The following is a 113,196-nucleotide window of genomic DNA, read 5'->3' on the forward strand; positions in this document are numbered from 1 at the left end:
GGGTTGGAGTCCAGGTCCACCATGTTCCCGGCCTCCTTGGCGGCCGAGGTACCGGTGTTCATGGCCACGCCGACGTCCGCCTGGGCGAGCGCGGGCGCGTCGTTGGTGCCGTCGCCGGTCATCGCGACCAGTTTGCCGCCCTGTTGTTCGCGGCGGATCAGGGCCATCTTGTCCTCGGGCGTGGCCTCGGCGAGGAAGTCGTCGACGCCTGCCTCCTGCGCGATGGCGCGCGCGGTGAGCGGGTTGTCACCCGTGATCATGACGGTTTTGATGCCCATGCGGCGCAGCTCGTCGAACCGCTCCCGCATGCCCTCCTTGACGACGTCCTTGAGGTGGATGACGCCCAGGACGCGGGCGATCGGCGTACCGCCGCGCCGGGACACCTCGCCCACGACCAGCGGGGTGCCGCCGCTCGCAGAGATTCCGTCGACGATGCCGCCGACCTCTGCCGTGGGGTGGCCGCCGTTGTCACGGACCCAGCGCATCACCGCCGTCGCCGCTCCCTTGCGCAAAGACAGGGTTTCCTGAGGATCGTTGAGGTCGACACCGCTCATCCGGCTCTGAGCGGTGAAAGGTACGAACTGTGCCTGGGCCAGCTCTCCTTCACTGCGTCCGCGCAGCGCGTACTGCTGCTTGGCGAGGACGACGATCGAACGGCCCTCGGGCGTCTCGTCGGCGATCGACGACAGCTGGGAGGCGTCCGCGAGCTCCTCGACACTCACCCCGTCCACCGGCAGGAACTCGGCGGCCTGGCGGTTGCCGAGGGTGATGGTGCCGGTCTTGTCGAGCAGGAGTGTGTTGACGTCACCCGCGGCCTCCACCGCACGTCCGGACATCGCCAGCACGTTGCGTTGCACGAGCCGGTCCATGCCCGCGATGCCGATCGCCGACAGCAGCGCGCCGATCGTCGTAGGGATCAGGGCCACGACGAGGGCGACAAGGATGACGATGGTCTGCTCGGCCCCCGCGAAGATGGCGAAGGGCTGCAGGGTCGCCACCGCGATCAGAAAGACGATCGTGAGGGATGCCAGCAGGATGTTGAGCGCGATCTCGTTCGGCGTCTTCTGCCGAGCGGCCCCCTCCACGAGTGCGATCATCCGGTCGATAAAGGTCTCCCCCGGCTTCGAGGTGATCTTCACGACGATCCGGTCCGAGAGCACCTTGGTGCCACCCGTGACCGCCGACCGGTCGCCGCCCGACTCGCGGATCACCGGCGCCGACTCGCCCGTGATGGCCGATTCGTCGACGCTCGCGATGCCCTCGACCACATCGCCGTCGCCGGGAATGGTCTGCCCGGCCTCGACGACGACGTGATCGCCCAGACGGAGGTCGACGCCCGGAACTTCCTCCTCTGCGGCGTCGGTCGCGCCCGGCCGCCAGCCGGTGAGACGGCGGGCCTTCGTCGTCGTCTTGGTGCGGCGCAGGGTCTCCGCCTGGGCCTTGCCGCGTCCCTCGGCCACGGCTTCGGCAAGATTGGCGAAGACCGACGTCAGCCAGAGCCACGCCGTGATCACCCAGGCGAAGACACTGGGCGCGCTGATGGCCGACAGCGTGGTCAGCACCGCCCCGACCTCCACCACGAACATGACGGGGTTGTGGACCATCAAGCGCGGATTCAGCTTGCGCAGGGCGTCGGGGAAGGACGTCAGAAGTTGCTTGGGATCGAGCAGTCCGCCCGAGACCCGGTGCTGCTGTCGCCCGGCGCCCGGCGGCGTGGGAGCGGGAGTAGTGGTCGTGGACATCAGTGCAGACCCTCCGCAAGAGGGCCGAGTGCGAGCGCGGGGAAGTACGTCAGACCGACGACGATGAGGATCACTCCGATCAACAGCCCGACGAACTGCGGCCGGTGAGTGGGCAGGGTGCCCGCAGTGACCGGAACGGGCTGCTGCCCGGCGAGCGAGCCGGCGAGCGCGAGGACGAACACCATGGGCAGGAACCGGCCGATGAGCATGACCACGCCGAGTGTGGTGTTGTACCAGACGGTGTTCACGCTGAGTCCTGCGAATGCCGAGCCATTGTTGTTCGCAGCCGACGCGAAGGCGTACAGGACCTCGGAGAAGCCGTGCGGTCCGGAATTGAGCATGGCGGCCCTTTCACCCGGGAATGCCATCGCCAGCCCCGCACCGACCAGCACGAGTGCGGGCGTGGTCAGGATGTAGAGCGAGGCGAACTTCATCTCCCGGCCCCGGAGCTTCTTGCCCAGGTACTCGGGCGTACGGCCGACCATCAGACCGGCGACGAAGACCGCGACGATCGCCAGGATCAGGATCCCGTAGAGCCCGGAGCCGGCGCCGCCGGGCGCGATCTCCCCCAGCATCATGTTGAAGATCGTCATTCCGCCGCCGCCCGGCGTGTACGAGTCGTGGGAGGAGTTGGCGGCTCCGCACGACGTGAGGGTGGTGGACACGGCGAACAGGGCCGAGGCCCAGATCCCGAACCGTGTCTCCTTGCCCTCCATCATTCCGCCGGCCGCGTGACCGGCGGTGCTGCTGACGCTGTGCAGTTCGTTGGCGGTCACGATGGCGACCGATGCGGCCCAGATCAATGCCATCACGGCAACAATCGCGTAGCCCTGTCGGTTGTCGCCAACCATCGTCCCGAAAGTCCGGGGCAGCGAGAACGCGATGACCAGCATGAGGTAGATCTCGATCAGGTTGGTGAAGGCGTTGGGGTTCTCGAAGGGGTGCGCGGAATTCGCGTTGTAGAAACCACCGCCGTTGGTGCCCAGTTCCTTGATGGACTCCTGGGAGGCGACGGGGCCTCCGGTCACGCCCTGGTGCCCGCCCGCGATGGTGGTGATGTCGTGGATTCCATGGAAATTCTGAACGGTACCGGCGGCCACCAGAACGATCGCGAAGACGAACGCAAGGGGCAGCAGAACGCGAAGCGCGATCCGTGTCAGGTCCACCCAGAAATTCCCGACGCGATCGGTCTTCTTCCTGCTGAAGCCCCGGATCAGCGCGGCGACGACGGCGATACCCACGGCCGCGGAGACGAAGTTCTGCACCGCGAGGCCCGCCATCTGGACCAGGTGCCCCATCGTCGACTCGCCGGAATACGACTGCCAGTTGGTATTGGTGACGAAGGATGCCGCGGTGTTGAACGACTGGTCCGTGGTGACCGGCTTCATTCCCAGGGACAGCAGAAGGTGATTCTGCAGGCGCAGGAATGCGTACAGGAACAGTACCGACACTGCTGAGAAGGCCAGGATGCTGCGCAGGTAGACCGACCACTTCTGGTCGGCGTCGCCGTTCACTCCGCCCACCCGGTAGATCAGGCGTTCGATCCGCCAATGGTGATCGGTGGTCAGGACGCGGGCCATGTAGCCACCCAGCGGGCGGAACGAGAGACCTAGCGCGACCACCAGGGCGAGTACCTGGAGCCATCCCGCGAGGGTGCCGTTCATCCGGGCTCCCCCTAGAACTTCTCGGGGAAGATCAGGCAGATGACCAGGTAGATCACAAGGCACACGGCAACGATCAAGCCGACGATGTTTTCCACGCTCACAGGCGCCCGACCCCCTTGGCGGCCAGGCCGATGAGGGCGAACACCAATACCGTGAGGCCGATGTACGCGACGTCCGACATGCGCGAGGCACCCCGCAGAGTCATGAGGGGACGGGACTTTTCGGCCCTCCCTGCTGGAATATGGAGTTGATCCGGAATACGAGGTTGATGTATTTCTGACGCTATATCAGTTGATATCGAGATTGTCCTGTCGCCCTGTGGGCCGATGGGATGACGGTGAAGTGCGTGGATTCACTCGGTGCGGCCGGATGTCTCGCTGCCGCCGGGCGCGGAACCCGGAAGAGTGAGCATCACCGAGAAGGCTCGACCCTCAGTGGTCGTCTCCAGGGTTCCGTCCATGGCCTCGGCCAAGTCGCGCGACAGCCGCAGAGCCAGGCTGTCGGCCCTGGTACCCGGAGCCCGCAATGCGGCGGCGCTCAGTTCCGGACCCCGGTCGGGCACGCCGTCCTCCACCCGAATCTTCACGTGGTCGGTCTGGACCTCGGCAGTGAAGACAGGGGGCCTGTCCGGTGGACTGTGACGCAATGCGTCGGCCCCCAGGGCTGTCAGGGCGCGGGTGAGGAGAGCAGCGTCCGCGATCACGTCGGGCAGCTCTTCCGGCAGATGCAGAACGATCGAATGGCCGCCGGGCCCGAGGTCGTCCAAAGCAGCGCCCAGCACCTCGTTGAGGTCGACCGGGCGGAGGTAGAGTTCGAGCGCCCCGGCGTGCAGACGACTGACATCGTCGAGATCGGTGACCAACTGCGCCGCACGGTGCACCGCCGCGCGGGCGGCGTCCAACAACTGCGTCTCCTCCGGGGCAGGCGCGTCGTCGCGTCGACGCCGCAAGCGCACGAGCGCGGCTTCAGCGGTGTGCAGCGGAGCACGCAGATCGCGGCCTGCCGCGAGAAGCAGGGATGCCCGGGTGCGTTCGGCGTCGGCGAAGGTGTCCGTGCCGCAGGAACGCCCGGCGATCCGCTCTCGGGCATGGGCCAGCCCCAGTTCGGCGGCGCATGCGGCGAGGATGCGCCGGTCCTCCGTACTCAGTCCTGAACCACGAGCGGCCAGCGTGAGATTGTCGTCGACGGGGCTCTCCACATCAGCCTCGTAGGGCTTTTCCGGCGGCCGCTCCCCGGCGCTGGCGACCACGTACCAGCGGGGCACCGGAGATACTTCCGGATCCCTTTCGAGCAGGCTGATCGCACTCAGTCCGAAGTTCTCCCGGATCTGCTCCAGCAGTGCCGTCAGATCCTGGCCGCGCATCACGGCGGCGGCCAGGCGGCTCAACGCCCTCGCCTCCGATGTCGCGCGTACTGCCTGGCGCGTACGCTGCGCAGCAACTCCCGCTGCCCTGCCGACGAGAGCGGCCGCGGCGAGAAAGACCACGAGCGCGGTGATCTCGTCGGGGCGCTCCATGACCAGCGAGTGCACCGGTGCGGCGAAGTAGTAGTCGGCGAGCAGTGCCGCAGCAACAGCGGCGAACAACGCGGGGTAGAGCCCGCCGACCAGGGCGACCACGACAACGGCGAGCAGATAGATCACCAGGTCGCTGGAGAAGCCGAGGTTGCCACGCAGCGCGGTCAGCAGGACCGTCAGTACGGGCAGCAGCACCACGGCGCCGACCAGGGCAGCCCAGTACCGTCTTGGGCCCGTGCCACGGCTCGGATGCGGAAGCCTCAGCGCAGCAGACCCCGCTGCCTCCTCGTGGGTGACGATGTGCACATCAATGGGGCCGGCCCCCTTGATCGTCCGTTTTCCCACCCCTGCCGTCAGAAGGGAGGCGAGACGGCCGCGACGGCTCGCGCCCAGCACGATCTGGGTGACGTTCTCCGTCTCGGCGAACTGGAGCAAGGCATCGACAATGTCCTCGCCAGGGGTCTGGTGGTAGCTGCCGCCGAGCGACTCCAGAAGGGTGCGCTGGACATCCAGTACCGCAGGGCCGCCGGCGGTGTGCCCGTCCTCCGACACCACGTGGAGGGCCAGCAACTCGGTGCCGGGTGTACGAGCGCTGATCCGCGCGGCACGGCGGATGAGGGTCTCGCCCTCCGGCCCGCCGCTCAGGGAGACCAGGATGCGCTCCCGGGTTTCCCAGGGAGCGACGATGCCGTGTTCCGCGCGGTAGCGCTGCAGCCCCTCCTCCACCCGGTCTGCGAGCCACAGCAGGGCGATCTCGCGCAGGGCGGTGAGGTTGCCGACCCGGAAGTAGTGGGTGAGGGCGGACTCGATGCGGTCCGGCGGATAGATGTCGCCATGGACCATGCGGCGGCGGAGCACCTCCGGTGGCAGGTCGACCAGTTCGATCTGGTCGGCCCGGCGGGCCACCTCGTCGGGCAGGGTCTCCTGCTGCGTGACCCCCGTGATCTGCCGTACCACGTCGTTGAGGGATTCCAGGTGCTGGACGTTGAGCGTGGTGACGACATCGATGCCGGCGGCCAGGAGCTCCTCCACGTCCTGCCATCGCTTGGCGTTGCGAGCCCCCGGAACGTTGGAGTGGGCCAGCTCGTCGACAAGCGCGACGTGGGGACTGCGGGCCAGCACCGCGTCGAGATCCATCTCGGTGAAGAGCGCACCGCGGTGGCTCAGCGTACGGCGGGCGATCGTCTCCAGCCCCTCGGCCATGACCGCGGTCGGCCGGCGCCCGTGCGGCTCGACGAAGCCGACGACCACATCCGCGCCCCGTGAACGCAGCCGCTGCCCCTCGGCGAGCATGGCGTACGTCTTCCCGACCCCGGGGGCGGCCCCGAGGTAGATCCGCAACCGTCCACGTGCCACCGGCGGACTCCTGCCCAGGTCACCCCCATGTCGCGCTCGCGCCCTTCCATGGTGCGCCCCTCAAAGCCGTTCCACTCGACGACACCGGCCCGGAGCCCTCAAGGGCACTCTCGGGGCGTATCGCGTCCTCGGCGCACTGCGGTGACTCGCGCAGGCCGCACGGGCGAGAGCCGGTCGGATCTCGGATCCTGCCGTCAGGATGCTTGCCGCCGGTGCTGGCTGAAAGGCGCCACCGCGTCCACACCCTTCGAGTCCAGCACGACCTCGCACGAGGGGAACGTCCCGGCCAGACCCTCAGCAGCGGCGTTCCTGGACACCTGGGCGCGCCCCTGAGCGCTGCAGGGCGTTGAAGGTTGTGATTCCCGCGCGCATCAACGGCGCCCGGTGAGCGACCCGTTGCTCAGCTGCTGGAGCCGCCATTCCTCGGAAGCAGCGAGCCGGCCCAGCGGGGCCCTGTCGTTGAGGACCTTCTTCTACGGGTCGTCGTCAGCCACTCCGGTGAAGATGCCCGCGCCGCCGGTGGGCCCTGGGTCCAGCGAATTCACGGTGACCTCGGTGCAGCGTTCTCACGGTCCGGAGGACAGTCGTGGCGGGAGAGCACAGACACGTTTCTCCTCGGTGCGGGTGAAGCCCTCGGCTGTGGATCACTCCCTGCGTACCCTGATGCGGCCGTCTCCTTGATGGCCGGAACCTTTCGCTTCGCCATACGCCAGGAGCTCACCGATGGCCACCCCCGCCCACGTCCCTACGAGTCGCCTGCGCGCGTGGATGCTGGAAGGCCTGTCCGACATGGCCGGGCACCAGCAGGGGCCGCACGCCAAGCCTGAGCCCGCACACAAGGGGCAGCGGTGGTGGCGGGTGATGTGCCTGACCGGCGTCGACTACTTCTCCACGCTGGGCTATCAGCCGGGCATCGCCGCCCTTGCGGCCGGGCTCCTGTCCCCCGTGGCCACCATCGTGCTCGTGATCGTCACTCTGGCGGGCGCGCTGCCGGTCTACCGGCGGGTGGCCGAGGAGAGCCCGCGGGGCGAGGGATCGATCGCGATGCTGGAGCGGCTGCTGTCGTTCTGGAAGGGCAAGCTGTTCGTCCTGACGCTGCTCGGTTTCGCTGCCACGGACTTCCTGATCACCATCACGCTGTCGGCGGCGGACGCCTCCACCCACCTGGTGGAGAACCCGCACCTGACCGATGTGCTGCACGACAAGCAGATGCTGATCACGTTGCTGCTCGTCGCGCTGCTCGGGGCGGTGTTCCTCAAAGGCTTCCTGGAGGCCATCGGCGTCGCCGTCGTCCTGGTCGGGATCTACCTGAGCCTGAACGTCGTCGTCGTGGTGGTGGGCCTGTGGCACGTCGCCACCGCCGCGCACGTGGTCACCGACTGGACCGACGCCCTGACCACCGAGCACGGCAACGTCATCGCCATGGTCGGCGTCGCGCTGCTGGTCTTCCCGAAGCTGGCCCTCGGCCTGTCCGGCTTCGAGACCGGTGTGGCGGTCATGCCGCACGTCGCGGGCGACCCCGACGACACCGAGGAGAAGCCCACCGGCCGTATCCGGGGCACGAAGAAACTGCTGACCACCGCCGCGGTGATCATGAGCGTGTTCCTGATCGCCACCAGCTTCATCACCACCGTGCTCATCCCGGAGAAGGAGTTCGAGTCGGGCGGCCGGGCCAACGGCCGCGCACTCGCGTATCTGGCGCACGAGTACCTCGGAAACACCTTCGGCACGGTCTATGACGTCTCCACCATCGCCATCCTGTGGTTCGCCGGCGCCTCCGCCATGGCCGGCCTGCTCAACCTGATGCCCCGCTACCTGCCCCGGTACGGCATGGCCCCGCACTGGGCGCGCGCCGTGCGCCCGATGGTGATCGTGTTCACCCTGGTGGCATTCCTGGTCACATGGATCTTCGACGCCGACGTCGACGCCCAGGGCGGCGCCTACGCCACCGGCGTCCTCGTCCTGATCAGCTCCGCCGCCATCGCCGTCACCATCGCCGCGCGCAAGGCCGGCCAGCGCAACTGGACCATCGCCTTCGCCGTCATCTCGGCGATCTTCCTCTACACCACCGTGGTGAACGTCATCGAGCGCCCCGACGGCGTGAAGATCGGTGCCTGCTTCATCGCCGGGATCATCCTCGTCTCACTGCTTTCACGGCTCGCCCGCGCCTTCGAGCTTCGGGTCACCAGCGTGACCATGGACGACATGGCGGAGCGTTTCGTGCGGGACGTCGCCAGCCGCAGGATCCGGTTCATCGCCAATGAGCCCGACAACCGCGACATCGCCGAGTACCGCGAAAAGATCGAGCAGATCCGTCACGACAACGACGTCCCGGCCCAGGAGGACTTCGTCTTCGTCGAGGTCACGGTGCTCGACCCCTCGGAGTTCGAATCGGGCCTGAACGTACGCGGCGAAGTCCTGCACGGCCGCTACCGCGTCCTGACCCTGGAGAGTTCCTCCGTTCCCAATGCCCTGGCCGCCCTGCTCCTGCATGTCCGCCACACCACCGGCTGCACCCCGCACATCTACTTCGAATGGACCGAGGGCAACCCCTTCGCCAACTTCCTGCGCTTCTTCCTCTTCGGCCAGGGCGAGGTCGCCCCCGTCACCCGTGAGGTCCTCCGCGAGGCCGAACCCGACCGGGCCCGCCGCCCCCGTGTCCACGTCGGATGAGCCGGGCGAGCGCTGCGCGGCAAGGCCGACCCGCCTTCGACCGCACCGGAGCCACCACCCGGAGCGCGCTCACCCGCTCAGTGTCCAGCACCTGTCGCACCCACGATGTCCCGAAGGAATCCAGCTGCACCGATGCATCGGCTTTCTGCGTGCCGTCAGGCGACGCGGAGGATGCTCTTGCCGTGGGTGGCACCCGCGGCGAGCCGCTGTACGGCAGTGGCCAGGTCTGCCATGTCGTATTCGACGGTGATGTCCACGTGTACCCGGCCGTCGGCGACGAGGCGGAGTGCACGGTATGCGCTGTCGGCGAGTCGTTCAGGGTGGGTCCGGTGGAGCAGGTTGCTGTTGTACGTCACGAGTGATGTGCCGTGCATGAGGAGGTCGTTGGCGCTCGCCAGAACGGGTTCGTAGGTGCTGAGGTTGCCGTATGCCGCCAGTCGGCCGTGCGGGGCGAGTTGTTCCAGGCCGGCCTGCCGGGTCTGTCCGCCGACCGGGTCGAGGATCGCGTCGAACTTCTCGTCGCCGAGTGCGGCCGGGAATTCTTCGCGCAGCAGGATCTGGTCGTAGCCGAACCGGGCGGCGTAGGCGGCTCTGTCGGCACTGCCGACCACGCCCACAATCCGGCCGGCCCCGGCCAGTCGGGCGAACTGGGCGGCCAACGTGCCGACCCCTCCGGCGGCGGCGTGGATGAGCACGCTCTCGCCGGGGCGAACATGTGCGGCGCTGTTGATCAGATCGTAGGCGGTCGGTCCGCCCCACCCGAGACCTGCGGCCGTCCGTAGCGGGACGTTGCCGACGTTCAACGTGAGTGCGGCGGGGGCTACGACCACCTGGGCGTAGGCGCCTGCCGTGGTCAGTGCGGCAACCGGCTCCCCGACACGGCTTGCAGCGACGTCCCGGCCGACCGCGACAATATGCCCGGACGCCTCGAAGCCGGGCACAAAAGGACGCGGCACGGGGAAATGGCCGTCCCGGACCATGGTGTCGCCCCATTGGATCCCGGCATAGGCGACGCGAATCGCCACCTCGCCGGGGCCGGGGGTGGGCTCGTCCATGTCGGCGACCTGGTAGCGGTCTGCGGCATCGAGAAGAACAGCCTTCACGGTTACAGCCCCTTGTGTTGACTCAGTATCCTTACAGTCGAGGACTGTAGGTATATAAGGTCCCTGAGTCAACACATGAATCTGTTAGCGAAGTGGGAGTGCATCGTGGAAGCACCGGTCGGGGATGACCTCTGTACCCGGATCAGGCGGTCGGATCAGGCGCTGATGGCGCATCACGAGGCGGTGCTGCGCGCCTACGGACTGACCATGACGCAGTACACCGTGCTGCTGCTCCTCTCGCGCGAAGGCGGCATGTCCGGCGCCCAACTGGCCCGCCGCTGCGGGGTGACGCAGCAGAGCATGAGCAGTGTGCTGACCAACATGGAGAGCAAGGAACTCATCCGCCGCGAGGCATCCCCCGTACACGCCAAGGTGCAGATCGCCGGCCTGACCGATGAAGGCCAGGTAGTGCTGGACCGCGCCTACCAAGAGGTGATCGTTCTTGAGCGCGCGCTCGCCGACGCGTTCACGCCCTCCGAACACACCGCACTGTGCGAGCTCTTGGAACGCGCCACTGCTGTACTGATCCGGCAGACCCGCCACGCGACAGTCCCGCCCATCGCCTGACCACCCGGCCGCCGCACGTGCAAAAGCCCCGGCGCATCCGCGCGCTCACTGCCGCCATCCGGCACAACGGTCAGCTTCCGCAGCTGTGCCGCGATCAGGGGAGGCAGGGCGCTGTTTCAGCACGGTGCCCCCTGTGCGCGGGTCAGGAATTCGTCTCGTGGCTGAGCTGGCGCTCAAGACTGTGTGTCAGGTGCTCCGCCATGGCTTCCGCGGCGCGATCGGCCTTTCTGCGCAGTATGGCGCGTACGACCCGTTCGTGTTCCGCCAGCGTCGGGTCCTCGGTCACCTCGACATTGGTGAGCCGGAAGACGTGCAGATGCGAGTGGAGACGCTCCACCGCGTCCGCGAGCAGCGGCCGATGCGATGCCTGGGCGATTGCGTCGTGGAACCGCTGGTCCAGAGCGGCGAAGTCACGGTAGTCCGCGTACCGACCGGTCGGCCCCGGATGCGCCCGCATTTCCTCCACGATCCGCTCGATGGCGTCGAGCTGTTCCTCGGTCGCGTTGGTCGCGGCCAGCGCTGTGGCCCTCGGTTCCAGCAGCAGACGCATCTCGAAGAGTTCCTCGAGCCCCTGACGGGTCAGCAACTCGGTCGCGCGGTATCCCGAAAGAGATCGCTTCACCACCAGACCGTCGGCCTCGAGCCGGGCCAGGGCTTCGCGCACCGGGGTCGGCGACACGCCGAGGGTGCGCGAGAGGGCTTCGATGCCGACCCGGGCACCTGGTGCGATCTCGTGGTCCATGACCCTGGCCTTGATGTCCTCGTAGACGCTGTCCGAGAGCACCTGCCGGGCAGGAGGCGAGCCCTGTGGCTTCCCGTTCGGCTCCCCTGCGCTGCCTGCGGAACGGTCGTGCGGCGGCATCCGTTCTCCTGCTGCTCGGGGCTTGTCGGAACACTCGCAGTTTAGCGAGGTGACGACGGGGCCCAGGACGCTCTCGGACGTGAGACGGCCCCGAGTGCCGTCGGGCCGGAGCCGGCCCCGTCGAACGCTCGACATCGGTGATCAACCCTGGCTGGACATCTGCCGCTGCGACCCGGGGCCGTCGAGCCCGAGTTCCACCGTGTCCCCGGCCTGGAGGTGAGGCGTGCCGGGGAGTCCCGTGGCCACCTTGGCCGGAGTACCCGTGATCACCGTGTCACCGGGCTCGATGACCATGTACTGGCTGAGGCACCGGACGATGGGCTCACGCTGAAGGTCATGTCCTTGGTGGTGCAGTTCTGTCGATCCCGGCCGTTGACGCTCGGTCCCGGAGAGGCCGGACAGCCGGCTGTCGTCCGAAAGGACCGTTGGGCGTTCACTGCCGACGGGACCGAGGCGCATGAACTTCATGAACACTCCCTTCTGGAGGGGTCTCCTGGTGGATGGGCCCGGAAGCCGAGCGCCGATGGGGCGGCGACTGCGGGAGGTGCAGCCGATAGGCACTGAGGGCCGTGCCGCCGAGGACGTCGGCCTGTTCGTGAGCGGCGAGTTCGTGGATCAGGGCGTGTGTTGTGTCGAATACCGTGGCGTAGTCGGCGGCCAGGGTGCACACGGGCCAGTCGGAGCCGAACATCACGCGATCCGGCCCGAAGGCGTCGAGGACCCTGGCGGCGAAGGGGCGAAGGTCCTCGACGCTCCAGCGCATCCAGTCGGCCTCCGTGACGAAGCCCGACAGCTTGCAGAACGTGTTGGGTTCCGCCGCGAGGTCACGCAGGTGCGACGCCCACGGTTCAAGCGTCCCAGCAGCGATGCCGGGCTTGCCGGCGTGGTCCAGTACGAACCTGAGACCGGGCAGACGGCGAGCCGCAGCAGTGGCCGCCGGCAGCTGGTGCGGCAGGATGACAAGGTCGTACGCGAGGCCCGTGTCGGCGACCGCGGCCAGCCCCCGCAGCACATCCTCGCGCACCAGCCACTGCGGGTCGGCTTCGGCCTGGACCTGGTGACGCACGCCCACCAGATGTTCGCCCCCGGACATCCCACGCAGCTCGACGAGCCTGTCCGCCACCCCCGGAGCGGTGAGGTCGGTCCATCCGACGACCCCGGCGACCAGCGGCTCCGACGCCGCCTGGGCCAGCATCTCCGGTGTCTCCTCAGCGACCGTCGCCGTCTGCACGAGGACGCTCGCGACAACTCCGGCCTGTTCTGCCACCGGGCGCAGGTCCGACAGCGAGAAACTGCGGCGAAGCGGCGCCAGGGCCGGGCCGGTGATCCAGCCCTGGTCGCGTACGGCCAGGTCCCACACATGGTGGTGTGCGTCAACGACGATCGGTGCGGTCATATGGCACTCCCTGTACGCGGCTCGCCGCCGCTCCGGTCGGGCGACTGGCTCAGTGGGAGCGGTACGTTCGCGGGGAGCAGCCCATCGGCGCGAAGGTCCTCCCACAGAGGGGCCGGCAAGGGGCGCTGGAACTGCCCCACCGCATCCTCCACCTCCTGTGCGCTGCGCAGGCCGAGCAGCACGGACGCGACGGCGCGGTGGCCCAGGGGAAAGCGTGCCGCGACGGCCCGAAGGGGTACTCCGTGCTTCTCGCAGACCCGCTGCAGGGACAGCGCACGCTCCAGCATGTCCGGCGCGGCCGTCCGGTAGCCGTAGGTCGCTCCCCGTCCGGGCGCTGCGAGCAGTCCTGAATTGAAGACGCCTCCTGCCACCACCGAGACACCCCGCTCTGCGGCGAGCGGCAGCAATTCGTGGAGACCGCTCTGCTCCAGGAGGGTGTAGCAACCGGCGAGCAGCACGACGTCGACGTCGGTCTCCCGTACGAAGCGGGCCGGCATGGAGGGTTGGTTCATCCCCAGCCCGATGGCCTTCACCATGCCCTCCGCGCGCAGCCGTTCCAGGGCGGGATATGCCTCGTCGAGAGCTTGCTTCCCGTGGTCGTCCGGATCGTGCAGATACACGATGTCCACGTGGTCCAGGCCGAGTCGAGTCAGACTGTCGTCAAGGCTGCGGCGCACCCCGTCGGCGCTGAAATCCCACACTCGCCGGTGGGTTGCCGGCACTGCGAAGCCATTGGCAAGGTCGTCTCCCACTACGCCGGAGGCAGGTTCGAGCAGGCGGCCGACCTTGGTGGAGACGGTGTACTCGTTTCGTGGCCGGATGCCCAGCGCGGTTCCGAGGCGGCGTTCGGACAGTCCCAGACCGTAGTGCGGTGCCGTGTCGAACGACCGGATGCCGTGGTTCCAGGCCGCGTCGAGGGCGGCGGCCGCCTGCTCATCGGTCATCTCGGTGAAGAGGTTGCCGAGGGCCGCCGCGCCGAAGGCAAGGGGCGATGTCCACGCGGTGCTGCTGCCGAGTGGTTCCCTTCCGAGAAGCTTGTTCATATGCCGACCGGCCTCGGGCGCAGACCGGCCACTCCCCCGTCGACGGCCGGCGCCGCACCTGTGACGGAGCCCGCCACCGGGCCGGCCGGGCAGACGATGGCCGCGGCCACCTCGCCGGCGGTGACAAGACGCCTGTGCGGCTGGCGGGCGTTGAGCGCTGCCCGTTCCGCGGCCGGGTCGTCCGAGGCGTCCAGCAGTCTGCCGGTCCAGCCGGACGGATCGAGATCGAGGACAGCCACGCGGGCACCCCGTTCCACGAGAAGCCGGGAGGTGGCCAACCCGATTCCTGAGGCGCCGCCGGTGACGACAGCGTGCAGTCCGGCGAGTTCGGCGGTCATACGGACACCTCCGTGGTGGTGGCGGCGAGGCCACCGTGCCGCGCCGCGCCGATGGCGGGCCGGATCGCCGCATGGGGGTATGCGTATGTCGGGAAGGAGTCGGCGAGTCCCGTCGCCGAGAGGCTCGGCGCGCCGGCCTTGAGGGAGTGACCGTCCCGGATCACCGCGGGGTCGCCGAAGCACTCATGAAGGTGGAGGCATGCAGCGGAGAAGTCGGGATCGGGGTTCACCGCGTCCGAGCAGTCCAGCCTCCGGGAGGCTGGGAAGCGGATGCCGCAGGTGTCCGGAGCGACGACCCGCACGGTGGTGTCTGAAGGCAAGGAGATTCCTGTTCGGTAGGGCGTACCTGAGGAGATGCAGAGGCCGGTCGATCACTCCATGAAGAACACCTGCTCCATCGATGCCCACCGCTCTCCGGGCGCCGCCTCCTCGACGGGCTCCTGGCACGGGTCGGTGAGCCGCCACCAGGCTTGCGTCGCCCTGTCCGCGGCCATGAGGGCGAGGTCGGCGGCCAGATCGTTGCCGTGGTACTCGAAGTAGCTGAACAGCCGGTCGCCGAGAAAGTGGATCGAGTAGTTCGCGATGTGACAGGCCCGCAGCCGGTCCAGTACCGGCTGCGGAACATCGCGGTGCAGCTCGCGGTACTCGTCGAGCTTCTCCGGGCGGACCCGGATCACCTGTGCCACACGCTTCATCCGGCATCCGCCGTCGCGGTCACGGCGGAGATCGCGCGGTCGTGGATGATGCGGATGATCCTGCCGCTCATCCCTTCGTAGTCGCGGTCGTTGGCGACCTCCCCGCGGATGCGGTGATCGGCCATCACGATGACACGGTCCGCCAGTGTGATCATCTCCGCCAGGTCGCTGCTGATCAGCAGGATGGGCAGGCCGTCGCGAGCCAGCTCCCACAAGAGCTCGTGAAAGGAGTGCTTGGTACGGACGTCGACGCCCACAGTCGGCTCGTCGACAATGAGCAGGCGGGTGTCGGCCGCGAGCCACTTCGCCAGACTCACCTTCTGCTGGTTGCCTCCGGACAGTTCGCCGGCGTTCTGCCCGAGCCCGGAAATGCGGATGCCCAGGCGCTCGACCAGAGCCTGCGCCACGTCCCGCTCCTCGCGGGCGGAGACGAATCCGAGGGCCTTGGCAAGTCTCGTCCACACCGTCACAGTGATGTTCCGCCGGATGGGCTGCTCCAGGAAGACGCCCTCCTCCTTGCGGTTCTCGGTCAGGTAGCCGATGCCGAACCGGTGGAGCGCCTGGCGCGGCGACCTGATCCGGGCCGGCTTGCCGTGCACCCGGATCTCACCGCCGGTGCACCTGTCCAGGCCCAGCACGGCCTTCACGAGTTCGCTGCGTCCGGCGCCGACCAGACCGTACAGCCCGACGATCTCACCGGGACGCACGTCCAACGAGATGTCCTCGTGTCCGTCGGCGGTGGAGAGCCGGTCGAGCGAGAGCACCGGGGCGGCGGCGGTGTCCACGGCACGGGGCTCCATGTCCCTCGCGGCGTGGGCCCGGCCCACCATCAGGCCGACCACGTCGTCGTGCGTGTGATCCGGGAGCGGCGAGGACTCGAGCACGGACCTGCCGTCGCGAAGCACGGTGACGGTGTCGCAGACGGCGAAGACCTCTTCGAGTTTGTGGCTCACGAAGACGACGCAGGTGCCCCTGGCCGTCAGCCGCCGAATCACGTCGAACAGCCGCTCCGCCTCCTGCGGCGAGAGTGAAGCGGTCGGCTCGTCGAGGAGCAGCACCTTGCTCTCGGTGTAGAGCGCCTTCGCGATCTCCACCAGCTGCTGTTGTGCCACGGACAGTTCGCGGACAGGCCGGTGCGGATCGATGTCCAGGCCCAGTTCCGCCAGGCAGCCCAGTGCGGGGGCCGTCATCGCGTCACGGTCGACGAGCCCGCGGCGTGAGGGAGGGCTCTGCAGCGTGATGTTCTCCGCGACCGAGAAGCCGGGGATGAGGTTGCGTTCCTGGTGGACGACACCGATGCCGGTACGGGTTGCCTCCAGCGGAGAGCGCAGGTGGACCTCCTTGCCGAGCCAGGTCAGACGGCCGCCGTCGGGGGTGTGCACTCCGGTCAGCACCTTGATCAGGGTGGACTTGCCTGCGCCGTTCTCACCCAGCAGGGCGTGTACCGAGCCCGCCGTCAGGCGCAGCCCGACGCCGTCCAGAGCCCGTACTCCGGGGAAGACCTTGACGATGTCCAGGCATTCGAGAAGGACGTTGCTCATCGCGCACCTCCCGTGGTCGGCAGGGCGCTGTCCGTCTCGCGGCCGGTATCCACGGGAGACGGTGGGATGCCGACGGGCGCTGGTGGGATACGTCCTTGCGCCTTGCCCTTCTTCTCAAGATGCGTCTGGTGCATTCGCCCACCGACCACGGTGCCCAGCACGACCAGGCCGATGAGGAAGTTCACCCAGCTCGGGTCGAGCGAGAACTGGGCCCGCGCGGCGTCGATCAGCCGCATCACAAAGGCCGCCAGCACCGTGCCGAACACCGCGACGGAGCCGCCGGTGAGAGCAACACCGCCGATGATGGGCGCGGCGAAACTCGGCAGCAGCCAGTCGCCGCCGACGCTGCGGTTGACACCCGGCAGTGAGGCTGTCGCAGTCAGCGCGGCCACGCCGACCAGCAGGCCCGACACGGTGTGGGCAAGCACGATCTGCCGGTCGGTGGAGATGCCGGACAGTCTGGCCGCCAGCGGGTTGCCGCCGGCGGCGAGCAGGCGACGTCCCGCAGTGGTGCGATACATGAACGCTGCGAGCAGGGCAGCCGAGGCCAGCGCGACAAGAAACACCAGCGGAGTGTTCAACGGAGCTGCTCTGCCGAGGTCCTTGAGAGTCTCGGAATAGCCGTCGACCGTACGGGTGCCGGCCAGTCGGTACTGGGCCCCCAGCAGGATCGTCATCGTGCCGAGCGTGACGATGAAGCCGTTGATCCGTGTCGCCACGATGAACAGGCCGGTCACCAGGCCGATGACCGTCGCCGTCAGCACGCCCACCGTCGCGGCGATGGGCGCCGGCACACCGCTGTCGGCCATCAGCACGCCCATCAGGCAGGCGCTGAAGCCGCCCAGGGCACCGATCGCGAGATTGAGCTGTCCCACACACAACGCGACCATCTGGGCGAGGCCGATCAGGATCGGCGTGGCCAGGTACTGCAGGAAGGTACGCACGGAAGGGCCGTCGAAGAAGGAACCCGACGAAGCCACGCCCAGGGCGATGTATCCGGCCAGCACTACGCAGAGCAGAGTCATCGTCGTCGAACGGGAGAACTGACGCAGGGCCGCGCCGGTCCGGGCTCCCCCATCGTTGATCGTGATCATGTGGAGCGCACCACCTTGCGATAGGACACGACAGTGCGCACTCGGTCGGCCGACAGGGCCAGCAGCAGAACGCAGCCGAGGTAGATGTTCAGGCTCTCGAGGCCGACACCGAGCAGGTCGAGGCCCTTGCGGATCACGCCGACCAGGGAGGTTCCCAGCAGAGCGCCGATCACCGAGACGACGCCGCCGGTGAGCAGGGTCCCGCCGAGCACCGCGCCGAGGAACGACGGCAGCATGAAGTCGTCACCGATGGACGCGCGGAACGTTCCGGTGCCGACGGCGGCCATGAAGCCGGCGAGTGCGGCGAGCAGTCCCGACATCGCATGCGCGAGGATGACGCGGCGGCCCGTTGGAATGCCGGACAGTTCGGCCGCCGCCGGGTTGGCACCGGTGAGCAGCAATTCCCGGCCGAGACGGGTACAGCCGTACAGGAAGCCGAGGCCGGCCAGCGCCAGCACGGTGAACTGAATCATCTGCGGCACGGCGGGGGAGCCGCACACCGGGCCGACGCAGATGTCGGCCAGTGAGTAGGAGCGCAGTTCGGCCAGCCCCGACGGCCTGGTGGTGAACGCCGCGTTCTCCGTGAGAGCCGAGTACAGCAGCGAGACCAGACCCAGCAACGCGAAGTCCATGGCCAGGGTCACCACGAAAGAGCTCACCCCGGTGCGGGCGATGATCCAGCCGGTCACGGCGCCGATGGCAGCTCCGGCGAAGAGGCACAGCAGCAGGCCGAGCGGCAGCGGGAGGCCCAGCCGGTCGTAACCGAACCCCGCGAAGAGGGCTCCGAAAGCGGCCATGCGGCCGACAGCGAGGTTCATGTGCCCGACGGACAGGACCACCATTTGGGCCAGGGCGACCACGGTCAGGGTCGCGATGTCCCTCAGCAGTGGGAAGAGGACGAGCCGCTCGTCCAGGAAGGCGGGGCGCAGCACGCCGAACAGAGCGCACAGGGCGACGATGAGCACGAGCAGACCAAGCCGTTGGTTCACCCAGAACGGCGGCTTGTGCGCCGAGCGCGGCGCGGTGGTGTCCACGTCGTCGTCGGGCGGAGCCATGGGTGTCTTCACGACACCCTCCGGTTGTCGATGGAGTCCATGTCCCAGTCGATGCCGATGCCCGGCTCGTCGGGTGCGACGGCCATGCCGTCGCGGACCGTCAGTTCGGTCCGCGTCACGGCGCGCAGCTGCGGGATGTACTCGACGAACTTCCCGTTGGGCACCGCGGCAACGAGACTCACGTGCAGTTCCATCAGGAAGTGCGGGCATACCATGACGTTGTGGCTTTCCGACATGTGAGCGACCTTCAGCCACGGCGTGATCCCGCCGATTCGAGCGGCGTCCACCTGCACGACGGACGCGGCCCCGGTCTCGAGGTAGTTGCGGAACTGCGTGATCGAGTACATGGATTCACCGACGGCTATCGGAATGCTCGTTGCGCGCGCCAGGCGGGCGTGACCGCTGATGTCGTCGGCCGGCATGGGCTCCTCGAGCCAGTACGGGTCATAGGGCTCCAGAGCGGCTGCCAGTTGGCGGGCCGAGGAGATGGTCTGTGACTGGTTGGCATCGGTCATGATGTGCAACGACGGGCCCACGGCCTCGCGTACGGCGCGCAGTCGCTCGGCGTCCTCGGAGACGTGCGGCTTGCCCACCTTGATCTTGACGCCCGCCCATCCGGCCTGCTGTGCCTGAAGCGCCGACTTGACCAGGTCGTCGGTGCTCAGGTGGAGCCAGCCGCCCTCGGTGTCGTACACCGGCACTTCGCGGCGATGGCCGCCCGCCAGCCGCCACAGCGGTTCGCCCGCGCGCTTGCAGCGCAGGTCCCACAGAGCCGTGTCCACGGCGGCGAGCGCCAGGGAGGTGATGGCTCCGGTGGTGGTCGCCCTGGTCGAGGCGAACAGCCGTTGCCACAGCGCCTCGACGTTGCGGGCGTCCTCGCCGGCGAGGAGGGGCAGCAGATGCTCCCGGAGCAGGCTCAGGACGGACGTTCCCCCGGTGCCGATCGTGTAGGCGTAGCCGGTTCCCTGGAGACCGTCCGCCGTTGTGATCTCTACCAGGATCGTCTCCTGCTTGACGAAGGCCTGCACAGCGTCGGTGCGGTCCTTCTCCACTGCGATATCGGCCAGCAGGGCCGTGGCGGTCGTGATGATGCTCATCGTGCGAGGTCCGATTTCTGTAGTGCGCGCGGCAGCTGTCAGTTGCAGTCGAGGAGTTCTTCGGCGAACTGCTTCTTGAGCTGCTCGGTCTTCGCCTTGCGGTCCTTGTCGTAGTCGCCGGCATTGGCCTTGGTGACGACGAAGGAGCCGGAGTCCACGATCTGCCCGGGGTTGCGCATGGTGCACTGTTTGGTCTGCAGCAGTGCCAGCGCCCACGCTCCGACGTCGGCCTGCCCCACCGGGTTCTGCACCACGGTCGCGGCGACCGAGCCCTGTCCGATCGAGTCGAGGATCTTGGCATCGTCGTCTATGGCGACGACCTTCGCCGCCGAACCCGTGCTCTTGACCGCGTCGGCGGCGGCCACCGCCGGGTTGTAGGCCGTGGAGACGATGCCCTGGATCTGGTTGCCCTTGGCCGCGAGCAGGTCCGAGACCGCCTTCTGCGCGGTCTGGAGGTCCTTGTCGATGTCGGTGATGGTCTGGAGCAGTTTGATCTCGCCGCCCGACTCGGCCACCGCCTTGGCGACGCCCTTGATCCGCAACTGTGTGTTCGCGTCGACGTTGTTGCCGGTGAGGTGCACCAGCGTTCCCTTGCCGCCCATGGCGTCGATGGCAGCGCGGGCCGCCTTGTACGCGGCGAGCTCGACGTCCGTCGACAGGCAGAAGTCGGCCTCGTTCTTGCCACCTGCCGGACACGAGCCCAGCGAGGCCACCGTCAGACCCTGCGACTTGAGGTCCGCGAAGGTGGTGTTGATGTCGGTCGGCGAGACCCCGAACACGCCGAAAGCGTTGTAACCGCGCGCGGCGAGCGTGGACAGCAGGTTGTTCTGCTTCTGTTGGTCCCACTCGGCGGTCTCGTCGAAGGTCACGCCCCCGAGGCCGTACGTCTTCCGAGCGGTGGCCCCTGCTGTCTTCCATGGCTGGAAGTACGGGTGGGCGCCGCCGGGCACGAGTGCCACCTCGGTGCCGGATCCGTCGACGAGCTCGGCTGTACCGGCGCCGGCCCTCGCGGAGGCCCGGGGCCTTTCGCCAGTGGGCTCGTCCGAGGTCTTCACAGTGCACGCAGCGGAGCCCGCCGTCAGAACAACAACGGCGAGAACGCCCGGCAGAACAGCTCTGGTCCGGAGAAGCATCTCCACCACCTCCCTGAGAATCAAATAGGAAATTGATGAGAGTGATGGTTGACCAGGGATGGCCCTCCGTCAAGACCCGTGGCGCGATCCATCTCCCGGATGAGCGTTGGCGTCGACGAACGGAAGGCGAGGCCAGGAACCTTCAATCGGAAAATCCCCGGGCTGAAGGCTGATTCTCCGGCGTGGCCGCGACACGCGGGCACGGCTCGGTGCTGCCCGTAGGGGGCTTACAGGTCAGGCACATCGCTTGACTGAGCAGACGGCAGATCATATAGGAAAGTCTGTCGAAATCATTGACAGGACGTGCCCGTGCCACTGCACTTCTACTCAGACGCTGTCGCTCGGCCGTCGGACGCCTCCGTACCCGGTACCGCCTGCCCAGAAGGAGCCCCACGCCCATGTCCCGTCGTACACCTTCCCGGCCCCCCGCCGAAAACGAGGGCGGTCTGTCACGTCGCGGCGTACTGCGCACGGCGGCATCGCTGGGTGCGCTTTTCGCGCTGTCCTCGGCGCCGGAGTTCACCACCAACGCTGCCGCGGTGACGCGGCCGGCAACACTGTCGCTGGTGCCGAAGCGCGACGCGCTGATGCTCTGGTACACCGAGCCGGGCACGGAGAACCGGATCATCGAGGAGGGGCTGCCGATCGGGAACGGGCGGCTGGGTGCTCTCGTCACCGGCGACCCGTCCCGTGATGTGACGGTCCTGGCGGACGCGACGCTGTGGACCGGTCATGCCAACGCCGCGCTCCAGTCGGACGGGCAGTTCCCTTACGACACGGGGGACTTCGGTACGTTCGGGATGCTGGCCAAGGCCTTTCTACAGATTCCGGCACACACGGCCGGCGCCGTCAGCGGCTACCGCCGCACGCTGGACATGAGCAACGGCCTGGTGACCGCTTCCTACCGGCTCGGCGGTGTGACGTACCGGCGTGAGGTGTTCTCCAGCCATCCGGACGACGTGATCGTTGTGCGGCTTTCGCAGAGCGGCGGCGGCTCCTACACCGGGTCCATGACACTGTCGGGGACCCGCGGCGAGACCGTGACGGTGGATGCTGGTGCCGCGGAGGCGTCGTTCTCGGCGGCGCTGCCGAACGACCTGAGGTACGCCGCGGTCGTGAAGGCTGTCGGCAAGGACGGCACCGTGTCGGCGGCCAGTACGGAGGTGACGTTCAGCAACTGCACCGAGGTGCTGGTGATCATCTCGGGTGGCACCAACTACAAGGCCGACGCGTCCCAGTCGTACAAGGACGCCTCGCTCGTGCCCCTGGACACGGCACGGGCCAAGGCGTCGTCAGCGGCGGCAGTCGCCGGTACGGCGTTGCTGGCCACGCATGTATCCGATTTTCGGCGCCTCCAACAGCACATGACGGTGAACCTGGGCGCGTCGTCCGCCGCGCAGCGAGCGATGGACACGCCCGCTCGGCTTGCTGCCCGTGCGGCGGCCGGTTCCGCACCGGACCCGGAGCTGGAGGCGGCCTACCTGCAGTTCGGCCGCTATCTGACGATCTGCGGCTCCCGAAGCAGTCTCCCCACCAACCTTCAGGGCTTGTGGATCGACACCAACACTCCGTCCTGGATGGGCGACTACCACAGCGACATCAACATCCAGATGAACTACTGGCTGCCGGACCTGGCGGGCCTGCCCGAGTGCTTCGAGGCGCTCACCGACTACTGCGTCGCTCAACTGCCTGGCTGGCAGGCCACTACCGAAGACCTCTTCCAGGACTCCCGCAACCGGTTCCGCAACACCTCGGGCAAGGTGGCCGGCTGGACCCTCGCGATTTCCACGAACATCTGGGGCGGAAACGGCTGGTGGTGGCACCCGGCCGGCAACGCATGGATATGCAACTCCCTCTACGAACACTACGAGTACACCCAGGACACAGCCCACCTGGCCAGGATCTACCCCCTGCTCAAGGGCGCCTGTGAGTTCTGGGAGTCGCGGTTGATCACCATGACCGTGCCCGACCCCGCGACCGGCGGCACGCGACAGGTCCTCGTCGACGACCACGACTGGTCTCCCGAGCACGGACCCCAGAACGCCCGTGGCATCAGCTACGCCCAGGAGCTGGTCCGGCAGCTGTTCCAGAACTACCGGTCCACCGCGGCTGCGCTGGGCAAGGACTCCGCCTATGCCTCCACCGTCTCCGCGCTTCAGGACCGGCTGTACATGCCCGAGGTCAGCGCCACCAGCGGCCGGCTCGAGGAGTGGATGAGCGACGACAACCTCGGCGAGACCACCCATCGCCACCTGTCACCGCTCATCGGTCTCTTCCCCGGTGACCGCATCGCCGTCGAGCACTCGCCGACGGCCCTCGTCTCGGGCGCCACCAAGCTGCTCGAGTCACGCGGCATGGCCAGCTTCGGCTGGGGCAGTGCCTGGCGGGCCATGTGCTGGGCGAAGCTGAAGAATCCGGACAAGGCATACCAGCTCGTCCTCGACGTACTGAAGCCGTCGGTGAACTTCAGCCACGGCAGCGCGATCAACATGTTCAACATGTACAGCTTCGGCAGCAGTTCGGTATTCCAGATCGATGGCAACTACGGCACACCAGTGGCGATGATCCAGATGCTGGTGCAGTCCCGTCCCGGACGGGTAGAGCTGCTACCGGCCCTGCCGCGGGCCTGGGCCGCCGCCGGGTCCGTCACGGGAATCGGGGTGCGCGGCGGCCTCACGCTCGACATGAAGTGGAAGAACGGCCAGGTCACCCACGCGACGCTGCGAGGAGCCGCGGGCAGGTCCACCGTGGTCGTCTTCGGCGACTGGAGCAGCCGGATCACGATCCCCTCCGCCGGATCCGTGGCAGTCGCGCCGCCTGCCCAGCACGCCGTCTTCCAACTGGTCAACAGCCGGAAGTAGTGGTCTGCGCCGCCCGGCACAAGGGCGGCCTCGGTGCCCTTGTCATCACCGGACTCGGCCGCCCCACCGCCGGTTTCTCTCCTGGAGGCGACGGCTGGGGCGTCGGACCGTTCGCCAGAGTTCTTCAGGGTGCAGGCCGACGAAGCCGCGGCGAGGACCGAAACGGCGAGGACACAGCGAAGCAGGCGTCTGGAAAAAGCTCTTTCATCGCTGGGCCTCGCCGAAAATTCGATAGGATGTATCACGCGGATGCTGCGCTGGCGCGATCCCTGCATCAAGGGTCTGAACGGCACCGATAGTGAATGAAGCGGCTCCAGCAGCTCCAGATTGCGCACGCAAGAAGCGATCCAAGCCTCCAACCCACCGTCAACAGATGCACAATAGTGCATAGTTGTCTAGTTTTGATGAAGTTCGGGCGCATGGGGTCAGAGCTGCCCCGCCCGCCTCGCGGCGAGCTCGGACCACGTCGGAGCGAGGGCTGTCACGCCCATTGACTTCCCTGCGGCGACCTCAGAATCATATAGGTATTCCTATCAGGAGGTAGGCGTGACGCGTTCCTTCAAGACGTTTCTGGTCAGCGTTCTGACTGCGGTGAGTTTATTGACCGCAGGGGTCTTCAGTGCTGCTGCCACAACAGCGCAGGACGATCCCTCGCCGGCCGGCAGTGAGCCGCGGAACCTCGCCTTCGGGGCCGCCGCGACACAGAGCAGCACCGCGTACGGCGGGGCGGCCGAGCGGGCCACGGACGGCAACCACAACGGTGACTACGGAGGGAATTCGACTTCGCACACGGCGCTGGAGACACAGCCCTGGTGGGAGACCGATCTCGGTGCGATGCGGAAGCTCAACAAGGTGGTCGTATGGAATCGCTCCGACTGCTGCACCGACCGGTTGTCGAACTTCTGGGTGTTGGTGTCCGACAAGCCCATCAAGGCCGGAGGGCTCGACGAGGCTCGCGCACAGGAGGGCGTGAGCTCCTGGAAAGTGGGCACGCTGAACGGCCCGTCGGCCGACGTCACACTCAACCGTCCGGCCCGCTACATACGCGTACAGCTCGAGGGCACCAACTACCTTGCGCTTGCCGAGGTCCAGGCGTTCGGCAACCAGGTGATCAGGCCGTCCAAGCGGGCACAGGAGTGGGTGCAGCGCGATAACTTCGGCATGTTCATGCACTTCAACATGTCGACGTATGACAACACACAGTGGGCTGACCCCAACGCCTCGCCGGCCAAGTTCAACCCCACCGACCTCGACCCCGATCAGTGGGCGAAGTCCATGAAGTCGGCCGGCATGAAGTTCGGTGTGCTCACTGCCAAGCATCACGACGGATTCAGCCTGTGGGACACGGCCTACTCCGATCACGACATCGCGGGCAGCCCGTACCGCGGCGGCAAGGGTGACATCGTCCGCGAGTACGTCGACGCCATGCACGCCAACGGTCTGAAGGTGGGCCTGTACTTCTCCATCTGGGACCGGCACAACGGCAACAGCCGAGAACTGATCGAAAACCAGTTGCGTGAGCTGCTCACCAAGTACGGCCAGATCGACTATCTGTGGTTCGACGGCTGGGGCTGGCAGGTTCCGTACTCGGAGATTCCCTACCAGCCTGTACGCAACATGATCCATGAGGTCTCGCCGCACACCGTCGTGGCCAACAACGACCACCTGGGCACGCTGCAGACGACGGACGTCATCGTCTACGAGGTCCCCGTCCAAGGCATGCCTCCGGCCACCAATGCGCGTCCCACCGACAGCAGCGACACTCTGGACACGAACCGCACCTGGTTCCACACCACATCCACAGGGCAACCGCGTCCGGCCCAGGAGATCGTCGACAACCTCCACAAGGCCAATGCCGGCAACTCCCTCTTCCTGCTGAACGTCGGTCCGGACGTCAGCGGTCGGATACCCCAGAACTACGTCGACCGGCTGAAGGAGATCGGCAGTCTGCAGTAGCCGATGCCGCCGGGGGCTCACTCCGTGGTCAATGCCCGGGAGAGTATCCGCGGCCGTCCTGGTTACCGGTCTCGCGCTGTCCGGCCTGCCGGAGCAGGTCGCCCCCGCCCGGTTTCATGCCGGACGGGGGCGCCTTTGTCGTACGGGGACGTCACGGAACTCACGGAGCTACGGAGATCACGGAGCAAGGAGGTGGCCTGCGGCAACCGCCGAGGCCACCGTCCCTCCGGCCACCACCGCCGAGGCCGCGAGCAGTGGAACCCTCGGTGTCCACGTCCGCAGCGTCCGGGAGCGGGAGACACGGTCCAGCAGCGCGTCCCGGCCGTGCAGCACGATCAGGCCGACGCCGGTGAGCGTCAGCGCCATGCCGAGGCCGAAGGCGACGACCATCGCGAGGGCGATGCCGACCTTGCCGGTCAGCAGGCCGGTGAGCAGGACGAGGAAGGCGGACGGCGAGGGCAGCAGGCCGCCCGACACGCCGAGAAGCACGAGGCCTCGCCAGGTGAGGAGGGACGGGGCATCCGGGATGTGATGGCTGTGCCCGTGGTCATGCCCGTGGTCATGCCCGTGGTCATGCCCGTGGTCATGCCCGTGCTCGTGATCAGGCCCGTGATGGGGTTGGTGGTGCCTTCGGTGGCGCAGATGCCGCCGCAGCAGGCCCACGCCCACCCCGGCCACCACCAGCGCCGCGATCAGCTGGAGCCACCCCGTCAGCGCCGCGATGTCCGGCGTGCTGTTCGCCGCCAGCCACCAGCCGACCGCCAGGGCGGCGACCGAGAACGTGTGCATCACGGCCACGATCCCGCCCAGCCACACCGCGTCGCGCGGCCTGCCCCTGCCGCCCACCAGGTACCCGGCGGCCAGCGACTTCCCGTGCCCCGGCGCGCAGGCGTGCAGCGCACCCACGGCCGCGGCCACGAGAAGAGCCAGTGGGAGGGCCGCGCCGTGGTCCAGCAGCGAGGTCAGGCCGGTTGTCCAGGCCCCCGGGCCCGAAGCGGCCGGTGAGACCGCGGCGGTACCAGCGGCCGCCGGTTTCAGGGTCAGCGTCCGCGTCGGCTCCTGTGCCGTGTGCAGCCCGCCGGAGCCCGTGCCCGTCACCGACAGTGTCCGGTACGCCGGATCGACGTCCGTCAGCGCCGTGACGGTCAGTTCGATGCGGTCCACCGGCCGCGGGCAGACGAAGTGGAGCTTCACGCCTTGCGCCCGGTCCACACGGCAGGGGAGGCCGTCCTGGCGTACGACGATGTGCGAGCGCAGATAGCCCGCCTCGTCATCCCCGGACTCGTTCTTCAGGACGGCGATGTCGTCCCGCTGCGCGGACCAGGTGGCGTCGACGGCGGTGCCCGCCGCCTCGATCTTCACGACGGGAGGGGTTCCGAAGGGGTGCGCCTTCGCCGTCCCCGCGCTGCCCAGGAGCAGCGCGAGGACGGCGGCCAGCAGGAGCAGCACCCCGCTGCGAGGTGATCGCACGGTGGTGCTTCCCCTCTACTTCCGGCGCGCGGCGAGCGCGTGGACTGTGCCGTCGTCCGTGAGGGCGAAGACCCAGTCACCGCTCACGGAGAGGGCCGAGGCCACTCCCGCGCCGAGGTTGTACGAGGCGACCTGCGTCCCGCTTGCCCGGTCCAGGACGAGCAGGCGACCGTCCCACGTCCCGACGTACACATGGGACTTCGTCACCAGCGGGTGCATCGTCGGCGAACCGGCGCCGGCCGAACAGCCCATGGCGACCCGCCACTTGTCGTCCAGCGGGCTCTCCCCCGCCAGATAGCCGGACTTGGCCTCCCACACCGGCTTCGACGGATCGGTCGCGCTCGTGTCGTAGGCGCGTACGACACCGTCCCGGCCCGCGACATAGGCGATGTCGCCCCACACGGCCGGGCTGGTGAGCGGGGCGCGCCCCGGCTCGCAGGTGCTGCCGCCGCCCAGCTTGGACTCCCAGGTCACCGTGCCCGTCTTCGGGTCGTGCCCGCGGACGCCGTACGCCGTGAACGTCACCAGCTTCGCCTCGCCCGTGGCCGGGTCGGTCAGGACGGGCGAGGAGTGGCTGTCGATGTCGCCCGCGGGGTCCTTCACCCACAGCTGGGTGCAGGTCGCGAGGTCCATGGCGATGACGGTGTTGCTCGACATGGATTGCAGGTAGGCGGTGTTGGAGCCGGGCTCGCGGATCACCGTGCTGTGGGCCTGTCCCCAGGAGAACGCGGCGCCGAAGCCGCCGGGCAGCATCCCGCCGGTCTCGGCGTCCCGGCAGCGGACCGTGTAGGCGTCCTGGTAGACGGCGACCGAGCGGCGCTCCGCGCCCGCCAGCGCGAAGACGCTGACAGGTCCGCCCGCGCGGCCGTAGCGGCGCACGGTGTCCCCGTGGGTCTCCTCTCGGTCGATCGACTGCCAGACGATGCGGCCGCTCGCCGCGTCGAGCGCGTAGATCCGGCCGACGCCGGTGGTCAGATAGACCACGCCGCCGTGGAGCGTCGGCGCCGACTCGGCATCGCCGTCCAGGTACGTACGCCACAGTTCATGCCCGGAGGCGATGTCGTACGCGAGCATCATGCTGTACGGCGAGTCGAAAGCGCGGGACGAGACGATGAGCTTGCCGTCCGTGACCACCGAGCCGTTGAGGTTGAACTGCTCGCCCGTGTGGCGGGTCCACTTGAGGTCGAACTTCGCGCCGGGCTCGTCGACGCTCGCGGACCGACCGGCCTCGTCGCCACCCTGTCGCAGCCAGTCCTGCCCGGTCCTGGGCTTCGCGAGCTCGGAGTCGCGCACGATCTCGAAGGTGTTCTTCACGGCGGGGAACTGCTTACCCCGGGTGTCGTACGCGACCGATTCGGCGGTGTACGTGCCGGGCCGCAGCCCGTGCAGTGTGCCGCTCGCCCGCGTCCAGGCGCCGCGTGCGTCGGGGCAGGGCTCCGGCGTGCCGCCGGGCGGGGTGTAGCAGTTCTCGATCCCGGGGCGGGACGCCCCCTTGCCGAAGCGCACGTCCTGACGCTTCACCAGGTGCCCTCGGCTGTTGCGGACGGTCAGCACCGCCTTGGCGGGCGTGCGGCCGTCGTCCTCCGCGTACACCTCGACGGGCACTGCGGCCTTGGCGCCGTGCACGCTTCCCTGCGCGGGGCTGACCAGCGCGGCGTCGTCGTCGATCTCGAACTGCCGGTGGATTCCGGTCACATGGCCGGTGTCCTCGTTGCGGGGCGTGCGCGGATCATCCGTGATCGCACTGAAGTCGAGCACCTTGTAGTCGGGGTGGGCGCCGTCGATGCCGTACGTGCCCTGGTTGTTGATCTCGACGGACCGCTTGAAGGCGCCGCGCCGGAACTCGGCCTGCTGGTTGTGACCGGCGGCGACCATCCGTACGTCGTACTTGGCGAGCTCGTCGATCGTCGGCTGCATGCCGGCACCCGGACCCCACTGGGTGAACAGAGAGCGGTGGGCGAAGACGAACACCTGCTTGCCGACCGCGTGCCGGGCGAGGTCCCGGCGCAGCCACTCCAGCTGCGGCTTCAGCCCGCTCGCGTCGTAGTTGTCCTCGAGGACGACGATGTGGCGGCCGTTGCGGTCGAAGCTGTACCACTCGGGGGCGAGGTTGCGGCGGTAGTACTCCATGCTGCCGGCGTATCCCTGGGAGGTCGCCGTGCCGCCGAAGTCGTGGTTGCCCATCACCGGATAGAAGGGGTGACCGAGCCGCCCCTCCTCGAGGCCCTTGCTGAACAGGTCGTACCCGCCCTGGCGGCGCGGCTCCTCGGCGTAGTCCGTCACGGTGAGGTCACCGGTCGCGATCTGCATCGTCGCGCCGTCGACCTCGGACATCGCCTGAACCTGGCCGGTCCACTGGGGCAGCGCGCGGAGGGCCTCGTCGTCGGTGCGGTTGCCGACTTCGGGGTCGGAGTTCATGACCCACTTCTCGGTGGGGTTCGAGGCGTTGCGGTCGGGTACGAGCGCGAAGTCGACGCCTCTGCCGCCGGTCTCGGGGACCTTGTGGAAGAACTGCGGGATGTAGTCCTTGCGCAGCGCCGGCGTATATCCGTCGGGCGAGACGATGCTGACGAGGTCGGTCTCGCGCCGCTTCGGGTCGAAGTGCAGGCTGTACGAGCCGTCCGCGCCGGTCGTGGTCCACACGGCGCCGTCGGTGACGTCGATGCCGGGCATGGGCTGCTCGCCCTTGTCCCGCTCGCCGTTGCCGTTGCGGTCCTTGAAGACGGTGCCCTCGACGGTGACGGTGTCGACCGGATCCGCGCTGTCGTCGGCGAAGGCCGCCTGGGGTGCGAGGAAGGACAGCGCGACGGCTCCGGCGGTCGCCAGCTGCCAGCGCCGCCGGGTACCGCGCAGTCCGCGGACGAGGAACGGCGGTCGGCAGACCGCGAGCAGCAGTACGACACCGGCGGCCGTGACAAGCGCGACCGTGAGCCAGGGGAACGACGGCAGGGCGTGCGCGCCGCGGACGTCGACGACCGGGGTGGCTGCAGAGGCGTCCACCGCCGTGCCGTCGAACTCGACGACGACCTGGGTCAGTCCGCCCTTGTCGATGAGAGGGCTCAGGTCGAGCGCATCGACGTGGCAGCTCCACGCCAGCTCGATGACGACGCCGCCGGGCACGCCGCCGTTGTCACCGGGCACGCCCGAGCCGGTGGCCGGGCAGGGGGCCGAGAGCAGCCCGGCCGCCCACGCACCGGCCTGCTCGGGAGCCACGACGGCGTTGTGCACGATCAGGCGACCGCTGGTGACGTTGTCACCGGGCGCGACTACGAGTTCCGCATGCTCGCGCGTGACATGCGCGGACGCGACCTGGGCGCCTGTGCCCAGCACGAGAAGCAGCAGCGCGAGGGCGAGCCCGGCTGTTCTGCATATGTGTTTCATAAAGCGGACGTTAATGATCCGCTGTTCGGTTACCGGTCGGTCCTGAGCGACTTCACGGAGCCGCCCGGAAATGTTCAGCATCCCGTTCATGGATGTTGGGTCACGCGGGGCGCTTGAGACGTGCCATCAGCGCTTTCATGTCCTCGATGACGGGAGGCCTTGAGAGTGGAGAGGTCGACGGGATCCTGCGCCTGCTGCGCGACTTCCCGCAGCCTCGGACTCAAAGACCCGACCGCATGCGAGCAGACGTGGGTTCGACCACGAAGAGTCGGGTGGGGCCGACCGGATTCGAACCGGCGTCTTCCTACATGCCGTGAAGGCGCGACGACCACTGCGCTACAGCCCCACCCTGCTCGTGATCCTAGAAGCCGTCTGCGCTCCGTGCTTCCGGATTATCCGAGGGGTGTTCACTGACCAGCTGCCTGGCTCGTCGAGCGCGGACCGGCATGGCGCTGCGGATCGGCGGCCGGCGCCTGTGCGCTCGGAGTGCGAGTGAGCAGAGCAGCATGCGGCGGCTCCGGGTCCCAGGTCTTCTGTGCCCGGAGTCCCGCGGGCGGTCTGCACGCCGAGGCCCGGGGCGCGTCCCAATGGGCCGAGCGGAATGTGCTGGGCCCCGGAGTGGATCCTCCGGGGCCCAGCGGTGCCTGTCGCCGGATCAGGCGGCGGTGATGTTCTCCGCCTGCGGCCCCTTCTGGCCCTGGGTGATGTCGAAGGTGACGGCCTGGCCTTCCTGGAGCTCACGGAAGCCGGTGGAGTTGATGTTGGAGTAGTGCGCGAAGACGTCGGGGCCACCGCCGTCCTGAGCGATGAAGCCGAAGCCCTTTTCCGAGTTGAACCACTTGACGGTTCCGCTGGCCATGCCGGTGCCTCTCAGTCGATAGTCGGATCCGCACCGCGCGGACCCGGAGGTGATCGCCCTGGTTCTCAGGCACTGCACAGCAAAGTGCCCGCGCCGGAGCGCGGGCAGGTACTGCGAACCACGACATCTGCCGGTGACACTACATGGCGAGACCGCCCATCACCAGAGAGCAATGAGTCATCATCGATCCTGAGTTGAGAATGTCGCCCGACAGCCACGAAACAATCCGGGCCCTGCCCGCGCGCACATGAAAGGCGCGCGGCAGGAGCGGGCTTGCTCCGAACCGGAGGCCCTTCCGGCTCCAGGGGCGTGTTGCCCCCCTGATCTACGACGGGGTCGGGTCGTGGAGTGATGCGTCGGCCGGCCCCTGACAGAAGCCGGTGAACCGCACTTTCAGGCCCTCTCGCTGTGGGGAGCAGCAGAAGGGGCCGGCTGATGCTGCTGCCTCGATCGAGAGTGGGGCGAGCCGGACCATGCGCCATGGGTCGCTGTCGCGGCGGGCCCGGATCGTCACGGCGTCGCCGTCGCGGCTGGCCCGGACGGTGATGTGACGTCCGTTCCAGTCGGGCACGGGGGCCAAGGACCAGTCGGAGTGGCCGCGGGTGACGACGGCGCCGAGGTGTGGGACGCCGTCCGTCATTTCCACGCCGGCCTTGATCCACGTCTGCTCGTCCACGCGGACCATGAGTCCGGCCTGGTCGTAGAGGGTGTCGAAGTCGGCGACGAAGGTCACTTCGATGGCGCCGGCGTCCGGCAGGGCGGTCAGCAGCGCGTGCCCGTTGTCCCGAACGAAGCCGTAGCTGGTGGTGCGCCAGAAGTCACTGTGGTTCCGGGTGGTGACCAGCAGTCCGGCGCTGTCGCTGACAGCGTCGAGAGGAGGGTTGAGCCAGGTCGCGTCGTCCCAGTCAATGGCGTGCTGGTTGCTCATGTGTCTGCTCCGTTGTGCGGGCGAGGCGGTCAGTCGGTGCTTTGGGGCGGCGAGGAGCGCCGGCGCCTCTCCCAGCCTGCTGTGCACGGTGATCAGCCGCGGGTGCCGCCTTCGCCGTTGAGGATCTGGGCGGAATCGGTGGGGCCGGCCGGGAGAGCTGCCGACGAGATGCCCGGTCGGTCGTCTGGCCTCGCGGCCGACTGCGCGCCGGGGCCGCTGCCTCTGCTGGTGATACGGATGATGGCTTCGAGGGTGAGGGCACGTTCGTGGGGTTCGGTGCTCAGGCGTGCATCCGCGCGCCCTTGAGGACTTTGTCCACCGCATTGCGCGGTCCGTATATGGCCATCCCTACCAGATCGAGCTGGTCCTTTCCCACGGCCCGTACAGCTGCCCGGTTGTCCCGGTCGTTGCCCGTGCTGAACAGATCCGAGGTGAACACGGCTCTCGGTAGCGAGCGGGACAGTGCACGACCGTGCGCAGTGGTCAGCGTCTCCTTCGTGCCCTGGAAGACCAGTACAGGCTGGCGGAACATCGGCAGATACGTGGTGTCGTCGGCGTCCGCGTACGGCTCGCCGATCACCTCCGGTGATGCCGTGCCGAGCCCGCTGACCACGAAGGCGGTCACATTCAGCCGCTGCCAGGGCTCCAGGTCGTCGCGCAGCAGTACGGCGATCTTCGTGTCGAAGCGGACAGGCACGTTCTCGTCGCCCGCACCGGTCTCGACCCGGACCCCGGTCTCGGTCTCGGTCTCGGTCTCGGTCTCGGTCTCGGTCTCGGTCTCGGTCTCGGTCTCGGTCTCGGTCTCGGTCTCATCATTGGTTCTCATGCTTCGAGACTCCCGGGTTCCGCCTTCTCCGTCTTGTACGTTCTTTGCATGATGCCCCGGCAGAAAATCTCCGCTTGGCGCCCGCCGGTCGCGGGGGTCGTGGAGGTCTTCCACGCCCACTTCACCGAGCACGCGTACCCCATGCACGTCCACGATGCCTGGACCCTGCTGATTGTCGACGACGGCGCGGTCCGCTACGACCTGGACCGCCACGAGCGCGCCACCCCGGACGACACCGTGAGCCTGCTCCCGCCGCAGGTCCCGCACAACGGCTCACCTGCCACCCCTCACGGCTTCCGCAAGCGCGTTCTCTATCTCGACATGTCGCAGCTGGACGAGCGCTTCATCGGTCCGGCGGTGGACGGCCCGGACCTCACCGATTGCGTCCTGCGCAGACGCGTCGGGCAGCTGCACACAGCCCTGGCCGACCGGGGCGACGAGTTCGAGGCGGAGAGCCGTCTGGCCTTCATCAGCGAGCGCCTGCGCGGGCACCTGCGCCCCAGGCTGGTCGTCGGCGGAGCGGGGCCCGACCGCGGTGTCGCCCAGGACCTGCGTGACCTCCTCGACGAGCGATTGCTCGAAACCATCACCCTGGCCGAAGCCTCACGTCTGGTCCACGCCCACCCCACGCATCTCGTTCGTGCCTTCAGCGCCGCCTTCGGCATCGCACCCCACCAGTACATGACGTCCCGCCGCGTCGACCTGGCCCGCCGTCTGCTACTCGACGGACAGCCGCCGGGCAAGGTCGCGGCCGCCACCGGCTTCTACGACCAGTCCCACCTCACCCGGCACTTCAAGCGGGTCATGGGCATCACCCCAGGCCAGTACGCCCATACCGGGGCAGCCAGTTGAGCACGGGCCGTCCTCAGGCCTTCAGCTGGGTGAAGCGGATGCTGTTGCCGAAGGGGTCGCGAAGGCCACAGTCGGTTCCGTACGGACGATCGGTGGGCTCCTCGGTGAACTCGACGCCCCGGCCCAGCAGCGTCTCGTACGTCTTGCGGCAGTCGTCCGTGCTGAAGATGAGCGAGCCACCCATCACGCCCTTGGTCACCAGCTCGCGGACCTGCTGCGCCGTCTCCTCGGACATCGCCGGAGCGCCCGGCCTCTCCAGCAGGATCTGGCGCTCCGGGTGACCCGGGACGCTGACGGTCAGCCAGCGCATGAAGCCCAGGTCGATGTCGGCGTTGGTCTCCAGACCAAGCTTTCCGACGTAGAAGTCAAGGGCCTCGTCCTGGTCGAGGACGTAGATCTGTGAGTGTGTGATGGCGTTGAACATGTGCATCACGCTACTGGGCAAGCCGGACGAAAACTTATCCAGAACTGCTCAATCGACGGACGGTACGGGCAGTGCGGACGCTCAGTCGCTCGGCCGCATCCACGCCATCGTGAAGCACGTGGGTACGCCCGTGGCCACCGCTTCCTTGCGGTACGTCCTCGGTGACCGGCCGACGATGTCGCGGAATGTGCGGCTGAAGGTTCCCGGGCTGCCGAAGCCGACTTGGAAGCAGATGTCCGTCACACTCCGCTCGGTCTCCCGCAACAGGAACATCGCACGCTCGACACGGCGGCGCTGCAGGTAGCGGTGCGGCGTCTCGCCGAACGTGGCCCGGAAGGTGCGCGTGAAGTGCGCCTGGGACACATGGGCGATCCGGGCCAGGGCAGAGACGTCCAGCTGCTGCGCGTAGGCGCGGTCCATCGCATCCCGTGCCCGAAGCATGCGGCGGTTGGTCTCTTCTGCAGCGCGGCTCACGGCGCCATCACACCACGGTTCACCGCCGTCCGTGGCAGATCCAGACCTGTCCGCTCCCTCCCTCACCGCACAAGATGGCGCACCACGACGGCCCGCGCCCGGCAGTACTGCTGGCCAGTACTGCAACATTCTTTGTGGTGACGGTTCGTCGGGCTTGTCATGGGGTGGGATGCGAGGCCGGAGAGTGCCCGGCGTCGGTCGGCGGGTCCGACCGAGGTGCCCGGCCGGTTCGTTCTCCCGGGCAGAGCCGCGGGAGTCGGCATTGGCGTGGACGCGGGGCGCGGTTGCGCCGCTGGAGCGCAAGAACGGCTGGACCCCGACTGTGGAAGCCGGTCAGGTGCGCAGCATGTACAGGATCCCGCACAGCACCTCCCGGTCCGGCAACGGTTTACGGCCCGGACACCAAAGGCGCCGGTCGCGCTGCGGCAGCAGCGGCTCAAGGCGGTCCCCCGGCTCATCCGACACGATCCACGGCGACGTCCCCACACCGGACCGAACGCTCAACTCCCCTGCCAGACATGGCCATCGAGGCCGGTCCACCTCATGGTGTCAGCCGTTGCAATCCTCAGCGCACGAGCTCGGGATCTTCTTCCTCGGGCAATTCGCGCATGCTTCGAAGCGGTGACAGGAAGTACGGGAGGGTACTCAACGTCATGCCGGCGGCACCGATCCACAATGTAGTCTTTGCTCCGAACACAGAGCCCGAGGCTCCCCCCAACAGCCCGCCGAGCGGGATGCCGCCCCAGGAGACGAACCGGGCTGTCGCGCTCATTCGGCCCAGGAGCCGATCTGGTGTGAGGGTCTGTTGGATGCTTGATTGAGCCACAAAGCGGATGACTCCGCCCAGGGAAAGGGACGCGAGTCCGAGCGCAGCCACATACACGCTCCAACCCGGATGCGCCAACGGCATCAGGACTGTCAGCGGACAGGTGACAAGTGGTGCGAGCCAGATGACCGGACCTTGCCCGATCCGCTTCGAGACCCTGGTTGCCGACAGTGCGCCCAGCAGGGCACCACAGCCCATTCCTGACAGAACGAGGCCGATACCGAAGGACTCGAGGTTTATCTCCCTCTCCAAGAAGACCAGCAACATGGTTTGATACATGACCAGGAAGAGGTTGAATATCGCGTCTCCCAGGATGATTGCGCGCAGGGTGGGACGCTTGAGAACAAACTTCAATCCCTCTTTGATGTCTCGAATCATTTGAGGATGCTCACTCGGCTCCGGCTTCTTTTCGCGTTTGCGGATACTGGTCGCGAGCAGACCCGACATCGCCATCCCGACCGAACTCACCAAAAGCGTTGCAGGGGCTCCGAGCCAGCCGACCAGTGGTCCCGCCATCCCTGGTCCACTGATACTGGTTACCGAGCGTATTGCCGAGAGTTTCGAGTTTCCTTCAACGAGATTGCCGCGTCCCACCAGGTGCGGCAGATAGCTGACGTACGCGACATCGAAGAAGACTGTCAGCACTCCATGAACCAACGCGACTGCGTAGAGCCACCAGATCGTCAGAAGGTCCGACCACCACGCCACCGGTATCGTCGAGAGGGCCACCGCCCTCGCGAGATCAGTGCTGATCATCACTGATCGCTTCCGCATGCGGTCCACCCACGCACCTGCCGGTAGCCCGACCAGGAGTGAGCCTGCCGCGGTCATCGCCGTCAGGAGTCCAACCTGGAACTCGTCAGCATTCAATGCCACGATTGCAACCAGAGGCAACGCCAGAAAAATGATGCGATCGCCCAGTTGGCCGAGCGCGGTGGCGGCAAATAAACGCCCGAAGTCCGGATCGCGCAGGAGTCCGAACCGGGAGGGCATTGACATTCGAATCATCTGCTTTCGGCTCTTAAATCTCGCTCCACTGAATTCAACGGGCTACGGCTGGTCGACTCCGAATTCGTAGGCCACTTCCCGGCGCACGTCCGGAATGACGATGTCGGCGGATTCCACCGGACGTCCGTCGGTGTCGTAGATGGTCCGCTCGATCTGGAGCACCAGGTCCCCGACGCTGATCCCCAGTAGGTTCGCCTGTGCCTGGGTGGCACGAGCCGGGCGCGGCAGCTCGACCACGGTCTCGATTTCCACGCCGATGGAGCGCATGCGCTCGACCACCCCCTTTCCCGCGAGAGGGCCCGTCTCGGGAAGTACGATCGGCGTTCCGTCCGTGATGGCCATCGGCTCCCAGGATTCGGAGAGCTGGACGGGTTGCCCGTCGGCGAGGAATTCGTAGTGCGTGTTGACGCAGAGGTCTCCGGGGCTGATGGCGAGCCTCTCGGCGATTGCCTCAGGGGCGGGGACGCGCGCGTTGCTGTGCGAATCCCAGGCGCCGGCCTTGCCCCGCTCCTCCAGGCCGGCGCGGGTGGGGGAGCCGCCCCGGCGTTCGCGGTGCCGCGAGCGGACGATCTGCAGGCGCTCGCGCGGCATACGGACGTAGGTACCCGAGCCCGCGCGTCCTTCGAGGAGGCCCTTGATGATCAAACCGTCCATGGCCCTCTGCATGACGTTGCGCCCGACCTCGTACTCCTCGGCGAGCTGCGCCCGGGACGGCAGGCGCTCCCCGATCTCCCACTCTCCCGCGAGAATCCGTGCGCGCAGCGCGTCGGCTACTGCAAGGTAAGGCGCCTCTCGGGGCATTTGTGATCCTCCGGTTGCTCTGCTGCGCGGCAGCTGGTGATTCCAGGCGGCGTTGGCAAGCTACTGCACCGGGTGAAAGCTACTGGAGTAGAAATACGCTCGGTGCTCAAGCTGCTACGGAGGTCCGTGTGATGCTCATCAGAGTCGCACCGCCCAAGCGAGGGCTGCGGGTGGGGTTGTCGCGGGCGGGATGGAGATTCCGTGGGCCCGAGTAGTTTTCTGCTTTTCAGGAGGGTGCGGTGCATGGCCGTGCGGCTGCTGCTGAAGAGTACGGCGAGAGGTTCTGCGGCCGGGGCGACCCGTAGATGGAGCACGGTGGCCAGAACCTGTCCGTGGAAGGCGAGCCTGGGCGGGCGGCCGCGACAGGCAGCACCGTCGGGGGCCAACGTGGTGGTGGGGCAGTCGAGTTGTCGGCGGGTCGCCACCCTGGTCAGGGCGGGATCGGACAGGAGGACCTGGTCCCACTTCGCGGCAGGTGCCTGGGGGCTCGCGCCGCCGGGACGGCAGGGCAGGGCTGGGAGTGGAGCGCCTCATCAGCCACCGCTGCCGCTCGACCAGATATGGCAACAACACCGCGAACTTAACGCCGAGTTGGTCACGAAACTCGTCCGGGATACGCATATCACAACAACGGGCTCCGGCACGGAGAGCAACACCTTGATCCCCTGCAGGCCGTTCAGGCCGGGGCCACCTCGCCCGGATGCCACGACCCTGTCCTCGCTCATGCCTTCCTGTCCACGACGATGGCGGCGAACCGCGACCGGCCAATCCAACCGCCAAGGGTCTGGTCGGGAGATGCCTGCACAGGATGCAGCGGGCAAACGCGCCCCGGCACACGAGCGGGGCGGGCCTGAGCTGTAGGGATAGCGGTGGGTGACTGTTCGAGATGCGTGGGTGCCGGAGCGCTGTTTCGCTGATGAGGCCCGCTCTTCCCGACAGATCCAGGAGTGATCATGAGCGTTGCAGGAGAATCCGGCCGTGCCCAGCAGATGCGTGCCAAGGCGCAGGAGATGAAGGACGAGGCCGCGCGCACCACGGACCCGAAGGAGCGTAAGCGGCTGACGGACCAGGCCCGCCGACTGCAGGAGCAGAGCGAGCAGGAGGGCCGCGGCGGCAAGCAGAACGTGGACCCCATGTAGCCGGCCCCCGCTACACACACCGGCCGGTGGTCTCCAGCGCTCTGAGCGCCGGAGGCACCGGCCGGACCATGCGTCGCTGCCGCTGCGGGCGCCCGCATCGCGTGCCAGGCAGCTCTTCACGCTGCCGGTCGTGGGCTTCAGCGGGTGGCGCTTGAGCGGGACCGCGTAGCGATCAGGCTTACGTTGCGCGCCGGCTGTGAGCCGCCCCGCCCCAGCGCCGCCGTGTCGAGCGCGACGCGCGCTGCCCCAGCCTCAGCAACACGAAGGGGCCTCGCCTATTGGGCGAGGCCCCTTCGCGTTTCCACGCCCGGTCGCTGCCACTGGACGAGCGTTCCGACGCCCGTACGCGAAGAGGTGGTCACCGGGAGATCCGGTGACCACCTCCGGCGAGTGGCGGACGCTACTCGCAGGTTCCCGCGAAGGTCCCGCGCGTCACCACGTCCGTCGCAGCGGCCGTCGTGTCGAGCCAGACAATCCGCTGTCCGTCACCGAGCGACGGGGCCAGCTGCGAACCGGAGGAGCAGGAAGCGAGGTTGAAATTGTTCAGCCCGGCCAGCACGTCCGCCGTCGTGGAGACCTTCACCTTGGTCGGGCCGGTCCAGCCGCCGAGAGCGCCCCAGATGTCGTACGTCGAGTAGGCGAAGTACTCGTCGCTGACCGAGAACTGGGCGACGTACAGACTCTTCGGGTAGGTCAGGCTCTTCATCTGGGTCACGTCGGCGGCCGGTGTCGATCCGATGGTGGTGCTCGGGATCAGGAACCCGCCGCTGATGCGGTAGAAGACGCGGTCCGAAGTGAGCTGGATGTCCGAGAGGCTGTTGAACAGGAAGCCAGGGATCCGCTTGTTCTGGGTCGTCCCCGTGGCGATGTCGTAGACGTACAGGTACGTCCCGTCGCCGCCGGCCCAGGCGATGGTGCCGTTCTTCATGACGAGGCGCGAGGCCTTGGTGCCGGCTTCGGGCGTCACGTCGACCGTGGTGCCGTCGGCCTTCAGGAGCATGACGTCCTGCTCGCCGTCGGCAGTGGTGCTGATGTAGGCGAGGGCGCCGTTCTCGGTGACCGGCTCGGTCTCATCGGCGTCCGGGGTGTCGACCAGCTTCTTGATCGCGCCCTGACCCTTGTCACCGGCACGGTAGATGCCGACGCCTGCGGCGGAGATCCGGGTGAAGACGACACGCTCGTCGTCGAGGGACGGGTCCATCAGGTAGGCGTCCGACTGCGCCAGCTCGTGCTGGGGCTTCTTGCCGAAGCGGCCGACCGTGATGCCGAAGGCGGCGCCGCCCTGGTCCCAGGCGATCGCGTCACCGTGGCCGATGGCGTAGACATCGCCACTGATCTGGGCGGCCTGCTCGTCGATGCCGCTGTAGACCTCGTAGGCGGGCAGGACGTCGGCGCCGATGGTGGTGCCGTCGTGTGTGCCGGACTTCTGCTCCCAGCCTCGCTCGATGCCGTGGTCGTCGAAGGCCCGGCCGATGGCGTCGAGATCGGCCGCGGAGACCTTCAGGGACTTCGCGGCCAGGGTGACCGCGTTGCGCATGTCGGTGAAGCCGGACAGCGGGGTGAGGTAGTTCTGGGCCGCCCGGTACATGATGCGGTCGGCGAGGCCGGCGTCGATGTTCTTGCGGATGTCCCACAGCGCGCCACCGACGATGGTGGAGTTGGAGTGCACGCCGCCGTTGTCGATGTCGAGCGTGATGGGCTTGTAGTCCGTCTGCGCGCTGCGGCCGTCGTTGAGGTCGCGCAGCGCGCACTCCTCCAGCGGCTTCGTGCCGTTGCAGAGGTATTCACCGATGAGGCCGGACGTCGGGTCGCTCATCGCGACGCCCTTGTCAGCGGTCTCCATGGCGTTGCCGAAGTAGTCGGAGATCGCCTCGTTGAGGGCGCCCGACTGGTTCAGGTAGACGAGCCCGGCGGAGTGCTCGGTGACGCCGTGGGTCATCTCGTGGCCGACCACGTCCAGGCCCACGGACAGCGGCACGCCGTCCATGTGGCCGTAGACCATCTTGGAGCCGTCCCAGAAGGCGTTGGCGTAGTCCTTGCCGCTGCTCGCGACGTTGACGACGGAGTAGATCGTGCCGCCCTTGCCGTCGACACCGTCACGGCCGAGCTTGTCCTTGAGGTATTCGTAGACCTTTGCCGCGTTCAGGTGTGCGTCGACCGCGCCGGAGGACGTGTTGGTGGCGTCGAACCGGTCGCTCGCGGAGGTCGCCAGAGGTATGTCCTCGGTGACCGGGCCGCCCGCCACGAGCGAGTAGTTCTTGCGCTGAGCGTCGTAGGTGCGTATCTGGCCGCCGGTCCGCGCGTACATGTCCCGGGTGGAGTCGACGAGCGTGTACGACCCGCCCGTCTCCTTGTTGATGTTCAGCTCCGCCTCGGAGCCGTCCACGCGCACGCCCGTCCCCTTGGCCGGCGCGGCGTCCGCGGCGTCGATGTTGTTGTACGAGAGGGCGATGCCGCCGATGTTCGCGTCGACGTACACCTCCTGGCGCACGGGGCTGCCGTTGGCCTCGGCGCCCGTGACGGTGAAGTGCCAGGCCAGCTTGCCGCCTCGGGCGTCGGGCAGGACGATGAGGCCGTGGCCCTCGGTCCTGGTCTCCTTGACCCGCGACAGCTTCCCGTCGAGGGAGAACATCCGCTTCTCGGCGGTGGCCTCGGAAACGCTGGGTGTGGTGGAGACCGACAGGTCCGTGTACAAGGTGCCTGTGGCGGAGGTGACGCTCTGACCGCCGTCCGCCGCCTCGGTCTGCACGGCGTATTCGGCGCCGAAGACCGGTACCCCGTTGTGCTTCTGCTGGAAGCGGACGGACGACTGCTTGCCGTCCTTGCTGGTGCTCATGGTCTTGAGGTCCGTGACCGGAACCTTGTACGTGTTCTGGTGGGCCTTCAGGTGCGCCCGTGCGGCCTGGGCCGGAGTGCCCTCACGGACCGTGTCGTCGAGACGCTGAGTCATGGCGGGCGCGACGGGCACCCGGTCGCCGGCCACGGTCGTGGCCGGCGGCGCCTCCTCCTCGGCCCAGGCCGGTGACGTCAGCAGCGTGGAGCCGGTGGCCGCGACGACCACTGCGGCAGCCAGGACACGGCTGAGCCGTCTTTGTCGTGTCGGGAACACGTGAACCCTCCCCTATCGCACGGATGCGTGAACTCGCCCAGCCGCCTGAGGTGCGGGGGCCCCACGCGCTCGGTGCCTAGATGTTTCGTCACGTCGGTGGGGCGTACAAGAGATGTCCCTGGCGTGAACACGCCGAGGCGTAAATACGCCTCAGACGGCGCTGTTTTCCCCCCGGTTCGGGGTGCTTTGCGCGTCCGTCTCGTCCAACCAACCGCTGCACGCCGCATGCCAGCCGAGCTGGAAACGGGTGGCCGCCCCCACCTCGACCATGAGGGACTGCAGGCGGCGCTGGACGGTACGGTGCCCCATGCCGAGCTGACGGGCGATGGCTGCGTCGGTGAGTCCCACGTACAACAGGGAAACGATCTGCCGGTCCACTGCGTCGAGTCCGGCCCCGCCGGTGCGTCCGGCCCCGGGGTCCACGCCGGAGGGCAGCAGGCGCCAGCCCCTCTCGAAGTGCCCTTCGAAGAGCGAACTGAGCGCGGTGAGCAGTCCGGTACCGTGCACGGCCAGCGCGACCGGATCGACGTCGTCGCGCTCCGGGGCGAGCGGCAGCAGGGCCATCCGCCGGTCGACGATGATCAATTTAATGGGAAGTTCGTCGACCACGGAGATGTGCTGACCCTGAGCGGCGTAAGCGGCTGCGGTCGCTGCCATTTCGGGACGTTCGAGCCAGTCGCGCTCGATGACGCTACGGAGGGCGACCCCGCGCCGCATCAGCACGTCTTCGATCTCGTCGTGGTTGTCCTCGACGGTGATCACGGCGTGGACCTCACGCAGCGGCATCATGGTGCATACCTCGATGGTGGCCTGATCCTGCATCAGCAGAAGCCTGCGCCGGATCGCAGCCGCCCCCGACAGCACCTCGACCGGCGCTCCCGAAGCATGGGCCTGGGCGGAACGGTGCCGTTCGGCCAGGGTCGTCACGAGCGACTCGACGCGGTGCAAGGCCGCCCGGCGGGATTCCAGCAGGGGGCCGAGAGCGAGCACGGGAGAAGAGGCCCGATAACGCAGGACGGCGTCGCCCGCGGGTCGGGCGCTGGCGAGACCGCGTTCCACCAGGACGTCGAGGGCGCACGCGACATCTTCGGCTCGCCCCGTCGACTCGCCCGCGAGCGCAGCGGGTTCACTGTCGGGCCGGTCGACGAGGAGCCGGTACACGGCGTCCTCCAACGGCTCCAGGCCGAGGAACGTGAGCAGGTATGCCTCTGCCGCATCCGGCGCGGAGCCGGACTGGCGAGGGCCTTCGGCGCTCAGTGCCGTACCTCGGCGCTGCGGCACCGGGAACCATCGGACGCCCGCATCGGGCACACGCCGCGACACCGGAGCGCCCCGGTCCCTGCCGCACCGTCAGCCATTGGCCCCGCCCCTTCTCGTTGCACCACCACTGCCGAGTTGATCACATTATCCGGCTGGCCCGTGTGCGATACGACGCCTTTCGGGGCGCGCACGAGGCGGTCCTGAGGGCGGTCCGGTGCGCCGGGATCGCTCGGGGAACGGTCGGCCCGGGGCCGCCTACGACGCCCTGCCCGTGCGGGGTCCGTACGGCCCGGTTCACGGACCGGCAGCGGGGCCGGAACGCGGCTGGTCCGCTGCCAGGGCACAGCCCCGCATTCCCGCCCGAACAGACGCCCCGTCACCCGGTCCGCCCCGGCAATCGCACCGGACGTGACGACGGTCCGACTCACGACCGCCGGGCACACTGGATGCAGCAGGCCCCTGGGACACCCGATCGGCGCACCGGTGAACTGGTGAAATTCGAGGTGTCACCGCCAGTCGTACGGGCCGTCCCTGCCGGCAGGCTCCACCATCGAGTCAACCGGGAGGGACGGAGAACCGATGGCGCAAGACCTGCAGGAAGCCGCGCCGGCCGAGCCGGTGGCCAACAAGCGCATCTCTGCCGGTGTGAGACTCATGGGGTGGCTGACGACCACGGACCACAAGGTCATCGGCAATCTCTACATCGTCACCGCGTTCGGGTTCTTCCTGCTGGGCGGAGTGCTGGCCATGCTCATGCGAGCGGAGCTGGCCCGGCCAGGACTTCAGATCGTCAGCGCGGAACAGTACAACCAGCTGTTCACGATCCACGGCACCATCATGATGCTGCTGTTCGCCACGCCGATGTTCGGTGGCTTCGCGAACGCCATCATGCCGCTTCAGATCGGCGCGCCCGACGTCGCCTTCCCTCGCCTGAACGCGCTCACCTACTGGCTCTTCCTCTTCGGCGGAATCATCGTGGTGTCCGGATTCGTGGTGCCCGGCGGCGCGGCACACTTCGGCTGGTTCGCCTACGCTCCGCTGAACAGTGCCGTCTTCTCGCCCGGAGCCGGCGGAGACCTCTGGACCATGGGCCTGGTGCTGTCGGGGATCAGTACGACCCTGGCATCGGTCAATTTCATCACTACGATCGTCTGTCTGCGCGCGCCGGGTATGACCATGTTCCGGATGCCGATCTTCACCTGGAACATTCTGTTCACCTCGATCCTCGCGCTGCTCGCGTTTCCGGTGCTCGCTGCCACGCTGCTCGCCCTCGAAGCCGACCGGAAGTTCGGGGCGCACGTTTTCGACTCCGCGAACGGCGGGGCGCTGCTGTGGCAGCACCTTTTCTGGTTCTTCGGCCATCCCGAGGTCTACATTGTCGCGTTGCCCTTCTTCGGAGTGGTCAGCGAGATCATTCCCGCGTTCAGCCGGAAGCCGATGTTCGGGTATTTCGGAATGGTGATGGCCACGATCAGCATCACCATGCTCTCGGCGGTTGTCTGGGCCCACCACATGTTCGCGACGGGAGCCGTTCTCCTGCCGTTCTTCTCCGCCATGTCGTTCATCATCGCCGTGCCCACCGGTGTCAAGTTCTTCAACTGGATCGGCACCATGTGGCACGGCAGTATCTCGTTCGAGACACCCATGCTCTGGTCGATCGGCTTCCTCGTGACATTTCTCCTCGGCGGCCTCAGCGGGGTGCTGATCGCCTCGCCCCCGCTGGACTTCCACCTCACCGATTCGTACTTCATCGTCGCCCACCTCCATTACGTGCTCTTCGGAACAGTGGTCTTCGCGATGTTCGGCGGCTTCTACTTCTGGTGGCCCAAGTTGACCGGACGCATGCTGGATGAACGCATCGGGCGTATCCATTTCTGGACCTTGTTCGTCGGCTTTCAGCTGACCTTCCTGGTCCAGCACTGGCTGGGTGAGGCCGGAATGCCCCGGCGTTACGCCGACTATCTCGCGGTGGACGGCTTCACCTTGCTCAATACGATCTCGTCCGTCGGCTCCTTTCTGCTGGGCCTGTCGACACTGCCGTTCCTGTACAACGTGTGGCACACCAGCCGCTACGCGCCGAAGGTCGAGGTGGACGACCCATGGGGGTTCGGCCGTTCCCTGGAGTGGGCGACATCCTGTCCGCCCCCGAGGCACAATTTCCGGGCTTTGCCCCGCGTACGTTCCGACTCGCCGGCCTTCGACCTGCACCACCCCCTCACGCCGGAGAAGCAGAGGCCGGGCCTCGGCCGGGGCGGGTCCCACTCCACATCGGGCGTCGACGAGGAGTCGGGCGAATGAAGACCGAGGCCGTTCTCTTCGCCGGAGTCGCGGGGTTCTTTCTGGTGACCGATGTTCTCTACGCCGTGTGGTCCCGGGATCCGACAGGCACGGCGGCTCTCACCATCTCGTTCCTTATGGCGTCGCTGGTCACGTTCTTCTTCGCCACCAACTACCGGAGGAAGGGACTGCGCCCCGAGGACCGCGGAGACGGGAAGATCCATGAGCGATCCGGCCCGGTGGACTTCTTCTCGCCGCACAGCATCTGGCCGCCGCTGACAGCCGCGGGGATGGCCGTGCTCGCTCTCGGTGTGGTGTTCGGTCTGTGGCTCTTCCTGATCGGGCTGGGCGTGGTCCTGGCAGGGGTGTTCGGAATGGTCTTCCAATACGCGCGCGCCCAGGGCTGAGGACGGTTCTCAGCCCTCGGGCTCGCGGACCGGCTCCGGCGGCGCGGTCCGCTCGGCGATCCGGGACCGTTGCTCGTCCGTGGCAGGCAGTTCCACGCGGTCCCCGTAGTACCAGCCGCTCATTACGGACCGAAGCCGTCGCCGACGCGAGATCGGGCCCTTTGCGGGGAGCTCCAGGGGCGTCGGGACATCACGCATCAGGATGCGGTAGCGGGCTGTCGGGCTCAGGCCGCGGTGGCTCTCCGAGAGGCCGCCGTTCAGCGACTGAATCACCTGGCCGGTCTCCTCGCCCTCGGTCAGCCGGCGGCGGTCCCGCATCTGAAGGGCGAGGCAGAGGCGCTTGGTCAGCGCGAAGGCCAGGAGCGGGGCGGCGATCAACGCGGCTCTGAGGATCCAGGTCATGGCCTCGACCGAAACCCTGAACGAGAAGGCGACGACGTCGTTGCCGCCGGCGACCAGGAGAACAGCGTAGAAGACGATGGCTGCCACGCCGAGCCCCGTACGGGTCGGCCGGTTGCGCGGCCGGTCGCACAGATGGTGTTCCCTGCTGTCGCCCGTCACCCATTTCTCGAAGAAGGGATAGAGGAAGAGCACGGTGAAGACCACGCCCGGCAGCACGATCGCCGGAATGAACACATTCCACATGATGGTGTGGCCCGCGATGTCGGTCTCCCATGGCGGCATCAGCCGCAGCGCGCCCTCCAGGAACCCGACATACCAGTCCGGCTGTGCGTTACCGGAAACCTGGTCGGCACGGTAGGGACCGTAGTTCCATACGGGGTTGATCTGGGCGAGCGCACCCAGCAAGGTAAGTACGCCGAACACCATGAGGAAAAAACCTGTGGTCTTCGCGGTGAAGTGAGGAAACGCCGGTGAGCCGACGGCGTTCTCATTGGTCTTCCCCTGCCCCGCCCAGTGGGTGTGTTTGAGGTAGAACACCAGGATGAGATGAGCGGTGATCAGCGCCACAATCAGGCCGGGCACAAGCAGGACATGCACGGGATACAGACGGGGGATCACGTCACTACCCGGGAACTGTCCGCCGAAGACGAACAGCTCCAAGTACGTTCCGACGACAGGGATCGACCCCACAATGGTGGCCGCCGTCCTCAGGCCCGTACCGGACAGCAGGTCGTCGGGCAGCGAGTAGCCCGCGAATCCTTCGAGGAGCGCGAGCACGAAGAGTGTCACCCCGACAATCCAGTTGGCCTCCCGCGGTTTGCGGAAGGCGCCGGTAAAGAAGATCCGCAACATATGGACGGCGATCGCGGCGACGAACACCAGTGCCGCCCAATGGTGGATCTGACGGATCAGCAGGCCTCCGCGCACGTCGAAGCTGATGTCGAGGGTGGTGGTGTAGGCCTGCGTCATCCTCACGCCCTGCAGGGGCGCATAGGAACCGGTGTAGACGCTCTCCATCATGCTCGGGTCGAAGAACAGGGTGAGGTACACACCTGTGAGGAGCAAGACCACGAACGAGTAGAGGGCGATCTCACCGAGGAGGAAGGACCAGTGGTCGGGAAAGGCCTTGCGCAGCAACTGCCTGGCCAGCTCGCTGATGGGCAGGCGTGCATCCACCGCACCGTATCCACTGACCGCTGCCTGCCCGGCCCGGGCCTTCAGCTGCGCCTTACGTCTCCGCAGGGGCATGCACCACTCTCCCGTCGATCTTCCTTCCACCCCACGCCGCCTATTGTTCCGGTTCGCCCTTTATGGGTAACGCATTACTCGAAGGGACTACGCAGAATCGCGGGATCGGCACCTGATCGGCCGACTTGGTCCTGACGTGCAGAGTGGGGCCGGGCTCGTGCGTCGCGCCCCCCGCGAGCGATGTGCGGGGCTCCGCCGCCGCAAGGGGTGATGCGCGTCGCCCCGGCACTCCCGACGGCATGACTCCGTTCGCCCAACCGGCGATCTCCATAGGCAGTTGACGGAACTCCGAACGTCGACGAATTCCTCCTCGGCCGGCCGTCTTTGCGCACATCCGGTCCACGTCAGACCCCCCACGACGGGAACGCTCAGAACCCCGGCGCCCACGGCCGCCCGCACGTGATGAAGACGGCCCACGGGATCGACGCCGAGCAGCCGCGTATCCGCCATCGGCCCGCGTCGTCGCCGCGGACCTGCGGCGCACCGAACCGCGCGCCATACGCAAGGAAGCCGCCCGCCTGGCCCGAGCCGTCGGCGTGGCCGCCGTCAGCCGACCTGGGACACACAGACACAGGGGGACGATCTGTCCCCCAGTCTCGTGTCCGTCACCCCTACGGCGACACCTCCAGCCAACACGTCGAGCGCAGGTACTCCACTACGGCCGTCCATAGCTGGCCGGTCGGCCGGCCAGTCCCCCGCCGAGGCGTCAGGCGCGCGCCTTGCGGGCCGACATCCATGCGTAGACCAGGACACCCGCGAAGAGAAACAGCACACCCTGGTAGACGGCTGCGTATCCGGAGCCCGCCAGGAGCCACATGGAGAAGCCGAAGGCGGCAAGCGCGAGCACGGCGTCACGGGCGAGGCGAGCCGGGCGGACCCGGTCGCGCTGTCCCGAGACGAGGAAGTACAGCTGGGCCGCCGTCGCCAGGAGATACGGGACGGTCGCGGTGAAGGTCGTCACCAGCACCAGGATCTCGAACACCCGGGCCGTCCCGGCCATGTAGTTGTAGACAGTCAGCAACGAGGCGAGGACGACGGTGACGATCACACCGAAGGTGGGCACCCCCCGCCGCTTCACCGCGAAGCGTGCCGGGAACAGCCCGTCGCGGGCTGCGGCGTACCCGGTCTGGGCGCTGAGCAGCGTCCAGCCGTTGAGCGCGCCCACGATCGACACCAGCGCCGCGCAGGCGACCGCCGCGCCGCCCCATGTGCCGCCGAACATGGCGTTGACGGCGTCGGTGAAGGGGGCGCTGGAGGTGAGCAGCTTGTCGTGCGCGACGGTACCGAAGACCGCGAGGGTGCCCAGCAGGTACACCAGCGCCGCACCGAGAGTGCCGAGGACGGTCGCCCGTCCGACGTTGCGCCGCGGATTGCGCACCTCGCCCGCACTGACCGCCGCCGACTCGACGCCGAGATAACTGAAGAGCAGGATCGCGGCGGACGCGGAGACCGCGCCGAGCGCGCCGCCTTCCGTGGCCTGGAAAGGACCGAGGTTGTCCGGGTCGAAGAAGAACAGCCCGCCGATCGCGACCAGCAGCAATGGCACGAACTTCAGCACGGTGGAGACGAGCTGCACCGCGCCGACGTAGCGGGTCCCCGCGAGGTTGGCGAGAGCCGGCAGCCACTGCACGACGAGTGCGGCGGCCATCATCAGCCACGGCGAGTCGTGCAGGGGCAGCAGCACGTCCAGGTAGCCCACGGCGGTGACGGCGAGCGCCGCGTTGCTCACCCAGGAGGTGATCCAGTACGACCAGGCGGCCAGGAAGCCCGCGAAATCGCCGAAGGCCTCGCGCACGTAGACGTACGGCCCGCCGGTGCGCGGGTCGCGCTGCGCGAGCCGCCCGAAGACGAGCGCGAGTGTGATGGCGCCGACGGTGAGCACGCCGAAAGCGACGAGGCTGATGGTGCCGTACGGGGCGACGGACACGGGGAGCAGGAAGATGCCGCCCCCGATGATGTTGCCCATGACCAGTGCGGTGGCGACCGGAAGCCCGAAGCGCCGGGCGTGCCGGCTGCCCCCTTCCTGCTCCGGGGACGGAAGGTGCCCCGTCCGGGCGGATTCGGGGCCTTGGGTCGGGGCCGGAGCCGATTGCGGGACGGTTCCGGTGTCGTGCATGGGGATGGTGCGCCTTTCATCGTGCTGGGTACCGTCGCCTGCCCCGCGAGGCAGCACCACGGCCCCCGGTCCGTGCAGCGGCGGCCCAGCGTGCGGGCGCACGCCTGCTGCGGGAACCGCCGGGGGAAGCTTCCATGCTCGGTTATCGGACACCGCACAACAAATCACCGGTGAATGTTCACCGAGGTACCGGCCGCGACCGAAAATCGGATGGAAGCGGGCCCGCGCGACCGCGCATCCTTCTCCGCGGGCTCAAGGCTCCAGCGCCCACTGCGGCCGGCGGTCACCCTCCTGACGGGCCCAGAAGGCCCTGCGCCGACGACGAGTTCGTCCCGCGAGACGGGAATCGGACAGCGGCTTCCTCGGCTTCCTGCGGACGGCCGGCAGTCGACTCCAGGGCCTCCGGCGCTGACTCAGGACGTGCCGCCCCAGCAGAACCGTTTCGAGACTCCGTGTCGAGATCTCGGTGTCAGGCGTCTTCACGGTAGAGGTCGGAGAGCAGGGCGACGGCGGCGTGAGTAGCAGGGTGGGGGTCATGCCGGCGCCAGATGAGGTGAACAGGAACGGGGTCGGCGTCACGCAGGGGCCGGTAGGCGATGCCGTCACGGCGGTACTGGGTGGCGGTGGCCTGGGGAGTGACCCCGACGCAGCGGCCGGTGGCGATGGCGGCCAGCCAGTCGTCGATGTCCTGGGTGTACTCCACGGCGGGGCGGAAACCTTCGGGCCACAGGTCCAGGGTGGTTGTGCCGGTGCGGCGGTCGACGACGAGGGTGCGCTCGCGGATTTCCTCCAGCCGGACACTGCGGCGCTTGGCCCATGGGTCGTCCGAGGCCAGGGCCACACATCGACGCTCCTGGCCGACAAGGGCGTGGGCATAACGGCGGGTGTCGATGGGGGTGCGTACGACGGCCAGGTCGCACAGGCCCTCGGCCAGGCCACCGGTGGGGGTGTTGTGGCGGATCAGGTGCAGTTCGACATCGGGGCGGCGGTCGTGCCAGCGCCGCTGGAATTCGGTGGTGTGGCGGCCCATTGCCGACCATGCGTGGCCGACGCGCAGGCGGGTGTGGCCAGTGGTGGCCAGGCGCACCAGTTCATCGGCGTCGGCGAGCAGGTGGCGGGCGCCGGCGAGTACCTGTACGCCGGCTGTGGTGGGGGTGAGGGTACGGCTGGTGCGGTGCAGCAGCCGTACGCCGAGGATTCGCTCCAGCGCGATCAGGGTGCGGGAGACCGCGGCCTGGGAGACACCGAGCTCGATCGCTGCATCGGTGAAGCTGCCTGTGTCCACGATGGTGACCAGGCAGCGCAGGTGCCGCAGCTCAAGCTCCGTACGACCATCCATGCGCCAAGTGTATGGATGGTGCGTCCAATGCATTTTGCGTATGCATCGTCGTGGCAGATGGTCGCGTCATGGCAACTGATGCTCGTACGGAAATGACAGCCGGGGCCGCACCGCCGACGGCTCCGCCCCGGCTGTCCGGGATCGCTCTGATGCTGGGCAGCGGTCTGTCCAACCAGGTCGGAGCGTCGGTGGCCACCCTCGCCTTCCCTGTCCTCGGACCGGTAGGCGTTGTGGCGCTGCGCCAGTGGGTGGCAGCCGCAGTACTGCTGGGCGCGGGCCGACCGCAGCTGCGGTCGTTCACCACCGCGCAATGGCGGCCTGTGCTGGGCCTGGCGGCGGTGTTCGCCGCCATGAACCTCACGCTGTACATGGCGATCGACCGGATCGGTCTCGGTCTCGCGGTCACCCTGGAGTTCCTCGGCCCGCTCACCGTGGCACTGGCCGGCTCCCGCCGCCGTACCAATCTGGTCTGCGCCCTCGCCGTCGTCGCGGCCGTGGTGGTCCTCATGCGCCCCCGGCCGAGCACCGACTACCTCGGCATAGGTCTGGCCCTGCTCGCCGCCGTCTGCTGGGGCTGTTACATCCTGCTCAACCGCACCGTGGGCGAGCGCCTGCCGGGTCTGCAGGGCTCGGCCGCCGCCGCGGCCGTCTCCGGTCTGCTCTACCTGCCCGTAGGCGTCGCAGTTCTGTGGCTCCACCGGCCCACGGCCCCCGCTCTGCTGTGCGCACTGGCCGCCGGAGTGCTGTCCTCCGCCGTGCCGTTCCTGGCTGACCTGCTCGCGCTGCGCCGGATCCCGGCCCACTTTTTCGGGATCTTCATGAGCGTCAACCCGGTGTTCGCCGCCCTGGTCGGCCTGCTCGTGCTGGGCCAGCACATCGACATGGCATCGTGGCTGGCCATCGCCGTGATCGTGACCGCCAACGCCCTCGCCGTGGGCACAGTCGCTCAGCACCCCAAGGAGAAGACGGCCCCGTAAAGGTACTGACCGATCACACCCACCCGGAGCCCGCCTCGTTCAACGCCGCCCTCAAGGACACCACCATCGCGGGCCGAGGATTCCGAGAGCACAAAGCGACCGGCCGTGGCTTCGACGGGCTCCGGCGTCAGTGGGCAACTGGGGCTCAGCCGCCTGTCAGTCGCCTTCAACGGAGAGTGTCCGGTGCAGTGCGGCGAGGCCCTCGGTGTAGATGCCGTGGAACACGGCTACGGCCTCGTCGTCGCTGAGGCCATTCGGAGTGAAGGTGCCGGACCACTCCACACGGGCCGTGTCCTGTCCGGGCACGTCGTGCACGGTGAGGGTGGAGAGGTAGCCGGTGACAGGGAAGGGGGCCCGGACGATGGAGTAGCTGTAGGTGCGGGCCTTGTCGTCGAAGGATTCGAGACGCTCGACGATGACGCCGCCGTCCTCGTTGGCGAGGGTGCGGACGCGTCCGCCCTCGCTGAGTTCGCTGGCGGGGATGTAGGGCAGCCAGTCGGGAAGCGAGTCGAAGCCGCCGATGAGCTGCCAGATGCGGTCAGGCGATACGGGAATGTCGATGGATGCGGTGGTTGTGGCCACGGGATTCTCCTGAAGAACCGGGTGAGGGGGAAGGGTCTAGGCGGCGGGTACGGGCGCGGAGTCTGCGATCAGCTTCTCCTCGCGCAGGGCTGTCCAGAAGGCGGCCGGGATCGTCTCGCCGAGAGCAGCGAGGTCTTCCGCGATGCGGCTGGGCTTCGTGGCGCCGGGGATTGCGGCAACCGTCGCCGGGTGGGCCAGGGAGAACTGCAGTGCGGCGGCCTTGACGCCGATCCCGTGGCGCTCGGCGAGCGCCTTGATCCGCTCCACCTTGTCGACGACGGCCGCGGGCGCCTTCTGGTACTCGAAGTGCGTTCCTCCCGCGAGGATTCCCGAGCTGTACGGACCGCCGACGACGATGTCCACATCCTGGGCTGCGGCGTCCGGCAGCAGGCGCTGCAGGGCCCGGTCGTGGTCGAGGAGCGTGTAGCGGCCGGCGAGAAGAAAGGCGTCGGGCTTCGGCTCGTCGAGATCGAGGGTGAGTTCCAACGGTTCCACGCGGTTGACGCCCAGGCCCCAGGCCTTGATGACGCCCTCCTCGCGCAGCGTCTGCAGGACGCGGAAGGCGCCCGTGCGGGCCGACTCGTAGGCGGCCAGCCACTCGTCTCCGTAGAAGTCCTGCGCGACGTCGTGCACCCACACGATGTCGAGGCGGTCGGTCCTGAGGCGCTTGAGGCTGTCCTCGATGGAGCGCAGGGTGGCTTCGGCGGTGTAATCGTTGACCATCTTGTTCGGACGGCCGTGCTCGAAGAGTCCACCCTTCTCGCCGAGGTCCCGGGCAGCGGGGTCCTCGATCTCGTCGAGGATGACCCGGCCGACCTTCGTGCTGAGGATGAACTCGTCGCGCGGGTGCTGTGACAGTACGTCGCCGAGCCGGATCTCGGAGAGACCGGCGCCGTAGAAGGGCGCGGTGTCGAAATAGCGGATGCCCTGGTCCCAGGCGGCTTCGACGGTGGCCGCTGCCTCTTCGTCGGGGATGGCGCGGAACATGTTGCCGAGCGGAGCGGTACCGAAACCGAGTGCACCAGGCAGGAGAGACTTAATGGTCATGGAATGGTCCTCTTGATGTTGATTGCGACGGATACATATGTGAATGCACGATCCGTCGGCCTTGTGTGTTCGAGGTTAGGATCCATGCATGAGACTGTCCAAGACTCACTTGGACTCACTTGAGTCCTTCGAGGTCCCACATGCTTGACCTGCGACAACTCCGGTACTTCGTGGCCGTCGCCGAGGCCGAACACGTCGGGCGCGCTGCTGACCGGCTGCACATCTCCCAGTCACCTCTCAGCCGGCAGATCGCCCAGCTCGAGAAGAACCTGGGCCTCACCCTCTTCGAGCGCAGCCAGCAGCGCATCCGGCTGACCTCCGACGGCCGTGTCTTCCTGACCGAGGCTCGCGCTCTGCTGCGTCACGCGGACCGGCTGGAGAACCTCGGCCGACGACTCGGCCGCGGCGAAGAGGGCGGTTTGTGCATCGGATACGTGGCCGACGCCATGCACACGGGCGTCCTGCCCACCGCCCTTCGCGCCCTGCGTGAGGAACGCCCCGGAATTCACGTTGCGCTGTACGACCAGGAGTCGGCCGAGCAGTTCGAGGGCCTGCGCCAGCGCAGTCTGGACATCGCGCTGGTGCGCACACCGCCACCCGAGGACGACCCGGATCTGAAGGCAGCTCCTTTGCTTCAGGATCCGCTGCTGCTCGCGCTGCCCACAGATCATCTCCTTGCCGGACAGGCGGAGTTGACGCCCGATGCCTTGAACGGGCAGCCCTGGATCGCGGTGGGTGACTCACAGGACCCGGCCTGGCGTGACACGTTCGTCGCGTCGTGCGTGGCCTCCGGCTTCACCCCGGACATCCGCCTCGATGCAGCCGATCCACTCACCGCCCTGGGCTTGGTCGCCTCCGGTCTCGGCCTTGCGTTCGTCCAGAGAAGCATGGTGCGTGGCACGAACGACGGCATCGTGGTGCGTGAACTTCCCTGGTATGGGGGGTCGGTGCACCTGTGGGCGGCCTGGCACCGGATCGATCTTCGGCCCGTGGTGGCCTCGTTCCGCGAAACAGTCCTCGCGGAACGAGGAGCCACCTGAGTGGATGGGAAGCAAGGCGCTTGGCGTCATCGACGTGGGTGTCGTCGTACGAGCTGTACCGACGCCGCCCGAGATGCTGCACCTCGGCCCGACGGCGGGCGCCATGAAGGCCTCCTCCTTCAGGACCTCCATGCGGCTGTTGCACCCGTCCGTCGGCATCGACTCAGTGCTTGAACGCCAGGTACCGATACCCCGCACGCAACTCCTCCGCCAACGGCAGCGCATCCAGCGGCAACGCGCCGGTCCTCGCGAACGGCGGCCACGAAGCGGCCTTCTGGCAGCAACCCGGTACCGCCTACTCGCTGCCGGCCACCCAGCCCTCGGAAAGTGCCGCGCGCAAACGTTCACCCGTTGCAGCAGCCTCCTCGTCCGTGAAGGACAGCACGCCGTTCTCGGCCATCAAAGCGTGAAACTGCTGTTGCCGGTACGGGGTTCCCACAGGCAGGCCGGCGATATGCCAATGAAGATGTGAATTCCCCTGCTGACTTCCAAGGGACAGCAGGTACGTACGCTCGGGCTTCATCACCGCCTCCACCGCCAGGGCCACCTTCCGGACCACCGACATCAGTCGCAGGTAAGCAGACTCGTTCAGATCGCGAACAGCGTGTTCGATGTGAGCCTTTGGGGCCACGAGCACCTTCCCCGGCACTGTCGGATATCGGTCAAGGAAGGCGACGTGCTGGTCGTCCTCATACACCGTGACATGCGCAGAACCAGGGGCACCCGCCACGAACTCGCACACAAAGCACGGGCCGCCACGCACCCTGGCCTCGTAAGCTTCGAGGTCACGAGGTTGCTGCTCCGGTGACATGCTCTCCACTCTCTGCCGATCCGCTGAGAAGGCAAAGCGTAAATCGCCAAGCGCGGGGGCCGTGTACGCAACATCCCCGCCACCCCTGACCCCACCGGTCACTCGGACCTCGATGGCACGAACCCAGTGGTGATCAGGGTTCAGCGGCCATGATCAAGGCGGCAGCCACCTGCCGTTTCCGATCGGCGAAACCGGCTGTCAGCCCGCGCCCGTCCAGTGTTCCGCGGCCGAGTGGATCCGTCGGTCGCACAGGCCCGCACGCTGTGGTGGCCACGGTCGACGAGCAGCATCTCCAGGACTCCGTGTCTTCAGGTCGAGTTCGCCGAGATCGAACTCGGCTGGTGACCTGTGCCCCGAGGCGAGGGCGACCTGACATCCTGGTGCCAGCATGCCGTTGCCGCGAAGGAGTTCATGCTGATGAAGACGGAGCCCTTGAAGGATTGGTCGGAGCAGAACCGTGAGCAGCACTTCCACGAAGTGATGCGCGGCGGGTGGGCACGCTTGCGCCCACCCGCCCTGACGTTTCTCCTGACGGGCCTGGTAGCCGAAGAATCCCCTCTCACCAGGAAGGACATGACGCAGTTCGTCCGTAGTTCGTCAAACCCGGACGGGGATCTGGACCTCTCCTGTTGGGAGGACCCCTCGGCCTTGGACGAGGACGAGCAGGCCGAAGCATCCCGGCAGATGGCCGACGCAGCCCGATACGCCGCGCATTACGGACTGCCTCCACTCCAAACCAACGACGACGTGATCACGCTCTTGGTAGCGGCCGATGTCATCCACGAGATCCCCGGCGGGGACGGTGTGCTGCGCCTGCACCCTGCGCACCCCTTGCCCGCGCCCGCCAACGTCTTCCCGCTGTCCGAGGAAGAAGCCGCCATCCAGCGCCAGATGCGCTTCGAAGCCGCTTACGAAGACGACTCCTACAAGATCATCGACTTGTTCCATCCCGATGGCGACCGGCATTCAGAGATCACTACCAGTCTTGAACGCCTTGCCCGCGCCATCGACGGGGACCCACACGACGCCCGCCAGGCCGTCCGGCTGCTTCTGAAAGAAGGCGACTTCACCACCAGTCTCGACATCGCGGACCTGCCTCCGCACAAGGTGTTCCGCTTGTGGTGCGACTGGACAAAGTTCGACGCCACACGCATCTGCATCCACGGAATGACTGACGAAGGGCAAATGCAAGTCACCCTCCCGACCGACTTCCTGGACCCGGAGGACGAGCCCGCACCCCGGGAGTAGCGCACCACCAGGTCACGATGTGTGGTCCGGGCCGGGACGTACACGCCCGGACGGTACGGCTGGTGTGGCATACCCCGGGTATGCAAGGGACGGCCGATGGGTGTGTGGGAGGTCTGCCGGTCCAGCCCCGCCCCGCGAGTACGCGAGGAAAGACCGTCGGATCTCGCGCAGCCCAGTCCCTGGCTTGACCGGATACCGCTACCCCTGCTGATCGGTTCCTGCCCCCGCGTGCCCACGGCGCGGGCAAGCATGGGCGGGGGCCTTCACCCCACTCGTCCAGACACGCCAGTGGCACGGACGCCTTCCTGGCGAACCCTTCCAACCGGCCACGACATGAGGCGAGTTCATCCGCGCTCATACGAGCAGCGAACCACCAGAACCACAACCGGGCCAGACACCCGACAAATCACTGACTCCGTCCTGCGGATCAGACCGCAGACTCATCAGATGAGCTGATCCCTCAGCTTCCCAGCACTGCTTGCATCACGCGCTTCGCGATCGGCCCGCCCAGCCGTCCGCCCGAGATGTCCGAGCGGGAGATGTCCATGTCCGTCGGGTCGATGAAGACCGCAACCGCCACCGACGCACCGTCGGCCTTTTTGCCGTACGAGACGAACCAGCCGTACGGCACCTCGTCATTCACGTTCACACCGCGCTGCGCCGTGCCGGTCTTGCCGCCGACCGTGACGCCGTCGATGAGGGCCCGTTGGGCGCTGCCCTCCTTGGCGGTGAACTCCATCATTTCCTGGACCTTCTTCGCCGTCTCCTCGGAGACGGCCTGGCTCTTGAGTTTCGGCTCGGACTTCTCCAGGGTCGACAGGTCGGGGCCGCGCAGCTCTTCGACGATGTACGGCTGCATCAGCTTGCCGTCGTTGGCGAGGGCGGCGGTCACCATGGCCATCTGCATCGGCGTGCTGGTGAGGCTGCCCTGGCCCATGCCTGTCAGCGCGGTCCCGGGCTTGTCCAGTTGGCTCGGGTAGAGGCTTTTGGTGGCGAGCATGTCGCCGAACTCGTCGGAGTAGACGTCGGCGTTGAAGCCGAACTTCTCCGCCGTCTCACGCATCTTGTCCGCGCCGACCTTGGAGGCCGCGTCGAGGAAGACGTTATTACATGAGTACTGCATGGCAGTCTTCATGGACGCCTTGTTGCAGACCGCGTCGCCGGCTTCACTGCTGATCTTGTTCGAGGAGAGCGGCAGTGGGTACGGGGAAACGGCGTCGGACGCCGCGTCGACATCGGTGACCACACCGTTCTCCAGAGCGGCGGCCGCCGTGAGGATCTTGAAAGTGGAGCCGGGCGGGAAGGTCTCGCGCAGCGGGCGGTTGGCCAGGGGCTTGCTCTTGTCGTCGACGAGGTCCTGGAACCTGTCGCCCTCCTTGAACGAATTCCCGGCGAAGACGGACGGGTCGTAGGAAGGGGTGGAGACCAGCGCGAGGACCTTTCCGGTGCGCGGGTCGAGGGCGACGACCGCGCCGCGGGCACCGAGGTCGGTCAGCCCCTTGTAGCCCGCCTTCTGCGCCTTCGGGTCGATCGTAGTGATCACATCGCCGCCGCGGCGCTGCTCGCCGGTGAGAATGTCTTTGGCATGCCGGAAGGCGAACCGGTCGTCCTGACCGCTGAGCACGCTGTCGTACGTCTTCTCCAGCAGGGACATGCCCTGTGCCTGTGAGGCGTACCCGGTTACCGGTGCGTACATCGCGCCCTGCTTGAAGGTCCGCCGGTACTTGAAGTCCGTGCCGGAGACCGCCTTCGAACCGGTAATCGGGTCGCCGTTCACGATGATGTCGCCGCGCGGGGTGGCGAACTGAGCGATCTTCACCCGGCGATTGTGCTCATCAGTGGCAAGAGCATCGCTCTGGAAATACTGGAGCCAGTTCGCCCGGAGCAGCAAGGCCAGCACCAGCAGCCCACAGAAGACGGCTATGCGCCGCAGCGGCCTGTTCATCGTTCTCCCGCTTCCCCAACCATTCGATCTTCCCCAATAGAGATGCGCCTGCGGGCCGTGTGGTTGCACCAAGGCACCCCCGCTGCTCCTGGCCGTGGACCGAACTACTGGGGCAGGTCATCGCAGAGGACAGCCGCGTCTACCGTTTCGACCTCTTCTGCAACCGGGACAGGCCGGCCGGAGCACGCAGGGGAGTCTGCGCCTCCGGTCGCCGACGACGGTGGATCCGCTGCGCGGGCTTCCATCCCGCCGAAGTCATGCGCCGGCCAGCAACACCTCCAGCGCCACAGCCGTGTCCGGATGGCGACCGGCCAGTGCCGCGCCTGGAGGGCCGGGATCCGCTGTCTCCCACGTCCCGTCACAGCCCAGCAGGCTCGCCACCGCGTCGCACGCCGCGGGGTGGGCTGCGAGCAGCGGGCAACCGCGGCTGCTGTCCGCGCGCCGCGCCGCATGCACGGCCTCCGGCTGCGACCGCCACGGCGGAACCCACTCGTCCAGCGCTGCGAGCCGGCCGGGGAAGATCCGCCCGGCCTCACGGATCAGAAGCGGGGCCGACTCGGCACCGCCCGATCGCAGGGTGGTGATCAGGGTCGGCAGCCAGGGCAGGAGCACCGGGTCCGGCAGCCGTCCGAACGCGTTCGAGACTGCCTCCACGACAAAGTCGGTGAGGCCGGGGACGGGCTCCAGGGCGTGTACGAAGCCGCTGAGATAGCGCGGATAGGCGGGTACCACCAAGGGGTTGCCGAGCAGTTCGTCGCACCTCGCCCGAAGGTCCGCGCGGGAGAGGTGCCCGAGCTGCACCTGAGCCGCCCACAGCAGCGCCGTCTTCGGCGGGTCCTGTGGATGCGACTGGGCGAGGGCCAGCTCAAGTTGGGTCCGGTCGCAGCCCAGCGACAGCGCCAGACTCTCCATGCTGAACAGGAAGCCCAGCATCGCCGCCACTTGGCGGACGGTGGCGTCGTCGTCGGTGAACGCCGTCGGCAGCAGGGTGCAGTAGTGCGCGTATCCGGTCTTGACGAAGGACTCGATCCACGGCGGCAGCACCGGCTCGTTGGTGCGGTAGTACGCCAGCAGCCGCCGCACCCGGCGCAGCACTTCCGGTGCACCGTCCACGCTGCGTTCGGCCGACAGTACCTCCAGGGCCCGTGTGCCCAGCTCGTCGGCGAGGCGGCGGCTGCACAGGTACAGCGTCGCGTCCTCGACGGCTTCCAGGACGGTCGCCGCGGTGGCCTGCGGGCCGTACGCCGCACGGCGCAGTCGCTGCTCCAGGACCTGCTCGATGCTGACGCCCTCGTAGCCGAGCTCGATGAGCGCACGCTGGTGGGTGCCGAGCGCCAGGTCCCACGACTCCTGGATCGGCCGCTCCCCCAGTCTCCGCTCGCCCATGATCGGCCGAGCCGCGCCCTGCGGCATCAGGAGGCGCAGCATCCACAGCACGTCGGAACACCGCTCCAGTTCCGGCTGGGAGGCGATGTCCAGCAGCGCCCGTTGCACGCCGCGCTGCTGGAGCTTCAGGTTCAAGGGCGCGAGCCGGTCGTGCACGTCGCGGGCCAGGGGTGGCAGCGCGTCGTAGCCGACCTGGCCGACCCGGTCGCCGCCCATCATGATCTCCACGAGGCGGCGCACGTCGCGCCGGCCGGGCACGGTGTCCTTCTCGATGCAGGTGACGGCCGCATCCTGGAAGTCGTACGGCGTGGGCCTGGCCCGGTCACGCATCCCGGCCAGCAGGATCGACGTCTCGAACACCGCGATGGCGTCGGCGGTGGAGGCGAGGTAGCCACCTCGGCGCGCGGCACGCACGATCTCCACCGACCAGCCGAGCAGTTCGGTCTCGTCCAGCCGGTCCAGGACGGGCGGTTGCTGAAGGAAGCCGGTCAGCTTGTCCGAGGGCTCGACCACCGGTACGGGAGCCGCCGCGGCCGCGGTCTTCTTGACCTTCGTTTTCTTCGCCCCCGCCTGTCCGACCAGGCGGTACGGCTCCACGCGCGTGCGCCTGACGTTCTTCGCCCAGACCGTCGCGGCGATCGACACCGAGCCGGCGGCAAGGCCGAACTGCGCCTCGATCGCCGCGTGGCTGGACGGAATCAGGCCGTGCTGCCACTTGGTGGCACTGCGCGGGCTGATCTCGAAGGTGTCGGTGCCCTGGACCCCGAACTCGCCGACGCGACTGGCCGCGTGGAAGGCGCCGCAGATGTAGAGGCTGTCCGCAGGATCGGTGCCGGTCGCGGCCAGGTGCTCGCGCATCCTGGTCCACATGTAGCGCTCCCGGTCCTCGTCCACGCGCACCCGGTGGGGGTCGCCGGGTGCGAGGCGCCGGAAGAGGCTGCCTATCAGGAGCATGACCTGGCGGTAGGTGTCGTGGTCGCTGTCGCCGAGCGGCAGTTCGACGTACTGGTGCCACCACTCCGACCAGTGCCGCACCCTGCCGTGGTGCAGCAGATGTTCTTCCAGTTCGGCGAAGCGCGGCCGCAGGTCACCGATCTCCACGCCGACCGCGTCACCGTGGAGCGCGGCCTCCTCCTGGGCGGGCGGTGCGTCGGGATCGGCAGGGTCGTCGGCGTGCGTTTCGCGCGCGTCCCACTGAAAGACGTGGTCCGAGGAACGGTCGACGAGGACCAGTTCTACGCCCGGCGTGTCCAGTGCGTAGGCGATCGCCTGGTATTCGGCCGAAGTCTCGGTGATCGGTGCGACCACCGAGAGCGGGGACCACTCGGCCGGGAAGCCGTCGACCTCGGTCGCGAACGCCTGGAGGGCCACCGGGAGCTTGCAGTTGCGTAGTTCGGTCAGGAGCGGCGCCATGTCCTCGCACAGCTCCAGGTACACGACCTTCGGTTGCTTCTCCCGCAGACGGCGTGCCATCGCAACCGCTGAGGCGGGCGAATGGTGGCAGACGGGGAAGATCTCCAGTGGCTCACGCACCGCGCGATCGACGTCGTCGACGATTCCGAGGAGGATGCCCTGCAGGGCGTCTGGCCCGTCGGCGAACGTCGCGGCGGCCTCCTGCAGCTGCGCGCGCAGTGCTTCGAAGTGCCCCTCGTGCGCGCTGCTCATGACAGGGTGGCGATCGCGTCGCGGCCGCCCTCCAGGAACTCCGGCCAGGATCCGCCCTCCTCCTTGCTGCGCGGCTCGACGACGCCGTGCAGGTACTTGTTGAGGATGGCGAGGTCCTCGGGCTCGCGCCGGGCCAGTGACCCGACGAGCGAGGAAGCCAGCGTACGGGCGGTCAGGGCGCGCTCGCCGAAGAAGTTGCTGTGCAGGATCGCGTCCTCGAGCACGCCGATCTGTTCAGCCGAGGACAGCGCGGACTCCAGCTTCTCGTCGTCGCTGCCGGCCGCGGCCGCCGAGGCGCGCAGGTCGGCGAAGCTCTGCAGCAGCACATCGAGCAGCGTCGGCGGCACGTCCAGCTCGATCTGATGGCGACGCAGCAGCTCCTCGGTGCGGAAGCGGACGATCTCCGACTCACTCTTCTTGTTCGTCACCACCGGGATGCGGACGAAGTTGAAGCGGCGCTTGAGCGCCGAGGAGAGGTCGTTGACGCCCCGGTCGCGGCTGTTGGCGGTGGCGATGACCGAGAAGCCGGGCTTGGCGAACACTATGTTGTCGCTGTCCAGTTCCGGGACCGAGATGTACTTCTCGGACAGGATCGAGATCAGCGCGTCCTGGACATCGCTGGTGGAGCGGGTGAGTTCTTCGAAACGGCCGATCGCGCCGGTCTCCATCGCGGTCATGATCGGCGAGGGAATCATCGACTCCCGCGACTGCCCCTTGGCGATGACCATGGACACATTCCAGGAGTACTTGATGTGGTCCTCGGTGGTGCCGGCTGTGCCCTGCACGACCAGCGTGGAGTTGCGGGAGATCGCGGCGGACAGCAGCTCGGCCAGCCAGCTCTTGCCGGTGCCGGGGTCGCCGATGAGCAGAAGCCCGCGGTCGGAGGCCAGCGTGACGATGGAGCGCTCGACGAAACTTCGGTCGCCATACCACTTCTGCGGGATCTGCCGGTCCAGGCCGTCGGAGCGCTCGGAGCCCAGGATGAACAGGCGGACCATCTTCGGGGACAGACGCCAGGAGAAGGGCTTGGGGTTGTCGTCGATGGACTCCAGCCAGTCCAGTTCCTCGGCGTACTTGATCTCGGCAGGGGCGCGCAACAGGTCGGACATGACAGGGCCTTTCTAAGCGAGAAACGTCTTGAGCTCGTGGACGAGCTTGCGGATGTGGCCGGAGAGCACCGGCGTACCGAGGGCCTTGAAGCGTTCACGGAACCAGGGGTTGACCTCCTGGCGGCCGGAGCTGGTGACCGAACCGACGGGGATGAACTTCACTCCGGAGCGGTGGACGGCCTCGATGCCCTCGAACAGCGGCTGAGAACGGTCGAACTCGTAGAAGTCGGAGATCCACACCATCACGGTGTCCTTGGGGTCGGTGATCTTCGGACGGGCCATGGCCATCGCGACGGGACCGTCGTTGCCGCCGCCGAGGTTGGTGCGCAGCAGGGCCTCGAACGGGTCGTTCACCCAGGGCGTCAGGTCGATGGCACGCGTGTCGTACGCGATCAGGTGGACGTCCACCTTCGGCAGCCCGGCGAAGATCGACGCCAGGATGGTGCAGTTCACCATCGAGTCGACCATCGAGCCCGACTGGTCCACGACGACGATCAGTCTCTGCGGCGTCGTCTTGCGGGCGGTGTGCCGGTAGTAGAGGCGGTCGACGTACAGCCGCTCCTCCTCCGGGCTCCAGTTGGTGAGGTTCTTCCAGATCGTGCGGTCGAGGTCGAGGTTGCGGAACACCCGCTTGGGCGGGACGGAACGGTCCAGGGCACCTACCGTGGCTTTTTCCACCTGGGTGCGCAGCACTTCGGCGACCTCGTCGACGAAACGGCGGATCAGGGCCTTGGCGTTGGCCAGGGCCACGCCCGAGAGGTTGTTCTTGTCCCGCAGCAGCTGTTCGATCAGTGACATGCTCGGGGTCAGCTGCGCGGCGAGCTTGGGGTTGGCCAGCACCTCGCGCAGGTGCATCCGCTTGACGAGGTCGGCCTCGATGGCGCCGAGTTCCGGGCCTATCGCAGGAATCAGCCGGCCGAGATCGGGCGTCTTGCCCAGGCCGCCGCTGCCGGTCGGGCTGACGCCCGGTCCTGCGGCGCCTCCCCCGGCGCGGCTGCCACGCAGCTCGCCGGGCTTGCAGCCCAGCGCACGCTCCAGCCAGCCTGCGTCGGACTGCCAGCGTGCCAGCTGTCCGGCGGTGACCGTGCCGGAGCCGGAGGCGAAGACGTTGAGCAGCACCTTCGACACCAGTGCCGCGCGCCGCACTTCGGCGGCCCGGTCGCATGCACCGTCGTCGTCGGGCTCGGGCGCCATCAGACCGTCGAACTCGGCAGCCAGCTCCGGGTGGCGCTGCACGATCGAGTCGACGGATGCCTGCGGGTCCAGCAGCGCAGACGGCAGACCGATGTCATCGACGACGGCGAGGCTCGCCGATTCCAGCGAGGCCTGCTCCTCGTGGTCGAAGAGGCGGGCGAGGAGGCGCCAGTACAGGACCTGACGACGGTTGTCGTGGGGGGCCGCCTCCGGGTCCTGTGAGGTCGCGTGATCGGCCGGCTGTCCGGTCGTGTGCTCCGTCATTTCCGCAGCAGCCTCCCCGCACGCTCCCGCAGCACGGCCACGGCGTCGGTGGCGGCCTTCTCGGCCTTGACGCCGGCCTTGTCGGTCGTGCCCCCGGCCCATCCCCCGGCGTGGATCGCGACAGCCTTCTTCCGTACGGTCGTCTCGACGGCCAGAGGCTGGACGCGATACGTCCCGGCGTCCCAGCGGAGCAGCCCGATGCACGCGCCGGACGCCGCGACGGCGTCGGGTGTGAGCGGTCCGGCGGCCGGAATACGGTCGGTGTCGACAGCGAGAGGGTGTCCGGCGACGGTGAACGTCAGTGTGTCGTCGTCCTTCTGGGTGGCGTAGCCCTCCAGGAACACGGGTACGGCGATGCGCGCCGGGTGCCGGTCCAGGGGTGTGGTCGCCGCGTCGGTGGCAGTGGACAGGGCAACGCGGGCAGTGGCGAAGGCGTCGGCGGGCTCGCTCGGGCGTGCGTGCTCGTCGCTCCAGACCAGGTCGCCCTCGGCGGTGACCGGCATGCCGACGAGGTCCATTGCGCGGCCCTCGCTGACGGCCGCCAGCAGCGACATGTGGGGGCGGAGCAACTGCCAGACGCCGGCTCCGACGACCGTGTCGGGCTTCGGCACCGACACGCCGGCACGTACCAGGCGGGGCGCGGCGCCGTCTGCGGGCTCGAACACCGCGTGGACCTGGGCCTGTGCGGCGGTCGCGTGTTCCTGCAGGTCGACGCCGAGTGGCAGCAGGCGGCCGGTGGCCGTACCGGTCATGGGCACGTCGGCCGCACCGGGCAGCGTCAGCAGCATCGCACGCGACCACAGGTCGGCCCAGCGGCGTGACGGGATCCTTTCCAGCGCCGCGCCCGGGCAGGATGCGGCGAGTTCGGCGGAGAAGCCGTCGAGGAGCGTCGCCAGGCGGCGCAGGGCCGGGTCCGGAAGCATTGCGGAGACGACTTGCGCCGACCCGGAGACCACGTCGTGGTCGATGCCCTGCCACCCGCAGCGCGCCAGATCCGACAGCCAGGAGCGGGCGGCAGCGAGCAGGTTCGCCGCTTGCTGCCTGCCGGGCACCGGGACGGTCTCCTCGCTGCGGGGCCGACCCGTCGCCTCCTCGACCCGGGTCATCAGTGCGTCGTGGACGGAGCCGAGCAGTGCAGTACGGGCAGCGGCGAGGGCCACGAAGTGGTCTTCGCCCGCGGCTCCGTCCGCCGCCTTCTCGGCCGCTTCGGCGACCCTGGCGGCCAGCGGCGTCCCATCGACGGCGCCGGCGAGCTCTGTCAGGCCGGCGGCCTGGGCCGGTTGGGGACGGAGCAGGCCGGCGGCGAGAGACCGGTCAAAGGCGTCGACGGCCGTCAGGGCTTCGTCGAGCCCGGCGATGCCTTCGCAGAGCAGGTCGGCACGCATCACGCCACCGCCCTGGTCGACGGAAACCACTGCATCTCCGGCAACGGTGCGGTGGTCGGGGCGAGTTCCAGGTAGGCCAGGTGACGCAGGAACCTGCTGAAGACCGGCGCGGCAGCCTTGGTGTCCCCCTGCGCTGGACGTGTGTTGCTCATGTCGGCGGCGATGGTCTGCGCGCTCGGCTCCCCGTCCACGACCTCGACCCTCAGGTAGCGGGCGACGCGCTCGGCGCCGTACTGCAGCACCGCCTCGTTGATCAGGGCCCGGATGTGATTGCAGAACGAGCCCCGCGCGCCGCCGCAGGGCCGGTTGTTGTTGGTGCTGCAGGCGAACGCGTAAGTGCGGGCCGCGACCGACGAGACATAGACCCGCTCAATGTCCGATCCGCTGGACACCACGCCCTGCAAGCGTCCGTCGGCCAGCTCGACGAACGGAACCTTGGCGAGCTTGCGCGGCCGTGCCGGTGCCATCACCCTGGCTGTGCTCGACCTCTCCCAGTCTGACAACGCACCATCTCCTATGCACCAAGAGGACTTCCGCGCCACAACGGCGGGACACGACTGAACATACTTGCGACCACTGACAACGCCGATCGCGGATGTCCAGCCGCGTCCCGCACCGCCCCCCGGAGCCGGCAACAAGGCCATGGAATGAGGCGGAAATCCGGTGGTGGTTCTCGGCGATCAGCGCTGAAGCTGTCTCTGGATTCTCGGCGTGCCCTCCACACGCCCCCGCGACGGGGATGTCGGCACGCCCACGCCGCGAAGACCACTACCGACCTCGACCACATGCGAAAGGTGGCTCGCCCCGAGCCGTAGGGGGTCTCGGCTCCGGGCGCGCCACCTTCCCGAGCATTACCCGTCCCCGCACATCACCTTCAAAATGGCCGCCCACAGAACGCGAACGCTCAGTGCGACGGCGAACGGCTACAGCAGCTCGGGGGCGAGCCCCTCCCGTTGAGTTGACCGCTGGTCACTCGTGCCTTTCACCCTTCTCTCCTGGGTGCCGCGGCTACGGCGCGGCACCTCACCCAGAGAAGGGATGGGTATGTGCAAAGCTGCAGACCCAAGTTGATTGCGGGCAGCCGTTCGCCGGACGATCAACCATTCACGCGCGGCTTCACCGGCCCACGCGACCAGCGAACAGACTCCGCATCGTCGTGCCGTAGTGCTGTCCATCGACGAGAACACCGCGATCGCCGCCCGCTCCCGCAAGCGCCCCGGCCGGCCGGAGTTCGAGTACGTCCGCCACGGCACCGCTTCCGCCATGGTCGTGCACAACGTGACCACCGGCGAGGTCCTCACCCAGCCCGTCACCCGCAACGACGCGGCGACGTTCATCTGCTTCCTTGCGATGCTCGACCGCGCCATCGATCCGCGTCGCCCCGTCCATGTCGTGCTGGACAACGGCGCGTCCCACATCGCGAAGAAGACCAAAGCCTGGCTGGCCGCCCGCGCCGGTACGTGGACAGGACCCCGCCGCATGCCTCCTGGCTCAACGAGGTCGAGCCGTTCCTTTCCGCATTGGCCCGCCAGATCCTCCGGCACGGAGCCCTCGCCGGCCGTGACGACCTCATCGACAAGATGGACACCTGCGTGATCGCGCACGACACCGCCGTCGGCCCTACCGCTGGACCTACGACGACGCTCCGCTCAAAGCCGCATGAGACCCGCAGCAGTCGGCCGGAATCCGCATCGCAAGCTGAGAGACGCCTGAGCGGTTCACTTGGCCACAACGGCCAACTGAACCGCTCAGACGCCTGTCGTCATTCCTCAAACGCGGGCGCAGGGCTGCGAGGTCCCTACGCCCGCATCGGGCGAGGCGTCAACGCCTCAGCACTCACGCAGACCGGGGGCGGGATCCTGGCCCGTGCTCACGTCCACCGCCGGAACATTGCCCCACGCGCCGTTGTCGAGCTGCGTCCAGTACCAGATGTCGTTACCTCCCGGGTGGGGGTCGCCATGCCCCCAGCACTGAAACCAGCTGAAGGTACCGACGAGTGTGCCTCGAGTGGCGGAACGGTAGGAGCGGTCGGCGTACCCTTTCGCTCCTGCCTTGTTGCCGCAGTACAGCCTGCCGTCGGAGCGAACCCCGCACTCGGCGGCATGGGCGGCGTCAGGTACGGACAGCGCAAGCAGGGCGCCTACGGCGAAGGCGCTCAGAGCGGCGGTCATGCGTCGAGTAATCATGATCGACTTAACGGCCGAACCGGAACAAGGTCACGCCCGCCTGTGCAGACATCGACCCAGGGCACGCCAAGGAATCCAGACGTCGCTCGTCGGACTGAGCGTTGAGCACCCGGCCGGCCGAACTGAACTGCTCAGTGGCCAACTCTCGCACCAAGAGCGCCCGGCAGTAGGCGTCACTTCAGTCGCTTGGCGTTGGGGCGGTCGTCCCAGCGGTGGCGCGGGGTGGCGCGGCGGATGAGCATACGCAGCGTGACGATCACTGCGGCGAGGTGGATGCGAGGTTGGGGACGCGGCTTGCGTTTCGTGATGTCCAGGTGCACCAGTTGGCCTGGCCGGACGCGTTCGTGACGAACGCATCTGGGAGGACGAGGCGACGACTGGATCGGCGAAGTCGAAGGACTCCAGGTCGGCCTCGATGCCGCCACCGCCAATCCCAACAGTCTCACCCCGGCCCCCACAGACGGCCGTCCCCAGCTGGTCGACCTCGGCATGCGCGTCTTCACCGACTCCGCGCCCATCCGCGCGGCCTGGAACCGGTTACCCCCTTCCCGGACCGTCAGCCAGGCCGCCGGCCGTCCGCGTCGAGGCAACCGGCTCATGTACCGGCTCCGCGAAGTGGTCGGCGACCGTCGCCATCGCCTGTCGCGGGTTAACCAGTTGCGGTTCGGTTGCTTGGTCACGTGTGCTTTGGCCAGCCGCACAGCGACGGGCCCCTATCAGCGCAATCGGCAGCCTGAAAGCGGCTCGGTTGCGGTGTGGCCGGTACAGCGTGACGGGCAAGAGCAAGGAGAGGCCGTATGCTCACGACGCAATCGACTCCGTGGCACAGGCCGGCGGTGCTCACGGCTTTGATGCTGGCCGCCTTCACTTTCAACACCACGGAAAACCTGCCGATCGGCCTCCTGGAACTCATCTCCCAGGACTTACAGGTGTCCCCGTCAGCGGTCGGCTACCTGATCACCGGTTACGGCGTGACGGTCGCCATGGCGTCCCTGCCGCTGGCCCACGTCACGCGGGACATGCCCCGACGTCATGTGCTCACCGGACTGCTGACCGCGCTCATCGTGTCCAGTCTGGTCGCGGCACTGGCCACCTCCTACTGGCTGCTGCTCGCGGCGCGGCTACTGACCGCGCTCGCCCAGGCGCTGTTCTGGGCCGTGATGGGACCGGTCGCGGTGGGCCTGTTCCCGCCCGAGGTCCGCGGGCATGTGGTCGGGGCGCTGTCCGTAGCCGGTTCGCTCGCCCTCGTGCTCGGCGTCCCCGCCGGGACTTGGCTGGGCCAGCAGAGCGACTGGCCGGTGCCACTCGTGGTGCTGACGGGTCTGGGAGTCATCTCCCTCGTGACGATCGCCGTCCTGCTGCCGACCTCGCGTCCGGAAGAAGGGCACGCCGCCTACGGAACCAACCCCGACGCCCGCCGGTTCGGGACCGTGCTGACGGCCGGGACCCTGTCCGCCGCCGGCGCATTCACGGGATACACCTACATCGTCAAGTTCCTGGGCGAGGTGAGCGGGTTCCCCCAGAACACAGTCAGCGCCCTGTTCATGGCTTTCGGTGTCGCCTGTCTGGCCGGAGTGAGCATCACCGGGGCGCTGCTGGACCGCTTCCCGCACGCCACGCTGACCACTGCCGTAGCCACCCAGGCGGTGGGCATGCTCGGCCTGTACGTGGCTGGCACCGATCCCGCGGCAGCGGTGGTGTTCTTGGTGCTGATGGGTGGTGCACTCGGGCCGGTGTTCATGGCCACCCAGAACGAGATGCTGCGTTGCGCACCGGGCCGCACGGATTTCGCACTCGCGGCCAACTCCGGTGCCTACAACGCCGGTATCGCAGCGGGTGCCGCGATCGGGGGACTGGTCCTGCCGCTCGCCGACGTGCGGGGCGCCTTTCTCGTGGGCGGGCTACTGACCGTCGGGGCCTGCGTGGTGCTGCTCAGCGAGTGGCTGCTGCCTGCAGCGAAGGCGGCACGGACTGCAAAGGCCCGTCCGAACACGCGACCCCGGACAACGGACCGAGGTCGGGGCCCCGCGACGCCGCGTACGCGAACCTGGCGGCCGCACCGTAGCAGCTCACTCAAAGGTCCCAGCAGAAGCCGGTTGTGATGTAACTGTCGGCCTGGATGGTCGTTGGTCTGGTCGTGGGAAGAGGGAGTCTCGTCCGTGGATCGTCTCGGATGAACTGTGGTCGCTGATCGAGCCGTTACTACCGATTCCGGGGCCGAAGCTTAAGCCTGACCGTCCGCGGGCGCCGGATCGGCAGGCCCTGTGCGGCATCCTGGCTTGTGCTTCATACCGGCATCCAGCGGGAGTACCTGCCGCAAGAGCTGGGCTTCGGGTCGGGCATGACGTGCTGGCGTCGTCTCGAGCATGGAACGGGGCCGGCGTCCGGGACCGACGGGAACCGCAACGACGTCACCCAACTGATACCCCTGCTCAGAAGGTCCCGTCGGTCGCCGGCCCGGCCGGGCGCCCACGGAAGAGGCCCGACACCCTGCTGGGCGACTGCGGCGACGACCACGACAAGTGCCGCCGTCTGGTCTGGGCGATGGGCGTCAAACCGGTGATCGCCCGCCGCGGCGTCCCGCACGTCGGACTCGGAGTCCACCGTCGGGTCGTCGAGCGGACCATCGCCTGGCTCCACGGCTTGGGCCGACTCCGTATCCGAGGGGAACGACGTGACGACATCCACGAAGCCTTCCTCGGCCTCGCCACCTGCCTCATCACCCACTGATACGTCCAACACCCTTGTCAGGACCTCTTCTTAGGCATGTGAGGGCTTCTCCGCCTGCTCCTACGACGTCGTGATCCACTGGAGGGACCTGGGAGGCGTGCGTCGGTCGTGTCCCGCCGCGCGGTGTAGCCCGTGGGCTTCTTCTGCAGAGGTCCGGTACAGCACACACTGGCGAAGCGGCCCTTCGGGCACGCTCGAATCCTCGAAGTCGTCGGCCGGGTCCCGGGTCATGCCGATCCGGCGCATCACTGCCTGGGAACGAAGGTTTTTGACGGTCGTCGACGCAACGACCTCCGGCAGCCCGAGGGCCTCGAAGCCGAAGGCCAGGCAGGCCAGGGCGGCCTCGGTGGCGTAACCGTGACCCCACGCCGAACGCATCAACCGCCATCCGATGTCCACCCCCGCGAACGGCATGTCCTCGTCCACCTCGTCCAAGCCGGCGCGGCCGATGAACTCACCGGTCTCCCGTGCTTCGAGCGCCCACCACCCAAAACCTCGCTCGTCGAACTCGGCCTGCATGAGTGTCACCGCGGCATCGCTCTGCTCCCGCGTCAGCAATGGCCCCAGGTGCTCTCGGACTTCGGGATCGGCGTTCATCGCCGCCCACGGTTCGAGGTCGGACTCCCGCCACTGGCGGAGCAGGAGACGATCGGTACGCAGTTCCGGCATGCCGACCAGCTAACGCCATCACGATCAGGGTGTCGATCGGCTGTGTCGAACCCTACGGCCGGGCCGGCTCGAGTGGGCCGCCGATCGGTGGCCGTCTTTCACGTGACTGGCCGGCCCCGCCCAGGAGCGTGATCGGAGCGATCCCGGCCTGTGCACCGAAGCTGCTGGACCGCTACGGCGTCGGCCCGGATACCGCGGTCGCGTTGCCGATAGCGGCCGGCGACAGTCCGGAGCGCATGGCCGGCGAAGCCTCATGTGCCGCACTCTGCGGTGTGAGCCCGGTCGCGGCATCATCAGGCAGAACCCGGCGCCGCAGGCTCAACCGAGGCGGTGACCGGCAAGCCGACTACGCGCTCTGCACCATCGTCCTGGCCCGTCTTCGATGGGGCTCCCGCACTCGCGCTTACCTGGAACGGCGCATCACCGAGGGCAAGACACGCCGCGAAGCCACCCGATGTCTCAAACGCTACGTCGCCCGCGAGATCTACCGGTCCATCATCCCGCCCAGGAAGAACGTGCTGACGTCGGCATCAGCTGGTTGACATCCACGGGGGCATCAAGCCCGCGGTGGAGCGGACGCACGGCGAGGCCGGCCCGGGCCAGTGGAGCTGGTCCCGGAAACCGGCCCATCACCACCCGGAGCGCTACTCGATGACGAGCTCGACCGGGATGTTGCCGCGGGTCGCGTTGGAGTAGGGGCAGACCTGGTGAGCCTGCTCGACCAGCTTGCGGCCGGTGGCCTCGTCGACGGTCTCGGGAAGCTCCACTCGCAGCGTGACCGCGAGACCGAAACCCTCACCCTGCTTGCCGATGCCGACCTCACCGGTCACTGCGGCGTCACTGACGTCGATCTTGGCCTGACGGCCGACGAGGCCCAAGGCACTGGCGAAGCAGGCGGCGTAACCGGCGGCGAACAACTGCTCCGGGTTCGTGCCCTGGCCGCTGCCGCCCATCTCCACCGGGATGGCCAGCTGCAGATCCAGCTTGCCGTCGGGGGTGACAGCGCGGCCCTCGCGGCCGTGGGTGGCGGTGGCGACGGCGGTGTAGAGCGCTTCCATGAAAGCGATTCCTCTCGAAAGTCATGTCCCAGCGGCGCTGTCCGGCCGCTTCCACTTCAGGAAAGCACACAATTAAATTGTGCACAACCTAATGGCGCGCAGGACTATGCTGGATTCATGACCTCCATGCCCAGCCCGAGCCGCGAGGCCCCGTCCGAGGCCGACTACCTCCGCCTCGACCAGCAGATCTGCTTTTCCTTGCACGCCGCGTCACGCGCCTTCGGCAGCGTCTACCGCGTACTCCTCAAGGACCTCGGGCTCACCTACCCCCAGTACCTGGTGATGCTGACTCTCTGGGAGCACGGCGAGCTGCCGGTGAAAACGCTGGGAGAACACCTGCGGCTCGACTCCGGCACACTGTCACCGCTGCTGAAGCGGCTGGAGGCGGCAGGCCTGGTACGGCGCGAGCGCAGCGCGCAGGACGAGCGGTCGGTGCGCATTCACCTCACGGACGAGGGCATGGCACTGCGCGAGCGGGCGCTGGCCGTGCCGCGCCGGATCGCCGCGGCAACCGGCTTCGGTCTCGACGAGATCAGCAGCCTGCGAGCCCGCCTCAACCAACTCACGGCAGCCCTGGACACGGCGGCACTGGAGGAGAACCCGAGCTGCGCCGACGCGGTGTCCGAGACGTAGCCTCATTCGCCAGGCGCGGGCGGTTCTGCAGAGAATCGTCGCGGGAAGCGGGGTGCGGCGTCCTGGGCGATGGTCCATTGCAGGCGAGGCAGCGACCTCGGCAGGGTGTGCGGTGTGCGAGATATGCGAGATATGCGAGATATGCGAGATATGCGAGATATGCGAGATATGCGAGCATGCCGGCCCTGCCGGGACCGGTGCCGGCCATGAGTTCTTCCGGTTCACTCCGGGGTGATGTGGAGCCCTCCGTCCGCACCGCAGACATCTCGGCCCCGGCCCCGGTCTCCGCTCCTGCCGTGTGCCAGCATCTATGAGCCGGACATCGTGCTGACTGTTGGCAGAGACCCCGCCGCATCACAGCCCATGGCAACGTCGCCGGACGCCCCTGCAGGCCGTTTGCCGCCGAGGGCAGGGCTCCATCTGCCGAACAGGGCGGGCCTGCGGCCACCCTGCCGCTGCCGCAGACCCGCCCCCGGCCACGCCGATCCGTCAGGCGTTGGGGTCGAATGAGATGTTGGCCGGCTTGGCCTTTTCGAGGTGGTAGTTGAAATTGCCGTCCTTGAGGCCGAAGACGGCGCTGCCGAAGTCGGCCTGGGTCAGCTTGTCCCGCAGGCCCGCAGGGAAGCCGTTCCAGCCGACCAGGCTGGGGAACTGCCACGCGTGGTAGTGATTCTCCGGCGGTTCGTCATTGGAACTCGCGGGGCGGAAGCAGTGCGTGCTCACGCCGTCCTTGTGGTAGACGATCTTGGGATGCGTTCCGTCCCACTGGATCTGGTCACGGCCGTAGACGTTGAAGTTGCCGTGGGCGGAGGTGGATACGTAGCGGACCTCGTTGTCCTGCACCCACACCACGACGTGCTCCCAGTCGTGCCTGTGCCCGCCGAGCCCGCTGCCGGCCACGGCCTGGTCCTTCTCGAAATAGAGCCCGTACATGATGGCGCACCAGCCGTTGTTGCACTTGTAGCGGGCGTAACCGTTGGTGTTGTCGAGGTCCCAGGAGTCACGGCACTGACCGTTGACGGCCCCGGTGGTATTGAGGCCGGGGGCTATGACCCCGTCGGCGCCGATGGCGGGAGTCGGGTAGCAGCCATCCGTGTCGTAGTCGTACGCGGGTTGGAACGTCTGCTCCAGTCCGTCCGCGTTCGCGGGCAAGGCGATGGGCGGGGCAGCGAGAGCGCTGCCGGAAGCAGCGATGACCAGCACGATGGCGCTGCCGACAACGAGCGAGACCTTGCGGATCCGTGCTCTGATTTTCACTGCGTCCTCCTGGTCGACGCGTGGCCGGGACACGCCCTGATTGGCATGCCCATCACAAACATATTGAATCTCACGACGTCCGGGCCGAGCCCCGCCAGATGACCGAGCGATGAAGGGTCAGCCAATACACGAGGTGATCCTGCGGAGAGGTGCCTGGCGGGCATGGCGAGAGGGCCGGCAGGTGCGGAAGTGAGGTTTCCGGGGGCCGAGTTGCGCCCGGACCGAGGCCCGAACCCGGTCCGGGACACTGGCGCCCGGCGTGTCGGCCACCTCCGCCACACGTACGGCCCCGAGATGGTGAACAACCTGCAAGGTTGCCTGGTGGGGCGAGGAACGCATCCAAACACACAGCAGCAGGGCGTGGCCTGCATCAGGAGCGGACACCAGAAGCGGTACGCCTTCCCGCAACAGCCCGGGAGGATCCGGAAGCACCACACCGAAGCGGAGAAGATTGCAGGCGGACATCGCGCCCTTCGAAGCCGACCCCCGGACCGCCGCAGCGAAGTCAAAGCCACGCACCGACCGTAAGCACCGGCAACAACCCCGGGACACCACGACAAATCCCCCACGGTCAGGGATCACACCCGAGGCCCCCGCCCCCGCCCGGTCAAGCCTCAACGCCTGCAGCTTCAGCAAAACCCGACTACCGACCGCCAGGCCTCGCGCTGGTCGACGCCCAACTACCGGTCGGGGGCTGGAACTACATCCATGACTTCGCCGGTGAGGCCTCCCTACGCGACTGGTACGCCACAATCGGCGCAAACGGCTGGCGGCTCGAGGAGTTTCAGCACTTCTACGGCAATGCCACCTTCGACGACGCCGGCACCTCCAGCGCAGCCCATCTGATCCTGCGCCTCTACGTGGAGCGCCGACACCTTGAGTTCAAAGCGGCCCTGAACCGAGTCATCGACTTCATGCTGAAGGCGCAACTGCGCAGTGGCCCGGCGGACGGCGGCTGGCCACAGCGCTTCCCGTCGTTCTCCGGAGCTGTCCGTGACATGCCCTGGCCCGACGACCGGCCCTCCTGGCTGCCGGCCGATGTCAAGCACGGCATGGAGGACGGCGACTACACGCCGCATGTCACCTTCAACGACGACGTACTGGGCGAGAACATCAAGTTCCTCCTCATGTGTGCCTCGGCGCTCGGCCGGCGGGATCTGAACCGTCCGGTACTTCGGGCGATGGCATGCCTGCATCGGCTGCAACAGCCCGTCCGCAGGCCGGATGGGGGCTGCAACACCTCGCGCACACGGTTGGCGGTCGCCCCGCGGGCGCCCCGGCCAGTGCCCGCTCATACGAACCCCGCGCCCTGACCACCCATACCACGCAGACGAACATCCGTCAGCTGTTCCACTACTTCCGGCTCACCGGTGACCACGCTTCACGTCCTCGGCCTACGCAGCCAACATGGCCAAGCTCATCGCCCATGTGGCCGCTGACTGACCATCTTGCGGTTCCGATCATCCTGTCTCCGACCCCAGGCTGCGCGCCAGGCCGTTGATCGGTGTCGCAACCAGGACGGAGTGGTCCTGACAGGCCATCGTGAGCGCCCCCACCACGCCGCGGAGCGTGCCCTTCTCAGCGCTGCCGGCCGTGGGAGGGGTGCCGCTGCAGGACGGTCGGCCATCGGCTTCGGTGAAGCTTTCTGTCAGCTCCTCCTAGAGGAGCAGGTGGAGCAGATGCGCGCAGGCGACCTGTTCGCTCGGGTGGCGGGCGATGACCTCGTACGTGCCCCGTTCGTACACACCGGTCTCCCACGCCCCGTCGGACGCCTGTCGCAAGAACAGAAAGTCCGTGGGGGTGGGGACCGGTTCGTGAACGCCCTCGATGCGGTAGTAGCCGTCGGCCACTCCTGCCTCGCTCAGCACCGCGCGCAGTTCCCGGCGTTCCACGCTGAAGCTACGCGGCGGCGGACTTGAGGTAGTCATGCTCCAGCAGCCACTTGACGTTCAGCCGCTGCCCCTGGCCCGGGTCGAGGAAGACCGCGTCGAGCTTGATCTGCTGACCACCCCCCGGCTGCTCGAACCACGGGGCGATACTGCCCTGCCACACCCAGAAGGGCTTGGCCACCTTGTAGACGCGGTAGTCGCAAGCGACATCTGCTTCACGGGTGTTGAGGTTCTGCGGCGGCAGCGCGCGCTCTGCGTACGCGTCACCGGCAGGTGCCAGGTAACTGCCGTACTCGGAACCGAAGCGGTCCAGACGCTGGCCCGCGCGCAGCTTGGCCGGTTCCTTGTCGATCTGGCCGTTGACCTGACCGAAGCCGTCGTTGGGCGGGTACTTCCAGCTGCCGGAGTCGGCGGGCCCTTCCCAGTACTTCTTCAGAAAGGCCTGCGGGGACAGGGCTCCGGTGCGCTTGTACCCCTTCAGAAGCGGGCCCACAGGGGCCAGTCGGCTGTTCGGAAGCCACTTGGGGCCGAGCCGGGCGTCGCCGCGGAACTCACCTGTGCAGGGATCGTGCCGGGCTACGGACGCAGTCGTCCGGTCCTCCGGCTTCGCCGAGGCGCTCGCAGCAGGGGCTGTGACCAGCCCGGCAGTGATGCCAAGCACGGCAAGTACGTTGCGCATGCGGTTCATTCAGAGGTCCCCTCGGGTACTGGTGATCACTTACGATAGCTGACAAAGAGTAGCCTTTCGCTTACTCACGGCGTCCACCCTGTGCTGTTTTTGGACACGAACAGCGCGGCATCCCGGCCTGGTTCTGTTCGGGACGTGCCGGATACAGGGACATCTGATGCGCGGTGACCGTCGTCGAGGTACCAGAAACAGTGCGTGAAGATGGCTCCGGCCGAGGTCGACGAAGCAGCGCACATCCCGTCGGGTTGAAGCTGGTGAACGCGCAACTCCACGTGGCGGAACGACTTCCCGGCGACTGCATCGCGGCTACGAGCGAAGGGCCGTGCGCTCCCTCGCCTTCACCGGCATCGTCGGCGCCCTGAGCTGTTATCGCCGCATCGCCGACTGAGAGCCCCATGAGAGGTGGCCCGGTGAAGCCTTGGTTCAGTCAGCGGCGGACTCTTCGCTTCGCCTCTTCGCCCGCCTTGTTGTAAGAGATCCACTCGCCGGTCCTCTTGCCGAGGTTGTATGTCCCCTCGTCCAACAGGTTGCCGTTGTCATGCCACCGGCGTCATGGGCCACGCTGCCGGCCGTCCGAGTAGTCGCCCTCACCCGACAGGCTTCCGTCCTTGAATCGCTCCTCTGCCATGGGAGCAGCATAGGAATGAGCAGCACCAACAACCCGGCGCGTCATCCCATGTCTCCGAGTACGCAACCAACGTTCGTCGGAGCCGGCCGCCGAGATGTGAATTCGCCGGTCTGCGCTCACCAATCAGGACACCGCCCAGTCGGCTCCCCGGCATGGATGGCTACCAGGCCGCCGCGGAATCGGTTCGGACCGCAGGTGGGGCGGCGGAGGTCGTCACCTGCAGTGCGGCCGCGTTCGACGCCGTCCACGCCGAACGGGACCAGATGGCGGGCATTCCCGACACCTCGTGGGGCGTCCGGCCCGAGCAGTAACCAGGTGGCCATTGATATGTACGACGGTGCGCCCGCCGCCGATCGGGTGACCGGATCGAGAAGTCGCCGCTACCCACGGAGACGCGGTGCGGCGATCCGTGTCGGCAGTCGGTTGCCCTCCCACGCATGGCAACTGCCTAGTGCAGCCTCCAGGTGAGCTTGCCGCCGCCCACCCACCGGACCTCGCCCGGGTCGTCGAGGTCGTGGACCCTGATGCCTGCGGCCCAGGCGGTGTGGAGCACGTCCGTCATCGATGTTGCCGCACTGACGACCTCCCCGTCGATCTCCACAAGACGGAAGGGCGGATCACCTGGCTGGACTCCAAGCACAGTGATCCGAGGCTTCGAGATACGAGGGCTCGCACTTTCGGTCATGCGCAGATCGGTTCCACGCCACGGTCGGCAGTATGCCCGGCGGCCGGATAGGTAACGCAACTCCACATGACATCACCCCGGCGGCCGAGCCGGCTGCCCGTCGGAAGGCGGATCCGCCGACAGCAGTCCGCAACCGAGCCCAACAGCGCGCGTCAAGAACCGCCGGCTGTTCGCCTGTCTCCTGTCCCGGAAGCCAGAGATTTCCCGCCAGGAGGTTGTCGAGGAACGCATCGGTCGGCTTGCGCACTTCCATCGGCAGGGGCGTCACCCGCCCGCCCTGCGAGTGTTCGGCGTTCCCGTCAGCCGCAGCACGGTATTACAGCTGGTCAACGCGATGTCAGAACTTCAGCCACAGGCACGCGGGCCTGGGACCACCGACGGGTAGGCGATGCGCAAGGGCCGAGTCCACAGGACCGTGCGTGGAGACCGATCGACCAGTCGGCCTTCTGCGCGACCGCGAGGAGGCCACCGTCGCAGCCCGGCTGACCGAGCCCCGGGATCGAGTTCGTCTGCCACCACCGTGCCCAGTGGCGGGGCGACGCGGGAGCGCCGGACCGGGCGCGGGGTATCCGATCCCGGAGAGCTCCGGCACAGAGCGCGTACCGCAGCTCCGCGGGGTTCGGTCCGTCGGCCTCAGTGCCTCCTTGGACAGGGATCCTGCATCGAGTGATTGCCGGAAATCATGGGCGTGCTGCTGGGATGCCGGCAGGACACACGGCGGCGAGCACTTCGGCGCGTCATGGAGGAGCCGGACCACCGTCAGGGGAAACTTTCGCCATGACCAACGCGATGAAAGCAGTCCTTGAGGGCGGCCCCGACGATCTTCCTGATCGGATCGTTTCCATCACTACTCCCGGAGTCGACCTCAAGATCCCGTTCCGTGGTGGATACGAGCACTTCAAGGCGACGACACGTCACCAGGAGACCAGCGAGGGCCAATTGCCTGTCTACGAGTGGTGGGAGCGCACGGAAGTACCAGGGTGAGGGCTGTCCGGTAACTGCCCTGGCGTTCCGTTCAGCCGCAGCACGAGTGATCTCGTTGAGGGCTGCCTGGCCGAGCCGGGATGCCATCGCCGGCCCAGGCCTTTCAACATGCGGACCGGCTCCGCAAGCGGCGAGTCGATACACCGCGGAGCGCGCGCTTGCCGTGTCGCCGGCAATGTCGTAGCTCACATATTCGGAGTCGCAGAAGCAGTACGCGCTGCCGTCACGCCACACCACAGCCGCGTCGACATGTGCGGCGAGCCTCCCCCTCCCCGCCACCAGCCGCCTCAGATGCCGTGGAGACCGGGTAGAACTCGAAGCCCTGGTCGTGGGCCGAGCCCGCGCGCACTCGAACCGCTGCCCGCTCCTCCCCCAGTCCGCCGACCTCCAGCACGTCATCACGCGACACGCACAGGCTGCCGCGTTCTCGGCAGGGCATGAACATCTCCACGCAGCACCGGATTCCTGCACACCCATCCCGCCGACGTCCCACGCTGTTCGACATGTGTTCGGGTGACGTCGCTCGCTCATCGCTGTCCCACGGTGCTGCTCCCGGAAGAAGCAGCGGACATGCGAGAGCCCCCACCGTCAGGGGGCTGATAGCTGTGCCAGGAGCCCACCGACAGCACGCTCGGTTTGGCTGATGTGTCGCCGCTCGCGTCAGCCCAAGGGTCCGGCGGTCTGTACGGCCGGCGCGAGCGCGCGCCGAAAGGCCGGCCGACGGGGGGCGGAGTCGGTCAGGTGCCGGAAAAGTACCCGGTCGGCCCGCTTCGCAGGGGTGGCTGTGCGTTCCGCGACTCGTCATCGCACACCTCACCCGGATAGGGGAAGCGCTGACCCACACACCCCTCCGGCAGTCGGCAGGGGTGCCGGCACGCTCGCCTGTCTGCACTAACCCGGGGCGCGCGGCGAACCTCCCACCGCGAAGCTGTGGGCATACGCGTTCCCGCCGTCCCCTCGGCGAAAGACAAAGAAGGTTTTCCCGTGCGTCTGTACCGAATAGCACTGTGGATAGCGGCCCCTGTGGCAGTTCCTCTCATGGCGGCACCGCCCGGGGTGACGACAGCCCGTGCCGTCGGCGATACGACACCGGAGGGCCCCCTTGCCGTATGGCGAGCCGAAGCAGTTACGGAGTCGGCTGTCGATTCCGCGCTGCCGTTCCCGGCCCTCGGAGCGAGGTCGGTGGCCTTCCCCCGTGCGGCGCCTCGGCCCGCCATCGTGTCGCGTACTCAGTGGCGGGCCGACGAGACCAAGCGCGACCCACATGCCCACTACACGCAAAAGGTGACGGCGGTCTTCATCCATCACACCGACACCCCCAACGGGTACGACTGCGCCGACGTCCCGCGTACGCTGCGCAATCTGTATACGGGCCAGACCCGTGACCGGAGATGGGGAGACCTCGGCTACAACTTCCTCGTCGACAAATGCGGCACCATCTACGAAGGCCGCGCCGGCGGTACCGACCGCCCCGTCGTCGGCTCCCACACCCTCGGGTTCAACCAGGGCACCACGGGGATTGCGGCGATCGGCACCTTCGGACGAGGCACTCCCGTACCGGCAGCCATGGAGCACGCGATCGCAGCCCTCGCCGCCTGGAAGCTCGGCTTGAACGGCATCGACCCCACCAGCAAGGTGCGGCTCACGTCCACGAACGACAAGAGCCGCTACGCCAAGGGAACTTCGGCCGAATTCGACGCCATATCCGGCCATCGCGACGGCTATGCCACCGACTGCCCGGGAGAAGCACTGTTCGCGCGGCTCCCCGCAATCCGAAAGCTTGCTTCCGGCCTCCAGGGCAGGGCCCTACGAGCACCCTCTGGCGTCGCCCTGCCCGCGGGTTTGCGGAGCCTCCAGCTGTCCAGTCATTGACGCCCCATCAGGACAGGGTGCACCCGGGGTGCCGCCGCCCCGGCATCGCAGACAACTCGGCACGCGGTGGAGTTCTGGACGATCGACGGATTCTTCCCTCTGCCCCCGGGATCTGCCGACAAGCGGGGGCAGCCAAGCTTCCCCCATGGCTCCGAGGCGTACACCGCGCAAGAGGGCCGTCACCCCGAAGCGAAGACTTTGACTCTGAAGGAGACGCACCGATGGTTACCAGCGACCCTGTTCTCGTCACGGGAGCCGGTGGCGGCACAGGCGGTGTGAGCCGCCTCGTCCTCGACCTGCTCCTGGCCCAAGGAGTGCCGGTGCGCGCGATGGTGCACCGCAACGACCATCGAGCGGATGAACTGCGCGCACTCGGCGCCGAGGTGGTCGTCGGCGACCTCACCCGGCCCGCCGATGTCGCGGACGCCCTCGACGGTGCCGGCCGGATGTACTTCAGCATGAGTGTGTCGCCGGACTACCTGCTGGCGGCGACCGTGGTGGCCACCGTCGCACGCGAGCAGGGCCATCTCGACTGCTTGGTGGACATATCGCAGATGACGGTGTCCCAGATGACCGCCACCAGCACCAGCGAGTCCCACCAGCAGCGGCTGCACTGGCTCTCCGAGCAGGTGTTCAACTGGTCGGGCCTGCCAGTGGTACACGTGCGGCCCACGATATTCCTCGACAACCCGCTCTTCACCACGCTCGCCGCACACTCGATCCGGGAGAACGGCACGCTCGCCCTGCCGTTCGGCACCGGCCGCACGTCACCGGTGTCGGCGGGCGACGTGGCACGGGTGGTCGCGACGGTGCTGCGCGAACCGGCCCCGCACCTGGGTCATGTCTACGAGCTGACCGGGCCGCGCACGATGGACATGAACGGCGTAGCAGAGGAGTTCTCCCGGGGACTTGGCCGCCCGGTGTCCTATGCGGACGTCCCGCTGGACCAGTGGATCACTGCGGTGCTCTCAAAGGCAGGACTTTCGCCGCATGCCGAGCAGCACATCGAGACCATGGCGCGGTTGCACCGGGAGAACCGTTACGACCGCGCGACCCACGACGTCGAACGCATCACTGGTCAACCGGCGCAGACGATCGAGTCGTTCGTGGCCGCGCGCCGGGACTTCTACCTCGGCTGAGCCGACCCGGGCCCCGAGGAGCGAGCCGACGCAGCCGCCGTCTGTGCGGACACGCCTCGTGGACAACTCGACGAAGGCCTCGAACATCCCCCGAAGAACAAGTAATTGCAGGCCACGAGCTTCTCGGACTTGCCCCTCGGGGAAGTGTCCACCTTCGTGGCATACACGCTGCCGCGGCCAGTCATGTCCTGGACAGTGGAATCCGAACAACAAGTCGGAGACATTCGACGGCACGGGGAACGCCGACGAACCGGCACACGCCGACACCACCGGATGAAGGGGCAGCGCCACCGCACGTATTGGTGTTCGCACGGCAGCAGCCCAAAGCGTGCTGTGGAAGGCCGGCGTCGGGCATTTCCACTGTATGTGTGGGGTGTTGAGGGCTGATCCGGTGCGAGTGGACACGGTCACGGGGCTGCCGATGCAGCTTCTCACAGGCCCACTTCCGGCGGCGGCCGAATCACCGCCTCCGGAAACGCGAGATGAAGATGTTGTCGCCCGGCGCAGGGCATCACCCGTCGTCGACGTCAAGCAGCGCATCGCCCCCGTGCCGCCTCAGAGTCTCCGCTTGGGATCCAGCAACTGCTCCCGCAGCGCGGTGAGCTGGTGCGAGGATTCCACTGCCCGGGTCTCATCGAGCGTGGCCAGCGCGAGCAGCAGGGCGTCCGCGACGAGCAGCCCCGTCAGCGATTCCGCTGTGATCCCGGTCGGGGTGTGCGGCGCGGTCAGGACCGCCTCGACACGGTCCGCATACGCCTCGCCCAGCTCGTCCGTCACGAGTACGACCTTGGCGCCGACCGCACGAGCCCGCTCCATCATGACGGTCAGCTCCACCAGCCGGCGGCCCGGCTGGAAGATCACCACGCTGTCGCCCTGCCCCAGAGCCAGCAGCTGGTCCGCGAGGGCGAAGCCCGTCTCGGAGACGAAGCGGGCCCGGCGGCCGATCCGGCCGAGCGCCAACGCCAGGTGGCGGGCGCCCGGTTCGGAGGCGGCGATCCCGTAACAGAACACCTCGTGCGCCTCGGCGAGGGCGGTCACCGAGCGCTTCAATGCCTCCGGTTCGGTGAGGCGCCTGGTGTGGTCGATGCGGTCCTGGGCCTCGTCGAAGACATCGGCCCAAATGGACTCCAGGTCCTGGCCCACATGCGCGATGCGCTGCTTGAGGCGCTCCTCGGGGGCGACGGCCGCAGTGAAATCGTTGGCCAACTCCCGCTTCAGGGCGGGCAGTCCCGCGTACCCGAGGCGTTGCAGCGCTCGCACGACGGTGGCGTTGCTGGTGGAGCTGGCGGTCCCCAGTTCCTGGGCGCTGGCGAAGAGCAGCTGCTCGACGGGGGCACTGACCAGGTGCTGCGCAACGGCTCGTTCAGATGCGGACAGACCCTCCCATTGATCGCGAATCGCGGCACGCAGCCGGGTAACTCCGGTCCCATTCTCTGGAATTTCCATTACAACCATTGACTTTCGTGTGACCGACGTTACTGTCCTGGGCAACACGTTCCAAGCGGAACGCTTCTTGAAATCGACGTTACAGGATCGGTGTGGTCCTTCGGCGCCGTTCGGAGCGCTTCCAGAGCGAGGAGAAGCATGGCACCCCCTCCCACGGACCCCGGCCACGCCCGGGTCCTCCCGGTCATCGAGATCTCCGGCAGCCCGCTCCAGCGCGGGCGCCAGTACGGCGAAGCCGTGCGGCCCCAACTGCTTGCCGCGCTCGGCTACTACGAGGAGGCCTTCGGCCGGTCCGCCGGACTGGTCTGGGACCGGGTCACCGCCCGAGCCGCCCACTGGCTGGAGCCGGTACGCGACTACGCACCCCACCTCGTCGAGGAGATGCAGGGCATCGCGGACGGCGCCGGGGTCGGTCTGCTGGACGTGCTCGCCCTGAACGCCCGCGGCGAGGTCATCTACGACAAGTCCTTCGCCCAGATGGAGGCCGACGGGCGAGCGAGCGAGGAAGAGCCCGCCGAGGGCTGCACCTCCTTCGCCGTTCACGGCGAGGCCAGCGGCGACGGGCACGTCTACGCCGGGCAGAACTGGGACTGGCGGGCCGGCGTCGCCGAAACCGTCGTCATGATCAGAATTGTCCAGCCCCCCAGACCGACCCTGATCATGCAGGTCGAGGCCGGACAGATCGGCCGCCAGGGCGCCAACTCCGCCGGGCTCGCCTTCAACGCCAACGGCCTCGGCGGCCGGTTCGACGATGCGATCGGGCTGCCCCAGACCGTCGTACGCCGGAGTGTCCTGGACCAGAGCAACATCACCGACGCCCTCGACGTGCTCTGCCGCACCCGAGCCCATATCGCCAGCAACGCCCTGCTCACCTGTCGTGAGGGCTTCGCCATCGACCTGGAGACCACCCCGGCCGGGCACGGCTGGATGTATCCGACCGATGGCCTGCTGGTACACGGCAACCACTACCAGGCAGGCATTCCCGCCCCGCTGGCTGCCGCCGGCTACCGGCCCATGTCGTCCGATTCCCTGGTCCGTGTCCCGCGCGCCGCGGAAGGGCTCAAGGCGCTGCGTGGTTCCACCGGCCCCGCCGAGTCACGCAAGATCATCCGTCAGGCGATGTCGGATCACCTCGGCCACCCCGAATCCCTGTGCACCCACCCCGATCCGCGCCGGCCCGAGATCGAGCAGTGGACCACTCTCGTCTCCTCCCTGGCCGACCTCACCTCCGGTGACTACCACGTGACCGCGGGCACCCCCTGCGACCGCGAGTACCAGCACCTTCCCTGGAACCTCTACGACGGCCCGTACGGCCAGAACTGACGGGAATTCAGTGATGACCCACACCTCTTCAAGAAGGACGGCCCTGGCCGCGGGCCTCGTCGCGGCGACGATCGTCGCGGCCGCAGGCTGTAGCGGAGCCACCCGGAACACCGCAGGCGGCTCCCGGACCGCCGACGCCGCCACGCTCGACCTCACCCCGACCACCACCCCGGCCACAGGTGAACTCGCCAACGCAAACTGGCTTCTGGAAGACGAGCCGGACTCGCTCGACCTGGACACCCAGGGCACCAGCGCCGGCCGCGTCGTCCTCACCAACGTCTGCGAGCGGCTGTACCAGCTCCAGCCGGACATGTCGACTAAGCCCTTCCTCGCCGAGAAGGCCGAAACCCCGGACGACAAGACCCTCGTACTGACCCTGCGCCCCGGTGTCACCTTCCACGACGGCACCCCGATGACCGCCGACGACGTGCTGTGGAGCCTGAAGCGGCACGCCGACCCGGACATGGAGCAGGGCGACGAATTCGGCAACATCGCCGCGATGAAGAAGACCGGCGACCGCCGGATCACGATCACCTTCAAGGCGCCGGACGCCATGTTCTTCAAGGCACTCGCCGGTGACGCGGGCATCGTCTGGAACAAGGAGCAGGTCGAGAAGGCGGGCAAGGACTTCGGTACGCCGGGACACCCCGACGCCTGCACCGGCCCGTACCGACTGAGCAGCTGGAAGTCCGGCGACTCGATCACCATCGAGCGCTACGACGCGTACTGGGGCAAGAAGCCTCTGACGAAGAAGGTCACCTTCCGCTGGGCCGCCGACAGCGCCCTCGTCAATGCCCTGACGACCGGCGCCGCCGACGGTGCCTACGCCGAATCGCCCAACACCGCGGCAGCCCTCCAGGGCAAGGGGGGCATCGAGCAGCACTACGGTCCCTCCACCGCCTCCCTCGTCCTCATCCCGACCGGGCGCGGCGGACTGAAGGACCCGAAGATCCGCCGGGCGCTCTCGCTCGCGCTGGACCGCAAGGGCATCGCCGCATCCGGCTACGGCGGTATGGTCCAGCCCTGGGGCACCCCGGTCGGCTCCGGCGCCTGGGGCTACGAGAAGCCCGTCTTCGAGGCCGCACAGAAGGCCGTCGCCTACGCCCCCGCAGACCCGACCGCCGAGGATCTCGCCGCAGCCAAGAATTTGGTGAAGGAGGCGGGCGCCGATCGCACCGAGCCGGTCGTGATCGGCACGGACGCCAGTCAGGGCCGTACCGTCGTCGCCAATGCCGTGCGCGCCGCGCTCCAGCGGATCGGTCTCAAGGGGCAGATCAAGACGGTGCCGACCTCGCAGTTCGAGCAGTTCTACAGCGATCCGCAGGCCCGCGCGGACATCGATGTGCTGGTCGGTGACTGGTACATCTCCAAGGCCGATCCCATGGGCTTCTACGACAACGCGCTCTCCGACTCCTCCAACAACTGGGTGGGCTTCAAGGACGCCGCGTACGACGCCAAGGTGAAGAAGGCCCTCGCCACGCTCGACGACGCCGAGCGCGCGAAGCTCACGGTCGACATCCAGAAAACGTTCACAGACGCCGCCGTCTGGATCTCGGTCGCCCAAGTGCCTTCCGTCCTCGTCCTCAACGAGAAACTGACCGGGCCGCCCGCCTCCATGGCCTACCTCTACTACCCGTGGGCCGCCGAACTCGGCTCGAAGAAGGGCTGATCGCGCATGCTCGCCCGGATCTCCCGGCGGCTGGCCGGACTGCTGGCCACACTCCTCGCCGCCTCCTTCGTCATCTTCGCCGCCGTGTACGCGGCACCCGGCGACCCCGCCGTCTTCCTTGCCGGGGGCCGCGACAAGCTCACCCCGGAAAAGCTGGAACTGGTCCGGGCCCAGTACCACCTCGACGAGCCCCTCGTCGTGCAGTACGGGCGCTGGCTCGGCGACTGCCTCCAGCTCGACCTCGGCCGCTCCTTCAAGTACAGCGACCAGGTCGCCGATCTGCTGGCCGCCCGCTTCCCGACGACGCTCGCCCTCGTGGCGTACGCGACCGTGCTCTTCGTCGTCCTCGGGGTCGGCGCCGGTGTGCTCGCCGCCGTCCGCCGCGGCACCTGGATCGACTCGACGGTCGTCGGCGGGACGACCCTGACTGCCTCCGTGCCGTCCTTCGTCTCCGCCATCGCCCTGGTCGCGGTCTTCGGTGTCCAACTCGGCTGGTTCCCGGTGACCGGCAGCGGCGCGGGGTTCACGGGCACGATGCACCATCTGACGCTGCCCGCCCTGTCCCTGGCACTCGGCGCGCTCGCCCTGATCAGCCGTGTGACGAGGCAGTCGATGGTCGACGCAGAGGCGGCCGACCATGTCGAGGTCGCCCGCGCGTCCGGCATCCGCGAGCGGGAGATCGTGGTCCGGCACGTGCTGCGCAACGCGCTCGGCCCGATCGTCACCATGTGCGGCCTGGTCATGGCGGGCATGCTGGCCGGCACGGTCGTCGTGGAGACCGCTTTCGGAATCAGCGGCATCGGATCACTGCTCGTCGGCGCGATCAACACCCACGACTTCCCCGTCGCGCAGGCCGTACTCCTGCTCATGGTCACCGGATACATCGTCGTGACCACCCTCGTCGACCTGGTGCATCCCCTGCTCGACCCGCGGGTGAAGGAGGCCGCCGCATGAGCGCGCTCACCATTGATCGCGTCAGGCCGAAGACCGGGAAGAACCGGCGCCCGGTGGGTGTGGTGATCGCCGGCGGGACGCTCGTCGTGGTCGTCCTGGCGGCGCTCCTCGCGCCGCTTCTCGCGCCGTACGCCCCCGATGCCATCGACCTCTCCGCATCCCTGGTCGGCACCGGCTCGGAACATCTGCTCGGCACCGACTCCTCCGGACAGGACCTCCTCTCACGGGTGCTGTACGGGGCCCGCACCAGCCTGGTCGCCCCGATCCTCCTGCTGGCCATCGCCGCCGTTCTCGGCGTCACCCTCGGCACACTCGCCGCATGGCGCGGCGGCTGGGTCGACACGGTGGTCTCCCGTCTCACCGACGTCATGTACGCCTTTCCAGGGCTGCTGTTCACCGTTCTGATCATCGCCGTCTTCGGCGCCGGAATGACGACCTCCGTGCTCGCGCTCGGTCTCGCCTACACACCGACCGTCGCCAAATACACCCGCTCGGTGGCACTCTCCGAACGGCGCAAGCCCTACATCGACGCCTATGGCGTCCAGGGCATGGGCGGAGCCCGGATCTGCGCCCGCTACCTCGTCCCCAACCTCGGCCGGTCGATCACCGGCTATCTGGTCGTGCTGTTCGGCGAGGCCCTGATGTCCCTGGCCACGCTCTCCTATCTGGGCTTCGGCGCCCAGCCGCCCAGCTCCGACTGGGGTCTGATGGTGCAGGAGGGACAGGCGGCCGTCGTCCAGGGCGCTCTCCTGCCGGCCCTGGTGCCCGGTTTCGCCATCGCCCTGGTCGTGGTGTCCTTCAACGTCGTCGGGGTCTGGGCCGCCGACCGACTCGGCAGCAGGAGGTAGCCGCATGCTCCTCGACATCGAGAACCTCACCCTCGAACTCCCCGGCACCGCCCGGCCCATCCTCAGCCGTGTCTCCCTACGGGTGGCAAGTGGCGAAGTGGTCGGCCTGGTCGGCGAGTCCGGTTCGGGCAAGTCGACGACCGCCAAGGCGGCGCTGCGTACACTCCCCGACAAAACGGCCGTCTCCGGTTCGATACGTGTCGATGGCACGGACGTACTCGCGCTGACCGGGGACGCCCTGCGCCGGCACCGGGCCCGTACGGTCGCGATGGTCCACCAGGATCCGCGCTCCGCTCTCAACCCGGTCCGCCGCATCGGCGACTTCCTGGTCGAACGTCTGACGGGCACCGGACTCGACAAGAAGGCAGCCCGCACCCGAGCTGTCGAACTCCTCGACACGGTCGGCCTCTCCGACCCGGAACGCCGGTTCCGCCAACGCCCGCACGAGCTCTCGGGCGGCATGCTCCAGCGCGTCGTCATCGCGGGTGCGCTGGCCGCCGAGCCCAGGCTGCTCCTCGCCGACGAGGCGACCAGCGCCCTGGACGTCACCACCCAGGCCGAGATCCTCGCCCTCCTGCGCACCCTGCGGGCCGATCGGAGCCTGGGTCTTCTGTTCATCACGCACGATCTCCAACTGGCCGCTGCGTACTGCGACCGGGTGTACGTGATGTACGCGGGCCGGGTCGTCGAGGAGCAGCCCGCCGGCGTCCTCTTCGACCGGCCCCGCCACCCGTATACGAAGGGACTGCTGGCCTGCTCCCCAACGCTTGGGGAGGGGCGCCGGAAGATCCTCCCGATCCCGGGGCGCCCGCCGTCGCTGGCGGACGCGTTCGGCGGCTGCGAGTTTGCCGACCGCTGCCCGGATGCCGAACCGGAGTGTTCGACCTGGCGGCCCGAGCCGGTGCCGCTGGACGGCGAGGGCACCGCGACCTGCCGCCGCCTACCCGTGCTGACAGGCCCGGGCACGGAGAAGAGGAGTGACCGATGACCACCGCACCACCACTGCTGGCCGTGGAAGGACTGCGCAAGACATACGGGCTGCCCGGCGGAGGCCGCCTCGTCGCTGCCGACGGCATCACCTTCACCGTCCCGGCGGGCGGCTCACTCGGAATCGTGGGCGAATCCGGGTCAGGCAAGACAACCGTGGCCCGGATGCTGGTAGGTCTCGTACGTCCCGATGCGGGCAGCGTCTCCGTCTCCGGCCGGCCCCGCGCCCTGCGCACCCCGCGCGGCCGGGAGGCCCGGTTGGCACGGGCCCGGGAGATCCAGATGGTCTTCCAGGACCCGTATGTCTCCCTGGACCCCCGGCTCACCGCCCGCCAGTGCCTCACCACGGCCCTGCGTCTGCACGGCCGGGAGAAGACCCTGGCCGACGGGCTGCTCGACCAGGTGGGGCTCGGCGCCCGGGAGGCGGAGGCCAGGCCACACGGTCTCTCCGGCGGCCAGCGACAGCGGCTGGCCATCGCACGGGCGCTGGCGGTCGACCCGAAGGTGTTGGTCCTCGATGAGGCAGTGGCCGCGCTGGACGTCTCGATCCAAGCGCAGATCCTTCAGCTCCTGAGCGAAATCCGCCGGGACACCGGGGTGGCCCTGGTCTTCGTCAGCCACGACCTGGCGGTCGTCCACCACATCACGGACGAGGTCTTGGTGATGCGCCGCGGAACGGTGGTGGAGCAAGGACCGACGGCCGGGGTGCTGGCCGGTCCGCAAGACCCGTACACCCGGCTGCTGCTGGCCTCGGTGCCACGAGCCGGCTGGGATCCGGCGGATGCGGTCACTGCCCGGGCCGCCATGGCCTGAACCACTGACCCAGCGCGCAGCAGATGACGCAGGACTCGTCACTCCCCCTCCCCGTCGAATGGGAAGCACCGTCTTCGCCCGACTCCCGGTACGTCATTCCTTCCCCTCCATTGATCCCGACCGTCCGTCGCGGGCGCGGGACCGGGCACCACGAACGGATCATGCCGATCGCGAGGGTCCGCAGGGGGCGGCAGAGGCTCGGACACGAGAGGGGGAGGTGGCGTTCGGCAAGCAGCCGACAACGCAGCTCATCCGGCGTCACAGTGCTCGCGTCAGTGAGCAGCCCGGCATTCGCCGACCCGGCGCCGGTAGGTCCTGCCTGACGACACACTCATCCACATCGGCGAACAGCAGAGTGCCTGGACGCCTGCTCTCCCGCCCTCGCCCTCTGACGATTTCGGTACCGTCGCTGCAAGGCCTTCTGCTGAGCCACCAGGGCGTAACCCTCCTGCTCAGTACGATCCCCGCAGCGTCGTATCAACCGGCCCTCACCGCGACATGCACGGACCGCATGAAAGAGGCGACGAAACCCCGAGCCAAGAACTCCGCTGCCCTTCGCCCGGCCACGCAGGACAGAGATCGGATCAGACTCCGAAGAGTTCCGCAGCCAAGTCGTCCAGTGTCGCGATGTCTTGCAGCGGGAGAAGCGCCGCTACCGGTTCAAAGACGTCCATAGTGTGATGCTGGGCGACGCCGCGCGCCTGGCGATGCAGGGCGAGACCCATCGCTTGGCGCGCGAAGTCCTTCTCCACCGGCCATTCGCCGGCCTCCAGGAAGGCCCGCAGCAACGTCTTGTCGCAGCGGAAGACATCACGGTGCACCTGACAGAGTTCATAGTGCCGGTCGGTCACCATGGTGTCGCCCCAGTCGATGATTCCGGTGAATCGGCCTTCATCAAGGAATGTATGACGTGCTGTCAGGTCACCGTGCACGACAACGCGGTCGAAAGGCCGGAGTCCATCGAGATAGACCTCGACCTGCGCAACCAGATGCGCCGGCAGCGAACTCTGCGCGCAGGCCGCTGTCACATCGAGCACGGGCAGGCAGAGGTCACTGACGACGCCTGAAGGGCTGAGACCGTGCACCCGCCGGACCTGACGTCCCAACTCCCCAGCGATCTCCAGCCGTTGTTCCGCCGTCACCTCAGTGGTGCTCTCCAGAGAGGCCCCGGGCATCCGCGTGGTGATCAAATACGGCCACGAGGCGACGGGATCATCGAATAGCCGGCCTTCGCCGAGCAGCCTGGGTGCGGCGATGGCGAAGTCGGTGGCCAGCAGATTCTGCGCCGCGCGCTCAGCGAGGTGGCCCCCGCGCCACGAGGTCAGGTGACCGAACAGCTTCACCACGACATCGCCGTAGACGTAAGTGGGAAACGTGCCGCCGGTGCCGGCCACCGTCTCCTGGCCAGGGACGGTCAGACCATGGCGTTTCAAGATCTCGGCGATGTACGGCTGCCAGAAGCCGAGGTCCTCAAGATGCAGGACGTAGTCACGTGTCGACGCGAAGTGCGGGGGCGTGGTCATCGGACGAGTATTGCGCGCGCAGAAGGGCCTGACGGAGGCGTGATAGCTCACCGCGGCCCATTGGCCGTTTTCGTCTCCACAGAGCGAGTCGGCTTCCGCTGTCATCAAGGCGTCCGCGAACGTCTTGACCATCGCGCGCAACAGATCCGGACTCGCCGCGGCGAGGTTGTGTTCGGCGAGGGCGTGCAGGGGCAAACCATCAGGTGCGGTCATCGCGCCGATCTCTCCTTCAAAGACTTGGGCGTCTTGAAGGATCAGCCGGTGACCGTTCAACTATGTGGCGTCATCCCAAAGGCGGAGCAAACCCCCGGATCAGGTCCAGCTCCAGGCACGGCCTCTGGAGCTCAGGTATCACCGTCTCCACGCACCTGTACGGGGCGACTGTCGACAGGAGCATGAGCGTCAGGACTCATGCCGACACCGACCTCTGCCGGGATGTGCGCTCCCCCTCCCCCAGCAGGCCAGGGCCATCAGCGCGGGATGCAGCTGCCGTCCGTTCTCCGTAAGCTGGTGGACGGCGTCGGGGCGGCCGAACTTCACACCCGCTGTACACAGCAAGTCCGCGGAGCGATCGCGGCGGTCATGGATTTCCACAGCTGACCTTGACGCTCGACGTCACGCCGGGCGCCGAACCAGCTGTTCAGCGACGCAATGCTACCGATGCCCCTGACACGGAGCCGTTCATGACCACACCGCGGGACCTGTTGATCGCCGCCATGGACATGGCGGCCAGTCGGCCTCTGGAGCGAGGAAATCTGTCGCTTGCGCTCGCGGGAGCCGAGATGATCGACCTCCTGAGCGCCCAGGCCGTCAGACTGGACGGCGATCAGATCGTGCCGAGTCACCCGCCGGCAATGGCTGATCGCCTGTTGGATGAGGCCGCGTCGTCGCTCGTACGAGAGGCGCCGTACGAGTCGCTCGAAGACTGGCTGTGGCGCAGAGGCCGCGGCCTGTCCACGGCCTATCTGGATGCCCTTGAGGCGGAAGGACAGCTCACTCGGCAACGCCGCCGCCCCCGCTGGATGCCCTCCCGAACCGGTCAGATGGTATTGGTCGATTCACCCGCTCGCCGCGAGGCGGCTGACCGCTGGACATCGGATGAGCCCGTACTCGCCGCCCTTGCAGCAGTTGTCGGAATCCGCGACAAGCCAATTGGCGACTCCCCGAGCGTGGCCGACGACGCGGTGGCGACGGTGCTCGCCACCGTTGATGACGCGTTGAGGGATCTCGAGTTCCAACGGCAACGGCGAGCCCTCGACGAGGCGGCCTTCGACAACATCTGGCGAGGCGAATGACGAAGGCATGAGCGATGTCGCAGGCCGCGTGGAGACATGAGGGAACACTGCGGTCCCTGGGCTGTGCCGGTTGGCGGGGCAGTGATGGAGCGACCTGACCATCTCGGCGGAGCACCGTCCCTGGGGTTACGTCCATCTGGCCTGGGGCATTCACGACCGGCCGCCATCCAAGGAGTGGCACTTCGAGACCACCACGGTGCACGCGGCAGGCGAGAACTGCGAAACCTCGCCACGGATATACACACGTTCCTCGCGGGCGTCGCAGTGAGTGCCGCAGTGGCTGAGTGCAGCGCTCATTGGTCGGCTACTGCGCTCTCCGCGATATTCCGGAGCCTTGAGAACCCGGCAGGCTGATCTGCGGTTGCGGCGCTGCTTCCGGCTGCGTGGTGTGGGCGGCATCGCAGTCAGGTGAGTGACTCAGGATCTCGCCGACGGTGCGGACCACAGGGCAACCCGGGGAGCCGACTGGCAACCTCCCAATCACTCAGCGCCCGCTCCGTCCACGTTCCACTCCAGCGGCAGGGCCTCTTCGCAGAAGACGCAGACGAAGTCCGCCGACGAGCGCATGTTCCGGCCCTCGCCTCCGTTCCGGACCAGTGTTTTCAAGTCTGCAGGCCCCACATATCGATAGCTCCGCCCGCGTGTGTTCATGCTGGCCAACCTAGCCACATTCCGAGACCGGGGCGTGGATGAGACGGAGTCCCAGCGAAGCCGGCGGACGAACTGGCGATTCCCAGCAGCGTCGACGGACCGTGACCCACCGCGTCTTCGGGGCCGGGACCCACTCGCTGCTGATCGGGGAGAGACGGCGAGGTCGCCTGATACCCGGAGGCAACACCCACAGTGCGGTGCACGTTCGTCCGCGGGGGCGGGAAGGGGCGATCGGGGCCTGTCCATACCGCTTGGGTGGGTTCCTGGGCGGCCGGGACGTGGGCGGCGTCTGCCGCACCGGTGCCACGTTTTGCCGCCGGGTCGCAGGGTCCTGCTGGAAGGGGAAGGCCGCGTACGGCGCGGCCGTTCCGGCTGAGCTGGCAGCGCCTCACTGTCCGGCTCTAGTATGGCGTGGCAGAAGTATCCAGACTGGAACCCCGGCCCGATTCCGGCGGGCCGGGGTTCTGCGTCAGGCGAGTGAATCGATCACCGGCCTTTGTAGCGGTGCTCGGTTACCGGCCACCGTGATGGTGCTCGATCACCGGTCTCCGTAGTCGCCGCCACCCTCGCCGCCGCCGTAGCCGCCACCGCCGTAGCCGCCACCGTCGTGGTGACGCTCGATCACTCGGAAGCTGCCCACGACTCCGTTGCGGACCTTCACGCCGCCCCGGACACGGCCCGGGTGGACGCCGTCGCTGGAGCTCCAGGGACCGACGGTCGCCAGCGGGGCGCCGTTGTCGCAGGTCGCGCCACGGAAGACCTCGACGGTCCTGCGGCTGTCGTTGCGGATGTTGAGGGTCTTGGAACCGAGACCGCTGACCACCGTCACGCAGCCGCCCCCTTCGGCGGAGTACGTGCGCTCGTTGATGTGGATACGGCCCTCGTAGTGGTCCCGGTGGCCCTTGTTCTCGTAGCCCTTGTCGTAGCCGCCACCACCCTTGCCCTCGTTGCCCTTGCCCTCGTTGCCCTTGCCGGCGTCGCCGCCGTCGAGGGCCGAACCGGGGGCGGCGGCCTGCTGGACGACCGGGGCTGCCTGGGCCGGCTCGGAGGAGGCGGCCGAGGCGTAGGTGATGCCGGTGGCGGCCAGGGCCGCGGCGGCCGCGAGAGCGGCGGTAACGACGGTGGAACGCGTAACCATGTCACTTCTCCTGTCTCAGAGAGGCCGGCTGAGTAGCTGGCCCGTGATTGAACGTACTAACGGCCCCCATAGCTGTCATTTCGGACACGTTGAAGGGTTGAGGCCCAAGACGCCAATCGGGGTACACGAGACACCCATATGCTATTTCCATTTAATCTGATGAAACATCAATTGCTCTTATATAAGGGCTAGTTGATATGCCGTTAGCCTGACCGGGCGACTTCCTGATGCCCGCTCACCCTTGGCGACAGCGTGTCTTAGTTGACACGGCCCGGGCCGGAGGTACATGCCGTCGTCCTGAATGCCCGTCATTCATGGTCCCACCTGCCCTGACCTGCAGTGACCGTCCGTAGAGCCGTTGCCGGCCCCGGCGCCGAGCCGGTCGAGGCGGAGGGGCGCCGTGTGGCCGGCCACGGCACAGCAGGCTCGCTCCTGCCGAACGCGGCCAGCAGCGGACCTGTCCCTCCGACACCGGCGATGCCGTCGCCGGGCGACGGGTACTCGCAAGGACCAGTCGCCGGGCGACCGGTCCTTGCGGCGAGCGCCGCTCTTACGCCCCGCGGCCGGACCACCGACGACGGTAAGACTGCACCGAAGCGCCGCCGACAGCCAGGCGGCAGCGGACTGGCCGGTCCAGTACAGCGCGGGCGCAGCTCGGCAGAGCCTGCTGGGTCTTGGCGTTACGGCGAGGCCCGTGAGCCCATGGACAGTGAGAATGGCCGGCCGTCCGGGCGCGCGGCCATCGGGCACCACATCACGGCCGCATAGCGGGCTGGTCCGTATGAGGACCGGAATCTCTACGACGAGGCACTGCTCGCCGGCATGGTGCTGGCGCAGCCGACCGTACGGCGGCCGATGGTGCCGGCCCTGGCCTCGATGCCCCTGGCCGCCGTCCCGCTGATCCTCCTCGGCGCCGGCGCGAACACCCTCTGGCTGGCCGCAGCGGCATTCGCCGCCGGGGTGGCCGCCGACTTCTTCACCGTCGTGTGGTCGACGGTTTGGCTCATCCACGTCCCGGAACGGCTGATCTCCCGGGTCGGTGCCTACGACGAGTTCGGCTCGTTCGCGTCGATCCCCGTCGGCCGGCTGTCCGCCCCGGTCCTCGCCGCGGCGTTCGGCACCGCTGCGGTGGCTATCACTGGCGGCGCCCTGCTGGCGGCCGCCATGCTGCTGCCCCTGCTCCTGCCATCACTGCGGCGAATCGAACTGAACACCTCCAACGCAACATGAGAGATCGCTTTCGCCCCGGACGGTGCGAGATGGGCCGATCCCCCTGGGAGGTCAGTCGGTCGGGTCCAGGCGCTCAGCCAGGAATCGTCGCAGCCCCGACCGGGCCCGCTCGGCGGATCGGGCGTCGTACGCGATCCCCGGCTCGGGCCGGTTCGCGCGTCCGCCAGGAAGGAGTGCACGGTCCGGCCGAACGCGTGGAACTGCCAGGCGGCCCCGGAATCGGTGAGTTCCGCCGTCGGCGCGACGACGTCTTCCGGTCGCGCGAACGGGTCGTCCCAGCCGCGATACACCGCGACCCTGCAATCGATCTTCCGCGGAGTCGCTCCTGACGGCAGGGTCAGCATGCCGTGGAAGGCGGCCACCCCCCGTTACGGGTGCACCTGTCCGGGCCATGTCGAGCACCCACAGTCCGCCGAAGCAGAACCCGATGGCCGCGATGCGGGAGGCGTCCACCCCGGGCGGCCCTGCGGCGGTGGCGACCACGGCGGACAGCCGATTTCAGGAGAGGACCTCCCAGCAGAAAATGGGGCGTCCGACGCCGGCCCCTGGAGACGGGGCCGGGCCGGGCCCGTCGGTCAGCCGACGTTCACATCGATGCAGGCGTAGAAGGCGTTGGCGGTGTCCGCGATGTTCCAGACTGCGAGAACCTTCTGCTTGCCCGTCAGGCCGCCGAAGCTCACCTGGTGGGTGACTGTGGCACCGGGCTGCGCACCGTTGTCGTTGAATTCGGCGATCTTCTGTCCGCCGGCGAAGTACTGCCATGTGCTTGTGGCGTGCCGGGCTGTCAGGACCCATTGGAAGGACGTGGTCCGGCTCACGGGGGTGACCCTCCACCCCTTGGAGTCGTCGTCGAGTTCAGCGAACCGGCTGTTGCCACCGCTGCAGCTGGTCAGCCCCTTGGGACCTTCCACGCTCTGCGGCTCGTACTTGATGTCTCCGCAGCTCACGGTCCCAGCGGCACACTGAGCCTGGCGGCTCGGAGGCGACGAGATGTATCCGTGGGCGTCGGCGGAACCGGCCGGAAGGCTCAGGGCCAGTACGGGTGCGAGTAAGGCACCGATGGCTGCGGCTGTCTTCCTTTTCGCGTGCATGCTTCTCCTTCACATGAGGCGTCGCTGCACACGGTCGGGCTGTGGGGACCCGGCAGCGGCAGGCCGGCCTCTCCGGTGTGGGGGCCAAGAGGCGCGAAGGGCACGGCAAGATCCACCAGCACGTATGGCCTGAAGTTGCAGGCGTCGGAAGGCGGCCTTGCACTTGGACCAGACCATACCCACCGACGCGTCCACGTCAAGGGCGCCGACTTCGGCCGGAGTTGACGACACAAGCGATTTCCGGTCAGCCCTCACCAGGCCCAACCGGCCATACCCTCGGGGTCACGCCGAGATCACATGTGACAGGAGAAATCATGAACGCACGTCCCCCCGTTCCGCCGTTCACCCGTGAGTCGGCGATCGAGAAGGTCAGACTGGCCGAGGACGGCTGGAACTCCCGGACGCCCGAGAAGGTGGCACTCGCCTACACGGAGGACTCCCGGTGGCGAAATCGCGCCGAATGGGTTACCGGGCGCGACGAAATCGTCGCCTTCCTGGCCCGGAAATGGGCCAGGGAGCTCGACTACCGGCTCATCAAGGAGCTCTGGGCATTCGACGGCAACCGGATCGCGGTGCGGTTCGCGTACGAGTGCCATGACGACTCGGGCAACTGGTACCGCTCATACGGCAACGAGAACTGGGAGTTCGACGCGAACGGGCTCATGAGTGCCCGGCACGCGTCCATCAACGACGTACCGATCCGGGAATCCGACAGGAAGTACCACTGGCCGCTGGGCCGCCGGCCGGACGGTCACCCCGGACTGAGCGACCTCGCCCTCTGAGGAGCCGATCAGGCGGGGCAGTCGGCCACAGCGGCAGGAACGTCCGCAGACGGCAGGAAGGGGCGACCCTTCCGGGACATGCGCACACTCCATCGGATGCCCCTTCGCGCCGTCGTGGCGCGATTCAGCCGACGTCCGGAGCCGGGACTAGGCCGTCCGTGACCAGACCCTCCAGGACCGCCGCACCCAGGACCTGCACCGCGGACTGCGGGCGGACCATCACCGTGAACTCCTTGATCAGGCCCGCCTCGTCGAACTGCAGCAGGTCGATGCCATGGATCTGCTTGCCGTTCACATTCGCCCGGAAGAGCAGAATCTCGGACGGGGCCTGCGCCCCATCCGTGCTGGTCTCGGCCGATCCGTCGAAGTGGCCGATGTAGCGGAAGTCCTCGAACGTACGCAGCAGGACCCCGAACAGCCCGAGCACCATGGGCCGCCCCTCGAACGGAGTGAACTTCACCGGGCTGTAGAGGCGAACGTCCTCGGTGAACAGGCCGTCCAGTGCCGCGAGATCGCGCTTTTCGACGGCGGCGCGGAAACGGTCCGCGGCCTCGGCAGACATCATCAGCCTCCATACTCAAGAATCTGACTAATCACTTTCATGAGTATCATGAAGGAGAAGGCAGCGAAAAAGGAAGGGGTCCGGGTCCATGGCCTTGCGGCACGCGGTGCTGGCGGCGCTGCTGGACGGGGAGTACAGCGGGTATCAGCTGGCCAAGGCGTTCGACGTCGGCGTGGCGAACTTCTGGCACGCACTGCCTCAGCAGCTGTACGCCGAACTGGCCAAGCTGGAGAAGGACGGGCTGGTCGCGGGCCGACAGGTGGTGCAGGAGACCCGGCCCAACAAGCGGCTGTTCCATGTCACCGACGCCGGGATGGCCGAGCTGGAGCAATTCGCCGCGGCCAGCGCAAAGCCGGGGTTCATCCGCGATGACCTGGTCGTCAAGGTCCAGGCAGCCGATCACATCGGAAGCGGTCCGGTCATCGATCAGCTGGACGAACGGGCGGCCGCCGCCTCGGCCAAGGTCGAGCTCTTCGGCAACCTGCTGCGGCAACTGCGCGGCGAGATGGACGAGGACGAGTTTCTGCTCAGGGGCGAGCGAATCGGACCGTATCTGACCTGCCTGCGGGGCCTCGCCTTCGAGGAGGAGAACAGGGACTGGTGCCTCCGGATCGCCGCTCTCCTGCGTCGACGGCAGGCTGTTGCGGTGGAGGGCGACGGCGCCTAGCCGGTAATCTGCCCGAGCTGTACGTGCTGGGGGACGAACCCGAGGGCAACGGACGGGCCGAAGGGCTCAACGCGGCTGCCCCTCCGGGTCGTTGGCTCGGATTCCGGGGCCGTTTCGGGGTTCGCCCCGATCCGGCGGGCTCCCCTCGCACCGCGCGGTGGATACATGAACCACTCCAGCAGCTCTCCCCTCAGTCCGTCCCATCCCTCGCTGTCGCACAGAACTCTGCTCGGCGCTGCGTCGGCCGCCGGGATCCTCGGCAGCGTGGCATCACGCGCCCATGCAGCCCACACGCCTGCTCGTCCCGCTCCGACAACAGCTGCCGCATCGCCCAGCGTTCTCCCACCCTTGTCGCCGCGCGCCCTGCAGGCCGCCATCGACGACCTGCAACATCCGTCGGCGACCGGCGCCCAGCTGCGTGTCGCCGGAAGGCGCGGAAGCTGATGCGGCACTTCTGGGGTCGCCGACCGGCGCGACGGACGGGCGATCCGGCCCGCAGACCGGGTCCGGATCGGCCGCGTCAGCGTCAGCAAGGCATTCCTCGCGACCGTCGTCCTGCAACTCGTCCATGAGCACCGGGCCGAGCTGCACACACCTGTTCAGCACTGTCTTCCCGGGCTGCTCCCCGCCGAATATCCCGATATCCGCATCTCCCACCTGCTGACGTACACCAGCGGTCTGCCGGGCGAGAGCGGACCCGATGTCATCGACACGAGCACGCCTGAGCTGGTCCTGGCCCACCGATACGACCGTCGGACACCGGACCGGCTCCTGGCGACCGTCACCCGGACGAAGCGGCTGAAGTTCCTGCCGGGTGTGAAGCAGGAGTACCGAGGGGTGAACTTCCTGCTGCTCGCGCTGCTCGTCGAGCGGCTGACCGGCCGGCCCTACGGCTCGGAGATCGACCGGCGGCTGGTGCAACCGCTCGGGCTCGGCGACACATCGGTGCCGCGGGGCGACGACCCGTATCTGCACGGACCGCATGTGCACGGCTGTATCGAGATGCCGGACGGACGGTGGGAGGACGCGACGGTCTACAACCAGTTGTACGCGTACGGCGACGGCGTATGACTTCCACGGTCGACGACCTGGAGCGATTCACCGCGGTGCTCTTCGCCGGCCGGCTGCTGCCGACGCGGCTGCATCGGCACATGTTCACGTTGCCGACCGAGCATGTGCGGATGCTGGACGGCTCTTCGGCCCGCCACTCCATGGGCCTTCAGACCGCGACGGTCAACGGGGGCACGTTCTGGGGCAAGACCGGTGAGCAGTACGGATACAACTCGGGGATGTTCTCGACCCTCGACGGGCAGCGGCGCTTCGCCTGGTCGTACACACCGGTGACGGGCGGCCCCGAGCAGCAACGCATGACGGAGCGGATCGTGACCGCGCTCACCTGACGAGCCAGGTGGTTCAGGCCGGCTGGTGGACGAATCGGACGGTGAGCGCGACCGTGGCCGGGCCCTTGATCATGCCGCCCTTGTTCCAAGTGATCCCGTAGTCGGCGCGGTCCACGTCGATCTCCGCGCTCAGTGTGACCGCAGTCGGGGTGGACTCGGTGGTACGGGCCGAGAAGGCGAGCGGACGGGCTTCACCCAGGACGGTGAGCCGACCGGTGACACCCACGCGGCCGTCGGCATCGGGGATGACGCTGTCCGCCGTGAACTCGAGGGACGGAAACCGGTCCGTGTCGAAGAAGTCGGGCGACCGCAGGTGTGCGTCGCGCTTGGCATTGCCGGTGTCGAGGGAGGCCGCACCCAGGGTGACGGAGCCCTGTGCCGACCCGTCGGCACTGACTTCACCCTCGCCGCTCACGTCATTGAAAGCACCCTTGACCGTGACGAGACCCCACATGGTCTTGTGCCGCAGAGCGACGGTCGTACCGGCCCTGTCGAGGATCCAGCGTCCCGAGGCGACGGCATCCGAACCTGTCGCGCGGGTGGTGTCAGAGGGGTTGGACATACGAATCACAGCTCTCTCGGTGGGTCGAGTCCTGCAGTGCCGGTGCAACCACATGAATGATTGAAGCATAAATCTAACGCTGGCAATTAGGTAGCCAGCGAGATATTTACACTTTCGCGTACTCTTGAACGAAGATCACCGCACGTCGGAAGGGTGGGGAGGGCGGGCCCATGGCAGACATCGCACGGCCGGAGAGTGTCGGGGGCTGCCCCAAGGCGGAGGACGCGGCACTTCTGCTGCAGTGGCACACCATGCACAGCGGTCTGCGGCGCTTGAGCGAACAACTCCTGGCGGACGTGGAACGGGCCTCGCACTCGGCGTCCTCGTCGCTCCAGGTCCTCTGGTACCTGCTGACGGTGCCGGAGCACGCTGCCCCGATGAACCAGTTGTCCCAGCTGATGGGGTTCTCCACCGCCGGGACCACCAAGGTCGTCGACCGGCTCTGCGAGGCGGGCCTGCTGGAGCGGCGGGCCTCGTCTTCCGACCGCAGAGTGACCTATGCCGCCCTGACTCCCGTCGGGCTGTCCGCCGCCGCCGACGCCTCCTCGGCGCTGGCTGCCGCCCTGCGTCGTCGCGTGGCGGCAGCCGGAGTCGGTGCGGATCGTTTCGCCGCCCTCGCGGCGGACATCGCCCTGCTCGACCCGGCACCGGGACCGTGCACCGCCGGCCCCGGGCCGGAATGCCCCGGAGTCTGAGCAACTACCGGGGCGAGCCTCTCTCAGGGGCGCATCACCACCCCGTCACACCGTCGATCCGCTCGCGCAGCAGGTCGGCGTGGCCGATGTGGCGCGCGTACTCCGAGATCATGTGGACGTGGACCATGCGCAGCGAGTACACCTCGTCGGCATGGGTGAAGGTGTCGTCCAACGAGGCATCGGCAACGATCTCGTCCGCCAGTCGGCATTCCTCGACGAGGCGCGCGTAGTCCTCGGCGGCGCGGGCCGGGTCCAGGTCCTCGAAGTCCGCGTCCTTGCCCTTCCCGGGGTCGTACATGGGGTCGAGCACCTGACCGGCGAACCGCTGCCGGAACCAGACGCGTTCGACCTTCGCCATATGGCGGATCAGTCCGAGAAGTGTGAGATTCGACGGCGATACCGTCTGTTCGGCGAGCTGCGCCCCGTTCAGGCCGGCGCACTTGTGCAACAGGGTGTTGCGGAACCAGGCGAGATAGCCCGTGAGCATCTCCCGCTCACCGGCCACGAGTGAGCCAGGCGTGCGTTTCACGTCAGGTGCTGTCCATGTCATCCCATGATCTTGCCTTGTGCGCGCCGGATCGGGACAGCGTTTTGATAACGGTCGACGAGCAGTATGCCGCTCGTTCCGACCCGCACGTGGTACCCGAGACATCCGGCAAGGAAGCGGAGGACCGGTTCGGGCAGTCGTCCAAGGACCAGGGCGGCGATCCAGCCCACGCTGACGGTCACCACAGCGGCAATGCGCAGGAGGAACAGCACGCTGAAGTGCCGGATCAGCAGGAGCATTCGTACGAGAACGGGGAGGCTCGGAACCTGCGCCGGCCGCCCCGTTGGCGAGCAGACACGAGAGCAGGCCCGTGAGCAGACCACGCGAGAATCGTCTCCGCGGACCCGCACGCGCCGGATCAGACGCTCCCGACAGTCGTGCCGCGTGCGGCCGGCCGGCCCTCCCCGGCGGGTTCGAGGAGGTTTCTGCGCAGCGCAGCCACCAATTCCTCGTCAACACCCAGGAGTTCGGCGGTGTAGTGGCGGACGGAGCCGTGGGTCGCGGCGAGATCCGCCAGGAACAACCGCATGACGTCGGCGGGCGCCCGGCCGTAGCCGGGCCAGACCGGGTCCTGGTCGGCATGGTCCGCCCGCCAGTCGGCCAGGAGCCGTTCGGTGGCGAGCTCGGTGAGGGTGAAGTCGGCGATGATGTCGTCCTCGGCCACACCGAGCAGGGACAGAACGAGTGCGGCAAGCAGCCCGGTGCGGTCCTTGCCCGATGCGCAGTGGAAGACGACGGGGCCGCTGTCGTCGGCCGCGAGCACGTCCAGGGCGCGGCGGAGTTCGGCAACTCCGTCGTGGGCGACCTCCGCGTACCGGTCCGCCAGGAAGCGGCCGGTCTCCACATCCGGGCCCAGTGCCGCCTGGTCGTAGGGCCGGTGCTCGATGCTGAGGTGGTGGTAGCGCAGTCCCGGTGCGTGGGGCACTCGCCCCTTGGCCGCGATCTCCCAGTCGTAACGCAGGTCGATGACCGTGCGGACGCCGAGGGTCAGGAAACGGTCCCAGTCCTCGCCCTGGAGCTTGCCCAGCGAGTCGGATCGGTAGAGCCTCCCCCAGCGGACCGGGCGGCCGCCGTCCCCCCGATATCCGCCGACGTCACGGAAGTTGTGCAGTCGCTCGAACGCTATGTGTCTGTTCACGATGCAGAACTTTAAGGGCCTGCCGCCGTGCACGTCGACGCGGTGCCCATGCTCGGCCGTGGCCGGCTCGCCGCGCCGTGCCGGCTGCGAGTCGGCGCCTTCGGCGGGGCTGAGCCGAGAATGCAGGCGTGTCTACTCCTACCCTCCTCACCGGACGCGATCCACGGAGCGAATGGGCCCTGCTGCTTCTGTCGGCCGCTTCCGGGGCTGCCGACGCGTTCGTCTTCATCTGCGTCGGTCAGGTCTTCGCCGGAGTGATGACCGGGAATCTGGTGCTGCTGGGCGCTTCCGCCGCCGGTGTCGGGGAGCACGGGGTGGCCCTGCGTGTGATCACCGCACTCGTCTCGTACGGCTTCGGGGTCATGTGCGGTGCGTGGATGAGCGAGCGGCTGCAGTGGCCCCTGCCGGTGATGCTGCTGACCGAGGTGGCGCTACTGGCGGCGGCGGCTGCGCTGTGGGGGTTGGACCTGATCACCTCCGACGGGGACCGGCTGGAGCTGCTGGCGCTCATCGCCGTGGCCATGGGGATTCAGGGCCGTATCCGCGCGACGCCCACCAATTACTTCACGGGCACGCTCACGTCTCTCGTCAGCCGCGTGACCCTGCGGTCGCGCAATCAGGGGGACGGCTGGGTGGCCGGCCGGCTGATCGCGGTCGTGGCAGGGGCGGCGCTGACCGCGCTGGCGGTACGGTTCTGGCCGGGTGCCGCAGCTGCGGTGGCCGTGGCACCCGCAGTGGGTGCGCTGTTGATCGAGTCGTTGCCCAGGAGGCTCTCCCGGGGCTGACCACGTCCACCACGGGACAGAGGGAAGCCCCGGCCGGATCGGGGGAATCCAGCCGGGGCGGCTCACATGTGGGCGCGATGTGCGACATCCACGTATAGGTGAACGGTAAACCATCACGTCCCGTTCCCGAGAATCCGTACCCCGGAGTGTGATTCACGGCACGGAATCGGGCCTTCCGGGTACGGATCAGCTGCCGGCGGGGGCCTGGCTGCCGTAGCGGCGGTTGAACTGTTCGATACGGCCGGCCGTGTCCAGCACCTGCTTGGTCCCGGTGTAGAACGGGTGACTCGCCGACGAGGTCTCCACGTCGATGACGGGATAGCTCCGGCCGTCCTCCCACGTCACCCGCTCATCCGCGTCCGCGGTCGAACGGGTCAGGAAGGCAACCCCCGCCGCGCGGTCTCGGAAGACCACCGGACGGGAAACGGGGTGAATACGGGACTTCATGTGCGTTCCTTCCTTGCCACTGCAGGGGGGTGGATGGGATCAGGGGCCCGACGTGGGCGTGACGGTCAGCGCTCCTCGCGGAAGAGGACGTGCTGCCCCGCGACGGGGTCGAACTTGCGCAGGACCAGCCGGTCGGGGTTGTTCCGGCGGTTCTTGCGCGTCACGTAGCTCTGCCCCGTTCCGGCCGTCGACCGGAGCGTCACGACGGGGCGGATCTCGCTGCGTGCCATGGACGCCTCCACTCTCTTGCGTCGACCCCATTCCCCCTCATGGGAATGGGTATCGTTTTCGTTCTGATCCTGTAACGCGAGAGGGTCCAGCCGCATTCCCGCCCACAAATCGCTTCGAGCCCCCGCCATGGCGAGCCCCCCTCGCATATGCCCCGTTCCGGCCGGGCACGCCGCACGGAGAACGGCGAGTGCGGGCGTACAACCGTCTGCCCGCGCCGGTTGACTTGCGTCAACATCCGTCGACAGCACGACCGTTCGACGGGTCGGCGTCCAGTGCAGCCTGTGGCATATGCCAGAAGCAACAACGCATCGAGTGTTGCCAAATCCCTTACGGGGTCCCACAGCCTGTGCAACAGTCGTCAATGGTCCACCTTTCAGACCTGGTCGTGCCGCGCCTGTATCGGAGTACGAGATGCCGTCCCATCTGTCCGCGGACCGCCCCGCCCCACAGCCACCCGAGCGCGATGCCGTCGATGCGTTGATCAACCGGACCCGTCGGTTGCGTGGCGACGTGGACGCAGTACGGCGGGACGCGGTGCTGATCGACGAGGAAGACCCTGAGATGCGCTGGCAGCGCGCACTCTGTGATCTGGCGGTCCATCACCTCGACGATCTCGGCACGCAGCTGGGACAGCTCAGGGAAGGCCTTGCGCCGGAGGCCTCGGAACAGCCCACGGGGACTTCGACGCAGGACGCGGCGGAGGAGACCTTCGACGAGCCGCGGCCCGGTTCGCTGATCGGCCGGGTGGGCAGCGCCGAATGGAATCTGCTGACAGACGAGGTCACCTGGTCCGAGGAGCTGTTCCAGATCTTCGGCAGGTCCCCCGATGCGGGACCTCTGTCGCTGGACGACCTCCCGTCCATGCTCCTTCCCGAGGACCAGCCGCTGCTCACCGCACTGGTTACCGACTGTCTGGTCGACGGAAAGCCGATAGACGGCGAATTCCGCATCCTGCGGACCGACGGCCGGATGCGTACGCTCCACATGATGGGTGAGCCCGTCCTCGACGCGGACGGGTGCACGGCCTCCATGTGGGCGGTTCTGCGCGACGTCAGCGAACTGCGGCGCAGCCAGCAAGTGGTGCGCACGACCCATGACTCGCTACGGCGCCGGCAGCACATGGCGCGGACCGAGCACCGGATGGCGGTCGAGCTCCAGAAGGCCGTGCTCCCCCCGTGGCGGGGCTCGCTACGGCTTCCTTCGCAGGGAGCGGGCTCGCTGGACATCGCGGCCCACTACCTTCCGTCGGAGTCGAGCTCCCTGATCGGCGGTGACTGGTACGACGCGCTGGAACTGCCGGACGGCAGGACCGTCCTCACGGTCGGCGATCTGACCGGCCACGGCATCCAGGCCACCTCGGCCATGGCGATGCTGTTGGGCGCGCTGCGCGGGATGGCCGTGGCCGGCATCGAGCCCGGGGCCCTCATGGGGCACCTCAATCAGTTACTGGAGTCCTCCGCCCAGCCCGCTCTCGGCAGTGCGGTGTGCTGCCGTTTCGACCCGGCCACCGGCACCCTCGCCTGGTCACAGGCGGGGCACCCCGCACCGCTGCTGTTCCGCAACGGAGAGGGGCGCCCGCTGCCACCACCGGATGGTGTCCTGCTCGGCGCGGCTTCCGGGGTCGCGTACGAGCAGGACGAAGTACACCTGCTGCCCGGTGATGTGCTGATACTGCACACCGACGGGCTGAACCGTCACGGCGACCGGGGTGCGGGCCCGGACGCGCTGCTGGCCCTCGCACCACACTTCGCGCAGGCCCGTACGGCACAGGAGTGCGTACGGACGGTCGTCGCAGAGTTCGGTGGCACCGAGCGCCTGGACGACGCGTGCGTGCTGATCGCCCGCATCGGGGCGTAGGGCAACGACGGCACGCGCGCGAAGACACGGACACCCGGAACACCGGACACGGCACAGTACGCAGGAGGGCGAACCGCCTACGGGTGCGGTGCTCGGACGACCGGTGGCCGTACTTTGGTCGGTCGGACAGTTGATCGTCGGGGTGTCCTCACTGCGGCGCCCGACTGTCAGATCTCCGACGAGCGCCTTGGCCGCTTGATGATGGAGCTCTGCGGCAGGGAGAGCTTGATCTCCTCACGCAGGTCCTCGATCTTCGCGTAGCCCGCGAACCGGCCCGTCAGCCGGTACATCTCGCGCAGCCGGTCCCAGGTGCGGTGCGAGGAGGTCTCCCCCATCGTCACCAGAGCGAGCCGCGCGTAGCGGTCGGCCTGCTCGGGATCGTCGGCGATGAAGCACGCCGAGGCGAGTGAGATGTAGTCGAAGATCTTGGACCGCTGGCGCCCGTTGACCCGGAGCTCCAGTGCCTGCTTGGCGTGGCGCTGAGCCACGATCGCCACCGACGGGTCGTGCTCGGCGAGCGTACGGAACGCCAGAGCCTGCATGCCGTGCAGATCCGCCTCGTCGAACAGCTGCATCCAACTGGGCGGCGGCACATCGCTCTTGTCCGATACGAAGAGCTCCTCGGCCTTGCCGAGGGTGCGGCGCATGGCCTGGCCCCGGCCCATGGACGCCTGCGCCCAGGCCTCGATGGTGTGCAGCATGGCCTGGGTTCGCGGCAGCACCATGTCTCCGGAGCCGGACTTGGCGAGCTTCATCAGGTCCAGGGCGTCGTCGGGACGGCCCAGGTGAACCATCTGACGGGCCGCCCTGGAGAGCGCCTCGCCCGCGCGCGGGCGGTCGCCGCCCTCGCGCGCCGCGTGGGCGGCGATGACGAAGTACTTCTGGGCGGTCGGTTCGAGACCGATGTCGTGGGACATCCATCCCGCGAGTACGGCGAGATTGGCCGCGACGCCCCAGAGACGGCGTTGCAGATGTTCGGGGTGGCGGAAGGCGAGCATGCCGCCCACCTCGTTGAGCTGGCCCACCACGGCCTTGCGCTGGAGTCCGCCGCCCCGGGACGCGTCCCAGGCGCGGAACACCTCGACGGACCGTTCCAGCGCTTCGATCTCCTCCGACCCGATGGGCGCGGCCTCGTACCGGTCGAAACCGGCTGGGTCCGCGTGCAGAGGGTCATCGATCCTTGGAGCATCGGCCACCAGCACAGGGTCGGTGTGCAGCCAGTCGTGCATGGGGCCGGTGATGGTCGATCCTGCGGCGAGCGCGGCGCCCGCGCTCACCAAGCCGCGTCGGTTGAGCATGAGGTCCATTCCCGTGAATTCGGTGAGGACCGCTGCCGTCCGCTCGGGCGCCCACGGCAGTCCGTCGGGATTGTGCTGCTTCCCGACCTCCCGCTGTTTCCCCACACGCCCGCGTCGGCCGAACCCGAGGTCCTCGATGGTCACGACACGACCGAGCCGCTCGGTGAACAGGGCAGCCAGCACTTTGGGCACAGGATCGCGGGGGGACTCCCCCATATCGATCCAACGCCTCACCCGCGAGGTGTCGGTGGCCAGCTGCGGATGGCCCATGGCCGCCGCCTGCCGGTTCACCATTCTCGCGAGTTCGCCCTTGGACCAGCCGGCAAGGCCGAACAGGTCGGACAGGCGGGTGTTGGGTTCTCCGGTCACTTCAAGCCCCCAGGTTCTCGGCTGTGTTGACAGTAACCCCCTGTCAGATGCCTTGCGACTATTCGCCAGGGTTCGCCAGGGTGCGCCAGATGGTCTGCTACCCGCGGTCCGGTGTCAGGTAGGAAAGCGCCACCCCGCCCGGCAGCCCTAGGTACTCCCCAGGGTGCCGAACGGCCGCCGGCCGGGGCGGTGCACGCAACTTGTCGGCGCACGAAGGGATCTGTCTCGCCCATGTACACAGCATCGTCCTCCGTGACCGCCCCGCCCCGGCCGCTTCGTCCCCTGGGGGCGGGCGGCGGGCCGTACCTCACACCACATTCCGCTCCGTCGGCACCCGGCACGGTTCGGCCGCGGCGGCCGACGGGGCTGGGCGGCCCGCCGCTCAGCGGGCGGCTGGACCTGTCCGGCCCGCAGGGCGCTCAGCTGAGGATGGTGATCGCCTCGGTGCACCGGATCTGCCCGGAGTTCAATCCGGTCCAGGTGCTGCGCCGCAGCGGCCGTTCGGTGCTCCTGGTCGGCTCCACCGGTCGCACCACTGCGGTCGCCAAGTGTTTACTGGACCACTCCCCCGCATGGTCGGAGCGATTCCGTCACGAAATAGCTGCATATCGTGCGTTCGTCCGGCACCGCCCGCCGGTGCGGGTTCCTCGGCTCATCGCGGCCGACCCGGAGAACTGCACTCTGGTGATCGAGCGGATGCCCGGCCGGGTGGCTGCGCTGACCCGGCACCCGTCGGAGGCGCCACCCCGTGCGGATGTGCGGGCCGCGCTCGGCGCGATCAGCCGGGTCAATGCCTGGCGGCCGGCTCCGGGGCTCTTCGACGCGCCGCTGGACTACGCCTCGCGAATCGCCCGCTATCACGAGCTGGGGCTGTTCACCGACCGTGATCTGGGCGATCTGCAGAAGCTGCTGCACGGTCTGGCGCATGGGGGCGGCCGTCAGGGCATGGGGCAGTTCTGTCACGGCGACGCGCTGCTCTCCAACATCCTGCTGTCGCCCACGGGTCCGGTGCTGGTGGACTGGGAACACGCGGGCTGGTATCTGCCGGGCTACGATCTGGCGACGCTCTGGGCGGTCCTGGGCGACGCACCGGCCGCGCGGCGTCAGATCAGCCAGCTGGCGCAGGCCGCGGGGCCTGCGGCGCGGGATGCGTTCCTGGTGAACCTGATGCTGGTGCTGACTCGGGAGATCCGTACATACGAGACGGCTGTCCAGCGAGCCTTGCGGGAGCCGGCGCCCGCGGGAGCCGGTCATGACCAGCCGGGTGTGCTCTCGTCGAGCCAGGAGCAGCGGCTGCTGCTGCGTCGGCTGCACGACGACTGCGCGATGGCCCGCCGGGCCGTGCGTGCCGCGGTCGGCACTCGCTGACCCTGCCCCGGGGGACGCGCGCTGCGGGTCCGGTGCCGACACCCCGGGCCCGCAGCGCGCTGTTGTGTTGTTGCCTCCGGCCCGTGGGCGGTCGGTCAGGGGCTCTTGAAGTCGACTGCGTCCACGTCGAACGAATTGTCCTGCGGGGACGTGAAGACGAGATACAGCTTGTGGGTGCCCTTCAGTTCCTGGACGGGCACGGCCGGGGTTGCCTGATAGTTGTCCCAGCCACCCGTGTTGGGGACCGGGGTGGTGGCGAGCAGAGGACCGTCGGGGGCGTCCGCGCGCAGTTCGATCGCGCCGACCCCGTACGGTGAGGAAAGCCGGTAGCTGACCGTACCGATGCCTTCGACGCTCATCGGGTCGAAGGCGGCCCAGTCGCCGTTGGAGACGTCTCCGATCCGTTTGCCGTTCTCGGCGCCTTCCTGGGCGACGATCCGGGTGCCGGACTGGGCGTCGTAGTACTCCGCCTGCTTGTGCTTCGGCTGGAGCACGGAGCGACCGTAGCCGGTGAGGGCGGAGACGCCGTCGCTGCCCTTGTCTGTGTACTTGGCGTTGAGTACGTAGGTGAGATCCGCGCCTTCGGGGTGGCCGCCCAGGTCGCCGGTGTCCACGGTGCCTTCACAGCCGGGGATGTCGGTGGTGGGGTGCTCGTGGTCGTCGTGTCCCAGTGCCGGGTTTACGGTGACCTTGGAACAGTCGACCGGGCCGTCCTCGGGATCGGTGACCGTGACCTTGTACGGGATCTTGTCGCCGAACTCGATGAGTTTGCCGCTGACCGGGAAGTCGATGGTCACTTTGGGTGCGGTATTGCCCGCGGTGACGGGGATGTTGGCGTAGCCGGACTTACCGGTGGAGTCGGTGACTTTGAGCTGGGCGGCGAAGTCGCCCTTGACCGTGTATGTGTGGCTGGGGCTCGCGTCGGTGGAGTCGTAGGTACCGTCGCCGTCGAAGTCCCAGGCGTAGCTGAGCGTGTCGCCGTCGGGGTCCTTGCTGCCCTCGCTGGAGAAGTCGACCTTCAGCGGTACGGGGCCGTCGGTGGCGGAGGCGGCGGCCTTGGCGACCGGCGCACGCTGTCCCTGTGCGTAGTCGATGCGGTAGAGCCCGGAGTCGTTGTTGCCGCCGCCGAAGGAGCTGCCCCATTCGAGGACGTAGAGCGAGCCGTCGGGGCCGAACGTCATGTCCATCGGCTTGTTGAACTTCTGTGAGGACAGGAAGTCATTGATCTTCAGGACTTTCTGGTCCTTGTCGAAGCGGACTTCCTTGACGAAGTTGCGCGACCACTCGTAGAAGAAGCCGGCGCCCTCGAAGTAGGCGGGGAACTTCGTGGTGGACGGATTCTTCTTGTCGTAGTGGTAGACGGGACCGCTCATCGGGGCCGAGCCGCCGCTGCCGACCTCGGGGAATTCCTTGGATTCGCCGTAGCCGTACCAGATCTCCGGCTGCTGGATCGGTGGGAGCTCGGTCAGACCGGTGTTGTTGGGCGAGGGGTTGACCGGATTGGCACAGTCGAACTTGGGGCCCACTTCCTTGGTGTCCGGGTTGTAGGGGGCATAGGCCTGGTTGTTGCCGTGGCAGAACGGCCAGCCGAAGTTGCCGGCCTTCTTGATGACGTTGTACTCGACGAGGCCTTCGGGCCCACGGTCGGTGGTGGGCAGTCCGCGGTCGGGGCCGTAGTCGGAAGCGTGGACGTATCCGGTCCTGGGGTCGACGGTGAAGCGGAACGGATTGCGGAAGCCCATCGCGTAGATTTCGGGGCGGGTCCTGGCCGTTCCCTGGGCGAAGAGGTTGCCCTTGGGAATGGTGTAGCCGCCGGAGTCCTTCGGCTTGATGCGCAGGATCTTGCCGCGCAGGTCGTTGGTATTGCCCGCGGTGCGTGCGGCGTCCAGCATCTGCTTGCCCTCGCGCCAGTCGAGCGGGGCGTAACCCTGCCAGTTCGGGTCGAGGTTGGGCGGAGTGTCGTCGCCGACGCCGAGGTAGAGCGTGCGGTCGGGGCCGAACTCGACAGCGCCTCCGGTGTGTCCGGGCTCCGGGAAAGTGCGGTCGCGGTAGGCGGGGACGTCGATGAGCTTCTTCTCGCTGGTGAGTTCGAGAGTGTTGCCCTTGACCGTGAAGCGGGAGAGGCGGTTGACGTCCTCGGTGGCGCCTGCGGGGGCGTAGTAGAGGTAGATCCAGTGGTTCTTCTTGAATTCCGGGTCGAGTTCCATGCCGACCAGGCCGTCCTCGCCGCCGGTGTAGACATCGAGCTTCCCGGCTGTGGTGGTGGCGTGGGTCGCCGGGTCGTAGATGTTCACCTCGCCGCTGCGCTGGATGTAGAAGACGCGGCCGTCCTTGGCGACATCGAGCTCCATCGGGTCGGCGGTGTTGTCGTCGAGAGTGACCTTCTCGTAGCCGCTCCAGACGGTGCCGCCGCAGTCGCCGGGCTTATTGCCCGCGGCCCACTTGACGCCACCGATGACATGGGTGCGGAAGGCGGCTTCGCTGTACGAGGCCGTGTCGTGGCCCATGGCGGTTGCCCAGACCCTGCCGCCCTCGGTGTTGCGGCACCAGGAGATGGGGTGGTCGGCACCCATGGCGGATCCGCCGGGGTTGTACGTGGTTTCGTCGGCGGTGACCAGGACGTGGACGTCACCACGGGGGTTCTTGTCGAAGTTGTACCACTCCTCGGGGCGCTCCCAGCGTTCTGGGAGTCCTGCGGTGGAGGGGTGGACGCGGTCGGCGACCTTGGCGGTGCCCTGAAGGACTCCGGGTGAGTGGGCGGGCATGTGGACGCCGCCGTTGATGGCCTCGTCCCACCAGGGAAAGGTGTCCTCGATCCCCATGTCGAGGGTGTTGTGGACGGCGACTACGCCGCCTCCGTTGCGTACGTACGTCTGCATGGCTTCGCGCTGGGCGTCGGTGTCCCAGACCATGCCGGAGTTCTGCAGCATGACGATGACGTCGAAGTCCTTGAGCAGCGTGTCGTCGAAGACGGCGGGGTCGGCGGTCTCGACGAGTTCGAAGTTGTTGGCGGCCGCCTCTTCCTTGAACATCTGGATGCCGGCGGGAATGGAGGCGTGCACATAGCCGACGGCGCGGGTGAAGAGCAGGGCACGGAAGGCGGGGGCCTTACCGGTGGTGGCTGCGGTCGCGGGCAGCGCGGTCAGCGCAAGGAGCAGTGCGCTCACCAACGCGATGAACATATGCCGTATGTCACGAGCATGACAGTCCCATCGTTGACGGCTCACGAGCGGGTCCTCTCTGCGGGTCGTGGACGAGCGGGGTCAGGGGGTGGTTTCGAGGGCACGGCGCAAAAACGCCAGGCCGTCGGTCGCGATGGTGTCCTGGGTGTCGGCGAGCGGCCGCCAGACGGAAGCGGCGACCGCTATGGCGTCGTTGTGCGCGGTGAACGACTCGATGCAGAGCGGACCGCGGTAGCCGCTCGTGGTGAGCGCGGTCAGGAAGCCGGGCCAGTCGAGGGAGTCGGCGCCGGGGGTGCCCCGGTCGTTGGCGCACACCTGGACATGGACGATGCGGCCGGCAGCACGGCGTACGGCATCGGGCAGGGAGCGTTCTTCGATGTTCTGGTGGTACACGTCGAGCGCGAGGCCGACGGTGTCCTCGGGCAGCCC

Annotated in this window: 99 protein-coding genes, 1 tRNA gene and 6 pseudogenes (1 of these 106 only partly in view); 38 read left to right on the forward strand and 68 right to left on the reverse strand. The window is 67.9% G+C overall.

The genetic code is table 11. The features are described 5' to 3' along the window. The 4 genes from kdpB to ACFVYE_RS24330 all read right to left on the reverse strand — a co-directional run. On the reverse strand, nt 1-1,742 hold a 1,742-nt coding region (kdpB, locus tag ACFVYE_RS24315; RefSeq protein ID WP_389607371.1), incomplete at its 3' end, for a potassium-transporting ATPase subunit KdpB. Then, the gene (gene kdpA / locus ACFVYE_RS24320) at nt 1,742-3,406 is read right to left on the reverse strand and encodes a potassium-transporting ATPase subunit KdpA (RefSeq protein ID WP_383968906.1); all 1,665 of its coding nucleotides are present in this window, start codon (nt 3,404-3,406) and stop codon (nt 1,742-1,744) included. The genes kdpB and kdpA, both read right to left, overlap by 1 nt. An 11-nt stretch (nt 3,407-3,417) precedes the next feature. After that, nucleotides 3,418-3,507: a K(+)-transporting ATPase subunit F gene (gene kdpF / locus ACFVYE_RS24325; protein WP_382950378.1), complete on the reverse strand. Its 90-nt coding sequence runs from the start codon at nt 3,505-3,507 to the stop codon at nt 3,418-3,420. A gap of 251 nt (nt 3,508-3,758) precedes the next feature. Continuing rightward, complete coding sequence (locus ACFVYE_RS24330; RefSeq protein ID WP_383968901.1) at nt 3,759-6,278, reverse strand: DUF4118 domain-containing protein; 2,520 nt, start codon at nt 6,276-6,278, stop codon at nt 3,759-3,761. A gap of 723 nt (nt 6,279-7,001) precedes the next feature. Between ACFVYE_RS24330 and ACFVYE_RS24335 the strand changes: the two genes are divergently transcribed. Next, on the forward strand, nt 7,002-8,951 hold the full coding sequence (locus ACFVYE_RS24335) for an amino acid transporter (RefSeq protein WP_383968899.1): 1,950 nt from the start codon (nt 7,002-7,004) through the stop codon (nt 8,949-8,951). A gap of 155 nt (nt 8,952-9,106) precedes the next feature. On the opposite strand, the gene ACFVYE_RS24340 is transcribed toward ACFVYE_RS24335, so the two are convergent. After that, nucleotides 9,107-10,054 (reverse strand): zinc-binding alcohol dehydrogenase family protein, encoded by a 948-nt coding sequence (locus tag ACFVYE_RS24340; protein WP_383968897.1) that lies wholly within the window; start codon nt 10,052-10,054, stop codon nt 9,107-9,109. A 165-nt stretch (nt 10,055-10,219) separates the two neighbouring features. On the opposite strand from ACFVYE_RS24340, the gene ACFVYE_RS24345 reads away from it, so the two are divergent. Continuing rightward, complete coding sequence (locus tag ACFVYE_RS24345; RefSeq protein ID WP_383968894.1) at nt 10,220-10,621, forward strand: MarR family winged helix-turn-helix transcriptional regulator; 402 nt, start codon at nt 10,220-10,222, stop codon at nt 10,619-10,621. 142 nt (nt 10,622-10,763) lie between these two features. On the opposite strand, the gene ACFVYE_RS24350 is transcribed toward ACFVYE_RS24345, so the two are convergent. The 13 genes and pseudogenes from ACFVYE_RS24350 to ACFVYE_RS24410 all read right to left on the reverse strand — a co-directional run bounded on the left by ACFVYE_RS24350 (nt 10,764) and on the right by ACFVYE_RS24410 (nt 20,875). After that, nucleotides 10,764-11,483, reverse strand: coding sequence for a GntR family transcriptional regulator (locus tag ACFVYE_RS24350; RefSeq protein ID WP_389607372.1), 720 nt, complete (start codon nt 11,481-11,483; stop codon nt 10,764-10,766). Nucleotides 11,484-11,624: 141 nt separating this feature from the next. Further along, nucleotides 11,625-11,951 carry a fumarylacetoacetate hydrolase family protein gene (locus ACFVYE_RS24355; protein ID WP_389607373.1) on the reverse strand — a complete coding sequence of 109 codons (327 nt, stop codon included), beginning with the start codon at nt 11,949-11,951 and terminating at the stop codon, nt 11,625-11,627. Next, nucleotides 11,917-12,879, reverse strand: a complete 963-nt coding sequence (locus tag ACFVYE_RS24360; RefSeq protein WP_383968885.1) for an amidohydrolase family protein — start codon at nt 12,877-12,879, stop codon at nt 11,917-11,919. Before ACFVYE_RS24360 ends, ACFVYE_RS24355 begins: the two co-directional genes overlap by 35 nt. Next, nucleotides 12,876-13,922, reverse strand: coding sequence for an aldo/keto reductase (locus ACFVYE_RS24365; RefSeq protein ID WP_383968882.1), 1,047 nt, complete (start codon nt 13,920-13,922; stop codon nt 12,876-12,878). The genes ACFVYE_RS24360 and ACFVYE_RS24365 overlap by 4 nt, the downstream gene beginning before the upstream one ends. Next, nucleotides 13,919-14,131 (reverse strand): annotated as a pseudogene (locus tag ACFVYE_RS24370) (SDR family NAD(P)-dependent oxidoreductase); the annotation flags it as partial. The pseudogene ACFVYE_RS24370 and the gene ACFVYE_RS24365, both read right to left, overlap by 4 nt. A gap of 21 nt (nt 14,132-14,152) precedes the next feature. Further along, nucleotides 14,153-14,260: pseudogene (locus ACFVYE_RS24375) on the reverse strand (SDR family NAD(P)-dependent oxidoreductase); the annotation flags it as partial. Further along, nucleotides 14,257-14,580 carry a hypothetical protein gene (locus ACFVYE_RS24380; protein ID WP_389607415.1) on the reverse strand — a complete coding sequence of 108 codons (324 nt, stop codon included), beginning with the start codon at nt 14,578-14,580 and terminating at the stop codon, nt 14,257-14,259. The pseudogene ACFVYE_RS24375 and the gene ACFVYE_RS24380, both read right to left, overlap by 4 nt. Nucleotides 14,581-14,631: 51 nt before the next feature. Next, the gene (locus ACFVYE_RS24385; protein ID WP_383968876.1) at nt 14,632-14,955 is read right to left on the reverse strand and encodes an L-rhamnose mutarotase; all 324 of its coding nucleotides are present in this window, start codon (nt 14,953-14,955) and stop codon (nt 14,632-14,634) included. After that, nucleotides 14,952-16,496, reverse strand: a complete 1,545-nt coding sequence (locus ACFVYE_RS24390) for a sugar ABC transporter ATP-binding protein (protein ID WP_389607374.1) — start codon at nt 16,494-16,496, stop codon at nt 14,952-14,954. The genes ACFVYE_RS24385 and ACFVYE_RS24390 overlap by 4 nt, the downstream gene beginning before the upstream one ends. Further along, a complete protein-coding gene (locus ACFVYE_RS24395) occupies nt 16,493-17,590 on the reverse strand; it encodes an ABC transporter permease (protein WP_383968870.1) in 1,098 nt (365 codons plus the stop codon). Before ACFVYE_RS24395 ends, ACFVYE_RS24390 begins: the two co-directional genes overlap by 4 nt. Then, nucleotides 17,587-18,645 (reverse strand): ABC transporter permease, encoded by a 1,059-nt coding sequence (locus ACFVYE_RS24400; RefSeq protein ID WP_389607408.1) that lies wholly within the window; start codon nt 18,643-18,645, stop codon nt 17,587-17,589. The genes ACFVYE_RS24395 and ACFVYE_RS24400 overlap by 4 nt, the downstream gene beginning before the upstream one ends. An 8-nt stretch (nt 18,646-18,653) precedes the next feature. Then, nucleotides 18,654-19,742 carry a mandelate racemase/muconate lactonizing enzyme family protein gene (locus tag ACFVYE_RS24405; protein ID WP_383968867.1) on the reverse strand — a complete coding sequence of 363 codons (1,089 nt, stop codon included), beginning with the start codon at nt 19,740-19,742 and terminating at the stop codon, nt 18,654-18,656. A 38-nt stretch (nt 19,743-19,780) separates the two neighbouring features. Continuing rightward, nucleotides 19,781-20,875, reverse strand: a complete 1,095-nt coding sequence (locus tag ACFVYE_RS24410) for a substrate-binding domain-containing protein (RefSeq protein ID WP_389607375.1) — start codon at nt 20,873-20,875, stop codon at nt 19,781-19,783. Between the two features lie 398 nt (nt 20,876-21,273). On the opposite strand from ACFVYE_RS24410, the gene ACFVYE_RS24415 reads away from it, so the two are divergent. Together ACFVYE_RS24415 and ACFVYE_RS24420 are read left to right on the forward strand one after the other, a co-directional pair. Beyond that, the gene (locus tag ACFVYE_RS24415; RefSeq protein WP_389607376.1) at nt 21,274-23,736 is read left to right on the forward strand and encodes a glycoside hydrolase N-terminal domain-containing protein; all 2,463 of its coding nucleotides are present in this window, start codon (nt 21,274-21,276) and stop codon (nt 23,734-23,736) included. Nucleotides 23,737-24,282: 546 nt separating this feature from the next. Continuing rightward, a complete protein-coding gene (locus ACFVYE_RS24420) occupies nt 24,283-25,692 on the forward strand; it encodes an alpha-L-fucosidase (RefSeq protein ID WP_389607377.1) in 1,410 nt (469 codons plus the stop codon). 177 nt (nt 25,693-25,869) lie between these two features. Here the strand turns inward: ACFVYE_RS24420 and ACFVYE_RS24425 are convergent, their stop codons facing one another. From ACFVYE_RS24425 to ACFVYE_RS24450, 6 genes are all read right to left on the reverse strand, one after another. Beyond that, on the reverse strand, nt 25,870-27,162 hold the full coding sequence (locus ACFVYE_RS24425; protein WP_389607378.1) for a hypothetical protein: 1,293 nt from the start codon (nt 27,160-27,162) through the stop codon (nt 25,870-25,872). Between the two features lie 15 nt (nt 27,163-27,177). Further along, a complete protein-coding gene (locus tag ACFVYE_RS24430) occupies nt 27,178-30,543 on the reverse strand; it encodes a PQQ-binding-like beta-propeller repeat protein (RefSeq protein WP_389607379.1) in 3,366 nt (1,121 codons plus the stop codon). A gap of 273 nt (nt 30,544-30,816) precedes the next feature. Continuing rightward, a tRNA-Ala gene (locus ACFVYE_RS24435) sits at nt 30,817-30,889 on the reverse strand. A gap of 309 nt (nt 30,890-31,198) precedes the next feature. Beyond that, nucleotides 31,199-31,402, reverse strand: a complete 204-nt coding sequence (locus ACFVYE_RS24440; protein ID WP_015613078.1) for a cold-shock protein — start codon at nt 31,400-31,402, stop codon at nt 31,199-31,201. A 325-nt stretch (nt 31,403-31,727) separates the two neighbouring features. Then, on the reverse strand, nt 31,728-32,330 hold the full coding sequence (locus tag ACFVYE_RS24445; RefSeq protein WP_383978081.1) for a DUF1349 domain-containing protein: 603 nt from the start codon (nt 32,328-32,330) through the stop codon (nt 31,728-31,730). 280 nt (nt 32,331-32,610) lie between these two features. Continuing rightward, complete coding sequence (locus ACFVYE_RS24450) at nt 32,611-33,027, reverse strand: DUF2000 family protein (protein WP_389607409.1); 417 nt, start codon at nt 33,025-33,027, stop codon at nt 32,611-32,613. Between the two features lie 177 nt (nt 33,028-33,204). Here ACFVYE_RS24450 and ACFVYE_RS24455 point away from each other — a divergent pair, with 177 nt between their 5' ends. Further along, complete coding sequence (locus tag ACFVYE_RS24455) at nt 33,205-34,008, forward strand: AraC family transcriptional regulator (protein ID WP_383978075.1); 804 nt, start codon at nt 33,205-33,207, stop codon at nt 34,006-34,008. 13 nt (nt 34,009-34,021) lie between these two features. Here the strand turns inward: ACFVYE_RS24455 and ACFVYE_RS24460 are convergent, their stop codons facing one another. The 6 genes and pseudogenes from ACFVYE_RS24460 to ACFVYE_RS24485 all read right to left on the reverse strand — a co-directional run. Next, a complete protein-coding gene (locus ACFVYE_RS24460) occupies nt 34,022-34,432 on the reverse strand; it encodes a VOC family protein (RefSeq protein WP_383978072.1) in 411 nt (136 codons plus the stop codon). A gap of 81 nt (nt 34,433-34,513) precedes the next feature. Further along, complete coding sequence (locus ACFVYE_RS24465; RefSeq protein WP_383978069.1) at nt 34,514-34,906, reverse strand: helix-turn-helix domain-containing protein; 393 nt, start codon at nt 34,904-34,906, stop codon at nt 34,514-34,516. 336 nt (nt 34,907-35,242) lie between these two features. Beyond that, nucleotides 35,243-35,446: pseudogene (locus ACFVYE_RS24470) on the reverse strand (IS5/IS1182 family transposase); the annotation flags it as partial. A 25-nt stretch (nt 35,447-35,471) separates the two neighbouring features. Beyond that, nucleotides 35,472-36,731, reverse strand: coding sequence for an MFS transporter (locus tag ACFVYE_RS24475; RefSeq protein ID WP_383978066.1), 1,260 nt, complete (start codon nt 36,729-36,731; stop codon nt 35,472-35,474). Between the two features lie 51 nt (nt 36,732-36,782). Then, on the reverse strand, nt 36,783-37,541 hold the full coding sequence (locus ACFVYE_RS24480; RefSeq protein ID WP_389607380.1) for a GntR family transcriptional regulator: 759 nt from the start codon (nt 37,539-37,541) through the stop codon (nt 36,783-36,785). Nucleotides 37,542-37,679: 138 nt separating this feature from the next. Beyond that, nucleotides 37,680-38,070 (reverse strand): annotated as a pseudogene (locus ACFVYE_RS24485) (ISAzo13 family transposase); the annotation flags it as partial. Nucleotides 38,071-38,494: 424 nt separating this feature from the next. On the opposite strand from ACFVYE_RS24485, the gene ACFVYE_RS24490 reads away from it, so the two are divergent. Further along, complete coding sequence (locus ACFVYE_RS24490; protein ID WP_383978060.1) at nt 38,495-38,680, forward strand: DUF6381 family protein; 186 nt, start codon at nt 38,495-38,497, stop codon at nt 38,678-38,680. A gap of 400 nt (nt 38,681-39,080) precedes the next feature. On the opposite strand, the gene ACFVYE_RS24495 is transcribed toward ACFVYE_RS24490, so the two are convergent. After that, nucleotides 39,081-41,789: a M4 family metallopeptidase gene (locus tag ACFVYE_RS24495; RefSeq protein ID WP_383964326.1), complete on the reverse strand. Its 2,709-nt coding sequence runs from the start codon at nt 41,787-41,789 to the stop codon at nt 39,081-39,083. A gap of 150 nt (nt 41,790-41,939) precedes the next feature. Next, nucleotides 41,940-43,070 (reverse strand): helix-turn-helix transcriptional regulator, encoded by a 1,131-nt coding sequence (locus ACFVYE_RS24500; protein WP_389607381.1) that lies wholly within the window; start codon nt 43,068-43,070, stop codon nt 41,940-41,942. 633 nt (nt 43,071-43,703) lie between these two features. Here ACFVYE_RS24500 and ctaD point away from each other — a divergent pair. Together ctaD and ACFVYE_RS24510 are read left to right on the forward strand one after the other, a co-directional pair. Further along, nucleotides 43,704-45,347 (forward strand): cytochrome c oxidase subunit I, encoded by a 1,644-nt coding sequence (gene ctaD / locus ACFVYE_RS24505; protein WP_383964342.1) that lies wholly within the window; start codon nt 43,704-43,706, stop codon nt 45,345-45,347. Next, a complete protein-coding gene (locus ACFVYE_RS24510) occupies nt 45,344-45,733 on the forward strand; it encodes a cytochrome c oxidase subunit 4 (protein ID WP_383964320.1) in 390 nt (129 codons plus the stop codon). Before ctaD ends, ACFVYE_RS24510 begins: the two co-directional genes overlap by 4 nt. 9 nt (nt 45,734-45,742) lie before the next feature. On the opposite strand, the gene ACFVYE_RS24515 is transcribed toward ACFVYE_RS24510, so the two are convergent. From ACFVYE_RS24515 to ACFVYE_RS24525, 3 genes are all read right to left on the reverse strand, one after another. Next, entirely contained in the window at nt 45,743-47,383 is a 1,641-nt protein-coding gene (locus tag ACFVYE_RS24515) for a cytochrome bc complex cytochrome b subunit (RefSeq protein WP_383964318.1), read from the reverse strand. A 706-nt stretch (nt 47,384-48,089) separates the two neighbouring features. Beyond that, nucleotides 48,090-49,499, reverse strand: coding sequence for an amino acid permease (locus ACFVYE_RS24520; RefSeq protein WP_383964315.1), 1,410 nt, complete (start codon nt 49,497-49,499; stop codon nt 48,090-48,092). 469 nt (nt 49,500-49,968) lie between these two features. Further along, entirely contained in the window at nt 49,969-50,838 is an 870-nt protein-coding gene (locus ACFVYE_RS24525) for a LysR family transcriptional regulator (protein ID WP_383964312.1), read from the reverse strand. Between the two features lie 149 nt (nt 50,839-50,987). Between ACFVYE_RS24525 and ACFVYE_RS24530 the strand changes: the two genes are divergently transcribed. Continuing rightward, on the forward strand, nt 50,988-51,815 hold the full coding sequence (locus ACFVYE_RS24530) for a DMT family transporter (RefSeq protein ID WP_389607410.1): 828 nt from the start codon (nt 50,988-50,990) through the stop codon (nt 51,813-51,815). Between the two features lie 156 nt (nt 51,816-51,971). Here the strand turns inward: ACFVYE_RS24530 and ACFVYE_RS24535 are convergent, their stop codons facing one another. Together ACFVYE_RS24535 and ACFVYE_RS24540 are read right to left on the reverse strand one after the other, a co-directional pair. Continuing rightward, nucleotides 51,972-52,397, reverse strand: coding sequence for an SRPBCC family protein (locus tag ACFVYE_RS24535; RefSeq protein WP_383964310.1), 426 nt, complete (start codon nt 52,395-52,397; stop codon nt 51,972-51,974). Nucleotides 52,398-52,433: 36 nt separating this feature from the next. Further along, the gene (locus tag ACFVYE_RS24540; RefSeq protein WP_383964307.1) at nt 52,434-53,444 is read right to left on the reverse strand and encodes an aldo/keto reductase; all 1,011 of its coding nucleotides are present in this window, start codon (nt 53,442-53,444) and stop codon (nt 52,434-52,436) included. 140 nt (nt 53,445-53,584) lie between these two features. Between ACFVYE_RS24540 and ACFVYE_RS24545 the strand changes: the two genes are divergently transcribed. After that, nucleotides 53,585-54,484 (forward strand): LysR substrate-binding domain-containing protein, encoded by a 900-nt coding sequence (locus tag ACFVYE_RS24545; RefSeq protein ID WP_383964304.1) that lies wholly within the window; start codon nt 53,585-53,587, stop codon nt 54,482-54,484. A 295-nt stretch (nt 54,485-54,779) separates the two neighbouring features. Here the strand turns inward: ACFVYE_RS24545 and ACFVYE_RS24550 are convergent, their stop codons facing one another. Then, the gene (locus tag ACFVYE_RS24550) at nt 54,780-55,295 is read right to left on the reverse strand and encodes an HIT family protein (RefSeq protein WP_383964302.1); all 516 of its coding nucleotides are present in this window, start codon (nt 55,293-55,295) and stop codon (nt 54,780-54,782) included. A gap of 411 nt (nt 55,296-55,706) precedes the next feature. Here ACFVYE_RS24550 and ACFVYE_RS24555 point away from each other — a divergent pair, with 411 nt between their 5' ends. Then, a complete protein-coding gene (locus ACFVYE_RS24555; protein WP_389607382.1) occupies nt 55,707-56,543 on the forward strand; it encodes a DUF6042 family protein in 837 nt (278 codons plus the stop codon). A gap of 460 nt (nt 56,544-57,003) precedes the next feature. Here ACFVYE_RS24555 and ACFVYE_RS24560 read toward each other — a convergent pair whose 3' ends face one another. The 6 genes from ACFVYE_RS24560 to ACFVYE_RS24585 form a co-directional block, all read right to left on the reverse strand. Beyond that, entirely contained in the window at nt 57,004-58,488 is a 1,485-nt protein-coding gene (locus tag ACFVYE_RS24560; protein WP_383964296.1) for a peptidoglycan D,D-transpeptidase FtsI family protein, read from the reverse strand. Nucleotides 58,489-58,743: 255 nt separating this feature from the next. Further along, nucleotides 58,744-61,539: a hypothetical protein gene (locus ACFVYE_RS24565; RefSeq protein WP_389607383.1), complete on the reverse strand. Its 2,796-nt coding sequence runs from the start codon at nt 61,537-61,539 to the stop codon at nt 58,744-58,746. Next, nucleotides 61,536-62,648 (reverse strand): AAA family ATPase, encoded by a 1,113-nt coding sequence (locus ACFVYE_RS24570; RefSeq protein ID WP_389607384.1) that lies wholly within the window; start codon nt 62,646-62,648, stop codon nt 61,536-61,538. The genes ACFVYE_RS24565 and ACFVYE_RS24570 overlap by 4 nt, the downstream gene beginning before the upstream one ends. A 12-nt stretch (nt 62,649-62,660) precedes the next feature. After that, a complete protein-coding gene (locus ACFVYE_RS24575; protein WP_383964287.1) occupies nt 62,661-64,106 on the reverse strand; it encodes a VWA domain-containing protein in 1,446 nt (481 codons plus the stop codon). Next, entirely contained in the window at nt 64,103-65,491 is a 1,389-nt protein-coding gene (locus ACFVYE_RS24580; RefSeq protein ID WP_389607411.1) for a hypothetical protein, read from the reverse strand. The genes ACFVYE_RS24575 and ACFVYE_RS24580 overlap by 4 nt, the downstream gene beginning before the upstream one ends. Beyond that, nucleotides 65,491-65,958, reverse strand: a complete 468-nt coding sequence (locus ACFVYE_RS24585; RefSeq protein WP_383964284.1) for a hypothetical protein — start codon at nt 65,956-65,958, stop codon at nt 65,491-65,493. Before ACFVYE_RS24585 ends, ACFVYE_RS24580 begins: the two co-directional genes overlap by 1 nt. A gap of 697 nt (nt 65,959-66,655) precedes the next feature. Here ACFVYE_RS24585 and ACFVYE_RS24590 point away from each other — a divergent pair. Then, nucleotides 66,656-67,087 (forward strand): transposase, encoded by a 432-nt coding sequence (locus ACFVYE_RS24590; RefSeq protein WP_389607385.1) that lies wholly within the window; start codon nt 66,656-66,658, stop codon nt 67,085-67,087. A gap of 233 nt (nt 67,088-67,320) precedes the next feature. On the opposite strand, the gene ACFVYE_RS24595 is transcribed toward ACFVYE_RS24590, so the two are convergent. After that, nucleotides 67,321-67,662, reverse strand: a complete 342-nt coding sequence (locus ACFVYE_RS24595; protein WP_383964278.1) for a hypothetical protein — start codon at nt 67,660-67,662, stop codon at nt 67,321-67,323. Nucleotides 67,663-67,850: 188 nt separating this feature from the next. After that, a pseudogene (locus tag ACFVYE_RS24600) lies at nt 67,851-67,952 on the reverse strand (IS5/IS1182 family transposase); the annotation flags it as partial. A 522-nt stretch (nt 67,953-68,474) separates the two neighbouring features. Between ACFVYE_RS24600 and ACFVYE_RS24605 the strand changes: the two are divergent. Then, the gene (locus ACFVYE_RS24605; protein WP_389607386.1) at nt 68,475-69,779 is read left to right on the forward strand and encodes an MFS transporter; all 1,305 of its coding nucleotides are present in this window, start codon (nt 68,475-68,477) and stop codon (nt 69,777-69,779) included. 61 nt (nt 69,780-69,840) lie between these two features. Next, nucleotides 69,841-70,407 (forward strand): annotated as a pseudogene (locus ACFVYE_RS24610) (transposase). 60 nt (nt 70,408-70,467) lie between these two features. Here ACFVYE_RS24610 and ACFVYE_RS24615 read toward each other — a convergent pair. After that, nucleotides 70,468-71,076 carry a GNAT family N-acetyltransferase gene (locus ACFVYE_RS24615; protein ID WP_389607387.1) on the reverse strand — a complete coding sequence of 203 codons (609 nt, stop codon included), beginning with the start codon at nt 71,074-71,076 and terminating at the stop codon, nt 70,468-70,470. Nucleotides 71,077-71,204: 128 nt separating this feature from the next. Here ACFVYE_RS24615 and ACFVYE_RS24620 point away from each other — a divergent pair, with 128 nt between their 5' ends. After that, nucleotides 71,205-71,618, forward strand: coding sequence for a transposase (locus ACFVYE_RS24620; RefSeq protein ID WP_383964268.1), 414 nt, complete (start codon nt 71,205-71,207; stop codon nt 71,616-71,618). 102 nt (nt 71,619-71,720) lie between these two features. Here ACFVYE_RS24620 and ACFVYE_RS24625 read toward each other — a convergent pair whose 3' ends face one another. Further along, nucleotides 71,721-72,134, reverse strand: coding sequence for an organic hydroperoxide resistance protein (locus tag ACFVYE_RS24625; protein WP_383964266.1), 414 nt, complete (start codon nt 72,132-72,134; stop codon nt 71,721-71,723). 117 nt (nt 72,135-72,251) lie between these two features. Here ACFVYE_RS24625 and ACFVYE_RS24630 point away from each other — a divergent pair, with 117 nt between their 5' ends. Further along, the gene (locus tag ACFVYE_RS24630) at nt 72,252-72,767 is read left to right on the forward strand and encodes a MarR family winged helix-turn-helix transcriptional regulator (RefSeq protein ID WP_383964263.1); all 516 of its coding nucleotides are present in this window, start codon (nt 72,252-72,254) and stop codon (nt 72,765-72,767) included. A gap of 489 nt (nt 72,768-73,256) precedes the next feature. Here the strand turns inward: ACFVYE_RS24630 and ACFVYE_RS24635 are convergent, their stop codons facing one another. Beyond that, a complete protein-coding gene (locus ACFVYE_RS24635) occupies nt 73,257-74,024 on the reverse strand; it encodes an NPP1 family protein (RefSeq protein ID WP_383964261.1) in 768 nt (255 codons plus the stop codon). A gap of 149 nt (nt 74,025-74,173) precedes the next feature. Between ACFVYE_RS24635 and ACFVYE_RS24640 the strand changes: the two genes are divergently transcribed. Then, on the forward strand, nt 74,174-75,337 hold the full coding sequence (locus ACFVYE_RS24640; RefSeq protein WP_383964258.1) for a pectate lyase: 1,164 nt from the start codon (nt 74,174-74,176) through the stop codon (nt 75,335-75,337). 345 nt (nt 75,338-75,682) lie between these two features. Here the strand turns inward: ACFVYE_RS24640 and ACFVYE_RS24645 are convergent, their stop codons facing one another. Both ACFVYE_RS24645 and ACFVYE_RS24650 read right to left on the reverse strand, forming a co-directional pair. Next, nucleotides 75,683-75,916, reverse strand: coding sequence for a hypothetical protein (locus ACFVYE_RS24645; RefSeq protein WP_383964255.1), 234 nt, complete (start codon nt 75,914-75,916; stop codon nt 75,683-75,685). A 7-nt stretch (nt 75,917-75,923) separates the two neighbouring features. Continuing rightward, on the reverse strand, nt 75,924-76,601 hold the full coding sequence (locus tag ACFVYE_RS24650) for a TNT domain-containing protein (protein WP_383964252.1): 678 nt from the start codon (nt 76,599-76,601) through the stop codon (nt 75,924-75,926). Between the two features lie 780 nt (nt 76,602-77,381). Between ACFVYE_RS24650 and ACFVYE_RS24655 the strand changes: the two genes are divergently transcribed. Further along, entirely contained in the window at nt 77,382-77,540 is a 159-nt protein-coding gene (locus tag ACFVYE_RS24655; RefSeq protein WP_383964249.1) for a hypothetical protein, read from the forward strand. Between the two features lie 137 nt (nt 77,541-77,677). On the opposite strand, the gene ACFVYE_RS24660 is transcribed toward ACFVYE_RS24655, so the two are convergent. Beyond that, complete coding sequence (locus ACFVYE_RS24660) at nt 77,678-77,914, reverse strand: hypothetical protein (protein ID WP_383964246.1); 237 nt, start codon at nt 77,912-77,914, stop codon at nt 77,678-77,680. A gap of 777 nt (nt 77,915-78,691) precedes the next feature. On the opposite strand from ACFVYE_RS24660, the gene ACFVYE_RS24665 reads away from it, so the two are divergent. From ACFVYE_RS24665 to ACFVYE_RS24675, 3 genes are all read left to right on the forward strand, one after another. After that, nucleotides 78,692-78,898 carry a DUF5988 family protein gene (locus ACFVYE_RS24665; protein ID WP_383964243.1) on the forward strand — a complete coding sequence of 69 codons (207 nt, stop codon included), beginning with the start codon at nt 78,692-78,694 and terminating at the stop codon, nt 78,896-78,898. A gap of 1,218 nt (nt 78,899-80,116) precedes the next feature. Further along, nucleotides 80,117-80,770, forward strand: a complete 654-nt coding sequence (locus ACFVYE_RS24670) for a peptidoglycan recognition protein (protein ID WP_383964240.1) — start codon at nt 80,117-80,119, stop codon at nt 80,768-80,770. Nucleotides 80,771-80,991: 221 nt separating this feature from the next. Then, the gene (locus tag ACFVYE_RS24675; RefSeq protein ID WP_383964237.1) at nt 80,992-81,909 is read left to right on the forward strand and encodes an NAD(P)H-binding protein; all 918 of its coding nucleotides are present in this window, start codon (nt 80,992-80,994) and stop codon (nt 81,907-81,909) included. Between the two features lie 555 nt (nt 81,910-82,464). Here ACFVYE_RS24675 and ACFVYE_RS24680 read toward each other — a convergent pair. Further along, entirely contained in the window at nt 82,465-83,355 is an 891-nt protein-coding gene (locus tag ACFVYE_RS24680) for a MurR/RpiR family transcriptional regulator (RefSeq protein ID WP_383964234.1), read from the reverse strand. Between the two features lie 138 nt (nt 83,356-83,493). Here ACFVYE_RS24680 and ACFVYE_RS24685 point away from each other — a divergent pair, with 138 nt between their 5' ends. From ACFVYE_RS24685 to ACFVYE_RS24710, 6 genes are read left to right on the forward strand one after another with little or no spacing between them, the layout of a single operon-like run. Then, nucleotides 83,494-84,678 carry a C45 family autoproteolytic acyltransferase/hydolase gene (locus ACFVYE_RS24685; protein ID WP_383964231.1) on the forward strand — a complete coding sequence of 395 codons (1,185 nt, stop codon included), beginning with the start codon at nt 83,494-83,496 and terminating at the stop codon, nt 84,676-84,678. 13 nt (nt 84,679-84,691) lie between these two features. Beyond that, entirely contained in the window at nt 84,692-86,347 is a 1,656-nt protein-coding gene (locus ACFVYE_RS24690) for an ABC transporter substrate-binding protein (RefSeq protein ID WP_383964229.1), read from the forward strand. A 6-nt stretch (nt 86,348-86,353) separates the two neighbouring features. Continuing rightward, entirely contained in the window at nt 86,354-87,301 is a 948-nt protein-coding gene (locus ACFVYE_RS24695) for an ABC transporter permease (protein WP_389607388.1), read from the forward strand. Continuing rightward, nucleotides 87,298-88,149: an ABC transporter permease gene (locus tag ACFVYE_RS24700; protein ID WP_383964224.1), complete on the forward strand. Its 852-nt coding sequence runs from the start codon at nt 87,298-87,300 to the stop codon at nt 88,147-88,149. The genes ACFVYE_RS24695 and ACFVYE_RS24700 overlap by 4 nt, the downstream gene beginning before the upstream one ends. Before the next feature lie 4 nt (nt 88,150-88,153). Continuing rightward, entirely contained in the window at nt 88,154-89,137 is a 984-nt protein-coding gene (locus ACFVYE_RS24705; protein WP_389607389.1) for an ABC transporter ATP-binding protein, read from the forward strand. After that, the gene (locus ACFVYE_RS24710; RefSeq protein ID WP_383964219.1) at nt 89,134-89,949 is read left to right on the forward strand and encodes an ABC transporter ATP-binding protein; all 816 of its coding nucleotides are present in this window, start codon (nt 89,134-89,136) and stop codon (nt 89,947-89,949) included. Before ACFVYE_RS24705 ends, ACFVYE_RS24710 begins: the two co-directional genes overlap by 4 nt. A 584-nt stretch (nt 89,950-90,533) precedes the next feature. On the opposite strand, the gene ACFVYE_RS24715 is transcribed toward ACFVYE_RS24710, so the two are convergent. Continuing rightward, on the reverse strand, nt 90,534-91,685 hold the full coding sequence (locus ACFVYE_RS24715) for a phosphotransferase family protein (RefSeq protein WP_389607390.1): 1,152 nt from the start codon (nt 91,683-91,685) through the stop codon (nt 90,534-90,536). Nucleotides 91,686-92,155: 470 nt separating this feature from the next. Here ACFVYE_RS24715 and ACFVYE_RS24720 point away from each other — a divergent pair, with 470 nt between their 5' ends. Further along, nucleotides 92,156-92,767: a GPP34 family phosphoprotein gene (locus tag ACFVYE_RS24720; RefSeq protein ID WP_389607412.1), complete on the forward strand. Its 612-nt coding sequence runs from the start codon at nt 92,156-92,158 to the stop codon at nt 92,765-92,767. Nucleotides 92,768-92,915: 148 nt separating this feature from the next. After that, entirely contained in the window at nt 92,916-93,035 is a 120-nt protein-coding gene (locus ACFVYE_RS24725) for a hypothetical protein (RefSeq protein WP_389607413.1), read from the forward strand. 212 nt (nt 93,036-93,247) lie between these two features. Here ACFVYE_RS24725 and ACFVYE_RS24730 read toward each other — a convergent pair whose 3' ends face one another. Together ACFVYE_RS24730 and ACFVYE_RS24735 are read right to left on the reverse strand one after the other, a co-directional pair. After that, entirely contained in the window at nt 93,248-93,373 is a 126-nt protein-coding gene (locus ACFVYE_RS24730; RefSeq protein WP_383964211.1) for a hypothetical protein, read from the reverse strand. Nucleotides 93,374-93,956: 583 nt separating this feature from the next. Next, nucleotides 93,957-94,556: a hypothetical protein gene (locus ACFVYE_RS24735; protein WP_389607391.1), complete on the reverse strand. Its 600-nt coding sequence runs from the start codon at nt 94,554-94,556 to the stop codon at nt 93,957-93,959. 822 nt (nt 94,557-95,378) lie between these two features. Between ACFVYE_RS24735 and ACFVYE_RS24740 the strand changes: the two genes are divergently transcribed. Beyond that, nucleotides 95,379-95,786: a hypothetical protein gene (locus ACFVYE_RS24740; RefSeq protein WP_383966955.1), complete on the forward strand. Its 408-nt coding sequence runs from the start codon at nt 95,379-95,381 to the stop codon at nt 95,784-95,786. A 51-nt stretch (nt 95,787-95,837) separates the two neighbouring features. Here the strand turns inward: ACFVYE_RS24740 and ACFVYE_RS24745 are convergent, their stop codons facing one another. Together ACFVYE_RS24745 and ACFVYE_RS24750 are read right to left on the reverse strand one after the other, a co-directional pair. Then, nucleotides 95,838-96,269, reverse strand: a complete 432-nt coding sequence (locus ACFVYE_RS24745) for a hypothetical protein (protein WP_389607392.1) — start codon at nt 96,267-96,269, stop codon at nt 95,838-95,840. Between the two features lie 92 nt (nt 96,270-96,361). Beyond that, nucleotides 96,362-96,877, reverse strand: coding sequence for a lytic polysaccharide monooxygenase auxiliary activity family 9 protein (locus tag ACFVYE_RS24750; protein WP_383966961.1), 516 nt, complete (start codon nt 96,875-96,877; stop codon nt 96,362-96,364). Between the two features lie 314 nt (nt 96,878-97,191). Here ACFVYE_RS24750 and ACFVYE_RS24755 point away from each other — a divergent pair, with 314 nt between their 5' ends. Further along, a complete protein-coding gene (locus ACFVYE_RS24755) occupies nt 97,192-97,659 on the forward strand; it encodes a DUF1348 family protein (RefSeq protein ID WP_389607393.1) in 468 nt (155 codons plus the stop codon). Between the two features lie 124 nt (nt 97,660-97,783). Here the strand turns inward: ACFVYE_RS24755 and ACFVYE_RS24760 are convergent, their stop codons facing one another. Next, nucleotides 97,784-98,221, reverse strand: coding sequence for a nuclear transport factor 2 family protein (locus tag ACFVYE_RS24760; RefSeq protein WP_383967059.1), 438 nt, complete (start codon nt 98,219-98,221; stop codon nt 97,784-97,786). A gap of 88 nt (nt 98,222-98,309) precedes the next feature. On the opposite strand from ACFVYE_RS24760, the gene ACFVYE_RS24765 reads away from it, so the two are divergent. From ACFVYE_RS24765 to ACFVYE_RS24775, 3 genes are all read left to right on the forward strand, one after another. Continuing rightward, nucleotides 98,310-98,888: a PadR family transcriptional regulator gene (locus ACFVYE_RS24765; RefSeq protein ID WP_383966964.1), complete on the forward strand. Its 579-nt coding sequence runs from the start codon at nt 98,310-98,312 to the stop codon at nt 98,886-98,888. A 510-nt stretch (nt 98,889-99,398) separates the two neighbouring features. Beyond that, a complete protein-coding gene (locus ACFVYE_RS24770; RefSeq protein WP_383967062.1) occupies nt 99,399-99,959 on the forward strand; it encodes a serine hydrolase domain-containing protein in 561 nt (186 codons plus the stop codon). Continuing rightward, nucleotides 99,956-100,288 carry a hypothetical protein gene (locus tag ACFVYE_RS24775; RefSeq protein ID WP_383966967.1) on the forward strand — a complete coding sequence of 111 codons (333 nt, stop codon included), beginning with the start codon at nt 99,956-99,958 and terminating at the stop codon, nt 100,286-100,288. The genes ACFVYE_RS24770 and ACFVYE_RS24775 overlap by 4 nt, the downstream gene beginning before the upstream one ends. 13 nt (nt 100,289-100,301) lie before the next feature. On the opposite strand, the gene ACFVYE_RS24780 is transcribed toward ACFVYE_RS24775, so the two are convergent. Next, nucleotides 100,302-100,850 carry a YceI family protein gene (locus ACFVYE_RS24780; protein ID WP_389607394.1) on the reverse strand — a complete coding sequence of 183 codons (549 nt, stop codon included), beginning with the start codon at nt 100,848-100,850 and terminating at the stop codon, nt 100,302-100,304. Between the two features lie 170 nt (nt 100,851-101,020). Between ACFVYE_RS24780 and ACFVYE_RS24785 the strand changes: the two genes are divergently transcribed. Next, nucleotides 101,021-101,545: a MarR family winged helix-turn-helix transcriptional regulator gene (locus ACFVYE_RS24785; RefSeq protein WP_389607395.1), complete on the forward strand. Its 525-nt coding sequence runs from the start codon at nt 101,021-101,023 to the stop codon at nt 101,543-101,545. Between the two features lie 34 nt (nt 101,546-101,579). Here the strand turns inward: ACFVYE_RS24785 and ACFVYE_RS24790 are convergent, their stop codons facing one another. From ACFVYE_RS24790 to ACFVYE_RS24800, 3 genes are read right to left on the reverse strand one after another with little or no spacing between them, the layout of a single operon-like run. Then, nucleotides 101,580-102,095: a DinB family protein gene (locus tag ACFVYE_RS24790; RefSeq protein ID WP_383966975.1), complete on the reverse strand. Its 516-nt coding sequence runs from the start codon at nt 102,093-102,095 to the stop codon at nt 101,580-101,582. Next, nucleotides 102,092-102,442, reverse strand: a complete 351-nt coding sequence (locus ACFVYE_RS24795) for a DUF4389 domain-containing protein (protein WP_389607396.1) — start codon at nt 102,440-102,442, stop codon at nt 102,092-102,094. Before ACFVYE_RS24795 ends, ACFVYE_RS24790 begins: the two co-directional genes overlap by 4 nt. A gap of 8 nt (nt 102,443-102,450) precedes the next feature. Then, nucleotides 102,451-103,230: a tyrosine-protein phosphatase gene (locus ACFVYE_RS24800; protein WP_389607397.1), complete on the reverse strand. Its 780-nt coding sequence runs from the start codon at nt 103,228-103,230 to the stop codon at nt 102,451-102,453. A 128-nt stretch (nt 103,231-103,358) separates the two neighbouring features. Here ACFVYE_RS24800 and ACFVYE_RS24805 point away from each other — a divergent pair, with 128 nt between their 5' ends. Then, a complete protein-coding gene (locus ACFVYE_RS24805) occupies nt 103,359-104,015 on the forward strand; it encodes a YoaK family protein (RefSeq protein ID WP_389607398.1) in 657 nt (218 codons plus the stop codon). A gap of 186 nt (nt 104,016-104,201) precedes the next feature. On the opposite strand, the gene ACFVYE_RS24810 is transcribed toward ACFVYE_RS24805, so the two are convergent. Then, nucleotides 104,202-104,462, reverse strand: coding sequence for a type B 50S ribosomal protein L31 (locus ACFVYE_RS24810; protein ID WP_383966983.1), 261 nt, complete (start codon nt 104,460-104,462; stop codon nt 104,202-104,204). A gap of 65 nt (nt 104,463-104,527) precedes the next feature. Next, the gene (rpmG, locus tag ACFVYE_RS24815; RefSeq protein ID WP_383966986.1) at nt 104,528-104,692 is read right to left on the reverse strand and encodes a 50S ribosomal protein L33; all 165 of its coding nucleotides are present in this window, start codon (nt 104,690-104,692) and stop codon (nt 104,528-104,530) included. Between the two features lie 412 nt (nt 104,693-105,104). Between rpmG and ACFVYE_RS24820 the strand changes: the two genes are divergently transcribed. Continuing rightward, entirely contained in the window at nt 105,105-106,550 is a 1,446-nt protein-coding gene (locus ACFVYE_RS24820) for a PP2C family protein-serine/threonine phosphatase (RefSeq protein ID WP_383966989.1), read from the forward strand. 167 nt (nt 106,551-106,717) lie between these two features. On the opposite strand, the gene ACFVYE_RS24825 is transcribed toward ACFVYE_RS24820, so the two are convergent. After that, entirely contained in the window at nt 106,718-108,217 is a 1,500-nt protein-coding gene (locus ACFVYE_RS24825; RefSeq protein WP_383966992.1) for a hypothetical protein, read from the reverse strand. A 231-nt stretch (nt 108,218-108,448) separates the two neighbouring features. Here ACFVYE_RS24825 and ACFVYE_RS24830 point away from each other — a divergent pair, with 231 nt between their 5' ends. Further along, the gene (locus ACFVYE_RS24830; RefSeq protein ID WP_383966994.1) at nt 108,449-109,585 is read left to right on the forward strand and encodes an aminoglycoside phosphotransferase family protein; all 1,137 of its coding nucleotides are present in this window, start codon (nt 108,449-108,451) and stop codon (nt 109,583-109,585) included. 95 nt (nt 109,586-109,680) lie between these two features. Here ACFVYE_RS24830 and ACFVYE_RS24835 read toward each other — a convergent pair whose 3' ends face one another. Together ACFVYE_RS24835 and ACFVYE_RS24840 are read right to left on the reverse strand one after the other, a co-directional pair. Then, nucleotides 109,681-112,767: a ThuA domain-containing protein gene (locus ACFVYE_RS24835; protein WP_389607399.1), complete on the reverse strand. Its 3,087-nt coding sequence runs from the start codon at nt 112,765-112,767 to the stop codon at nt 109,681-109,683. Nucleotides 112,768-112,848: 81 nt separating this feature from the next. Next, nucleotides 112,849-113,196, reverse strand: the 3' end of a protein-coding gene (locus tag ACFVYE_RS24840) for a sugar phosphate isomerase/epimerase family protein (RefSeq protein WP_383966999.1). It continues 528 nt past the right edge of the window; 348 of the gene's 876 nt are visible here — the last part of the coding sequence; its start codon lies off the right edge, out of view — the gene reads right to left on this strand; the stop codon is at nt 112,849-112,851.

Origin of the sequence: Streptomyces sp. NPDC058239 (assembly GCF_042882185.1) — a bacterium.
GTDB lineage: Bacteria > Actinomycetota > Actinomycetes > Streptomycetales > Streptomycetaceae > Streptomyces.

Excerpts from the sequence above, each read along its gene's own strand:
- kdpA (WP_383968906.1), bottom strand. The coding sequence starts at position 3,406 with ATGAACGGCACCCTCGCGGGATGGCTCCAGGTACTCGCCCTGGTGGTC.
- ACFVYE_RS24335 (WP_383968899.1), top strand. The coding sequence starts at position 7,002 with ATGGCCACCCCCGCCCACGTCCCTACGAGTCGCCTGCGCGCGTGGATG.
- ACFVYE_RS24345 (WP_383968894.1), top strand. The coding sequence starts at position 10,220 with ATGGCGCATCACGAGGCGGTGCTGCGCGCCTACGGACTGACCATGACG.
- ACFVYE_RS24350 (WP_389607372.1), bottom strand. The coding sequence starts at position 11,483 with ATGCCGCCGCACGACCGTTCCGCAGGCAGCGCAGGGGAGCCGAACGGG.
- ACFVYE_RS24355 (WP_389607373.1), bottom strand. The coding sequence starts at position 11,951 with ATGAAGTTCATGCGCCTCGGTCCCGTCGGCAGTGAACGCCCAACGGTC.
- ACFVYE_RS24360 (WP_383968885.1), bottom strand. The coding sequence starts at position 12,879 with ATGACCGCACCGATCGTCGTTGACGCACACCACCATGTGTGGGACCTG.
- ACFVYE_RS24365 (WP_383968882.1), bottom strand. The coding sequence starts at position 13,922 with ATGAACAAGCTTCTCGGAAGGGAACCACTCGGCAGCAGCACCGCGTGG.
- ACFVYE_RS24385 (WP_383968876.1), bottom strand. The coding sequence starts at position 14,955 with ATGAAGCGTGTGGCACAGGTGATCCGGGTCCGCCCGGAGAAGCTCGAC.
- ACFVYE_RS24390 (WP_389607374.1), bottom strand. The coding sequence starts at position 16,496 with ATGAGCAACGTCCTTCTCGAATGCCTGGACATCGTCAAGGTCTTCCCC.
- ACFVYE_RS24395 (WP_383968870.1), bottom strand. The coding sequence starts at position 17,590 with ATGATCACGATCAACGATGGGGGAGCCCGGACCGGCGCGGCCCTGCGT.
- ACFVYE_RS24400 (WP_389607408.1), bottom strand. The coding sequence starts at position 18,645 with ATGGCTCCGCCCGACGACGACGTGGACACCACCGCGCCGCGCTCGGCG.
- ACFVYE_RS24405 (WP_383968867.1), bottom strand. The coding sequence starts at position 19,742 with ATGAGCATCATCACGACCGCCACGGCCCTGCTGGCCGATATCGCAGTG.
- ACFVYE_RS24410 (WP_389607375.1), bottom strand. The coding sequence starts at position 20,875 with ATGCTTCTCCGGACCAGAGCTGTTCTGCCGGGCGTTCTCGCCGTTGTT.
- ACFVYE_RS24415 (WP_389607376.1), top strand. The coding sequence starts at position 21,274 with ATGTCCCGTCGTACACCTTCCCGGCCCCCCGCCGAAAACGAGGGCGGT.
- ACFVYE_RS24430 (WP_389607379.1), bottom strand. The coding sequence starts at position 30,543 with ATGAAACACATATGCAGAACAGCCGGGCTCGCCCTCGCGCTGCTGCTT.
- ACFVYE_RS24440 (WP_015613078.1), bottom strand. The coding sequence starts at position 31,402 with ATGGCCAGCGGAACCGTCAAGTGGTTCAACTCGGAAAAGGGCTTCGGC.
- ACFVYE_RS24445 (WP_383978081.1), bottom strand. The coding sequence starts at position 32,330 with ATGAGCAACCAGCACGCCATTGACTGGGACGACGCGACCTGGCTCAAC.
- ACFVYE_RS24455 (WP_383978075.1), top strand. The coding sequence starts at position 33,205 with ATGATGCCCCGGCAGAAAATCTCCGCTTGGCGCCCGCCGGTCGCGGGG.
- ACFVYE_RS24460 (WP_383978072.1), bottom strand. The coding sequence starts at position 34,432 with ATGTTCAACGCCATCACACACTCACAGATCTACGTCCTCGACCAGGAC.
- ACFVYE_RS24475 (WP_383978066.1), bottom strand. The coding sequence starts at position 36,731 with ATGTCAATGCCCTCCCGGTTCGGACTCCTGCGCGATCCGGACTTCGGG.
- ACFVYE_RS24480 (WP_389607380.1), bottom strand. The coding sequence starts at position 37,541 with ATGCCCCGAGAGGCGCCTTACCTTGCAGTAGCCGACGCGCTGCGCGCA.
- ACFVYE_RS24490 (WP_383978060.1), top strand. The coding sequence starts at position 38,495 with ATGAGCGTTGCAGGAGAATCCGGCCGTGCCCAGCAGATGCGTGCCAAG.
- ctaD (WP_383964342.1), top strand. The coding sequence starts at position 43,704 with ATGGGGTGGCTGACGACCACGGACCACAAGGTCATCGGCAATCTCTAC.
- ACFVYE_RS24510 (WP_383964320.1), top strand. The coding sequence starts at position 45,344 with ATGAAGACCGAGGCCGTTCTCTTCGCCGGAGTCGCGGGGTTCTTTCTG.
- ACFVYE_RS24515 (WP_383964318.1), bottom strand. The coding sequence starts at position 47,383 with ATGCCCCTGCGGAGACGTAAGGCGCAGCTGAAGGCCCGGGCCGGGCAG.
- ACFVYE_RS24520 (WP_383964315.1), bottom strand. The coding sequence starts at position 49,499 with ATGCACGACACCGGAACCGTCCCGCAATCGGCTCCGGCCCCGACCCAA.
- ACFVYE_RS24525 (WP_383964312.1), bottom strand. The coding sequence starts at position 50,838 with ATGGATGGTCGTACGGAGCTTGAGCTGCGGCACCTGCGCTGCCTGGTC.
- ACFVYE_RS24530 (WP_389607410.1), top strand. The coding sequence starts at position 50,988 with ATGCTGGGCAGCGGTCTGTCCAACCAGGTCGGAGCGTCGGTGGCCACC.
- ACFVYE_RS24540 (WP_383964307.1), bottom strand. The coding sequence starts at position 53,444 with ATGACCATTAAGTCTCTCCTGCCTGGTGCACTCGGTTTCGGTACCGCT.
- ACFVYE_RS24545 (WP_383964304.1), top strand. The coding sequence starts at position 53,585 with ATGCTTGACCTGCGACAACTCCGGTACTTCGTGGCCGTCGCCGAGGCC.
- ACFVYE_RS24550 (WP_383964302.1), bottom strand. The coding sequence starts at position 55,295 with ATGTCACCGGAGCAGCAACCTCGTGACCTCGAAGCTTACGAGGCCAGG.
- ACFVYE_RS24555 (WP_389607382.1), top strand. The coding sequence starts at position 55,707 with ATGCTGATGAAGACGGAGCCCTTGAAGGATTGGTCGGAGCAGAACCGT.
- ACFVYE_RS24560 (WP_383964296.1), bottom strand. The coding sequence starts at position 58,488 with ATGAACAGGCCGCTGCGGCGCATAGCCGTCTTCTGTGGGCTGCTGGTG.
- ACFVYE_RS24565 (WP_389607383.1), bottom strand. The coding sequence starts at position 61,539 with ATGAGCAGCGCGCACGAGGGGCACTTCGAAGCACTGCGCGCGCAGCTG.
- ACFVYE_RS24570 (WP_389607384.1), bottom strand. The coding sequence starts at position 62,648 with ATGTCCGACCTGTTGCGCGCCCCTGCCGAGATCAAGTACGCCGAGGAA.
- ACFVYE_RS24575 (WP_383964287.1), bottom strand. The coding sequence starts at position 64,106 with ATGACGGAGCACACGACCGGACAGCCGGCCGATCACGCGACCTCACAG.
- ACFVYE_RS24580 (WP_389607411.1), bottom strand. The coding sequence starts at position 65,491 with ATGCGTGCCGACCTGCTCTGCGAAGGCATCGCCGGGCTCGACGAAGCC.
- ACFVYE_RS24585 (WP_383964284.1), bottom strand. The coding sequence starts at position 65,958 with ATGGCACCGGCACGGCCGCGCAAGCTCGCCAAGGTTCCGTTCGTCGAG.
- ACFVYE_RS24595 (WP_383964278.1), bottom strand. The coding sequence starts at position 67,662 with ATGACCGCCGCTCTGAGCGCCTTCGCCGTAGGCGCCCTGCTTGCGCTG.
- ACFVYE_RS24605 (WP_389607386.1), top strand. The coding sequence starts at position 68,475 with ATGCTCACGACGCAATCGACTCCGTGGCACAGGCCGGCGGTGCTCACG.
- ACFVYE_RS24615 (WP_389607387.1), bottom strand. The coding sequence starts at position 71,076 with ATGCCGGAACTGCGTACCGATCGTCTCCTGCTCCGCCAGTGGCGGGAG.
- ACFVYE_RS24625 (WP_383964266.1), bottom strand. The coding sequence starts at position 72,134 with ATGGAAGCGCTCTACACCGCCGTCGCCACCGCCACCCACGGCCGCGAG.
- ACFVYE_RS24630 (WP_383964263.1), top strand. The coding sequence starts at position 72,252 with ATGACCTCCATGCCCAGCCCGAGCCGCGAGGCCCCGTCCGAGGCCGAC.
- ACFVYE_RS24650 (WP_383964252.1), bottom strand. The coding sequence starts at position 76,601 with ATGAACCGCATGCGCAACGTACTTGCCGTGCTTGGCATCACTGCCGGG.
- ACFVYE_RS24655 (WP_383964249.1), top strand. The coding sequence starts at position 77,382 with ATGGATGGCTACCAGGCCGCCGCGGAATCGGTTCGGACCGCAGGTGGG.
- ACFVYE_RS24660 (WP_383964246.1), bottom strand. The coding sequence starts at position 77,914 with ATGACCGAAAGTGCGAGCCCTCGTATCTCGAAGCCTCGGATCACTGTG.
- ACFVYE_RS24665 (WP_383964243.1), top strand. The coding sequence starts at position 78,692 with ATGACCAACGCGATGAAAGCAGTCCTTGAGGGCGGCCCCGACGATCTT.
- ACFVYE_RS24675 (WP_383964237.1), top strand. The coding sequence starts at position 80,992 with ATGGTTACCAGCGACCCTGTTCTCGTCACGGGAGCCGGTGGCGGCACA.
- ACFVYE_RS24680 (WP_383964234.1), bottom strand. The coding sequence starts at position 83,355 with ATGGAAATTCCAGAGAATGGGACCGGAGTTACCCGGCTGCGTGCCGCG.
- ACFVYE_RS24685 (WP_383964231.1), top strand. The coding sequence starts at position 83,494 with ATGGCACCCCCTCCCACGGACCCCGGCCACGCCCGGGTCCTCCCGGTC.
- ACFVYE_RS24690 (WP_383964229.1), top strand. The coding sequence starts at position 84,692 with ATGACCCACACCTCTTCAAGAAGGACGGCCCTGGCCGCGGGCCTCGTC.
- ACFVYE_RS24695 (WP_389607388.1), top strand. The coding sequence starts at position 86,354 with ATGCTCGCCCGGATCTCCCGGCGGCTGGCCGGACTGCTGGCCACACTC.
- ACFVYE_RS24700 (WP_383964224.1), top strand. The coding sequence starts at position 87,298 with ATGAGCGCGCTCACCATTGATCGCGTCAGGCCGAAGACCGGGAAGAAC.
- ACFVYE_RS24705 (WP_389607389.1), top strand. The coding sequence starts at position 88,154 with ATGCTCCTCGACATCGAGAACCTCACCCTCGAACTCCCCGGCACCGCC.
- ACFVYE_RS24710 (WP_383964219.1), top strand. The coding sequence starts at position 89,134 with ATGACCACCGCACCACCACTGCTGGCCGTGGAAGGACTGCGCAAGACA.
- ACFVYE_RS24715 (WP_389607390.1), bottom strand. The coding sequence starts at position 91,685 with ATGACCGCACCTGATGGTTTGCCCCTGCACGCCCTCGCCGAACACAAC.
- ACFVYE_RS24720 (WP_389607412.1), top strand. The coding sequence starts at position 92,156 with ATGACCACACCGCGGGACCTGTTGATCGCCGCCATGGACATGGCGGCC.
- ACFVYE_RS24735 (WP_389607391.1), bottom strand. The coding sequence starts at position 94,556 with ATGGTTACGCGTTCCACCGTCGTTACCGCCGCTCTCGCGGCCGCCGCG.
- ACFVYE_RS24740 (WP_383966955.1), top strand. The coding sequence starts at position 95,379 with ATGGTGCTGGCGCAGCCGACCGTACGGCGGCCGATGGTGCCGGCCCTG.
- ACFVYE_RS24750 (WP_383966961.1), bottom strand. The coding sequence starts at position 96,877 with ATGCACGCGAAAAGGAAGACAGCCGCAGCCATCGGTGCCTTACTCGCA.
- ACFVYE_RS24755 (WP_389607393.1), top strand. The coding sequence starts at position 97,192 with ATGAACGCACGTCCCCCCGTTCCGCCGTTCACCCGTGAGTCGGCGATC.
- ACFVYE_RS24760 (WP_383967059.1), bottom strand. The coding sequence starts at position 98,221 with ATGTCTGCCGAGGCCGCGGACCGTTTCCGCGCCGCCGTCGAAAAGCGC.
- ACFVYE_RS24765 (WP_383966964.1), top strand. The coding sequence starts at position 98,310 with ATGGCCTTGCGGCACGCGGTGCTGGCGGCGCTGCTGGACGGGGAGTAC.
- ACFVYE_RS24775 (WP_383966967.1), top strand. The coding sequence starts at position 99,956 with ATGACTTCCACGGTCGACGACCTGGAGCGATTCACCGCGGTGCTCTTC.
- ACFVYE_RS24780 (WP_389607394.1), bottom strand. The coding sequence starts at position 100,850 with ATGTCCAACCCCTCTGACACCACCCGCGCGACAGGTTCGGATGCCGTC.
- ACFVYE_RS24785 (WP_389607395.1), top strand. The coding sequence starts at position 101,021 with ATGGCAGACATCGCACGGCCGGAGAGTGTCGGGGGCTGCCCCAAGGCG.
- ACFVYE_RS24790 (WP_383966975.1), bottom strand. The coding sequence starts at position 102,095 with ATGACATGGACAGCACCTGACGTGAAACGCACGCCTGGCTCACTCGTG.
- ACFVYE_RS24810 (WP_383966983.1), bottom strand. The coding sequence starts at position 104,462 with ATGAAGTCCCGTATTCACCCCGTTTCCCGTCCGGTGGTCTTCCGAGAC.
- rpmG (WP_383966986.1), bottom strand. The coding sequence starts at position 104,692 with ATGGCACGCAGCGAGATCCGCCCCGTCGTGACGCTCCGGTCGACGGCC.
- ACFVYE_RS24820 (WP_383966989.1), top strand. The coding sequence starts at position 105,105 with ATGCCGTCCCATCTGTCCGCGGACCGCCCCGCCCCACAGCCACCCGAG.
- ACFVYE_RS24830 (WP_383966994.1), top strand. The coding sequence starts at position 108,449 with ATGTACACAGCATCGTCCTCCGTGACCGCCCCGCCCCGGCCGCTTCGT.
- ACFVYE_RS24835 (WP_389607399.1), bottom strand. The coding sequence starts at position 112,767 with ATGTTCATCGCGTTGGTGAGCGCACTGCTCCTTGCGCTGACCGCGCTG.